General features: G+C 67.5%; 76 protein-coding genes (1 of these 76 running past the window's edge). 36 read left to right on the top strand and 40 right to left on the bottom strand.

Translation table 11 applies throughout. The features are described 5' to 3' along the window. Positions 1–294: the 5' portion of a sensor histidine kinase gene (locus tag GV792_RS19665; RefSeq protein ID WP_163825622.1), read on the bottom strand. The gene continues 897 nt to the left of window position 1, outside the view; 294 of the gene's 1191 nt are visible here — the first part of the coding sequence; the start codon lies at positions 292–294; its stop codon lies off the left edge, out of view. Positions 295–424: 130 nt separating this feature from the next. Between GV792_RS19665 and GV792_RS19660 the strand changes: the two genes are divergently transcribed. The 5 genes from GV792_RS19660 to GV792_RS19645 all read left to right on the top strand — a co-directional run bounded on the left by GV792_RS19660 (position 425) and on the right by GV792_RS19645 (position 3508). Further along, entirely contained in the window at positions 425–1477 is a 1053-nt protein-coding gene (locus GV792_RS19660; RefSeq protein WP_163825621.1) for an ABC transporter permease, read from the top strand. Positions 1478–1494: 17 nt separating this feature from the next. Then, a complete protein-coding gene (locus GV792_RS19655; RefSeq protein WP_163825620.1) occupies positions 1495–2235 on the top strand; it encodes an ABC transporter ATP-binding protein in 741 nt (246 codons plus the stop codon). 105 nt (positions 2236–2340) lie between these two features. Next, on the top strand, positions 2341–2463 hold the full coding sequence (locus GV792_RS29700) for a hypothetical protein (protein ID WP_256668325.1): 123 nt from the start codon (positions 2341–2343) through the stop codon (positions 2461–2463). A 219-nt stretch (positions 2464–2682) separates the two neighbouring features. Further along, positions 2683–2841, top strand: coding sequence for a hypothetical protein (locus tag GV792_RS19650; protein ID WP_163825619.1), 159 nt, complete (start codon positions 2683–2685; stop codon positions 2839–2841). A 310-nt stretch (positions 2842–3151) separates the two neighbouring features. Beyond that, the gene (locus GV792_RS19645; RefSeq protein WP_163825618.1) at positions 3152–3508 is read left to right on the top strand and encodes a hypothetical protein; all 357 of its coding nucleotides are present in this window, start codon (positions 3152–3154) and stop codon (positions 3506–3508) included. A 6-nt stretch (positions 3509–3514) separates the two neighbouring features. On the opposite strand, the gene GV792_RS19640 is transcribed toward GV792_RS19645, so the two are convergent. Then, positions 3515–4435, bottom strand: coding sequence for a LysR family transcriptional regulator (locus GV792_RS19640; RefSeq protein ID WP_163825617.1), 921 nt, complete (start codon positions 4433–4435; stop codon positions 3515–3517). 139 nt (positions 4436–4574) lie between these two features. Between GV792_RS19640 and GV792_RS19635 the strand changes: the two genes are divergently transcribed. Together GV792_RS19635 and GV792_RS19630 are read left to right on the top strand one after the other, a co-directional pair. Further along, positions 4575–5990 (top strand): MFS transporter, encoded by a 1416-nt coding sequence (locus tag GV792_RS19635; protein ID WP_163825616.1) that lies wholly within the window; start codon positions 4575–4577, stop codon positions 5988–5990. An 85-nt stretch (positions 5991–6075) separates the two neighbouring features. After that, on the top strand, positions 6076–6822 hold the full coding sequence (locus tag GV792_RS19630; protein ID WP_163825615.1) for an SDR family oxidoreductase: 747 nt from the start codon (positions 6076–6078) through the stop codon (positions 6820–6822). A gap of 92 nt (positions 6823–6914) precedes the next feature. On the opposite strand, the gene GV792_RS19625 is transcribed toward GV792_RS19630, so the two are convergent. Then, positions 6915–7508 (bottom strand): SACE_7040 family transcriptional regulator, encoded by a 594-nt coding sequence (locus tag GV792_RS19625; protein ID WP_163825614.1) that lies wholly within the window; start codon positions 7506–7508, stop codon positions 6915–6917. Positions 7509–7601: 93 nt separating this feature from the next. Between GV792_RS19625 and GV792_RS19620 the strand changes: the two genes are divergently transcribed. From GV792_RS19620 to GV792_RS19585, 8 genes are all read left to right on the top strand, one after another. Beyond that, positions 7602–9215 carry a carboxyl transferase domain-containing protein gene (locus GV792_RS19620; RefSeq protein WP_375154344.1) on the top strand — a complete coding sequence of 538 codons (1614 nt, stop codon included), beginning with the start codon at positions 7602–7604 and terminating at the stop codon, positions 9213–9215. Positions 9216–9220: 5 nt separating this feature from the next. Continuing rightward, positions 9221–11290, top strand: coding sequence for an acetyl-CoA carboxylase biotin carboxylase subunit (locus GV792_RS19615; RefSeq protein ID WP_163825613.1), 2070 nt, complete (start codon positions 9221–9223; stop codon positions 11288–11290). Positions 11291–11334: 44 nt separating this feature from the next. Then, positions 11335–12495 carry an acyl-CoA dehydrogenase family protein gene (locus tag GV792_RS19610; RefSeq protein ID WP_163825612.1) on the top strand — a complete coding sequence of 387 codons (1161 nt, stop codon included), beginning with the start codon at positions 11335–11337 and terminating at the stop codon, positions 12493–12495. Beyond that, positions 12492–12977 (top strand): MaoC family dehydratase, encoded by a 486-nt coding sequence (locus tag GV792_RS19605; RefSeq protein WP_163825611.1) that lies wholly within the window; start codon positions 12492–12494, stop codon positions 12975–12977. Before GV792_RS19610 ends, GV792_RS19605 begins: the two co-directional genes overlap by 4 nt. After that, positions 12974–13783 (top strand): HpcH/HpaI aldolase/citrate lyase family protein, encoded by an 810-nt coding sequence (locus GV792_RS19600; RefSeq protein WP_163825610.1) that lies wholly within the window; start codon positions 12974–12976, stop codon positions 13781–13783. The genes GV792_RS19605 and GV792_RS19600 overlap by 4 nt, the downstream gene beginning before the upstream one ends. 27 nt (positions 13784–13810) lie before the next feature. After that, positions 13811–15760: an acetoacetate--CoA ligase gene (locus GV792_RS19595; RefSeq protein WP_163825609.1), complete on the top strand. Its 1950-nt coding sequence runs from the start codon at positions 13811–13813 to the stop codon at positions 15758–15760. 61 nt (positions 15761–15821) lie between these two features. Further along, complete coding sequence (locus tag GV792_RS19590) at positions 15822–17069, top strand: TetR/AcrR family transcriptional regulator (protein WP_163825608.1); 1248 nt, start codon at positions 15822–15824, stop codon at positions 17067–17069. Positions 17070–17257: 188 nt separating this feature from the next. Continuing rightward, positions 17258–18499: a TetR/AcrR family transcriptional regulator gene (locus GV792_RS19585; RefSeq protein WP_163825607.1), complete on the top strand. Its 1242-nt coding sequence runs from the start codon at positions 17258–17260 to the stop codon at positions 18497–18499. A 108-nt stretch (positions 18500–18607) separates the two neighbouring features. On the opposite strand, the gene GV792_RS19580 is transcribed toward GV792_RS19585, so the two are convergent. Genes GV792_RS19580 through GV792_RS19530 form a run of 11 tightly spaced genes read right to left on the bottom strand, consistent with a single transcriptional unit; the run spans position 18608 to position 28579 of the window. Continuing rightward, entirely contained in the window at positions 18608–19366 is a 759-nt protein-coding gene (locus tag GV792_RS19580; RefSeq protein WP_163825606.1) for a hypothetical protein, read from the bottom strand. A gap of 12 nt (positions 19367–19378) precedes the next feature. Continuing rightward, a complete protein-coding gene (locus GV792_RS19575) occupies positions 19379–20557 on the bottom strand; it encodes an MCE family protein (RefSeq protein ID WP_163825605.1) in 1179 nt (392 codons plus the stop codon). After that, positions 20554–21672, bottom strand: coding sequence for an MCE family protein (locus GV792_RS19570; protein WP_175583134.1), 1119 nt, complete (start codon positions 21670–21672; stop codon positions 20554–20556). The genes GV792_RS19575 and GV792_RS19570 overlap by 4 nt, the downstream gene beginning before the upstream one ends. 5 nt (positions 21673–21677) lie before the next feature. Next, the gene (locus GV792_RS19565; protein ID WP_163825603.1) at positions 21678–22778 is read right to left on the bottom strand and encodes an MCE family protein; all 1101 of its coding nucleotides are present in this window, start codon (positions 22776–22778) and stop codon (positions 21678–21680) included. After that, complete coding sequence (locus GV792_RS19560; RefSeq protein ID WP_163825644.1) at positions 22775–23788, bottom strand: MCE family protein; 1014 nt, start codon at positions 23786–23788, stop codon at positions 22775–22777. Before GV792_RS19560 ends, GV792_RS19565 begins: the two co-directional genes overlap by 4 nt. Further along, the gene (locus tag GV792_RS19555) at positions 23788–24810 is read right to left on the bottom strand and encodes an MlaD family protein (RefSeq protein WP_163825602.1); all 1023 of its coding nucleotides are present in this window, start codon (positions 24808–24810) and stop codon (positions 23788–23790) included. The genes GV792_RS19560 and GV792_RS19555 overlap by 1 nt, the downstream gene beginning before the upstream one ends. Next, on the bottom strand, positions 24807–26420 hold the full coding sequence (locus tag GV792_RS19550) for an MCE family protein (RefSeq protein ID WP_163825601.1): 1614 nt from the start codon (positions 26418–26420) through the stop codon (positions 24807–24809). Before GV792_RS19550 ends, GV792_RS19555 begins: the two co-directional genes overlap by 4 nt. Positions 26421–26426: 6 nt before the next feature. Further along, positions 26427–27290, bottom strand: coding sequence for an ABC transporter permease (locus GV792_RS19545; RefSeq protein ID WP_163825600.1), 864 nt, complete (start codon positions 27288–27290; stop codon positions 26427–26429). Between the two features lies 1 nt (position 27291). Beyond that, positions 27292–28146 carry an MlaE family ABC transporter permease gene (locus GV792_RS19540; protein WP_163825599.1) on the bottom strand — a complete coding sequence of 285 codons (855 nt, stop codon included), beginning with the start codon at positions 28144–28146 and terminating at the stop codon, positions 27292–27294. Further along, entirely contained in the window at positions 28143–28355 is a 213-nt protein-coding gene (locus tag GV792_RS19535; protein ID WP_163825598.1) for a hypothetical protein, read from the bottom strand. Before GV792_RS19535 ends, GV792_RS19540 begins: the two co-directional genes overlap by 4 nt. Then, complete coding sequence (locus tag GV792_RS19530; RefSeq protein WP_163825597.1) at positions 28355–28579, bottom strand: hypothetical protein; 225 nt, start codon at positions 28577–28579, stop codon at positions 28355–28357. The genes GV792_RS19535 and GV792_RS19530 overlap by 1 nt, the downstream gene beginning before the upstream one ends. 363 nt (positions 28580–28942) lie before the next feature. On the opposite strand from GV792_RS19530, the gene GV792_RS19525 reads away from it, so the two are divergent. Further along, positions 28943–29851, top strand: coding sequence for an oxygenase MpaB family protein (locus GV792_RS19525; RefSeq protein ID WP_163825596.1), 909 nt, complete (start codon positions 28943–28945; stop codon positions 29849–29851). A 3-nt stretch (positions 29852–29854) separates the two neighbouring features. Here GV792_RS19525 and GV792_RS19520 read toward each other — a convergent pair whose 3' ends face one another. Then, positions 29855–30982 carry a serine hydrolase domain-containing protein gene (locus GV792_RS19520; protein ID WP_163825595.1) on the bottom strand — a complete coding sequence of 376 codons (1128 nt, stop codon included), beginning with the start codon at positions 30980–30982 and terminating at the stop codon, positions 29855–29857. Positions 30983–31153: 171 nt separating this feature from the next. On the opposite strand from GV792_RS19520, the gene GV792_RS19515 reads away from it, so the two are divergent. From GV792_RS19515 to GV792_RS19505, 3 genes are all read left to right on the top strand, one after another. Next, positions 31154–31651 (top strand): GNAT family N-acetyltransferase, encoded by a 498-nt coding sequence (locus GV792_RS19515; RefSeq protein WP_163825594.1) that lies wholly within the window; start codon positions 31154–31156, stop codon positions 31649–31651. Between the two features lie 137 nt (positions 31652–31788). Then, a complete protein-coding gene (locus GV792_RS19510; protein WP_163825593.1) occupies positions 31789–34014 on the top strand; it encodes a molybdopterin-dependent oxidoreductase in 2226 nt (741 codons plus the stop codon). Positions 34015–34436: 422 nt separating this feature from the next. Continuing rightward, entirely contained in the window at positions 34437–35069 is a 633-nt protein-coding gene (locus GV792_RS19505; protein ID WP_163825592.1) for a hypothetical protein, read from the top strand. A 24-nt stretch (positions 35070–35093) separates the two neighbouring features. On the opposite strand, the gene GV792_RS19500 is transcribed toward GV792_RS19505, so the two are convergent. The 9 genes from GV792_RS19500 to mftA all read right to left on the bottom strand — a co-directional run bounded on the left by GV792_RS19500 (position 35094) and on the right by mftA (position 86689). Then, the gene (locus GV792_RS19500) at positions 35094–36032 is read right to left on the bottom strand and encodes a serine/threonine protein phosphatase (RefSeq protein ID WP_256668326.1); all 939 of its coding nucleotides are present in this window, start codon (positions 36030–36032) and stop codon (positions 35094–35096) included. Between the two features lie 211 nt (positions 36033–36243). Beyond that, positions 36244–36462, bottom strand: coding sequence for an MbtH family protein (locus GV792_RS19495; protein ID WP_163825590.1), 219 nt, complete (start codon positions 36460–36462; stop codon positions 36244–36246). 32 nt (positions 36463–36494) lie between these two features. Further along, positions 36495–62021: a non-ribosomal peptide synthetase gene (locus GV792_RS19490; protein ID WP_163825589.1), complete on the bottom strand. Its 25527-nt coding sequence runs from the start codon at positions 62019–62021 to the stop codon at positions 36495–36497. Further along, complete coding sequence (locus tag GV792_RS19485; RefSeq protein WP_163825588.1) at positions 62021–79918, bottom strand: non-ribosomal peptide synthase/polyketide synthase; 17898 nt, start codon at positions 79916–79918, stop codon at positions 62021–62023. The genes GV792_RS19490 and GV792_RS19485 overlap by 1 nt, the downstream gene beginning before the upstream one ends. Before the next feature lie 515 nt (positions 79919–80433). Continuing rightward, the gene (locus tag GV792_RS19480; RefSeq protein WP_175583030.1) at positions 80434–81804 is read right to left on the bottom strand and encodes a GAF domain-containing protein; all 1371 of its coding nucleotides are present in this window, start codon (positions 81802–81804) and stop codon (positions 80434–80436) included. A 133-nt stretch (positions 81805–81937) separates the two neighbouring features. Beyond that, complete coding sequence (gene mftG / locus GV792_RS19475; RefSeq protein ID WP_163825587.1) at positions 81938–83395, bottom strand: mycofactocin dehydrogenase MftG; 1458 nt, start codon at positions 83393–83395, stop codon at positions 81938–81940. A gap of 22 nt (positions 83396–83417) precedes the next feature. After that, positions 83418–84818 (bottom strand): mycofactocin biosynthesis glycosyltransferase MftF, encoded by a 1401-nt coding sequence (gene mftF, locus GV792_RS19470; RefSeq protein WP_163825586.1) that lies wholly within the window; start codon positions 84816–84818, stop codon positions 83418–83420. Between the two features lie 229 nt (positions 84819–85047). Further along, positions 85048–86571: a mycofactocin radical SAM maturase gene (gene mftC / locus GV792_RS19465; protein WP_163825585.1), complete on the bottom strand. Its 1524-nt coding sequence runs from the start codon at positions 86569–86571 to the stop codon at positions 85048–85050. Between the two features lie 19 nt (positions 86572–86590). Next, entirely contained in the window at positions 86591–86689 is a 99-nt protein-coding gene (gene mftA / locus GV792_RS29280) for a mycofactocin precursor MftA (RefSeq protein WP_309138542.1), read from the bottom strand. Between the two features lie 252 nt (positions 86690–86941). Here mftA and mftR2 point away from each other — a divergent pair, with 252 nt between their 5' ends. Then, complete coding sequence (gene mftR2 / locus GV792_RS19455) at positions 86942–87580, top strand: mycofactocin system transcriptional regulator MftR2 (protein WP_163825583.1); 639 nt, start codon at positions 86942–86944, stop codon at positions 87578–87580. Positions 87581–87649: 69 nt separating this feature from the next. Beyond that, the gene (locus GV792_RS19450) at positions 87650–88705 is read left to right on the top strand and encodes a ferredoxin--NADP reductase (RefSeq protein ID WP_163825582.1); all 1056 of its coding nucleotides are present in this window, start codon (positions 87650–87652) and stop codon (positions 88703–88705) included. A 4-nt stretch (positions 88706–88709) separates the two neighbouring features. Here the strand turns inward: GV792_RS19450 and GV792_RS19445 are convergent, their stop codons facing one another. The 3 genes from GV792_RS19445 to GV792_RS19435 are packed head-to-tail and all read right to left on the bottom strand — an operon-like array spanning position 88710 to position 91458. Further along, positions 88710–89453, bottom strand: coding sequence for a DNA alkylation repair protein (locus tag GV792_RS19445; RefSeq protein ID WP_163825581.1), 744 nt, complete (start codon positions 89451–89453; stop codon positions 88710–88712). 30 nt (positions 89454–89483) lie between these two features. Continuing rightward, on the bottom strand, positions 89484–90245 hold the full coding sequence (locus GV792_RS19440; RefSeq protein ID WP_163825580.1) for a glutamate racemase: 762 nt from the start codon (positions 90243–90245) through the stop codon (positions 89484–89486). Positions 90246–90258: 13 nt separating this feature from the next. Next, positions 90259–91458, bottom strand: a complete 1200-nt coding sequence (locus tag GV792_RS19435) for an NAD(P)/FAD-dependent oxidoreductase (protein WP_163825579.1) — start codon at positions 91456–91458, stop codon at positions 90259–90261. A gap of 234 nt (positions 91459–91692) precedes the next feature. Here GV792_RS19435 and GV792_RS19430 point away from each other — a divergent pair, with 234 nt between their 5' ends. From GV792_RS19430 to GV792_RS19415, 4 genes are all read left to right on the top strand, one after another. Beyond that, a complete protein-coding gene (locus GV792_RS19430) occupies positions 91693–92049 on the top strand; it encodes an SPW repeat protein (RefSeq protein ID WP_163825578.1) in 357 nt (118 codons plus the stop codon). Positions 92050–92054: 5 nt separating this feature from the next. Next, positions 92055–92678 (top strand): TetR/AcrR family transcriptional regulator, encoded by a 624-nt coding sequence (locus GV792_RS19425; RefSeq protein ID WP_163825577.1) that lies wholly within the window; start codon positions 92055–92057, stop codon positions 92676–92678. A 98-nt stretch (positions 92679–92776) separates the two neighbouring features. Then, positions 92777–93985 (top strand): lipase family protein, encoded by a 1209-nt coding sequence (locus tag GV792_RS19420; protein ID WP_163825576.1) that lies wholly within the window; start codon positions 92777–92779, stop codon positions 93983–93985. Between the two features lie 144 nt (positions 93986–94129). After that, a complete protein-coding gene (locus GV792_RS19415; protein ID WP_163825575.1) occupies positions 94130–94834 on the top strand; it encodes a hypothetical protein in 705 nt (234 codons plus the stop codon). 99 nt (positions 94835–94933) lie between these two features. On the opposite strand, the gene tuf is transcribed toward GV792_RS19415, so the two are convergent. The 7 genes from tuf to hppD all read right to left on the bottom strand — a co-directional run bounded on the left by tuf (position 94934) and on the right by hppD (position 101962). Continuing rightward, the gene (gene tuf / locus GV792_RS19410; protein ID WP_163825574.1) at positions 94934–96124 is read right to left on the bottom strand and encodes an elongation factor Tu; all 1191 of its coding nucleotides are present in this window, start codon (positions 96122–96124) and stop codon (positions 94934–94936) included. Between the two features lie 114 nt (positions 96125–96238). After that, positions 96239–98341 (bottom strand): elongation factor G, encoded by a 2103-nt coding sequence (gene fusA, locus GV792_RS19405; protein WP_163825573.1) that lies wholly within the window; start codon positions 98339–98341, stop codon positions 96239–96241. Positions 98342–98499: 158 nt separating this feature from the next. Next, positions 98500–98970: a 30S ribosomal protein S7 gene (rpsG, locus tag GV792_RS19400; RefSeq protein WP_040739280.1), complete on the bottom strand. Its 471-nt coding sequence runs from the start codon at positions 98968–98970 to the stop codon at positions 98500–98502. Position 98971: 1 nt separating this feature from the next. Continuing rightward, positions 98972–99346, bottom strand: coding sequence for a 30S ribosomal protein S12 (gene rpsL, locus GV792_RS19395; RefSeq protein WP_019049359.1), 375 nt, complete (start codon positions 99344–99346; stop codon positions 98972–98974). Between the two features lie 274 nt (positions 99347–99620). Next, complete coding sequence (locus tag GV792_RS19390; RefSeq protein WP_256671563.1) at positions 99621–100178, bottom strand: DUF3558 domain-containing protein; 558 nt, start codon at positions 100176–100178, stop codon at positions 99621–99623. An 11-nt stretch (positions 100179–100189) separates the two neighbouring features. Further along, the gene (locus tag GV792_RS19385; protein ID WP_163825571.1) at positions 100190–100720 is read right to left on the bottom strand and encodes a DUF3558 domain-containing protein; all 531 of its coding nucleotides are present in this window, start codon (positions 100718–100720) and stop codon (positions 100190–100192) included. 39 nt (positions 100721–100759) lie between these two features. Next, the gene (hppD, locus tag GV792_RS19380; protein WP_163825570.1) at positions 100760–101962 is read right to left on the bottom strand and encodes a 4-hydroxyphenylpyruvate dioxygenase; all 1203 of its coding nucleotides are present in this window, start codon (positions 101960–101962) and stop codon (positions 100760–100762) included. A gap of 147 nt (positions 101963–102109) precedes the next feature. On the opposite strand from hppD, the gene GV792_RS19375 reads away from it, so the two are divergent. Next, on the top strand, positions 102110–102628 hold the full coding sequence (locus GV792_RS19375) for an Lrp/AsnC family transcriptional regulator (RefSeq protein ID WP_163825569.1): 519 nt from the start codon (positions 102110–102112) through the stop codon (positions 102626–102628). A 13-nt stretch (positions 102629–102641) separates the two neighbouring features. Here GV792_RS19375 and GV792_RS19370 read toward each other — a convergent pair whose 3' ends face one another. Then, complete coding sequence (locus GV792_RS19370; RefSeq protein ID WP_163825568.1) at positions 102642–103745, bottom strand: winged helix DNA-binding domain-containing protein; 1104 nt, start codon at positions 103743–103745, stop codon at positions 102642–102644. 38 nt (positions 103746–103783) lie between these two features. Beyond that, on the bottom strand, positions 103784–104758 hold the full coding sequence (locus GV792_RS19365) for an NADPH:quinone oxidoreductase family protein (RefSeq protein WP_163825567.1): 975 nt from the start codon (positions 104756–104758) through the stop codon (positions 103784–103786). Positions 104759–104937: 179 nt separating this feature from the next. Here GV792_RS19365 and GV792_RS19360 point away from each other — a divergent pair, with 179 nt between their 5' ends. The 3 genes from GV792_RS19360 to GV792_RS19350 all read left to right on the top strand — a co-directional run bounded on the left by GV792_RS19360 (position 104938) and on the right by GV792_RS19350 (position 107346). Next, positions 104938–105264: a type VII secretion target gene (locus tag GV792_RS19360; protein ID WP_163825566.1), complete on the top strand. Its 327-nt coding sequence runs from the start codon at positions 104938–104940 to the stop codon at positions 105262–105264. Further along, positions 105261–106391: a transglycosylase SLT domain-containing protein gene (locus GV792_RS29695; RefSeq protein ID WP_309139130.1), complete on the top strand. Its 1131-nt coding sequence runs from the start codon at positions 105261–105263 to the stop codon at positions 106389–106391. Before GV792_RS19360 ends, GV792_RS29695 begins: the two co-directional genes overlap by 4 nt. Before the next feature lie 181 nt (positions 106392–106572). Next, entirely contained in the window at positions 106573–107346 is a 774-nt protein-coding gene (locus GV792_RS19350; RefSeq protein ID WP_309138541.1) for an acyl-[acyl-carrier-protein] thioesterase, read from the top strand. 65 nt (positions 107347–107411) lie between these two features. Here the strand turns inward: GV792_RS19350 and GV792_RS19345 are convergent, their stop codons facing one another. After that, complete coding sequence (locus GV792_RS19345; protein WP_163825565.1) at positions 107412–109082, bottom strand: FAD-dependent oxidoreductase; 1671 nt, start codon at positions 109080–109082, stop codon at positions 107412–107414. A 173-nt stretch (positions 109083–109255) separates the two neighbouring features. Here GV792_RS19345 and GV792_RS19340 point away from each other — a divergent pair, with 173 nt between their 5' ends. Beyond that, positions 109256–109747 carry a SixA phosphatase family protein gene (locus GV792_RS19340; RefSeq protein ID WP_163825564.1) on the top strand — a complete coding sequence of 164 codons (492 nt, stop codon included), beginning with the start codon at positions 109256–109258 and terminating at the stop codon, positions 109745–109747. A 34-nt stretch (positions 109748–109781) separates the two neighbouring features. Here GV792_RS19340 and GV792_RS19335 read toward each other — a convergent pair whose 3' ends face one another. After that, the gene (locus GV792_RS19335) at positions 109782–109985 is read right to left on the bottom strand and encodes a hypothetical protein (RefSeq protein WP_163825563.1); all 204 of its coding nucleotides are present in this window, start codon (positions 109983–109985) and stop codon (positions 109782–109784) included. Positions 109986–110043: 58 nt separating this feature from the next. Between GV792_RS19335 and GV792_RS19330 the strand changes: the two genes are divergently transcribed. The 5 genes from GV792_RS19330 (at position 110044) to GV792_RS19310 (ending at position 113573) form a co-directional block, all read left to right on the top strand. Further along, positions 110044–110427, top strand: a complete 384-nt coding sequence (locus GV792_RS19330) for a VOC family protein (protein WP_163825562.1) — start codon at positions 110044–110046, stop codon at positions 110425–110427. Between the two features lie 103 nt (positions 110428–110530). After that, on the top strand, positions 110531–110983 hold the full coding sequence (locus GV792_RS19325; protein WP_163825561.1) for a MerR family transcriptional regulator: 453 nt from the start codon (positions 110531–110533) through the stop codon (positions 110981–110983). Then, on the top strand, positions 110980–111999 hold the full coding sequence (locus GV792_RS19320) for an aldo/keto reductase (protein WP_163825560.1): 1020 nt from the start codon (positions 110980–110982) through the stop codon (positions 111997–111999). Before GV792_RS19325 ends, GV792_RS19320 begins: the two co-directional genes overlap by 4 nt. 122 nt (positions 112000–112121) lie before the next feature. After that, a complete protein-coding gene (locus GV792_RS19315; protein ID WP_163825559.1) occupies positions 112122–112433 on the top strand; it encodes a GNAT family N-acetyltransferase in 312 nt (103 codons plus the stop codon). A 156-nt stretch (positions 112434–112589) separates the two neighbouring features. Next, positions 112590–113573: a pirin family protein gene (locus tag GV792_RS19310; RefSeq protein ID WP_163825558.1), complete on the top strand. Its 984-nt coding sequence runs from the start codon at positions 112590–112592 to the stop codon at positions 113571–113573. A gap of 58 nt (positions 113574–113631) precedes the next feature. Here the strand turns inward: GV792_RS19310 and GV792_RS19305 are convergent, their stop codons facing one another. Both GV792_RS19305 and GV792_RS19300 read right to left on the bottom strand, forming a co-directional pair. Next, positions 113632–114111 carry an SRPBCC family protein gene (locus tag GV792_RS19305; RefSeq protein WP_163825557.1) on the bottom strand — a complete coding sequence of 160 codons (480 nt, stop codon included), beginning with the start codon at positions 114109–114111 and terminating at the stop codon, positions 113632–113634. Continuing rightward, the gene (locus tag GV792_RS19300; RefSeq protein WP_163825556.1) at positions 114108–114440 is read right to left on the bottom strand and encodes an ArsR/SmtB family transcription factor; all 333 of its coding nucleotides are present in this window, start codon (positions 114438–114440) and stop codon (positions 114108–114110) included. The genes GV792_RS19305 and GV792_RS19300 overlap by 4 nt, the downstream gene beginning before the upstream one ends. 192 nt (positions 114441–114632) lie before the next feature. On the opposite strand from GV792_RS19300, the gene GV792_RS19295 reads away from it, so the two are divergent. Further along, on the top strand, positions 114633–115265 hold the full coding sequence (locus tag GV792_RS19295; protein WP_163825555.1) for a hypothetical protein: 633 nt from the start codon (positions 114633–114635) through the stop codon (positions 115263–115265). The last annotated feature ends 78 nt before the right edge of the window (positions 115266–115343 follow it).

The following is a 115343-nucleotide window of genomic DNA, read 5'->3' as shown; positions in this document are numbered from 1 at the left end:
CAGGAAGAACAGGCCGAAGGCGAGATAGATGGCGTCGGCGGACAGTGCGACGAGTATGAGCCACAGGACCGTCAGGACACCGAGCCACAGCAGCATCCGGCCGCGCCGATCACTCACCGCGGCGCCGGCGAAGTAGACGCCGAGGAACCCGGCACACAACACCACCACCGCGACCGGATAGTCGGCGCCAGGCAGCAACGCCCGGATCACCACCACGGCCACCAGCGCGGTCACCAGCACATGCAGCCCCAACCGCAACGTGGTGACGACAGGGGTGAGCGGCGACGGGTGCACGGTGCCAGCTTATGCGCGGCTACCTGGGCGGCATCCATCAAAAGGTGTAAAGCGAGTACCGACCTTCGATCGTCGGCAGTTGGTTCGCGTGCGCGATGGTTCGGGCGCTCGGGCTCGGCATGGTGGACATATGTTCGTCGCACTCCGAGATCTCCGCGCTGCCCGCGGCCGCTTCGCGCTCATCACGCTGGTCGTCACCCTGGTCGCGCTGCTGGTGAGTTTCCTGAGCGGACTCACCGCAGGCCTCGCGCACCAGAACATCTCCGCTGTCGACAGCATCGATGCCGACGCCGTCGTCTTCGCCGACACCGGCGCAGACCCATCGTTCGATACCTCGGCGTTGACCGAACAGCAGATCGCGCTGTGGCAGCAAGCAGGTGGATCGGTCGACCCGATCGGGATCAGCCGGGCCCGCGCGACCTCGGCGACCGGCGCGGCGCCCAGCCAGGTCGCCCTGTTCGGCGCGGACGGAAACACCTTCGGCAATCGAACCGCAACCGAGCCTGGCACCGTCGTACTCAGTGATGGGGCAGCCTCGGCCCTCGATGCCGGGACAGGCGATCCGGTCGATCTCGGCGGCCACACCTTCACGGTCGCAGCGGTACACGGCGACGACTGGTACAGCCATACGCCCGTGGTGTGGATGACATTGCCGGACTGGCAGTCGGTGAGCCCGCGTTCCGGGGCGGCTACCGTGCTCGCAGTCTCGGACGTGCGGGCGCTAGACGCGGTGAACGCCGCGGCTCACACCACAACGACCACTCCGTCCGACGCTTTGTCGGCGATCGGTTCCTATGAGGCCGAAAACGGTTCGCTGACCGTGATGACGCTGCTGCTGTTCGCCATCTCCGCGCTGGTGATCGGCGCCTTCTTCACCGTGTGGACGATTCAGCGGCTGCCCGATATCGCCACGTTGAAAGCCCTCGGTGCGACCTCGGCGTCGCTGGTGCGCGATGCGCTGACGCAGGCGGCGATCGTGCTGACCGCCGGTGTCGCCGCGGGTCTCGCGATCACGGTGGCGGCGGCGAGTCTGATGGGCGACGCGCTGCCGTTCGTCGTCAGCCCGTCGACCACGCTGCTGCCCGCAGCCGCATTGATCCTGCTCGGCCTCGGCGGCGCCGCGTTCGCACTGCGCTTCCTGTTCACCACCGACCCCCTCACCGCGCTCGGCGCGGCCCGCTGACCTGAGGAGAACACGCGATGACGACTGGTGTGACGGTCACAGATGTCACCCTGACCTACCCCGACGGCGGCGGCCGGATCACCGCACTCGACCACGTGAGCATGCATGTTCCCGGCGGCACCGTCGCCGCCGTGACCGGACCGTCCGGGTCGGGCAAGTCGAGCCTGCTCGCCGTCGTCTCCACGCTCATCCGACCGGACTCCGGACAGGTACATCTCGACACGGAGGGCGGCCGTGTCGATCTGGCCGCGTGCTCGCGCCGTGACGCGGCCGCGCTACGCAGGTCCTCGATCGGCATCGTCTTCCAGCAGCCGAATCTTGTTCCCGCGCTCACCGCCCTCGAACAGCTCGAGGCCATGGACCACCTCGGTCAGCGTCTACTGACCTTACCCACCCGCCGACGCCGAACCCGCGCCAAGGCAATGGCTTTGCTCGATTCTGTCGGGCTGGCCGACCATGCGGGCAAGCGGCCCGCTCAGCTGTCCGGCGGTCAGCGCCAACGCGTGAATATAGCCCGCGCATTGATGAACGACCCGGCGCTGCTGGTGATCGACGAGCCGACCAGCGCGCTCGACTCCGAACGTGGCTCCGCCATCATCGATCTCATCCTCGAAGTCGTGCGAACCCGCGAGGCCGCCACCCTCCTTGTCACTCACGACCACACCCACCTCCCCCGGATGGACGCCGTCTACCGCATGGTCGACGGACAACTCACCGCACCGGAACTGCCCGCGGCAACAATTCCTGCGGCGTCCTGACCTGCACAGATTCCGCTTTTTCCGGCACCGATCCAGGCGGACTGGCTTTTATTTTTTTCTGACGTATGGTCGAGGGCAGTTGGAACTTCGAAAGCAGGAGCGACAATGGCGGACAAATCCAACGGAAAAACGTTGAAGAAGCCCTCGACTACGCTGAAGGAGCGTCGGGCGGCGAAGCGTGAGCGCGAGGCCGGCGCCTCGGTGATTATTCGGAAACGCAAGAGCTGAAACACTTCCCACTCGGCGCAGCGGCCTGACACCCGCTCGATAGCATGTCATGGAGAAGGGTTCCGGACCACCAGCCCCCGCTGCCGGCCCAATTTTCTCAGCGTGTCAATTCTCTCTCGGATGAGTACCGAGATTCACTGTGCCGCCTTTTTGCTACCACACAAAAAGGCGGCACAACTCACGCGAACAGCCGAACAAATTTTACGGTCAGGAGTAGCCATGGCTTCATCCGGAATCGCGGACCGAGCGACCGACCGCGGGGCGGGTTTCAGCACCTCCGAGATCAGGGCACGCATCAAAGAGATGTTCGATGCCAGGACCCAGCACATACGAGCAGACGGGAACGGCAGTCGTGATCGCGACGAAGGTGAACCGTAGGGGCGAGATAGACCCGCGGCCGCGGCGCTGCTCGCCGTCCACGACTTGGCAGGCCGGTCGATCACCCGTCGTGATCGGGCGGCCGACGCAACTGCTCGAGTCTGTCCTCACAGAGTTGCGCCGCAATGGATTGACTGCGAGTTACGGTGGCGCACCACGTATTTCGCAACCGCTGCCGATACCGGCCCGACCAGTCGAGCGGCGACAAGAGCCGAAGATCCCTGCCGGGATCGATCCGTCGCCGCGACCGCAGATCGCCGGCGAACTCGGCACCGGCCGGGCATCGATCATCGTCATCGTCGATCGATCGATGATCGAGTTCCTGTTCGGAGACCGCACGGGCAGCGGAGCGGGCATCCGACTGATGAACCGGGCCCGACGTGTGCGCTCGGCCGAGCGCCAGATCTGCGACCTGGCCGCCACGAAGGCGCTCGCGATCGCCGCGCGCCGACTACTCGTCGTGTGCGACACAGGGCGGACGTCCCCGGCCGAACGCACGCGAGCGATTCGCTGGGTGCGGGGATTGGCGCACCGGGTCGGCTACGAATGCTCTATCAACGGGCTGCACGGTCTAGCCACCTGGTACACCGTGATCCTCTCCGGCGTCACTGTCGCCCACGCGGCCCAATCGGTCGTCGATTGGCAACGGGACGGGCCCGTCAGGTGACGGTAGTCAGTGCCGACCGAGCAGGGCCGGCTGCTGTTCGTGGATCAACTCGACGAGTGCCTCGACGACCGCGGCGACCTCGGGGCGGCGCAGCGTCTCGGGGCGGGAGACGAGCCAATAGGACAGCCGGACGGTAACCGCGTCCGGAAGGACACGAACCAGGTCTGCATGGCGGTCGGCCATGAAACACGGCAGCAGGCCGAGACCTGCGCCGGCGCGGGTGGCTTCGACATGGACGAAGACATTCGTCGAGGTCACCGATTCGCGCATAGCGGGCGCGAAACTGGAGGCGAGGTCCAGATCGTCCACTTGGAGCATCGAATCGATGAAATACACCAGTGGATGGCCGGCGAGATCGGCGATGGCGCAGGGGGTTCCGTATTCGGCCAGATAGTCGCGGGCGCCGTAGAGGCCGAGGCAGTAGTCACCGAGCCGAATCGCCGTGGCGCGCTGCACCTGTGGTTCGCCGACGACGACTTCGATATCCAGACCAGACCGCTGCTGTGAGGCCCGCCGGGTGGTTGCGACGATCTCGACGGCGACTCGCGGATGCTCGCGCCGAACCCGAGCCGCGGCCGGAGCGGCGAGATAGGCGCTGAAACCGTCGGTCGCCGACAGTCGCACCACACCTTCCAGCTCCCGCTGCCCTCGCGGAGTCGCGATGAACTTGATCGCCGTCTCGATGGTTTCCGCCGCGACCAGCGCCGCCCTACCGAGCTCGGTGAGCTCCCAGCCACCGGCCGATCGGGTCAGCACTCGCCCGCCGAGGGTCTGCTCCAGCGCGGCGATGCGGCGCGCGATCGTGGTGTGGTTGATGCCGAGCTCGTTCGCCGCGGTGACGTAGCGTCCCGAACGCCCGACAGCCAGCAGAACCAGCAGATCATCGGCGCTGGGACGCCGTGTCGGACCGGAGGCGGACGCGCTCATTTCTGCATTTTTGCAGACATGCCCTGCGCATCTGGCCATTGCCGCCGATAACCCTGTGCACTGATACTCATCGACATGGCCTGTGGCGGCCATCACATTCGATCAGTGATGTGGTCGCGATGATGAGGGAGTTTCAACGATGAGCGTGCACGACGCGGCGAGGCGAACCGAGGACCGAGGAGCACCGACCGGCCTACGCAGAGTGGTCGCCGCGTCGATGGCGGGCACGATCGTCGAGTGGTACGAGTTCTTCCTGTACGGCACGGCCGCGACGCTGGTGTTCAGCAAGGTGTTCTTCGCCGAGAGCACCAGCGATCTGGACGCGATCCTCGCGGCATTCGTCACCTACGCGGTGGGTTTCGCGGCCCGGCCGCTCGGCGGCGTCGTCTTCGGCCACTTCGGCGACAAGTACGGACGCAAGAAGCTGCTGCAATTCAGCCTGCTTCTGGTCGGCGCGGCCACGTTCCTGATGGGCTGTCTGCCGACCTTCGGCCAGGTCGGCTACTGGGCGCCGACAATGCTGGTCATCCTGCGCTTCATCCAGGGTTTCGCGGTCGGCGGCGAGTGGGGTGGTGCGGTTCTGCTCGTGGCCGAGCACAGCCCGAACCGCAGTCGCGGATTCTGGGCGAGTTGGCCGCAGGCGGGTGTGCCCGCGGGCAATCTGCTCGCGACAGTGGTGCTGCTGGCGTTGACATCGACCCTGTCGGACGCGGCATTCCTGAGCTGGGGCTGGCGTGTGGCGTTCTGGCTGTCGGCGGTGGTCGTGCTGATCGGCTACTACGTGCGCACCAAAGTCACCGACGCGCCGATCTTCGTCGCCGCGCAGCAGGAGGCCGAGCAGGCCCGCGCCACCTCGTTCAGTGTGGTGGAGGTGCTGAAGCGTTATCCGCGTGGCGTTTTCACCGCCATGGGCCTGCGCTTCGGCGAGAACATCATGTACTACCTGGTCGTCACGTTCACGATCACCTATCTCAAGGTGCAGGTCGACGTCGATACCGACACCATCCTGTGGTGGCTGTTGATCGCCCACGCCATCCACTTCTTCGCGATCCCGATGGTCGGCAGGCTCAGCGACCGGTTCGGCAGGCGGCCGGTGTATCTGATCGGTGCCATCACTGCGGGCACCTGGGGCTTCTTCGCCTTCCCGATGATGGACAGCGGCCACAACGCGGTCATCCTGTCCGCGATCATCATCGGCCTGCTGTTCCACGCACTCATGTACGCCGCACAGCCCGCGATCATGGCGGAGATGTTCCCCACCCGGATGCGGTACTCGGGTGTCTCGCTTGGCTATCAGGTGACCTCGATCGTCGCGGGTTCGCTCGCCCCGATCATCGCGGTGCGGCTCCTCGACACCTTCGACTCCTCGGTGCCCATCGCCTGGTATCTGGCCGGTGCGTGCGCGTTGACCGCCGTCGCGGTGATCGTCGCCAAGGAGACCAGCGGCCTCGACCTGGCCGAGATCGACTCGGCCGATGCGGCGAACCTTGCTTCCGAGGCCGGACGTGGTTCGACGGCACCTGCCGACGCACCCGCGCCCGTCACGGTGAAATGAGTGCCTCCGACCAGCGGCCGTCACCCGGGTATGAGCTGTGCCCTGGCGAGGAACGCCGCATCGCAACGACCACGGAGACGACGCGATGAGTGATCTGGCCGGACGGCGAGCGTTGGTAACCGGCGGGGCGAGCGGGATCGGCGCTGCGTGCTCCCGGGCGCTCGCCGCGCGGGGCGCCCACGTCACCGTCGCCGATATCGACGAGGTAGGCGCGAAGGCGCTGGCCGAGGAGATCGGCGGCACAGCCTGGGGCGTCGATCTGCTCGATATCGGAGAGCTCGAGCAGCTGACCCTCGAGGTCGAAGTCCTGGTGAACAATGCCGGCATCCAGAGCATCGACCCCATCACCGAGTTCGCGCCGCAGCGGTTCCGCACCCTGATGACGTTGATGGCCGAAGTGCCGTTCCTGCTGATCCGGGCCTCGCTGCCGCATATGTACGAGCAGGGATTCGGCCGAATCGTGAACATCTCCTCGGTGCACGGTCTGCGGGCCTCGGAGTACAAGATCGCCTACGTCGCCGCCAAACACGCCTTGGAGGGCATTTCCAAGGTGACCGCTCTGGAGGGCGGCAGGCACGGCGTGACGAGCAACTGCGTCAACCCCGGCTATGTGCGCACCCCCCTGGTCGACAAGCAGATCGCCGATCAGGCCAGAACTCACGGCATCGCCGAAAGCGAAGTACTGGAACGGATTCTGCTCACCGAGAGCTCGATCAAACGGCTGGTGGAGCCGGAGGAAGTCGGTGCGCTCACCGCATGGCTGGCGGGGCAGGACGCCGGGATGGTCACGGGCGCCTCCTACACGATGGACGGAGGTTGGAGCGCCCGGTGATCGGTCGGTCGCGGCGCTGGTGCGCGGATGCGCGGCGACTCCGCGCGAGTGCTGCCGGAGGTCGCGCCGCAGGCTCCAGCGCCCGACTCCCGTCAGGTCAACGCCGCGATCGCCATTCCGCGAAGGATCGCTCGCGCCCGCGCAGCCGTTGCCGGGGTCGCACTGTGCGGGGTGGAGTTCATCAGACCGAACGCCGCGTGCGCCTTGACCCGCGCCGCGTCCTCGGCCAGTCCGGGGTGCAGTTCCCGCTGCACCCCCACCCAGATCTCGACGTAGCGGCGCTGGAAGCGGCGCACCTCGCGACGCGCGGGCTCGGGAACGTTGTCGAGGTCGCGGTCCTGGATGCGGATCAGCTCGGGCTCGCCGAGGGCGAAGTCGAGATGGAAATCGACCAGCTTGCCGAGCGCCTCGCCCGGCGACGAAGCGTCCGCAACGACCGCCTCACCACCCTCGAAGAGCCTGCGGCTGACTCCGACCAGCAGTTCGGCCAGCAGGGCGTCCTTGTTCGGGAAGTGCCGGTAGACCGCGGGCCCGCTGATACCAACGGCCGCGCCGAGGTCGTCCAGGCGCATGCCGAGGAAGCCGCGGTCGGCGATCAGCCGGGCACCTGCGTCGAGCAACTGCCGCCTGCGCTCGGCTTTCTGCTGTTCACGGCGCGTGGGCGTGCCGGTTTCCGTGCCGGTCATCGGCGCTCCTCCCAGCGGGTCTGGACAACTCGGTTAGTCAAGATTAACCTGTATTCCAGTTATCAGCGATTAACTGACTGGCAGGATGGCGTGATGACGATGACCCAGGACCCGCGAGCGAGCGCGGTCTCCGACAACTACGCGGCGCATCAGGCGCTGGTCGGCGATCTGCGCGCCCGGCTCGCCGCGACCGCGCTCGGCGGACCCGAGAAGGCCAGGCAGCGCCATATCGCGCGCGGCAAGCTGCTGCCGCGCCAGCGGGTGGATCAGCTGCTCGATCCGGGCAGCCCGTTCCTCGAGCTGTCGCCACTGGCGGCGACCGGGATGTACGACGACGAATGTCCGGGCGCCGGCGTCATCACCGGCATCGGCCGGGTGTCGGGCCGCGAATGCGTGATCGTCGCCAACGATGCGACGGTCAAGGGCGGCACCTACTACCCGCTCTCGGTGAAGAAGCATCTGCGCGCGCAGGAAGTCGCCCTGCAGAACCATCTGCCCTGCGTCTACCTGGTCGATTCCGGCGGTGCGTATCTGCCGCATCAGGACGAGGTGTTCCCCGATCGTGAGCATTTCGGCCGGATCTTCTACAACCAGGCGAATATGAGCGCCAAGGGCATCGCGCAGATCGCGGCCGTCATGGGATCGTGCACCGCGGGCGGCGCGTATGTGCCCGCGATGAGCGATGAAGCGGTGATCGTGCGTGATCAGGGCACCATCTTTCTCGGCGGTCCCCCGCTGGTGAAGGCGGCCACCGGCGAGGTCGTCACCGCGGAGGAACTCGGTGGCGGTGCCTTGCATTCCCGCACGTCCGGCGTCACCGACCATCTCGCCGACGACGATCAGGACGCGCTGCGGATCGTGCGCCGGATCGTCGCCACCCTCGGTCCGCGCCAGGACAGCCCGTGGGAGGTGCGCACGCCGGTGGAGCCCGCTGCGCCTGCCGAAGAGTTGTACGACGTGGTCCCGGTCGACCTGCGCACCCCCTATGACGTACGCGAAGTGATCACCCGCATCGTCGACGGTGACCCCGACGGCGGCAACGGCTTCCACGAATTCAAAGCCGAATACGGCAAAACGCTGGTGACCGGATTCGCCCACATCCACGGGCATCCGGTCGGCATCGTCGCCAACAATGGCGTGCTGTTCAGCGAATCCGCCATGAAGGGCGCCCATTTCATCGAACTGTGCGATAAGCGCAAGATTCCGCTGCTGTTCCTGCAGAACATCACCGGATTCATGGTCGGCCGCGATTACGAAGCGGGCGGTATCGCCAAGCACGGAGCGAAGATGGTTACCGCGGTGGCGTGCGCGCGCGTGCCGAAGCTGACGGTTGTCATCGGCGGTTCGTACGGCGCGGGCAACTACTCCATGTGCGGGCGTGCTTATTCGCCGCGCTTCCTGTGGATGTGGCCCAATGCCCGGATCTCGGTCATGGGCGGCGAGCAGGCGGCGTCGGTGTTGTCGACGGTGCGCGGCGATCAGCTCGACAGCAGCGGAAAGCCCTGGACCGAGGACGACCAGGAGGCGTTCAAGGCGCCGATCCGCGATCAGTACGAACGTCAGGGCAACCCCTACTACTCCACCGCGCGGATCTGGGACGACGGCGTCATCGACCCCGCCGACACCAGAACCGTGCTCGGCCTCGCCCTGTCGGTCTGCGCACAGGCTCCACTGGAACCTGTCTCCTACGGCGTCTTCCGGATGTGATGACCATGCTGAACAAGACTGATCCCGTCGGTTTCGACACCGTCCTCGTCGCCAATCGTGGCGAAATCGCGGTGCGCGTCATCCGCACGCTGCGCGAGATGGGCATCCGTTCGGTCGCGGTGTACAGCGATGCCGATGTCGACGCCAGGCACGTCCACGAGGCCGATGTCGCGATCCGGCTCGGGCCCGCGCCCGCGCGTGAGAGCTATCTGGATATCGCCAAGGTCGTCGACGCCGCTGTGCGCACCGGCGCCCGAGCCGTCCATCCCGGCTACGGATTCCTCTCCGAGAACGCCGCTTTCGCCGCGGCGCTGGCCGAGAAGGACATCGTCTTCCTCGGCCCGCCCGCCAAGGCGATCGAGGTGATGGGCGACAAGATCACTGCCAAGAACACGGTCTCGGCCTTCGATGTGCCGGTCGTGCCCGGCATCGCCGAGCCGGGTCTCGACGACACCGCGCTGATCGCCGCCGCCACCGCGATCGGTTATCCGGTGCTGGTCAAGCCATCCGCCGGTGGTGGCGGTAAGGGGATGCGACTGGTCGAGGATCCGGCCGGCCTGCCTGCCGCGCTCGCGAGCGCCCGTCGTGAGGCCGGCGCCGCGTTCGGTGACGACACGCTGTTCCTGGAACGGTTCGTTACCCGGCCGCGGCATATCGAGGTGCAGATCCTCGCCGACCAGCACGGCAACGTCGTCCATCTGGGCGAACGCGAATGCAGCCTGCAACGCAGGCATCAGAAGGTCATCGAGGAGGCGCCCTCCCCGCTGCTGGACGCGGCGACCAGGGCCAGGATCGGCACCGCTGCCTGCAATACCGCGCGCAGTGTCGACTATGTGGGTGCCGGCACGGTCGAGTTCATCGTGTCGGCGGACCGGCCGGACGAGTTCTTCTTCATGGAGATGAACACCCGCCTGCAGGTCGAGCATCCGGTGACCGAAATGGTGACCGGCGTCGACCTGGTCGAATGCCAGGTGCGGGTCGCCGCCGGACAGCGGATCACGTTGGCGCAGGAGGACATCCGGCTCATCGGCCATGCGGTCGAGGCGCGCGTCTATGCCGAGGATCCCGGCCGCGGCTTCCTGCCGACCGGTGGCACAGTGGTCGATCTGGCCGAACCGAGCGGCAACGGCGTCCGCGTGGATTCCGGATTGCGTGTCGGCACCGTCGTCGGCAGCGACTACGACCCGATGCTGTCGAAGGTTATCGCGCACGGCCCCGACCGCGCTGCCGCGTTGACGGCGCTGGATCGTGCGCTGGCCGATACCGCCGTGCTCGGCGTGACGACCAATATCGAGTTCCTGCGCTTCCTGCTCGAGGACCCGGATGTGGTAGCGGGTCGCCTGGATACCGCGCTGCTCGACCGTAGGGCCGTTGGCTTCACGCCCGCACCGGTCACCGACGACGCCTTCGCCGCGGCTGCGGTCTATCACTGGCTGCGCCGCTGGCCGACGGCACCGGGCGACCCGTGGCAGCAGCCCACCGGCTGGCGCGTCGGGGACACCGCCCCCACCTCGATCCGGCTCGGCGGCGGCGAGCGCACCGAGCACGTGTTTCTGACCGGCACCCCCGCGGCCGCCGAACTGCGGGTCGGCGACGACGGTTCGCCCGTCACCTTGTCCGCCGCCCTGCTCGCTCCAGGACTGCTCACGATCACCGTCGATGGCCTGCGCCGCGACTATCGCGTCGCCGAACATGAGCACCGCCTGTGGGTCGGCGGTCCGTTAGGGGTTACCTCACTGCGCGAGGTGGCGGAGGTGAATGTCCGCGCCGGTGACGCCGATTCGGGTGACACCGAGATCCGTAGCCCCATGCCCGGTTCGGTGATTTCGGTGCCGGTCGAGTCCGGCGCCGAGGTTGCCGCGGGCGCGCCCGTGATCGTCGTGGAGGCGATGAAGATGGAGCATTCGCTCACCGCGCCGGCCGCGGGCACCGTCGAACTCCTGGTCGAGCCCGGCGATCAAGTGAGCCTGGACCAGGTGCTCGCCCGCATCCACAGCGCGCCCGCCGCTACCCCCGAATCAGCTGTTGCCGCCGAAAACGCCGACATGCCCGCCGGACTCGGCGCCGACCGGTAGCTCCGCGGCGCCACCGACATCTCGACCGACCGATAGGACCAACCGTGACCGATTACCTTTCCACCGGAACACTTCCCGACGAATACCGCGACCTGGCCCTGACCGTGCGCGATTTCGCCAACCAGGTCGTCGCCCCGGTCGCCGCCGAACACGACGCCAACCACACCTTCCCGTACAAGGTCGTCGAGGGCATGGCCGAGATGGGTCTGTTCGGCCTGCCGTTCCCCGAGGAGTTCGGTGGTATGGGCGGCGACTACTTCGCGCTGTGCCTTGCACTCGAGGAGCTGGGCAAGATCGACCAGAGTGTGGCGATCACCCTGGAGGCGGGCGTCTCGCTTGGTGCCATGCCGATCTACCGGTTCGGCAACGACAAACAGAAGCAGGAATGGTTGCCGCAGCTGACCAGCGGCCGCAACCTTGCCGCGTTCGGTCTCACCGAGCCCGGTGCGGGCAGCGATGCGGGCGGCACCCGCACCACAGCGGTCGCCGACAGTGGTGACTGGGTCATCAACGGCAGCAAACAGTTCATCACCAACTCCGGCACCGACATCACCAAGCTGGTGACGGTGACCGCGGTGACCGGAGAAGCGGGCGGCAAGAAGGAGATCTCCACCATCCTCGTGCCCACCGATACCCCCGGGTTCGTCGCCGAGCCCGCCTACAACAAGGTCGGCTGGAACGCATCCGACACCCACCCGCTGTCGTTCACCGATGTGCGGGTTCCGCAGGAGAACCTGCTCGGTGAACGCGGCCGCGGCTACGCGAACTTCCTTCGCATCCTCGACGAGGGCCGCATCGCCATCGCCGCGCTGTCCACCGGCGCCGCTCAGGGCTGTGTCGACGAGAGCGTGCGCTACGCCAAGGAACGCGAGGCCTTCGGCAGGGCGATCGGCACCAATCAGGCCATCGCGTTCAAGATCGCCCGCATGGAGGCCCGTGCGCACACCGCCCGCGCCGCCTACTACGACGCGGCCGCGCTGATGCTCGCCGGTAAGCCGTTCAAGAAGCAGGCCTCGATCGCCAAGCTGATCGCGGGCGAGGCGGCCATGGACAACGCCCGCGACGCCACGCAGATCTTCGGCGGCTACGGCTTCATGAACGAATACCCTGTGGCCAGGCACTACCGCGACAGCAAGATCCTGGAGATCGGTGAAGGCACGACGGAGGTGCAATTGATGTTGATCGCGCGGGAGCTCGGCCTGTGACGGAGCAGCGCCGCGTCGTCCAGCGAGGACTGTGGTTCGAGGAATTCGAGACCGATGTGGTCTATGAGCACCGGCCCGGCCGCACCATCACCGAGGCCGACAATGTCCTGTTCACGACGCTGACCATGAATACCCAGGCGCTGCACTTGGACGCCGCGTTCAGCGAGGCGCAGCCGCCGTTCAATCAGCGCCTGGTGAACTCGATGTTCACGCTGTCCACACTGGTCGGATTGTCGGTGGCGCAGCTGACGCAGGGCACGCTGGTGGCCAACCTCGGTTTCGGCGATATCGGATTCCCGAATCCGTTGTTCCACGGCGACACCATCTACGCCGAGACCGTCGTCACCGAGAAGCGGGCGTCGAAGTCGCGGCCGGGCGAGGGCATCGTCAGCCTCGCCCATGCCGCCCACAATCAGCATGGCGATCTGGTCGCCACCGCGACCAGGAAGACCCTGGTCCGGATGCGTCCGGAGCCGGCATGAGCTGGGAGATGCCCGGACCGGCCTGGCTGTTCTGCCCGGCGGACCGGCCCGAACGCTTCGCGAAGGCGGCCGCGGCGGCCGATGTGGTGATCCTCGATCTGGAGGACGGGGTCGCCGCAGGCGATAAGTCGGCGGCCCGCACAGCGCTGGTCGAGACGCCGCTCGACCCGGAGACCACGATCGTGCGGGTCAACGCCGCAGGCACCGATGAGCACCGCCACGACCTGGCCGCGCTCATCGATACCGGGTACCGGCGGATCATGCTGCCCAAATGTGAGTCGACGGCGCAGCTGGCCGCGCTGTCGCCCTACGAGGTCATCGTGCTGGTGGAGTCACCGCTCGGCGCGCTGGAAGTCGAGCGCACGGCGGCGGCCGAGAACACCATCGGGGTCATGTGGGGTGCGGAAGACCTGGTCGCCGGGCTCGGCGGTCAGTCGAGCAGGCATGCGGACGGCAGCTATCGCGACGTGGCCCGGCATGTCCGCTCGAAGTCGCTGCTTGCGGCCAAGGCACACGGCAGGCTCGCTATCGATTCGGTGTATCTCGATATCGCCGATCTGGACGGGTTTCGCACCGAGACCGAGGACGCGGTGGCCGTTGGCTTCGACGTCAAGGTCGCCATCCATCCGAAGCAGGTGGCTGTCATCCGCGAGGCCTATACCCCGTCCGATGGCGAGATCGCTTGGGCGCGTGGCGTCCTCGAACAGGTGCCGCACCATCGCGGTGTCTTCGCCTACCAGGGCCGCATGGTCGACGCGCCCGTCCTGCGGCACGCCGAACAGATCGTCCGGCGCGCCCGCAGCTGATCCGCACACCGAGCCAGGAGAACCACGATGCAGCCACAGTGGGTGCCCACCGACCGGGACATCGCCGAGGCGAAGATCACCGATTTCGCCCGCTTCGTCACCGCACGCACCGGCGTCCCCACGCTGGACTACGCCGCACTGTGGCAGTGGTCGGTGGACGACATTCCCGGCTTCTGGCGCGCCCTGTGGGACTACTTCGAACTCGGTGATATCGCGGGCGAGGTGCTGGCCGATGAGTCGATGCCTGGTGCGCGCTGGTTTCCCGGCACGCGGTTGAACTATGTGGATCAGGTGGTCAGGCAGTTCCGCACCGACCGTCCGGCGATCGTGCAGCTCAGTGACGGCGGCGAGGAGGTCACCGAGGTCTCGTGGACCGAATTGATCGACCACACCGCCGCATTCGCGCGAACCCTGCGCTCGCTCGGAGTGCGGCCCGGCGACCGGGTGGCCGGCTATCTGCCCAATATCGCCGAGGCCGTGATCGCATTCCTCGGAACGGCCGCGGTGGGTGCGGTGTGGAGCGCCTGCGGACAGGACTACACCGCCAAGGCCGCCCTCGACCGGCTCGGCCAGCTCGAGCCGACGGTGCTCGTCACCGCCGACGGCTACCGCTTCGGCGGGAAAACGCACGATAAACGCGAGGACATCGCCCAGCTGCGCGCCGGGCTGACCACCGTGCGCACGACCGTCGTCGTCTCGCGGCTCGGACTCGAGGTTGCGGAAGCGATGTCCTGGGCCGACGCCGTCACGAGCACCGACGCCGACGCGGTGATCGAGACCGCGCCCGTCGATTTCGATCATCCGCTGTGGATCGTGTTCTCCTCCGGCACCACCGGACTGCCAAAGGGCATCGTGCACGGCCACGGCGGTGTGCTGCTCGAACATCTGAAAGCCGTGGCGCTGCAATCCGATATCGGCCCCGACGACACCTACTTCTGGTACACCAGCCCCAGCTGGATGATGTGGAACTTCCAGGTCGCCGGACTGCTCGCGGGTGCGACGATCGTCTGCTTCGACGGCAGCCCGACCTACCCGGATCCGGCCGCACTATGGCGGATCGCGGCGAAGGTGCGCGCGACCGTACTCGGCACCAGCCCGGGCTATGTGCTGGCCTGCATCAAGGCGGGTTCGGTACCGCGGACCGAGCACGATCTGTCGGCGTTGCGGTTGATCGGGATCACCGGCTCCGCGCTGCCGCCGTCGTCGGCACTGTGGTTGCGCGACAACGTCGGCACCCATATCCCGGTCTCCTCGATCAGCGGCGGCACCGATGTGGTGTCGGCGTTCGTCGGCGGCGTACGCACGGTGCCGGTGTGGCCGGGTGAACTGTCAGCGCCGTATCTGGGTGTGGCACTGGATGCTTACGACGAGTCGGGCAAGCCGGTGCGCGGCGAGGTCGGTGAACTGGTGATCACCCGGCCCATGCCCTCCATGCCGGTGAGCTTCTGGCGCGATCCGGACGGAAAGCGTTATCACGACGCCTATTTCGATACCTACCCGGGCGTGTGGCGGCACGGTGACTGGATCACCCTCACCGAACACGGTTCCATCGTGGTGCACGGCCGCTCCGATTCCACACTCAACCGGCACGGCATCCGGATGGGCAGCGCCGATATCTACCAGGCCGTGGAACGGCTACCCGAGATCGCCGAGGCCCTGGTGATCGGCGCCGAGCAGCCCGACGGCGGCTACTGGATGCCACTGTTCGTGGTGCTCGCCCCCGGCGCCGAACTGACCGACGAGCTCACCGAGCGGATCAAGTCGGTCATCCGGACCGAGGTGTCACCGCGGCACGTGCCCGATGAGATCCTGACCGCGCCCGCCGTCCCGCATACCCGAACTGGCAAGAAGCTCGAGGTACCCATCAAGAAGCTGTTCCAGGGTGCGGACCCGGCCCGAGTGGTCGAGCGCAGCGCGGTCGACGATCCCGACCTGCTCGACTGGTATTCGCGGATCCGCCCTCCCAGCGGCCGGTGATCCACGACTCACGGCGGGGAGCGCCACATTGTCGCTGGTTACCGAGCGATACCATGTCGGAATGAGTGTCGACAATCGCCGTACGGTGCGTGCGAAGAGCAACGGCGACTCGGCGCCACGGGAGATCCGGCGCAGGCCGAAGAATCGGCGAGCCCAGATCGCGGCGGCCGCCGCCTCCGCCTTCGGCTCCCTCGGCTACCACGGTGTCAGCATGGAGGACATCGCCTCGGGTCTCGGTATCAGCTCGGCCGCGCTGTACCGGCATTACCCCAGCAAGTACGCCCTTTTCCGGGAGGAGTTGCTGCGGGTCGGCCGGGCCATGACGGAATCGGTTCAGCTGCCGGCGGACGCCGCCGACGCGTCCCCGGAACAGCGGCTGCGCCAGGTGCTCGATGCCTTGATCACCGCCACCATCGACAATCGCGCGAGCGTCACCCTGGTGCGCTGGGAGGGCCGCTACCTCGAGCCGGACGACCTGGAGCTACTCAACGAGCAGCAGGCCGGCGTTCTCGACGCGCTCGGCGCCGAACTCACCGCCCTGCGGCCCACCCTCGACGAGGACGATCTGCGAGTGCTGCGCGCCGCCATGCTGAGCACCATCACAAGCATCGCCGACCACCACGCCTCGCTGCCCGCGAAATCCCTTGCCCGCCTGCTGTCCTCGGCATGCTGGGATATCGCTCGAGCGGTGCTGCCCGCCGTCGGCGACGCCGTGGAACCCGCTGCGGCAGCGGAGATCCCGGATTCGTTCAAGCACGAATTGCTGCTGCGCAAAGCCGTCGAACTCTTCCACGATCGCGGCTACCCGAACGTCAGCGTTGAGGACATCGCCACCGCGGCGGGTTTGTCGGCCGCCTCGGCGGTGTACCGGTTCTATCGCGGCAAGAGCGATCTGCTGGCAGCGGCGTTCCGCCGTGCGGCCGAACGGGTTTCGAGCGCGATCGGCCCCGCGGTGGCTACCGCGGACAGCGCCGAGGCGGCACTGGTGTCGCTGATCGACCAGTACGTCGAAGGGTCGTTCACCGAGCGCGCGCTGACGTTCGTCTACTACACCGAGTTCCAGCATGTGCCCGCCGAAGAGCGCACTGTGCTGCGTAATATCCAGCGGCTCAGCGTCGAGGAGTGGGCGCGGCTGGTACGTGAAGTGCGGCCCGAGCTCGCGCCCGCGGAATCACGGTTCCTGGTACATGCCGCGTTCGCCTTGGTGGTGGACCTGGGGCGGTCGTTCGGCACTGCGCCGATCTCCTCACAGGCACGCGTCGCGACGCTGATGCAGATCGTGCTGTTCGGGCGCTCCGCCCAGGTCTGAGCCCACCCCACCCAGTCGCCCGATCGCGCTCGAACCTGCCAGCAGGATTTCGAGTATGTTACGGGCCATTCTTTCTATATAACGGCTAACAGTAGTCGTTACAGGAACTTTTGTGATCTGTAATTCACTTCTCTCACACGGCGGGAAAGTCGCAGTGAGCAGGCGTCCGGCGGGGTTATCATCGCCGCATGGGAGCCCGGAATCGCCGCTCGACGCGGGAGACGACCGCGGACGAGACCACCGGGCGCCGGGTGGTTCGCCGCAGACCGCGCGACCGGCGCGCACAGATCGCCGCGGCATCGGCCGAAGCGTTCGGATCGCTCGGCTACCACGGGGTGAGCATGGAGGACATCGCGTCCCGCCTCGACATCAGCTCGACCGCGCTGTACCGCCACTACCCGAGCAAGTACGCGCTGTTCCGTGCCGAAACACTGCGCCTTGGCACGCTCAGCGTCGAAGCGGTGCGGCTGCCAGGGGAGGCGGACCAGTGGACCGCACAGCACCGGCTCGAGCATGAACTCGACGCGCTGATCGGCGCGTCCATCACCAACCGACGCAGTGCCGCCCTGCTGCGCTGGCAGCGCCGCTACCTCGAACCGGACGACGCCGCACTGCTCGCAACCCAGTTGGCGCTGGTCGACAGCGCACTGCGGGCGCGGCTCGGTGAGTACCGGCCCGAGCTGCCCGGCCGTGACCGCGCGGTGCTGTCGGCGGCGCTGTTGAGCGTGCTGAGCAGCATCGGCGACCATCATGTGGCCATCCCGGTGCGGGCGCTGACCGAGGTGCTCGGCTCCGCCTGCCGCGCACTGATCGATATCGAACTGCCCGCACCCGCCGACGACACCGAAACGACCACGGCACGTGAGATTCCGCTGACCTTCAAACACGAACTCCTGCTGGTGCGCGCGGTCGAACTGTTCCATGAACGCGGGTACCCGAACGTGAGCGTCGAAGACATCGCCACCGCCGCCGGACTGCCGGCCTCATCCGCGGTGTACCGCTTCTACCGTGGCAAGGGCGATATCCTCGCCGCAGCGTTTCGCCGTGCGGCCGACCGGGTTTCGGCCGCTATCGGCCCCGCCGTAGCCGGATCCGACGGCCCGCGGCAGGCGCTGCACACCCTCATCGACCTGTTCGTCGACGGCTCCTTCGCCGAACGCGAGCTCACCTTCGTCTACTACGCCGAGATCAGCAATGTGCCCGCCGAGGAACGTGCGGTGCTGCGAAACATCCAGCGGCTCAACGTCGAAGAGTGGGCCAAACTGCTGATGGCCGCGCGCCCCGAGCTCGCCGCCCCCGCCGCGCGGGTCCTCGTGCATGCCGCGTTGGCGATGGTAGTCGATCTCGGGCAGCGGTTCGGCTCGGTTGATCCCGCCTGCTCGCGCAGGAGAGTCGCCATGCTGATGCGGCAGGTGCTGTTCGGACGGTGAGCGGGTGTCGGCAGGTGCGGCGGTGTTGTCGTTGGCGAGAGCGGCGGCGGCGTCGACTGCCCGGCAGCGGCGGCAGCGACCACAGCGGCCGCCCGGATTCCGTACCGCTCAGGGCTGCGGTGACGGCGCCAGCGGTGCGTTCATGTCATTGACCAGCCAGCGATCACCGGACTTCTCCATCCGCATCACCATCGAGAGCTGGCCGGGCGCGGGCTGACCCTGCGTGCCAAGGCTGGTGATGGTCTGGCCGATCACCACGACGGCCTCGGCGGAGGTTTCATCACCGGATTTGATCGCACACTGGACGTCGCTGACGGCCGAGACGACCTGACCTTCGGCCAGGACCTCGCGCAGCTCCTGACTGGTGGACTCGAATTGCTGATGCCAGTCGCCGGTCGCGCCGTCGAGCACGGCGGAGAAGTACGGGTCGAGATTCTTCGCGTCGTAATTCGCCAGCACCGGCGCGTACTCGCAGGCCGCCAGCCGCGCCTGCTCCTGCGCCGCGAGCACCGCATCCTTATCGCGGTCTTGGAGATAGAAGAACACCGCCGACGCGGCGGCGGCAACCAGCAGCAACGCCACCGTGCACCTCGCGGCGACCACGCGCGGGGCGGGACGCTGTCCCGCACGGCGCCCGACCATCGCGGCCAACCTCCGCACCGAGGGCTTACGCGATGCCAGGTCGGGCTCGGCCTGTTGCGCATCCGGCACCTGCGCCACGGGTTCGTTGTCGCCGCCCGCTGTGGCGCACGGGGCGGTGCCGGATTCACGCGATTTCTGGTCCGCCCGTTCGACCGCGATGCTCAGCTCGTTCACCGGTGACGCTTCGCGGGCCGCCGAACCAGCGTCGGTGTCTTTGCTGCTCATAATGTTTCGGTCCTATCTGCCGGGGATCGGTCGGGAGAGTTCGTTGCCGGTGACGCCGGGCGGCGGTCCCGCGGTGTTGTCGGGAACGTTCGGTCGGGGCGCGTTGGCGGAGCCACGGATCTGTAGTGCCGGGTTGCTGGTGATGCAGTAGTTGTAGAGGCGGGTACGGGTGTCGGTAGCCGCAGTGGTGGGGACGACGGGGATGGTGTCGTATTCGCAGGTCGGACGCGGCCAGGGGTCGACCAGGGTGTGGTAGGCACCGTCGTGGGCCGGGATGCCGATGGCCGCCGCCCCTTCGCGCAGCGCCGGGAAGAGCGCGGCGATGGCGGGGGCGCGGAGTTTGGCGGATTTGGTGATGGCGACGAAATTGGTCACCAGATTGGTGATCGGGTCCTCGGTGGCCTGCACGAACCCGCCGAGCGTGGCGAGCTGATCGGGTGCCAGTTCGAGGAACCGGCGCACCTCTTCGTCGGCGGCGGTGAGCTGCTCGAACAATGCGCCCGCGCCGGTGGTGAGGGTGCTCAGGTCGGGTTGGGCGTGCGACGTGGTCTCGGCGATGACGCCGAGGTTGTCGATGAGCTGACGAGTCTGAGGCAGCAGATCGTTGAGGCCCGCCATGGCGCGGCTGATCCCGGAGATCATGTTGCGCATGCGGTCCGGGCCGCCGGCCAATGCCTTGTCGAGTTCGTCGACGATCACGGTGAGCCGCTCCGGATTCAGCCCGCCGATGAGTCCGCTCATATTCGTCAGAACCGATTGCACCGACACCGGCGTCGATGTCCGCGAGACGTCAACGACCGAGCCATCGCCAAGATAAGGCCCGGTATCGGCATCCGGCCGGAAGTCCAGGTACTGCTCGCCCGCCGCCGACAGCCGCCCGACGGCGACCGTGCCGCCGACCGGAATCCTTGCCGAGGACTCGATGTCGGCCACCGCGGCGATACCGGTCTTCGAGACCCGCACCTCACTGACGCGGCCGACCCTGGTCCCGCGGAAGGTGACGTCGTTCCCCGTCAGCAGTCCGCCGGAGCCGCGCAGTTCGACGGTCACCGAGTAGGTGTTGGGCAGCGGGCTGATGCGCAGCACCTCCGCCCCCAGGTACCAGGACCCGAGCACCAGGATCACCACGAGCCCCAGGTTCGCGACGGCGATACGACGGCGAACCAGGTAATTCCACAGCGGAATGTTCACCGGCCACCACCCTGTTGTGCCGGCGCGGGGACCGGTTGCGGCGGGCTGGTGACCCGGCCGATCACCTTCTGGATCACCTGCGCGAGGCTGCCGATGAACGCGGGGACATCACCCAGTTCGGGCAGCCTGCTGCCGGTCGGGTCGGTCAGCGCGCCGACGCTCAGATAGGACACCGTCGCGGCGACAGCCAGCGTCGGACCCTCCAGGGTGGCGTCCAGCGAGGGATACAGCTGATGGAACCGGTCCAGCATCTGACCGAGGTTGTCGCCCATACCGGTGAAACCCGCCATCAGCCGCTGAATGCTGTCGAACAGGCTCACGAAATCCGGGCCGGTCGTAGTGGTGAAATCGCCGAGCGCGGCCATCGTGACCGACACCTTGTTGATCAGCGCGGAGATATCGCGATTGTTCTCGGCGACCAGACCGAGCAGCCCGGGGAAGGTATCGGCGGCCTGGCCCAGTTCGGCCTTGCGCGCCGCGAGTTCACCGGTCAGCACATTCACCCCGGACAGCACGCTGTCGATATCGCCGGTGCGTGCGTTGAGCGCCGCGAGCACATTGGTGAGCTCGGTGATCATGTGTGCCAGCTGCGGTGCGCGCCCGCCGAACATCGAATCCATCTGGGCGGTGATCTCGGCGGCCTGATTGAGGCCACCACCATTGAGCAGCAGCGATACCGACACCATCAGTTCCTCCACGGAAGCACCCGCGCCGGTGTGTTCGGTGGTGATGACGTCGCCGGATTGCATCAGCTGGGTGTCGGGCGAGGCAGGCGGCAATGTCATCGCGACGAAGATGTCGCCGAGCGGGGTGGCCTGGCGCAGTTCGGCGGTGGTGCCGCGGGGCAGCTGGATGTCGTCGCGGATGAGCATCTCCACATCGGCGATGAAATTGGTGGTGGAGATATCGGTGACGACGCCGATATCGGTGCCGCCGATCTTCACATGCGCGCGGTCGGGCAGATTGAGGGCATCGCGGAACGCGGCCCGAATCGTGTAGCCGGGGCCACCGATACCGGGTTCGGGCATGGGCACACTGTCCACCGTCACCCCGCAGCCGGTGGCCAACCCCGCGGTGACGATCAGGGCGACGGCACCCAGTTTCCTGCGAATCATCACTCTCATTTCGTGAGTCCGAGCAGTGCGGCGGTGAGACCGAAATCGGGACCGAAATCCTGGATCTTGCCGGTGCGGCACCCGTCGGAGCGCATCTGGACCCGCTCGCAGAACAGCGAAAGCACCTCGCCGTCGAGCACCGCCTTGTCCAGCAGGCCGTGCAGCCGCAGCGCCCGGTGCTCGCGGCTGACCGCATTGGAGAAGTTCTCGAAGAACAGCGGTGCCACGTCGACCAATTCGGTGAGACCGCGCGCGTTGGCCCGCATCTGGGCGGTGATGGCGGTGAATCGCTGCAATGCGCCTGCCAGTTGATCGGAATTCTGGCCGACCACGGTCGAGGTGTTGTTGACGAAATCGTTGAGCTGGGTCAGTACCGCTTGTAGACCCGGTGACTGCTCCCCCATCAACTGCACCAGCTCGGTGAGCCTGCCGCTGAAATCGCGGACGGTCTGGTCGTTCTGGGCGATGATCTGGGTGATCTCGTTGAGTTCGATGATGGTGTTGGCGATCTGGTCCTTATTGGCGAAGGACACCTCGAAGGCCGACGACAGCGCGTCGAGGGTGGCCCTCAGCCGGTCACCATTGCCTTCGAGCAGCGGGAACAGTACGCGGCTCGCCATCGGGCCCTGCGCGTTGTCACCCTTCAACGCGGCGCCGAGCTGATCGAAATTCTCCAGGATCCGGTCGAGTTCCACCGGCACCCTGGTGCGTTCCAGCGGGATATGCGCGCCGTCGGGCAGCAGCGGCCCTTCCCCGGAATACGCGGGCGCCAACTCGACGTGCCGATTGGTGATGAGCTGCGGTGAGATGAGCGCCGCCATGGCGTTCTCCGGAACCTTGACGCCCTTGTCGATGGCCATCGTGACCTGGACATAGCTGCCCTTGGCCGTCACCGTCTCCACACGACCGACGGGGACACCGAGAATCGCCACCTCGTTGCCCGCGTAGAGGCCAGCGACGTTCTCGAAATCGGCGCTGATCCGCAATTGTTCGCCGAGATACTGGTCGGGCAGCGAACTGATGCTGTCGGGCAGCAGCGCACACCCCGCGGCCAGCGTCGCGGCGAAACACAATGCGGCCGTGCGCATGATCGTGCGAATTCTCATGTGCCGCATCCTTCGACGACCTGAGCGAAACAGAGCCAGTTGTCCGGGAGGAACCACGGCGCCCAGACGTCGCCGTACGGGCCGTTGCCGAGAGCATTGTTGAACTGGCGCAGTGCGACCGGCATGATCTCGTAGAGCCGATCCAGGTTGTCGCGGTTCTTCTCCAGACCCTGGGTCATGGTGTTGAGGTTCTGGATCAGCGGGCCGAGCTGGTTGTTGTTCTCGATACCCATCTCGCTCAGCAACGCCGACAGGGCGGCCACGTTGTCAAGGAGTTGCCGTAACAGGTTCTGCCGCAACGACACCGCGTTGCCGATCGCTTCACCACGGGTCAACAACAGCAAGACGCTGTTCTGGTTATCGGCCGCCAGCCGCGATACCTGATCGAGGCCCTTCAACAACACGTCCACCTCGTCGCGACGGTCGTTGATCACCTTGGCGAGCGCGCCGATACTGTCCAGCGCGGTGACAGCCAGTTCCGGTGATCGACCCATCTGCTGGTCGAACAGATCCAGCGCCTTGCGCAGTTTCTCCGGATCGATCCGTTCGATCCGTTCGAACGATGACTTGTACTTCGGATCCTGGATGACCTTGCCGAGGTTGTACGGCACCGAGGTGTTCTCGATGGGAATCCGATTGTCCGGCAGCCCTTTACCGTCACCGGGTGTGAGCTCGATATGCAGACGGCCGAGGATGGTCGACATCTTGATCGCCGCACGCGCATTCGACCCCAACCGCATATCGCGGCGCACCCGAAGGTCGACGACCACCTTGTCGTCGACCAGGTTCACCGCCTGAACCGCGCCGACCTCGATCCCCGACACATCGACCGTCGCACCCGGCCGCAGTCCGGCGGCCTGCGCGAATTCTGCCTGAATCGTCTTGTCCGACAGCCGAGCCTCCGCGATCACGCTGGAGCCGACCAGCAGCAAGGCGACCGCGGCTGCCGCGCCGACGCCTAGCCACAGGAAACGATTCGCCGAATACTTCGGCAGTCGTAAACGCGCCATCATCGGCACACCTCCGATTGGGAATCTCCGCCGACCTGCGAGAACAGTCCCGGTGGGAGCAGTACGCCCCACAGCGACACATCGAGGCGGCAGATGTAGGCATTGGCGTAGGCGCCGTAACTGGTGAAACGGGCCAGACCATTGAGCACATTCGGCAGTTCGATCGCCGCCTGATCAAGCGCGGCGCCATTGAGCAGCAGCAACGCCACACCGCTGGTCGCGTCGTTCTGTGCCCGGGCAATATCCGGTGCGACCTGGGTGATCAGCCCGACCAGCGCATCGGTGGACGTCGCCACCTGATCCACCGAACTCTTCAGCGACTCGCCCTCCGCATACAGGGCGTCGACCAGCGATCTGGCCTGCGTGATGAGCGTTTCCAGCTCCTTGCTGCGATTGGCCAGACCTGCGATCACACTGCTCAGATTCGTGATGACCTGCCCGAGGATCTCGTCACGCTGTCCGAACGTGGTGGCCAGTTCGGCCGCCTGGATGATCAGCGCACTCAACGACACGCCGTCGCCTTGGAGCGCCTGGATGAGCGTTTCCGACAGCGAGTTCACCTGGTCCGGTTGCAGGACGCTGAACAGTGGCTCGAAACCCGACAGCAGCGCCGACACGTCGAAGGAGGGTTCGGTGCGCTCCAGTGAAATGTGCCCGCCCGGTTCGAGCGCCGTACCGTCACCCTCGCCGGGGATCAGTGCGATATAGCGCTGGCCGATCAGGTTCTGGTACCGCACCAGTGCCTTGGTCGTGGTGGTGAGACGCTGCCGGTCCTGGATGCGCAACTCGAGACGGGCCTTGTAGTCCGGCTCGAAATCGATGTTGTCGACCCGCCCGACCCGAACCCCTGCCATCCGCACGTCGTCACCGACGCGTACCCCGAGCACATCGGAGAAGGTCGCCGAGTAGGTGTGGGTCGGGCCGGGGACCGAACGCTGCAACGTCGACCAGATCGTGTACGTCAGCACCATCGCCAGCACCGCGAACAGGCTGAACCCGACCAGCGCTCTCCCTGATTTCACGTGTAGACCTCCACGGCTCCACCGGCCAGCAGCGGCGTCAGAAGCAGCAACTGGGCGGTGTTGGGCTTACCGCCGACGATCTCGGCGACTGCCGCATGACCTCGCACGGTGGCGGTCGGGCGCGCACCGGAGACTGTCGCGTCCGAGACGGGGACCATGCGCCTCGGTCCCGCAGGAACGGCCCCGGTTCCGGCCTCCCCAGGCGATACGGCGTCAACAGGCGGGTTACCAGCGGAAACCCCCCGGTCCGAGCCGGGCTGACCGGGCGCGACAGCAGGCGCGGCGCCATTCGGTACCGCCCCCTCCGCTGCGGTCCCGCCGGGTGCGGTCTGGCCAGATGCGGCGGGCGCGGGGGCGCTTGGCACCGTGATCCCGGGAATCGCAGGCAGACCGGGAATGAACGGCAACCCGGGAATCACCGAAGTGCCCGGCTGCGCCGGCGCGGGTGCGACGCCCGGTAGCGGATTGGTCGCGGGAGCGGGCCCAGCCGAATCCAGTCGGCGCGGCAGCATGTGCGGCGGATACTCCTGCGGCGGCGCCACCTGCGGAACCGTCGGTCCGCCGCAACGCGGACCGTACATGCCCCCGTAGTGCGGACAGTCCTCGGCCGTGTACTGCTGGAACGGGGTGAAGGAGACATCCATCTTCCACACCATCTGTTTGCGCGGGCCGAAGCCGAACACCGATTGCATCTTCTGCAGGGTGGTGTTCAGGTTGGCCGCGGTGGACGGGATGGCCTCGGCGTCGCGGGCCAGCGAGCCGAACAGCTCGTCCAGGCCGGGCACGAGTTCCTTGGCCGCGTTCGGGTTGCGGGCGAACAGGCTGTTCACCGAATCGACGGCGCCACTGGCATTGGCGAGCAGCGCGATCAGGTTCTCGCGGCGTTCGGTGAGGGTGCGTGCGGTGGTCACCGACTCCGACAGCACGCCGACCAGTTCCGGCGCCGACTGGCTCAACGCGGTGGTGGCACGGCCCAGATCGCCGAGCAGTTCCCCGATGCCCTCGATCGAGTGCACCTGGGTGATCCAGTTGTCGAGTCGTTCGATGGTCGACCCGGGGACGCGGGCGCCCGGATCGAGCGCGGCGGAGAACGTCGCCAGCACCCGGCCCAGCTTTTCGGGCTGGATATTGTCGAGCACATCGCGCAGCACCGTCAGCGTCGTCTGCAGTTGGACGGTGCCCGCGCTGGTGTCCTCGGCGATTGCCGAGCCCTCGTGCAACACGCCGTCGGACGGACCATTGTCCACCAGCTCGATCGCGGTGACGCCGAACAGGTTGTTCGGAATCACCCGTGCGGTGACATTGTCCGGGATGGTCTCGGCCACTACGGGGTTCAGATCGACGGCTACTTCTTGCCGCTGCCCGGCCGCGACCACGTCGACGGCGCTCACGGCGCCGACCACCATGCCGCGGAACTTCACATCCGCGCGCGCGGGCAGCCCGTCACCGGTACTGGTCAGCGTGACGGTGACAGGCACCTTGGCCTCGAAGTAGCCGGTGTAGCGCAAGGCCAGCAGGCCGAGCAACAACACGATGGTGCCCATGACGGCCAGCCCGGACAGGGTCAGCTGGCGTGCGGTGGGGCCACGTCCACTCGGATCGAGAATCATCGCCGCCTACCCGGAGATCCGGAATCCGGGGTCGATACCCCAGATCGCAAGGGTCAGGAACAGATTCGCGAACACCATGACGACGATGACCATCTTGATCGCCCGGCCTGCCGCCACACCGACACCCTCGGGTCCGCCGGTCGCGAAATAGCCGTAGTAGCACTGGATGAACGTCGACAGCATCACGAACACGATCACCTTGAGCAGTGAGAAGAACACATCGGGACCGATGAGGAATTGGAAGAAGTAGTGGTCGTAGGTGCCTGCCGAGGTGCCGCCGAGGAACAGCACCGACAGCTTCGTCGCCAGATAGGCGGTGGCCAGTCCGATGCTGTAGAGCGGGACGATGGTCAGCGTCGCCGCGATCATCCGCGTCGTCACCAGATAGGGCAGCGGCCGGATCGCGATGGACTCGAGCGCGTCGATCTCCTCCGAGATTCGCATGGAACCCAGTTGCGCGGTGAAGCGGCAGCCGGCCTGGATGGCGAACGCGAGCGTCGCCAGGATCGGGGCCAGCTCGCGTGTCGTGGCGAAACCGGAGATCGCGCCGGTCAACGGCCCCATCGTGAGCAGATTCAGCGCGGTGAACGATTCCATGCCGACCGTGATGCCGCCGAAGGCGCACAGAATGATCACCACGCCAACGGTGCCGCCGCCGACGATCAACGACCCGTTGCCCCAGCCGACGTCGGCGGTCAAGCGCAGCACTTCCTTGCGGTAGTGCCGCAGCACGAACGGAATCGCCGCCACCGCTTGGAAGAACGTGATCGCCTGATGGCCGACCCTGCGGTTGGCCTGAATCGGCACCGCGGCCGCCGCGCCCGCCATCCGCACCGGTTTCAGCGCGGGCGGGGTGTAGGAGCTACCCACCTCAGATCACCTTCGTCGGGAACAGGGTGTTGTAGAGCTGGGTCAGAATGATGTTGGTGGCGAACAACATCAGTGCCGAACTCACCACCGCGGAGTTCACCGCGTCGGCCACACCGCCGGGCCCGCCCTTGGCGTGCAGGCCGATATCGCAGGCGATGATCGCGGTCAGCGCGCCGAATATGGCCGCCTTCACGAGCGCGACGATGAGGTCGTTGGCCACGGCGAAGGAGGCGAATGAACCGATGAACGATCCCGGTGTGCCCGACTGCGCATAGACATTGAACATGTAGGCCGTCGCGAAGCCGACGAAGACGATGAACCCGCACAGCAGCATGCTCACCAGCACCGCGGCCACCAGCCGCGGCGCGACCAGCCTGCGCACCGGGTCAACGCCCATCACCATCATGGCGTCGATCTCCTCCCTGATGGTCCGGGAGCCGAGATCGGCGCAGATGGCCGAACCGACCGCGCCCGCGATCATCAATGAAGTGACCAGCGGGGCACCCTGCCGGATGATGCCCAATCCGGCGACCGCACCGATGAAGGTGGTGGCGCCGACCTGATTCACCAGCGCACCCACCTGGATCGACACCACCACCGCGATCGGGATGGCGACGAACACCGTCGGTGCGGCGGAAACATTGGCCATGAAGGCGCACTGCTTGATGAATTCCTGGAAGGGGAACCTCCGCGCGACCATGGCGCGGAAGGTTTCCAGAATCGCATCGCGGCCGAGAGTGACCTGACGGCCGAGCGTTTCCAGAGAGCGCTGCGGGTGCCGCTTCCACAGTCCCCTGACATCGTCGACCGCCTTTTCCAGATCGGTCCGCTGCGAAGGCTTTTCGATGGTGGTCACCGGCTATCCGATCCTGCCGCGGTGACGTCACCGCTGAGATGGTGCTGGAGTTCGACCAGCCCGTACCCCACCACCGCGACACCGGCGGCCACGGTGCCGATCACCGCGAGCCACAGACCGAAGCGCAGAATCGGGTTCACTGTCATCCGCCCGCCGAGGATCTTGACGCCGATCATCAAGATGTCGATGAGCCACACCAGGATCATCATCAGGTCATGCACACATTCGCGAAAGTGAGCACGGGCCAGCAGACGATCGAGCCGAGAAACGAGATGACGACGTCGATTCCGTGCATATCGCGCAGATGGCTGGTGTGCGTCAGCGTCCAGATGACGCCGATCAAGCCGTATGGAATGCCGAGAATGATGAGCGTCCCCACGAATTCGGAGACCTTCATCTCGTAGCTGAATATTCGATCCAGCTTCTTGAGCATCGCCTAGTCCTTTCCTACGCCGGCCGACCCCGTCCGGCGCACGATCCCCGCCGCCGTGCGCACCGCTGCGTGCCGTCTGCCCGGCGCGCCTCCCAACCGGTCCGGCTGGATCGGTATGTTACGCACCATTCCGCTCGCGAAGGAAGAGATTCGACAAGATTCCATCGGCCACTGGCGTAATTCACCAGAACAGCCAGGCACGATGCGATGGATGCGTGAGCATAAGTTATCGCCTGTTCGCTACAGAGAAGACTCTTGCGGGGAAGAATCTTGAGTAACATAATGGGCTCTGTGGCACACCACGAGCGTGGCGGTCTGCGCCCGGCTCGCCCGGATCACAGGCAAGAGAACGGAAGTACACCCATGACCGCAGTCGCGCGCCCCCACGAGCAGGACGATCTGCCTCCGCTGACCACCGAGCAGACGCGCATTCCCATCAGCACCGACCATCGGCCGTTCACCAAGCGGCCGCTCGCACTGACCGACGCACTGGATTTCTGGAGCTTCGGCGGCGCCGCGGCCAATGTCGTCATGCAGATGGCGCGCCCCGGTGTCGGCTACGGTGTGGCCGAGAGCCGGGTGGAATCCGGTGCGCTCATGGTGCATCCGTGGAAGCGGGCCCGGACCACCACGCAGTATCTGGCCGTGTCGATTCTCGGGACGCAGGAGGAGATCGATGCCTTCCGCGAGGCGGTCAATGTGGCGCATCGCCAGGTGCGTTCGGGGCCGGACAGCAAGGTCAAATACAACGCTTTCAACCGCGACCTCCAGCTGTGGGTGGCCGCCTGCCTGTTCATCGGCTTCGAAGACACCTACCAACTGCTCAATGGCAAGATGACCGACGAGCAGGCCGAGCAGTTCTACCAGACCTCATCGACGCTGGCCACGGGCCTCCAGGTGACCAGGGACATGTGGCCGGCCACCCGAAAGGATTTCGACGCGTACTGGAACGATCTGGCTCGCCAGGCTGTGCTCGACGATTTCGTGCGCGGATACCTCGACGATCTGCTGAACCTGCGGATGATCCACTGGTACATGCGGATCCCGTTCCGTGGGCTGTTGAAATTTCTCACCATCGGTTTCCTCGCACCCTACTTCCGCGAGCAGCTGCGGGTGGAGTGGACCGCGGCCGATCAGCGGCGGTTCGACAACCTTTTCCTGTTCGTCGGATTCGTCAACCGGTTCATTCCGCGTTTCCTGCGCTTCGGTGGCTCCTATGCGCTGATGGCGGACCTGCGCATGCGGATGCGTAAGCAGAAGAACCTGATCTGATCCTCACGGGCACAGCGCGTTGCCGAGCAGTGCGACGATGTCCGGTGCCGGATCCGGCGAACTGGTGATGGTTATGGTGATCGCACGGCCGTCGGTGGTGGCGGCGGACAGGTTGTGGAAACCGACGATGCCACCGCTGTGCCCGAAATAGCGGGTACCGCATGGCAGGTCAGCGGTCTGGAGTCCGATCCCGTACGACTGGCCTTCGCGACGACCGGTCGGCACGGGATCGTTCATCATCTGCGCCGTTTCCGCCGCGGCGAGCACCTCACCATTCACCAGGGCCAGGTAGAACCGGTTGAGGTCGGCGCCGGTGGAGACCATCGCACCCGCCGCCCACGGCGCCGACGGTTCGATCCGCGACACATCTATCAGCTTGCCGTCCAGATTCTCGTAGCCCTTGGGATGCGGTGCGCGAATCTCGTATTCGCGGGGACCTGGCAGATAGGTGCCCTCGAGCTGCAGCGGCTCGAGAATGCGGCGGTTCAGCTCGTCGGTGTAGCTGTGACCGGTCACCTGCTCCACCAGCATTCCGGCGATGATGTAGTTCGTATTGCTATAGGCCCAGCTGGTGCCCGGTTCGAATTCAGCGGGCCTGCTCAGTGCGAGCGTCATCAACTCCGCCGGGGTGGCCGTCTTTCCCTCCTGCGCAAGCAGATACTCATAGCCCGGGTGGTCGTCGGTGAAATTCGGCAGCCCGCTCTGGTGTCGCAACACCTGACGCACGGTGATCCGATTGCCGTCGATACCCTCACCGCGCAGCACGCCGGGCAGATACTTTTCGACCGGGTCATCGAGTCCGATCATGCCCTCGGCGACCAGTTGCAGAATGACCGTGGCGGCGAACGTCTTACTGATGCTGCCGACCCGCACATGCTGCGGCGTATCCGTCGGAATCCACGTCTTGGCATCCCGATCGGCAACACCGCTGGTCAACACCACTGTCCGACCGTTCTCGGTCACGGTCGCGATCGCCCCAACCGCACCCGCGCCGACCACCTGCTCGAGATCCGCCTGCACAGCAGCCAGCCGCTCGGCCGACACCTCTGCTGCCGCCGGATCGGCTTCGGTCGAACAGCCGAGTGTGACCGCGAGCGCGGATACGACCACAGCAATAGTCAATAGGCGCATACCCGCGACCGTACGGACGAGCCCTACCGCAACGCATCCGGGACAACCCCGATCTTGGTCCTGAATTACGGAAACTGCTGGGAGTCTTGGTTACTGCGCTATCGCTGCCCACCCGGCCAGGCCTGCGAAAAACATCTTGACGTTCTCGCCGTCTGGCCGAGGATGGTCGATATGGAAGATTCGAAGGCACAGGTGATCTTGCGGAGGATGACCGAGGCGGAGTACGAGCAGGCGACGCGACACCGCGAAGCCGAAGGTGCTCGTGAGCTGTCCAAGTTCATGTCCGAGGCGCAGGCGTGGGAACGGTCGCGGCAAGGTACGGCCCAGTTCCTTCCCGACGGGCGCGACACCGCGGGCCATCACCTGGTTGTTGCCGAGAACGAGTCGGGCGAAGTCGTCGGCGATGCGTGGATCGGGCCCGATCCACAGGATGTGACCGGTACGGCGGATTCCGCGTGGTTGTACGACATCAACGTGTTCGAACGCTTCCGTCGCCGAGGCTACGGCTCCGCGATCCTGGCAGCCGCAGAAAGTTTGATCGCTGAGGAGGGCCGGACACGGCTGGGATTGAACGTGGTGGGTGATAATGCGGCGGCGATCGCGCTCTACCGCCAGAACGGGTACCGCGTGTCCTCGATGTATTTGGACAAGCAGCTGCGGACCCGATAGCCGGCCAGGCATTGGCCCAACCGCCACGTTCGCCCCGAACAAACGCGCACGCTTCTGCGAAGCGACTTCCGGCACGAGCACCGAGAAAACTGCGCGGAATCCTTCTCATCGACCGGCCTCGCGCGCGACGATGAGGTATGGCCACGCGCGCGTCCACCTCCACCGGCTCCTCCGACCCCGCCGCCGCAGACGGCACACGGACCGGTCTGCGGACCTGCCCCCTTTGTGAAGCAGTGTGCGGGCTCGAGCTGACCCTCGACCGGAACGACCACGTCCTCTCGGTGCGCGGTGACCGGCAGGACCCCTTCAGCGCGGGCTTTCTCTGCCCTAAGGGCGCCAGCCTCGGCACCCTCGATGCCGACCCCGACCGCCTGACCGAGCCGATGATCCGCGACCGCGCCACCGGTGACTGGAGCACCGCCTCGTGGGATGACGCCTTCGACCTGATCGCCGAGCGATTCCCGGCAGTGACGGCCGAGCACGGCAACCAATCGGCCGCGCTGTACCTCGGCAACCCCAACGCGCACAGCGTGGCGGGCGCGCTGTACGTGCCGGCGCTGATCCGCGGGCTCGGCACCAAGAATCTGTACTCGGCGAGCACGGCCGATCAGATGCCGAAGCAGGTCGCCTGTGGCCTGATGTTCGGTGACCCGCTCGCCATCCCCGTCCCCGACCTCGACCGCACCGACTACCTGCTGATGCTCGGCGCCAACCCGCTGGAATCGAACGGGTCGATCTGCACCGCGCCGGACTTCCCCGGCCGGCTGAAGGCGTTGCGGGCGCGCGGCGGGCGCCTCGTCGTCGTCGATCCGCGGCGCACCCGCACGGCCGACGCTGCCGACGAGCACCTGTTCATCCGGCCGGGCAGCGATGCCTACCTGCTGTTCGGGATCGTGCACACACTGTTTGCCGAGAACCTCGTCCAGGTGCGCGTGCATGTGCGTGGACTCGACGACGTGCGCGCCGCCGCCGCCGATTTCGCACCGGAGTCGGTCGAGCGACGCACCGGGGTGCCCGCCGAGACGGTGGTCCGGCTCGCCCGTGAGCTCGCCGCCGCACGCGCCGCCGCCGTGTACGCGCGCATCGGCACCTGCACGACCGAGTTCGGCACGGTGACCCAGTGGCTCGTCGATGTGATCAACACGCTCACCGGGAACCTGGACTCACCGGGCGGCGCCATGTTCGCCGCTGGCGCCGCGCTCGGCATCGTGCGCAGCAAACCGTTCCGCACCGGCCGTTGGACCAGCCGCGTACGCGAACTTCCGGAAACCATGGGCGAACTCCCCGTGGCCACCCTCGCCGATGAAATCACCACACCCGGCGCGGGTCAGGTGCGGGCCTTGATCACCGTCGCGGGCAACCCGGTGCTGTCCGCACCGAGCGGCGCCCGGCTCGACACGGCGCTCGCCGAACTCGACTTCATGGTCAGTGTGGACTGCTATCTGAACGAGACCACACGTCACGCCGATGTGATCCTGCCGCCACCGCGCCCGCTGCAATCACCGCATTACGACTTCGCGCTCTTGCAGTTCGCGGTCCGCAATTACGCACGGTATTCGCGGCCGCTGGTACCGCTGGGTGATCGTCCCTCGGAGGCGGCTGTCATCGCGCGATTGGCGGCGGCGGTCACCGGTGGTGCGCATCGCGGTACCGACGGGCGCGACGCGGTCAGCGCGTTCGACGAGCTCGTGATCGCGGGAACTCTGCACAAGGCCGGTCTCGCCGTGCGCGGATCCGAGCTGTCGGGTGCGAATACGACCGAACAGCGCATCGATATGATGCTGCGCCTCGGCCCCTACGGCGCGTGGAACGGTGGCAATCTCAGCCTGACGACGCTGCTGGACAACCCGCACGGCGTCGATCTCGGGCCCTTGCAGCCGCGGCTGCCCGAGGTGCTGCGCACCGAATCGCACTGTGTCGAACTGGCGCCACCGCAGCTGATCGCCGATGTCGACCGGCTCCGAGCCGGGGTCGCCGCGGCCGCACCGGAGATGGTGCTGATCGGCCGCCGCCATCTGCGCTCCAACAACAGTTGGATGCACAACATGCCTCGACTGGTGAGCGGAAGCAACCGCTGCACCCTGCACATCCATCCCAGCGATGTCGATCGTCTCGGCCTCGGGGACTGCGCGGTGGTGAAGTCGGCCTCCGGTGAGCTCACCGTGGACCTGGAGCCGACCGAGGCGATCATGCCGGGTGTGGTGAGTTTGCCGCACGGCTGGGGACACACCGTCGGTGGTCAGCGGGTAGCGCGTGAACATGCCGGGGTGAACACCAATGTGCTCACCGACGACGCTATGGTCGACATCCCGTCGGGTAATGCGGTGTTCAATGGAGTGCCGGTGTCGGTGTCCCCGGCGTAGGTGATAGGCCCACGTGATGGGGCTCGGTCGGTGAACGAAAACAGTTGATGGTCTCGGTGTCGCCTCCGATGGGCACACCTTTCCGTTGAAGCGGCGTGTTCATCGTCGATACCGAGCGGCTATACCGGCACTTGCCGGGCTGCTCGGGGCACGGAATCCGTCACATCTAATGCAACCGCCGCATTGTAGGAATGCTTCGATCGGCACTTCGAAGTTGTTCCCGCACAGGCAAATACACTCTCACTGTCTATCTCGAGAAAGTCCCCCTCCAGATCAGAGAATTATCCGAGCCATCCAGGGGATTGTCATGATTGGCATGGAATCGGGTATATCCGTTATGTTTCGCACGGCACTGGCTGTGCTGTCATCTGTGTTCGATACACGATGGCATACCCATGATCTGGATAGCAGGAGCGGCAACGATGGCCAAGAGATTCACCGATGCGGAAAAAGCCAGGGCGGTCAAGAAGGTGGAAAAGCTCCGCGCCGAAGGAAAGTCGTTGAACGCGGCGTGTGAGGACGTGGTGCAGAAGGCGGGCTGGCCGTCGGTGGGCGCGCTGACCAACTGGGTGAAGGCGGCCGAAGCGGCGAGCACCACGGCGCCGGCCGAAGAGGCCACTGTCACCGCCGCGGCCGAGGAGGCCCCGGCCGCTGCCACCCGGCAGCGCGTGGCAAAGAAGCCGCGGAAGACGCGCGCAGCCACCGCCCGCAAACAGGCTCTATCGGCCAACGGCTCGTCCCCCGAGAAGAATGGCGCGCCCGCGTCCGAGGTCGCCCCCGCTGCCCCAACCCTGGTTGCGGAAACCGAATCCGTGGCGCCCGTCGACAACGTGACCGTGACCGCCGAGGCTCCCGCCGCCCAGGACAAGCCGGCCGCCGAGCTCGTCGCGGTCTCCAAGGCAGTACCCGCCACCGCGGTCGCGGATCCGGAATTCGGCCACCGCACCTCCGACGACCTCGCCAACGAGGTCCGCCGCCTCCGCATGGCCCTCGAAGAGCTGCACGGCGAAAACCGCGCGCTGAAGGACCTGGTGGGGATCTACGTTCGCCGGTAATCCCCGGGCAGTACCCGGCGGATGTTATGTGTCCGCCGGGTTCATACCGGGGTATTCGGCGTGGATGTCGCCGCCGAACAATTTCCACAGGAAGGCGTTCATCTCCGCAGCGGCAGGTGCTCGCCGAGCCAGGATCGCCGCCACCTCTGACGGCACGCCGTCCGGGATGTGTCCAGCGGCGCATAGACGTACGTACTCGTTGCGGGCGACGGGGCCGCCGCTGGTAGGCATCGGAACTCCGCAGATATCGGTCACCAGCCAATTGACGAGTCGCATGGCGGCGTAGTCGGCGTCATGAGTGACGTGGCGTTCGGCAAAATCTCGCTCGGCGACCGACAGGTCGAAATGTAGTGAGGTGGCCAGTCCGAAGTCGGTGAGGTAAATCCGCTCCCCGTCGGTGCGCATGTTGCCGAAGTGTCCGTCCATGTGCAGCAGTTGTCGATCGCCGAGGAACGTCACAATCTCTGAAAGCTGCTGCTCGACTGTGGCGGCTTTGTCCACAGGGTTCTCGCTCAGCCAGTCCTGCATGGGGTACGGAATGTATTCGCAGAACAGGACGAGGCTGGACGTTGCGGCCGCCAGCTCTTCGAGACGGATACGGACGGCCGCGCAGTCACCCTGGGCGGCAACCACCGTATCGATGTCGGCATGCTCGGCTGCGATCGGTGACCGTCCGGCCAGAATCCGCCAGTGATAGAGCATCGGGAACGACTGTGTCCCGCCGGCCAGAACACCGTCGGTGACAATGAGGTTCGCTGCCAGCTCACGCCATGCGTTGAAGCTCGGGCCGCCGATGCCGTACTGGCAGAACAATGGCAGGTCGTACAGGTTCACGGTGGAACCGGGGTTGGCGAGTTCTCGATCCGTCATCGGAACGCGCTTGACGAACACCGGCTCGCCGTCGGCATCGACCACTGCTGCGCCGCCGCCCACTCCCACGCTGATCGACCGGCCCGTATCCATGAGCGCCGTGAGTTCGATGTCGCTGTGGGAAGCAAGGAAAGCCGAGAGTCTCCGGTGGCGGTCGCTCCTGACAGCCGCATGATGCTTGCGCATGCCACACGGTATCCAGTCGCCCACGCGAATATCGAGCGAGGCTATCTGGCGCGGAGGCCGGTGAGTGGACTCGCGACGCCTGGCACCACCCACCGACCGTGCCGGCTATGCCCCGACCTCAGTTGGCTTCGGCGGACATGGCTCGGATGAGGGAGGTGGGGCGCATGTCGAGCCAGTGGGTTTCGACGTAGTCGAGGCAGGCTTTGCGGGGCGACGGGCCGTGGGCGATGGTCCAGCCGCCGGGGACGGTGGCGAAGGTCGGCCACATGGAGTGTTCACCTTCGTCGTTGATGAGGACGTAGAACTGGGCGTTGTCGTCGTCGAACGGGTTGGTCATTGTGGTGCCTTTCTAGATGTTGCGGGCGTGGTTCATGCGCGGTCGTGGCCGGTCCAGCGGCTGGTGAGGACGTGCCCGATGCGGGCGAGCGCGGCATCGGTGGTCATACGCCAGTGCGTGGTCTGGACGGCGTGGTTGTGCACGGTGCCGTCGACGGCGTCGGACCAGGTGGCGGCACCGGTGGCACCGGTGGGGTCGTCGGACGCGGCGGTGAAGTACAGCAACTCGCCCTTGTAGGGGCGGGGGTGATAGCGGGTGATCAGGCGCAGCGAATCGGCGCCGGAGTCCAGGATTCGAGTGAGGCGGTCGATGCCGAAGGAGGCGAACGGTTCCGGGAGCCGGGAAAGGTGGTCGGCCAGCTGGTCCGGGGCGAGTTCGGCGCCGGGCTGGTCGCCGAGCAGCCCACCGAGCAGTTCCGCCACCGGTATCGGCGCGGACAGCTCGGCCTCGATGGTCAGGGGGCTGTCCATCATCGCCAAGGTGGCCACGTGCTGCCCCTGGTCCTGCAACAGCACCGCGATCGCATGGGCGAGCACACCACCGAGCGACCAGCCGAGCAGGTGATACGGGCCCTCCGGCTGGACGGCCCGGATCTCGCGAACGTAGCGCTGCGCCCACTCCTCGATCGAACCCGCCTGCGGTTCATCGGAATTCAACGCAGGCGACTGGAGTCCGTACAGTGGACGGTCCGGTTCGATATGGGCGGCGAGACCGGCGAACGACCAGGCCACGCCACCGACGGGGTGCACGCAGAACAGCGGCTCGCGAGGGCCGCCCGCCCGTAGAGGCAGCAGCACCTCGAAGGCGGCGTCGGCGTCGATCCGGCCGCGTCCGGCCCGGTGCTGCTCGATCTGGGCGACCAGGCCCGCGGGCGTCGGTGCGGAGAACAACCACACCACCGGAATCTGTTCGCTCAGTGCATGGCCGAGCTGTGCGGCGAGCCTGGTGGCGAGTAGCGAATTGCCGCCGCGTTCGAAGAAATTGTCGTCGAGCCCGATACGCGCCGGCTGAGCGACCCCGAGCACGGTGGCGAAGACCGCGCATATCGTGCGCTCCAACTCGGTAACGGGGGCACGGAATTCGCGGGTGGCGATCTCCGGCCGTGGCAGCGCGTTGCGATCAACCTTCCCATTGGCCGTCAGCGGCAGTTCGGCCAACCGCATCAGCACCGGCGGAACCATGTAGTTGGGCAGTAGCTCCGACAAAGCCGCACGCAGGTCACCTTCGGTGAGTGGCTCGACGGTGGTGAAATAACCCGCCAGCATGGCGTTCTCACCACCGGTGCGGTGCGCGATAACGAATGCGTCCGCGACCTCGGGCCGGGAGCGCAGCGCGTGCTCGATGTCGGCGAGCTCGATGCGGTAGCCACCGATCTTGACCTGGAAGTCGCGGCGCTCCACATATTCGAGGTCGCCGTCGGTGTTCCAGCGCACCATGTCGCCGGTGCGGTAGAGGCGGGCGCCGAGTGCGCCGAACGGGTCGGCGACGAACCGTTCGGCGGTGAGGTCCGGGCGGCCGTGGTAGCCGCGGGCCAGCTGAGCGCCGCCGAGATACAGTTCGCCGGTCACCCCGGCGGGGACCGGGTGCATCCGGTCGTCCAGCACATACACCTGGGTGCCGGATTCCGGTGCGCCGATGGGCACGACCGGCTGCCGGGAACCGCGTTCGGTGCGGAACCTGGTCACCGACACGGCCGCCTCGGTGGGACCGTAGAGGTTGTCGACCCGCGCGGTGGTCTTCGCCGTGATCCGTGCCAGGGTCGCGGCGGGCAGCGCCTCACCGATCACCAGAAGCCTGCGCAATGACGCGGGCAGCTGCCGCTCGCCTGCCGCCTCGGCCAGCATGGCCAGCAGCGACGGCACGAGTGTCACCGTGGTGATCGAGGTGTGGTCGATGAGGCCGAGCAGCCGGTTCGGGTCGCGGTGGGCATCCGGCTGTGCCAGCACGATGCGGGCGCCGGTGCGGGTGGCCCACCACAGTTCCCAGATCGACAGATCGAATGCGGCCGAGGTCAGTTGCAGGACCGAATCACCTACAGCGAGACCGTATTCGGCCTGCATCCAGTCCAGCTGGTGCGAAACCGCGACGTGCGGGACAGCAACGCCCTTTGGTATGCCGGTGGAACCGGAGGTGAAGATGACGTACGCCGTGTTCGACGGAGCGAGCGAGCCCCGACGCTCATGCGCGTACACCGGTCCGGACGCGGCCGCCGCGACGCCGGCGGTCCGAATATCCAGCACCGGCGGCTCGAGCTCCCCCGGCAACACCATCGGCGCGCGAGCCGAGGTCAGCACCAGCGAAGGCGAGGCCGCCGAGAGCACCGCGGCGGTGCGGTCCAGTGGATGCGCCGGATCCAGCGGGACGTACGCGCCGCCCGCCGTGACCACGGCGTACATGGCCACCAGGAGATCGACGCTGCGCGGAATCGCCAACGCCACCAGCGTTTCCGGCCCGACACCATGCTGGATGAGCACGCGCGCCAGCTGGTTGACCCTGGCACCGAATTCGCCGTAGGTGAGAGCGGCATCGGCGGCGAGCAGCGCGATCGCACCGGGAGTGCGCGCCGCCTGCGATTCGAAAGCGGTGGTCAGCAACGCGGGGGCGAACTCGTGCTCGGCCTGGTTCCAGACGCGCAGGACGCGTTCGGATTCGGCCGGATCGAGCAGCGGGAGATCACCGACCGGCGCCTGCGGGGTCGCGCAGATCGCCGCGAGCAGGCGGTGCAATCGGCCCGCGAATCCGGCGACGGTCGACTCGTCGAACAGTGCCGTGGCGTAGGTGAGTGTGGCCGCCATCCCGGCCGGGGTTCCGTCGGCGTGGTAGCGGTCGGTCACCACCAGGTGCAGATCGAATTGCGAGACCTCGGAGTCGAAATCAGCGGCGGTGACCGTCAATCCGTCCAGCGCGAAATCGGCCTCGACCTGGTTGTGGAAGGAGAAGCCGACCTGGAACAGCGGATGCCGCGCGGTGGAGCGTTCCGGGTTGAGTACCTCCACCAGCCGCTCGAACGGGACGTCGGCATGGGCGAAAGCGGCGACGTCGGCGGCGCGCACCCGGTCGAGCAGTTCGATGAAACTCGCACCCGCGTCCACCTCGGCGCGCAGCACGAGGGTGTTGACGAACATGCCGACGACCTCGTCGAGCGCGGCTTCCCCACGCCCGGCGACCGGCGTGCCGACCGCGATATCGGAAGTCCCCGACAGCCTCGCCAGCAGAACCGCGAACGCGGCATGCGTGACCATGAACAGGGTGGCGCCGCTGTCACGGCCGAGGTCGGCGAGCCGGGCGTGCAGCGCGGCGTCGATGGTGACATCGAGATGCCTGCCCTGGGTGGACGCGACCGCGGGCCTTGGCCGGTCGGCCGGTAGTGCCAGCTGCGCGGGTAGCCCGGCCAGCGTATCCGTCCAGAAATCGAGCTGACGGGAGATCAGCGATGCTGGATCGTCCTCACTGCCGAGCAGTTCCCGCTGCCAGCGGCTGTAATCGGCGTACTGCACTGGCAGCGGAGCCCAGTCCGGCACGGCGCCGTGCTTGCGGGCCGCGTAGGCGACCATCACATCGCGCGCCAGCGGTGCCAGCGAGGAGCCGTCCGCGGCGATGTGGTGCACGACCACAACGAGCACATGCGCGGCCGGGCCGAGGGCCAGCAGCCTGGCGCGGATCGGCACTGTATCGGTGACGTCGAAACCGTCGCCGACAAAGTTCGCGACCGCGGCGGTGAGATCGTCGGCGGTCACCGCGATCGGCACAAGCACCGGTGTGCCCGCCTGGTCGATCGGCAGCACGACCTGCACCGGCCCCGCCTGCTGCTGCGGGTATACGGTGCGCAGCACCTCGTGCCGCTGCACCACATCGGTGATGGCGGCGTTGAGGGCGAACACGTCCAGGTCGCCGGTCAAGCGCACGGCCAGCGGGATGTTGTAGGCCGTGGACTGGCGGTCGAGGCGGTTAAGGAACCACATGCGCTGCTGGGCGAGCGAGAGCGGGACCGGGTCGTCGGTGGTGCGGCGGGCCAGCACTGGACGTGCGGGTTCTCCGGTGTCCCGCGTCGCGTCGAGTGCAGCGGCGAGCGCGGCGACGGTCGGGTGCTCGAATACTGTCCGCACGCCGACCGAGGTTCCGAGCGCGCCGCCGAGCCGGGCGGCCAACTGCGTTGCTGTGAGCGAATTTCCGCCGAGCGCGAAGAAGTCGTCGTCCAGGCCGATCACAGCGGATGAACCGGCGCCCATGTCCTCGGGCGAGGCTGCGCCATCAGTTGCGTCTGCCGAGCCGAGGACCGCGGCGACGACCGCCGCGACAGTCCGTTCCGTCGCGGTATTCGGAGCACGGAATGCCGCCGTGCGGATCTCGGGCTTCGGCAGCGCTTTCCGATCCAGCTTGCCCACCGGCGTCAGCGGCAGCTCATCGAGGACCATGATGGCGCTCGGCACCATGTAGGCGGTCAGGGACCTGGCAGCGTGTGCGATGAGCGCGGCGGTGTCGATGGTGTGGCCGGGTGCGGCGACGACATAGGACACCAGGGCGGTGGCCCCGGCGCTGGTATGGCCGACGGTCACCGCGTATTCCACGCTGGGATGGGCGGCAAGCACGGCATCGATCTCACCGAGTTCGATGCGCAGGCCACGCACCTTCACCTGCTGGTCGGAGCGGCCGACGTACTGGATCGCGCCGGAAGTTGTCCAGCGCACCAGGTCGCCGGTGCGGTACAGCCGTCCACCTGCCGCACCGTACGGATCGGCGACGAACCGCTGCGCGGTCAGCGCTGCCCGCGCGTGGTAGCCGCGAGCAAGGCCGTGGCCGCGCAGGTACAGCTCACCGGTGACACCGACGGGCACCGGCTGTAACCGCTCATCGAGTACGACAGCCGACATGCCGTGGATCGGCCTACCCATATCGAACGGGTCGCCGGGACGCATGGGTGCGCTGATCGTGGTGATGATGGTGGTTTCGGTCGGGCCGTAGGTGTTGTGGAAGTGCCGTTGTCCGCGAGACCAGCGGCGCACCACCTCCGGGCCGAACGATTCGCCACCGACCGTGAGCCGGATGAGGCAGTCCACTTCCTCGGGGTCGAGCGTGTGCAGGACGGCCGGGGTGAGGAAGGCGTGGCTCACCCGCTTGTCCCGGATGAGTGCGGTCAGCTCGCTGCCGCCGTACACCCCGGCCGGAGCGATGACCAGCGTCGCGCCCGCGGCGAGCGCGAGCAACAGCTCCAGCATGGAGGCGTCGAAGCTCGGTGAGGCGACGTGCAGGACGCGCGAGTCCGGGCCGACTTGATACCGATCACGTTGCGCGACCGCGACACCGGCGATCCCGGCATGCGTCGCGACGACGCCCTTGGGCACACCGGTGGAACCGGAGGTATAGATCATCCAGGCCGGGTTGGCGATTCGTATCCGGCGCACCAGTTCGGTGGCGGCGATCGGCGCGGCGCTGGTGTGCCACAGCCGGGTGGCGGTGGCGGGTGCATCCACCACCAGCCACTCGGCGCCGTCGGGGAGCGCGGCACGCGAGGAGGCGGTAGTGAGCCCGAGGGCGGCACCGGAGTCCGCCAGCATGTGGGTGATGCGTTCGGCCGGGTAGGTCGGGTCGACCGGAACGAAGGCGGCACCGGTCTTGGCCACCGCCCACACTGCGAGCATTGATTCCGCGGACCGCGGAATGGCGACCGCCACCACGTCCTCTGCGCCGATGCCTGCTCCGATGAGCAGGCGGGCAAGCCGCGAGGACTGCTCGTCCATCGCGCGATAGGTCAGCTCCCGGTCACCGGCGGCGACGGCAATGGCGTCGGGATCGGCGGCGACGGCGCTCGCGATGAGCTGGGCGAGGGTGCACGGCGGCACGGGTGCGGCACCGCGACGTGCAAGCAGTTCCGCACGTTCGATGGGTGCGAGCAGATCAGCGGCGCCGATCGGCCGGTCGGGTTCGGCGGTGAGCGTCGCGAGCAGGCGGCCGAATCGTCGCAGGAGGCCCGCCGCGGTGGAGCGGTCGAACAGGTCGGTGGCGTAGTCGAGTTCGATGCCGAGGTGACCGTCGTCGTCGAGTTCGGCGGCGACGGTGAACTGGAGATCGAACCGCGCCACCGGCTCGTCGAACGGCACCGGCGTCAGGTCCAAGCCGGGCACGGCGTATGTGTCGGCGCCGGTGTTCAGGTAGTTGAGTGCGACCGTGAACAGCGGATGGCGGGCCTGCGAGCGTTCGGCACCGAGTTCGTCGACCACCTGGTCGAACGGCACCGTCGCGTTGGCGAAGGCCGCGATATCGGCGTCGCGGGTCCGGTCGAGGAGTTCGGCGAAGGAGAGGTCGAGTTCGGGCTGGGTGCGCAACACCAGGGTGTTGACGAACATGCCGACCAGATCGTCCAGCGCGGCGACTCCGCGACCTGCGACCGGTGTGCCGATGGGGATATCGGTACCACCGGAGAGCCGAGCCAGCAGCGCGGCCAGTGCGGCGTGCAGCACCATGAACGGGGTGGCGTTGTGCCGAGCCGCGATCTCCCGCACGCGGGCTCCCACACCACCACCGATGCGGGCCCGGATGCTGCGTCCCTGCTTGGAGGCGACGGCAGGACGCGGCCGATCCATCGGCAAGGCCAGTTCTTCGGGGAGGTCCCGCAGAGTGTCGGCCCAGTAGGCGAGCTGCTCGGCCGCCACAGAGTCCACAGCGGTGTGCTGCCACAAGGCGTAATCGGCATACTGGGCCCGCAGTTGTGGCCACATCGGTGTACTACCGAGGACCCGGGACAGGTAGGCCGCCAGCAGATCTCGCAGCAGCGGGTTCATGGAGTAGCCGTCGGCGGCGATGTGGTGTACGACCGCGACGAGCACATGACTGCGGTCGTGTTCACGCAGCAGCACCGCGCGAACCGGGACCTCGGTGGTGACGTCGAATCCCGTGCCGATGAACGCGTCGATCCGGTCCTCGACCGATCCGGTGAGCGACTCGACCGCGAGCCGGACCCGCGCGGACTCACCCGGAAGCACGATCTGATGACCGGTGCCGGTGCTATCGACGGGGTAGATCGTCCGCAACACCTCGTGCCGGGCGATCACGTCATCGAACGCGGCAACCAGGGCGTCGGTGTCGAGTTCGCCGCGGATACGCACCGCCACGGGAATGTTGTGCGCCGCCGACGCGGGGTCGAGCCGGTTGAGGAACCACATGCCGCGCTGCACCGGCGCCAGCGGAATCCGTTCCGGACGTTGGCCCGCGACCAGTGCGATCACCTGCTCACCGGCATCGCCTAGTCGCGCGGCCAGCCCGTGCACGGTTGGCGCTTCGAACAGCAGCCGCACCGGCACCCGTCGGCCGAGCCGCTCACCCAGCCGGGCCAGCACGCGGGTGGCGGTGAGCGAGTTGCCGCCGAGGTCGAAGAAGCCGTCGTCGACGCCGACCGGGCCGGAACCGAGCACACTCTCGAAAGCCTCGGCGACCAGCCGTTCGGCCGGAGTCACCGGGGCGCGATAGGCGACACGGTCGAATACCGGGTCGGGCAGGGCGGAGCGGTCCAGCTTTCCGGACGAATTGAGCGGGAAGGAGTCAAGCACCATGACCGTCGACGGCAGCATGTACGACGGGAGTGCGGCCGCCGCGGCACGCAGCAGCTCGGTGTCGCGGACGACGGCACCCGGCTGGGTGATGACATAACCGACCAGATGCTCGTCGGCGACCCGAGCCGCGGCCTGTGCCACACCCGGTGCGGCCGCGAGCACCGCTTCGATTTCGCCGAGCTCGATGCGCTGACCACGGAACTTCACCTGGAAATCGGTGCGGCCCAGGTACACGAGTTCCGCGCCGGACGCGGTGTGCTCCCAGCGCACCAGATCACCGGTGCGGTACATCCGCTCGCCGGGTTCGCCGAACGGGTTCGCGACGAACCGGTCGGCGGTGATGGCCGCACGTCCGTGATAGCCGCGCGCCAGCTGCGTGCCCGCCAGATACAGTTCGCCCGCGACGCCGGGCAACGTCGGCCTCAGCCGCCCGTCCAGCACATAGACGCGGCTGTTCCATTCGGGATTGCCGATCGGCATGACGGTGCGGTCGACCTCGCCGGTGACTTCGCGGTAGGTGATGCTGACCGCGGCCTCGGTTGGCCCGTAGAGGTTGTGCAATGCAGCCCGGCTCACCGCGCCGAAGGCCCGTACGGTCTCGGCGGGTAGTGCCTCGCCGATGACGAACACCGTGCGCAACGACCGCAGGGCGCCGGTCGGTCCCGCCGTGCCCACATGCCCGGCGAACACGCTCAACATGGAGGGCACGAAATCGGTGACGGTGACGCCGTATCCGCCGATCACCTCGGCGAGGTAGCCGGGATCGCGGTGTCCGTCCGGGGTGGCGAGCACGACCGTCGCGCCCACCCGCAGCGGCAGGAAGTAGCCCCACAGCGACACGTCGAAGGTGGTCGCGGTCTTCTGCAGGTACACGTCGTCGCCGGCGAGCCGGTACTCGGCCTGCATCCAGTTCATCTGGTTGACGATCGCGGCGTGCGACACCGTCACGCCCTTGGGCTTTCCGGTCGAACCGGACGTGAAGATCACATAGGCCGGATGCTGCGGCCGCAAGACGGCGGTGCGTTCGTCGGCGGCGATCGGCTCGTCGGATCGGCGGGTCAACGCGACGGTATCGACGAATACCGTCTGCCCCTGGTAATCGATCTGGTCACGTTCTGTGGTGAGCAGCGCGGCAGGCCGGGCGGTGTCGAGGATGTGGGCAATGCGCTGGGCCGGATGGTCGGGGTCGATCGGCACGTACGCGCCGCCAGCCTTCAGCACCGCATACATGGCGACCACGAGGTCAACGGATCGGCGAATCGACAGCGCCACCAGCGATTCCGGCCCGACCCCGAGGTCGATGAGGTGACGGGCCAGCTGGTTGGCGCGCCGGTCGAGGTCGCCGTAGCCGAGGGTGACGGTGGCCGAACCGTCGTCGGGGACGTAGACGAGCGCGGGCTCTTCGGGTGTCGCGGTGGCCTGCGCCTCGAATTCGTCGAGCAGCAGTTCCGGAACGTAGGCGGTGTGCGCCGAATCGTTCCATTCGGTGAGCACCCGGTGGCGTTCCCCGGACGCGAACAGGTCGATATCGCCGACCGGACGGTTCGGCTCCGCGGTCACCTCGGCCAGCAGGCGCAAGAACCGGGTACCGAAACCGATGACCGTGTCGGTGTCGAAAAGATCTGTGGCGTAACCGAATCGAAGCTGTTCGTCGCTGACGGTCAGCTGCAGATCGAAGCGGGTGGTTTCATAGCCGGGCCCGTCGTATTCGGTGATGGTGAGACCGTCGAGCTCGAGCCGCACCGGCTCCAGGTTCTGGAAGAACAGCGCGACCTGGAACAGCGGATGCCTGGCCTGCGAGCGCGGCGGATCGACTACCTCGACCAGCCGCTCGAACGGCAGGTCCGCGTAGGCGAAGGCATCCAGGTCGCGGTCGCGGACCCGGTGCAGCAGCTCGGCGAAGCCGGTGGCGGCGTCGACCTCGGTGCGCAGCACCACGGTATTGACGAACATGCCGACCACGTCGTCCAGTGCGGCGTCACCGCGTCCGGCGACGGGTGCGCCGATCGCGATGTCGGTGGTGCCGGACAGGCGAGCGAGCAGCACCGCGAACGCGGCGTGCACCACCATGAACGGGGTGGTGTCGGTGCCGGCGGCCAGGGCCGCGATCCGTGCGCGGAGGTCGTCGCTCATGGCGATCGAGACGCTCGCACCCGCATGAGAGGCGACGGCGGGGCGGGGGCGGTCGGCGGGCAGGTCGAGCTGGGCGGGCAGGCCACGCAAGGTCTGCTGCCAATAGGCCAGCTGGGCAGCGGCCGGTGCCGCCGGATCGTCCTCGGCGCCCAGCGTTTCGCGCTGCCACAGTGCGTAATCGGCGTACTGCACCGGAAGCTCGGCCCACCCCGGCGCGGCGCCGGCAGCACGGGCGGCGTAGGCGATCGCGATATCGCGGGCCAGCGGGCCCATGGAGAAGCCGTCGGCGGCGATGTGGTGCACCACCAGGACGAGGACGTGTTCGTGTCCGGCGAGCCGGGCCAGGCCGATCCGCACCGGGACCGCGCTCGTCACATCGAAGGGTGTGCCGACGAATTCGGCGATCGCTTCGGCGACCCGCTCGGCATCGAGCGCTGCGATCGCGGGCACCTGCGCCGGTTCGAGCACGCGCTGGCTGCCGACACCGTCGTTATCCGGATAGACGGTGCGCAGGGTTTCGTGCCTGCCGACCACGTCGGCGACGGCGGCGGTCAGCGCATCGATATCGAGGCTGCCGGTCAGACGGATCGCTACCGGGATGTTGTTGACCGTCTCCTCGGGATCGAACCGGTTGAGGAACCACATGCGCTGCTGTGCAGGCGAGAGCGGCAGCGTCTCCGGCCGCGGCCTGCGGGTCAGTGCGGCCCTGCCGCCGCTGCCGCGCAACCGGGCGACGCGGGCCGCGAGCCCGGCCACCGTCGGTGCTTCGAACAGCAACCGCACCGGGATCTCGGCGTCCAGTTCGGCACCCAGCCGGGCCGCTACCCTGGTGGCGATGAGCGAATTGCCGCCGAGGGCGAAGAAGTCGTCGTCGGCGCCGATCCGATCGGCACCGAGAAGCTCGCCGACGATCGCGGCGACGGTCTCTTCGATGCCTGCGGCGGGGGCGCGGAAGGGGGCCGCGGTGAAAGACGGTGCGGGCAGGGCGTTGCGATCGAGCTTGCCGGAGGAATTGAGCGGCAGGTCGTCGAGGGTGACGAACGCGGCGGGCACCATATAGGCGGGGAGTTCGGCGGCGAGTTCTTCGCGGACCGCATCGACATCGACACTGCCTGCGGGCACCAGATAGGCCACCAACTGGTCGCCCAGCCGCTCATCCGATCGCACCACGACCACCGCGCGGCTGACCGAATCCAGTCCCGTCAGCGCCGTTTCGATCTCCCCCAGCTCGATTCGCAGGCCACGCACCTTCACCTGGAAGTCGGTGCGGCCCAAGTACTCCACCTCGCCGTCGGCACGCCGGCGCACCAGATCGCCGGTGCGGTACATCCGCTCGCCGGGCGCGCCGAACGGATTCGCCACGAAGCGCTCGGCGGTGAGCTCCGGCCGTGCCACATATCCGGAGGCCAGCTGGGATCCACTCAGATACAGCTCACCCGCCACCCCCGGCAGGACGTGACGCATCCGCGAATCCAGCACAAGCAGACCGGTATTGACAACCGGACGGCCGATCGGCACGGATACCTGATCGTCGTCGGTGACCTCGTGGAAGGTGACGTCGACGGCGGCTTCGGTGGGACCGTAGAGGTTGTGCACCTGCGCGCCGGTCAGCTCGCGGGCGCGTTGGGCGGTGGCGGCGGGCAAGGCTTCACCCGAGGCGAACAGCAATCGCAGCGCCGTCGTGTCGGCCACCTGCGCGTCGACGAACACCGCGAGCATCGACGGTACGAAATGCGCGACGGTGATCCGCTCGTCGCGGATCAGGCGCGCCAGATACCCAGCGTCGCGGTGACCGTCGGGGCGCGCGATCACGAGACGGGCGCCGATCTGGAGCGGCCAGAAGAACTCCCAGACCGAGACGTCGAAGGTCGCGGGAGTCTTCTGCACCACGGCGTCCCCCGTGGTCAGCGCGTATTCGTCCTGCATCCACACCAGCCGGTTGACAATGGCGTGGTGTGGGACCGCGACACCCTTGGGTCGGCCGGTGGAGCCGGAGGTGAAGATGATGTAGGCGGTGTTGCCGGGGGTGATGGCGCCGATCCGGTCGGCGGACGTCAGCGGATGCGACCGGTAGCCGGACAGGTCGAGCCGATCGATTCGGACCTGACGAGCGGCGCCCGCGTCCAGATCGACGCCGGAGGTGAGTACGCATACCGGGCGCGCGGTGGTGAGCACGTATTCGGTGCGTTCGGCGGGATGGTCCGGGTCCAACGGCAGGTAGGCGGCACCCGCGGCGACCACCGCGTACATGGCGGTGACCAGGTCGATTGACCGGCGCATACCCAACGCGACGACCGATTCCGCGCCGACGCCCTGGTCCACCAGCCAGCGGGCCAGTCGGTGGACTCGGGCCGAGAACTCGGCGTACGAGAGACTTGCCCCCTCGAAGGTGACGGCGGTGGCGTCCGGGGTGCGGGCGGCCTGGGCCTCGAACAGGGAGATCAGGGTGGCCGTCGGGTCGACCGCGTGTGCGGTGTCGTTCCAGCGTTCGAGGGTGGCCCGTTCGGCGTCATCGAGCAAGTCGATATCACCGACCGGCAGTTCCGGCGCAGCTACGACAGCCTCCAGCACCCGCACGAAGCGGGCCGCGAACCCCTGCGCCGTGCTCTGGTCGAACAGGTCGGTGGCGTAGCGCAGCACACCGCGCAGGACGGTCGCGTCCGCATCGGCCTGTTCGCTGAGCTCGAGCGCGAGGTCGAACTGGGCGACCTGGTTGTCGATGGGATATCCGGCGACCTCGAGACCGGGCAGCCGCACAGTGGTGTCGTCACGGTGCTCGAAGGTCAGCAGGGCCTGCACGATCGGAGAATGCGCCTGGGAGCGGACCGGATCCAACTCCTCCACCAGACGCTCGAAGGGCAGTTCGGCGTTCGCGAAGGCACGCACATCGGCCGCACGCACGGCGGCGAGCAGGTCGGTGAAGGACCGGTCGGCATCCACCCTGGTCCGCAGCACCAGTGTGTTGACGAACATGCCGACCAGCTCATCCAGCGCTTCCTCGGCCCGGCCCGCCACCGGCGTACCGATGGCGATGTCGTCGACACCCGCCAGACGGCCGAGCAGCGTGGCGTAGGCGGCGTGCACGACCATGAACGACGACACACCATGTGCCTTGGCAAGGTCGGCGATCCGTCCTGCGAGATCGGCGCCGATACCGAACTCCACCGTGGCTCCTCGGCCCGAGGCCACCGCGGGCCGGGGTCGATCGGCGGGCAGCTCCAGCACCGGCGCCAGGCCGGCGAGCTCGTTGCGCCAGTGCGCGATCTGCCCGGCAAGTACCGAATCCGGATTGTCGGCCGAACCGAGTGCGGCGTGCTGCCAGAGCGTGAAGTCGGCGTACTGCACCGGCAGTGGCGACCAGTCGGGGCCGGTGCCCGCGGTGCGGGCGGTGTAGGCCGTCATCAGGTCGCGGGCCAGCGGTGCGGTCGACACGCCGTCCGCGGCGATGTGATGCACGACGACGGCGAGGACATGGTCGTCCGGAGCGACGCGCAACAGCGTCGCGCGCACCGGGATGCGGGTGCGCAAGTCGAAACCACCGGAGACGGAGGCGATCACCGAGGCGGTCAGATCCGCTTCGGGGGCATCGACGGGACGCAGCTCCAGTTCACCGGCGGGGAGCGCGGCGAGCACCACCTGGGTGGGACCATCGGCGTCTGCGGGGAAGACCGTCCGCAGCGATTCGTGGCGATGCACCACGTCCCGCAAGGCGGCGCGCAGTGCGGGCACGTCCAGCTCGCCGGTCAACCGGATGGTGATCGGGATGTTGTAGACCGCCGAATCCGGATCGATGCGGTTGAGCAGCCACATCCGGGTCTGTGCCAGCGACAACGGGATACGGGCCGGTCGCGGGCCGGCCACGAGAGCGGGGCGGTCAGCGGCGGTCCCCGTCGCGACACGCACCGCGAGTCCGGCGACGGTCGGCGCCTCGAATACCTCACGCACCGTCAATGCCGAGCCCAACGCCGCATTGGCGCGCGCGACCAGACGCATGGCCAGCAGCGAGTTACCGCCGCGGACGAAGAAGTCGTCGTCGGCGCCGAGTGGTGTGGCGGTGCCGATCAGGTCGGTGATCAGCGCGGCCAGCACCGATTCCGCACCTTCGCGCGGAGCACGGAAGGCGGCGCCGGTGCCGGCGACCTCGACGGCCGGCAGCGACTTGCGGTCGAGCTTGCCTGCCGTGGTCAACGGCATCTCGTCCAGCACCATCAGATGTGCGGGCACCATGTACGCCGGAAGCCGCCCACGCACGTCATCGAGTACGGCTTCGACAGAAAGCGATTCACCGCTGACATAGCCGAGCAGACAGTCCTGCCCCGCGCTGTCACGAGCCGCGACGACAGCCGCGTTGTTCACCCCAGCCACCGACGTGAGCGCCGCCTCGATCTCGCCGAGCTCGATCCGCTGACCGCGCAGCTTCACCTGGAAATCATTGCGGCCCAGATACACCAGATCGCCGTGGCGGTTCCAGCGCACCAGGTCGCCGGTGCGGTACATCAACCGGCCGGACGCACCGAACGGATCGGCGACGAATCGTTCCGCGGTGAGCGCCGCCCGACCCTGGTAGCCACGGGCCAACTGCTCACCCGCGAGGTAGAGCTCACCGGTGACACCGATCGGTACCGGACGCAGCCGCGCGTCCAGCACGTAGGCGCGGGTATTCCAGCACGGACGCCCGATCGCCACATCCCGGTCCGATTCCGAGGCCGGATCGGTGAACTCGTGGAATACCGCTGAGATGGCGGCCTCGGTGGGTCCGTAGGAGTTGTGCACGGTACCGGGAAACCCGTCGCGCAGCGCGGCGAGCAGGTCCGGGGTCAATGCTTCACCGCCACAGTGCAGATGACGCAGGGAACCGAGTGTGTCGCCCATGCCCTCACCGACCAGCGCCGCAAGCACCGAGGGCACGAATTCGGCGAAGGTGACCTGGTGCTCGCGCAGCAGGCCGGCCAGATATTCGAGGTCGAGATGCCCGCTCGGCCGCGCCATGATGAGCGGCGCGCCGACCGTCACCGGCAGGAAGCACTCCCACACCGAGACGTCGAAGGTGAGCGGGGCGCGCTGCAACAGCCGGTCCCGATCGGTGACCTCGTACCTGGCCTCCAGCCAGCGCAGCTGATTGGTGATCGCGCGGTGCGAGACGGACACGCCCTTGGGGCGGCCGGTGGAGCCGGAGGTGAACAGCACGTAGGCGGCGTTGTCCGGGCGCAGCGGATGTGTGCGCTCGGCGTCGGTCACCGGTGAATCGTCGTATCCGGACAGGTCGATGTTCGGGTAATCGAGCACGGGCACAGTGAGTTCCGGCAGCTGGGCACCGCCGGTCTGCACCACGAGCAGCGGCGCCGCGCCCTCGACCACCTGTGCGATGCGATCGGCGGGGTGTTCGGGATCGATCGGTACGTAGGCGGCGCCCGCACGCACGATCGCGTACATGGCGACGAGCATGTCGATCGAACGCAGGGCACCGAGCCCGACGATCGTCTCCGGTCCCGCGCCCTCGGCGATGAGCTTGCGGGCCAGGCGGTTCGCCTTCGACGCCAGCTCGGCATACGTCAGCACGGAGCCCTCGAAACCCACCGCGATGGCGTCCGGGGTCGCGGCGACGCGGGCGGTGAGCAGGTCGTCCAGTGTTTCGACGGGCACCCGCCGGTGTGTGTCATTGCATTCCGACAGCAGCAGAGCGCGCTCGGCCGACGACATCACTTCGATCTCGCCGACGAGCGCATCCGGATGCTCGACCAGGGCGCGCAATACCTGCTCGAATGCGGTGAGGAAGCGGGCGGGGGTATCGGCGTCGAACAGGTCGAGGGCGTAGTGCAGGTGAACGTCGATGCCGTCGGCCGCACCGTCGGTGGTGTATCGGTCGGTCAGCGTCCAGTCCAGGTCGAGCTGGATCGGCGCCGCGCCGACCTCGAGCGCGGAGATACCGAGGCGGTCGAGCCGGAAGTCCGGCTTGGACTGGTTCTGCAAGGTCAACGCCACCTGATACAGCGGTGCGTGGGCCTGCGAACGCACCGGATTCACCGCGTCGACCAGCTGCTCGAACGGCACAGCGGAGTGGTCGAAAGCGGCCAGGTCCACTGCTCTGGCCTGCTCGACCAGCTCGGCCAGTGTGGCGTCGGGGCGCACCCGGGTCCGCAGCACCAGGGTATTGACGAACATACCGACCAGCTCGTCGAGTGCCTCGTCACCGCGACCGGCGACCGGCGTACCGATCGCAATGTCGTCGGTGCCACCGAGACGCGCCAGCAGTACCGCGAGTGCGGCGTGCAACACCATGAACGGTGTCGCGCGGTGTTCGGTGGCGAATTCCTGGATGCGCTGGTGTAGCTCGGCATCGAGGTGGCCGGTGAGCGCGCCGCCGCGGTTGGTGGCAATCGCCGGACGTGGGCGGTCCGAGGGGAGGGTGAGGACGTCGGGGAGGCCGGACAGCTGCTCGGTCCAGTAGGCGAGCTGCCGCGCCAGCCGGGAACTCGGGTCTGCGGCGTCACCGAGTGCGGTGCGCTGCCAGAGGGCGAAGTCGGCGTACTGCAGTGGGAGCGGTGCGAACGCCGGTGCGGAACCGGAGGAGCGCGCCAGGTAGGCGGCGGCGAGGTCTCGGGTCAGCGGGGCGAACGACCAGCCGTCGGCGGCAATGTGGTGGACGACGAACAAGAGCACATGGGTCTGCTCGCCGAGGAAGGTGTCGGTAGCGGAGCCGGTGGAGGTCGCCGGGGCGAGTTGCGCGCGGGGAGCATCATCGGCCACACGCAGCAGCTCGATGCGGACCGGCACGTCACTGGTGACGTCGAAGCCCGACTGGGCGGCCGTGGCCACCAGGCCCGGAAGTTCGGTGGCGGTAACCAGCAGCGGCTCGAGGTGCACCGGCTGCGACCCGGCGGGAAGCACGAGTTGCGAGGCGACGCCGTCGTGTTCGGGATAGACCGTGCGCAAGGTTTCGTGGCGGGCGATAACGTCCTCGATCGCCGCGGTGAGTGCGGCGACGTTCAACGGCCCGGTCAGACGTAGAGCGAACGGGATGTTGTAACCCGCGCTCGCGGCATCGAAACGGTTGAGGAACCACATGCGCTGCTGGGCGATGGACAGCGGGATCGGTGCGGTGCGGTCCTGTGCGATCAGCGGCGGCAGCGCCGAATCCGCTACCGCTCCCCCGATCCGGCCGGCCAGCTCACGGACGGTCGGCGCGTCGAACACCGTGCGCACCGGCACCTGTGCACCGGTCGCCTTGGCGAGACGGGAGGCGAGCTGGGTGGCGATGAGCGAGTTGCCGCCGAGGGCGAAGAAGTCGTCGCAGGCACCGACCTGATCCACACCGAGCAGCGCGGTGAAGACGTCGGCGACAAGGGTTTCCGTGGTGCCTTCGGGTGCAAGGAATTCGATCGGCGCGAACACCGGCGCGGGGAGGGCCTTGCGGTCCAGCTTGCCGGAGGCGTTCACCGGGAAGGCGTCGAGCACGACGAACCCGGTGGGGATCATGTATCCCGGCAGTACGCGGGCCAGTTCGGCGCGCACTCCGTCGACGTCCACAGCGCCGTCGGGCACCAGATAGGCGACCAGCTGGGCACCGGTGCCGTGATCGTCACGCACCAGGACGACGGCCTGCGCCACGGTCGACAGCGCCAGCAGCGCCGCCTCGATCTCGCCCAGCTCGATGCGCAGACCGCGCACCTTCACCTGGAAATCGGTGCGGCCGCGGAAGTTCAGTTCACCGTCGGTGTTCCATGCGACGAGATCACCGGTGCGGTACATGCGGGCACCAGGTGCACCGAAGGGATTGGCGACGAACCGGTCGCCGGTCAGATCGGGCCGCCCCAGGTAGCCGTGCGCGAGCTGGGCGCCCGCCAGATACAACTCGCCGGGAACACCCGCCGGCACCGGCCGCAGCCGGGTGTCGAGAACATAGGCCTGGCTGTTCCACACCGGTCCACCGATCGGCAGCACCGTGTCATCGGTATCGCGCACCTCATGTGCGGTGATCTCGACGGCGGTTTCGGTAGGTCCGTACATGTTGTGCACACGGGCGCCGGTGAGCGCGCGAGCTCGGTGGGCAACGGCAGCGGGCAGGGCCTCGCCGGAGCAGAAGATGTGGCGCAGTCTCGGGACGTCGATGGATTCTTCGGCGACGAACGCCGCCAGCATCGACGGCACGAAGTGCGCGGCCGTGATCGCTTCGCGCCGCATGAGGTCGGCCAGATAGGCCGGGTCGCGATGCCCGTCCGGCTTCGCGATGACCAGCCGCGCACCGACCTGCAACGGCCAGAAGAACTCCGGCACCGAGACATCGAACGTGGCGGGTGTCTTCTGCAGCAGTGCGTCGGTGCCGTCGAGTGCGACGTAGGCCGACTGCATCCAGCGCAGCCGGTTGACGATGCCGCCGTGGCTCATCGCCACACCCTTGGGGCGGCCGGTGGAGCCGGAGGTGAACAGCACATAGGCGGTGTTCGACGCCCGCAGCGGGGCGCGGCGATCGGCATCGGTCACCGGGGCGGGCGAGTACGCCGCGAGATCGAGGTGGTCGATCCGGATCTGCGGCACCGGCAGATCCAGGTCCACGCCCGAGGTGAGAACGCAGATCGGTCTTGCGGTGTCGAGGATGTGGGCAGTGCGGTCGGCCGGATGATCCGGGTCCAGCGGGACATAGCCACCGCCGGCCACGGTCACCGCGTACATGCCGATGACCAGGTCGATCGAGCGGCGCATACCCAGCGCGACCAGCGTTTCCGGGCCGACACCGAGGTCGATCAGCCGTCGCGCGAGGCGGTTCACCCGTGCGGCGAGGTCGCCATAGGAGAGCGTCGCGGAGCGACTCGGTGCGGGGTGGCGGCCGGGCGACGGGTGGTCAAGGGATGTTTGATGGGCGAGTGCGGGTCCGTCGAAGGTGACCGCTGGCGCGTCCGGTGTGCGGGCGGCCTGCTCCGCGAACAGGCCGGCGAGGGTCTCGTCGGAGGCGAGCGGGTGGGCCGTGTCGTTCCAGTGGTGCACCACTGTGCTGCGTTCGGCCGCGTCGAGCAGCTCGATCTCACCGACCGGTACGTCCGGATCACTGCTGACAGCCGCAAGAACCCGCAGGAACCGCGTGGTCAGCGACTCGATGGTGGTGGCGTCGAACAGGTCGGTGGCGTAGCGCAGGCTGCCGGTGAGTGCGGCATCACCGGGGTCACCGACCACCAGGTGCAGGTCGAATTTGACGGTCTCGTCAGCGATATCCACCGGCTCGACGCGCAAGCCCGGAATATCCAGCGCCGGCAGGCCACGCTGTTCGCCGAAGCTCAGCATCACCTGAAACAGCGGATGCGCGCCGGTCGTGCGGTCCACGGCCATGGTGTCCACCAGCTGCTCGAACGGAAGCTCCGCGTTGGCGAAGGCGGCCAGATCGGCATCGCGAACAGTGCCGAGCAGTTCAGCGAAGGTGGAGTCGGGCCGCACCTCGCTGCGCAGCGCCACGGTATTGACGAACATGCCGATGAGCCCGTCCAGCGCACGCTCGCCACGACCACCGACGGCAGTGCCGACGACGATATCGGTGGTGGCGCTCATCCGCGCCAGCGTCGCCGCGAAGGCCGCGTGCACGACCATGAACAGCGAGGCACCACCGCGTCGCGCCAGCTCACGCAGGCCATCGGATACCTCGGGCGCGACGGTGAATTCGACGACGGCACCGCGCTGGGACGTCCGCGCCGGACGCGGCCGGTCGGTCGGCAGGGTGAGGTCGGCGGGGATCCCGTCGAGCACCGCATGCCAGAACCTGATCTGCTGGTTGGCCAGATCGCCGGGGCGGTCCGCGGAACCGAGTAGTTCGCGCTGCCACAGGCTGTAGTCGGCGTACTGCACCGGAAGCTCCGGCAGCTCTGGTTCGGTGCCTGCGGTGCGGGCGAGGTAGGCGGTGATCAGGTCGGTGACCAGCGGCGTCAGCGATAGCGCGTCGGCGGCGATGTGATGGACCACGAATACCAGCAGGTGCTCGTCCGTGCCGTCGACGGCGAGCAGGGCGATCCGGGCGGGCAGCTCGCTGGTCACCTCGAATCCGCCGCCTGCGATGGCGGCCACCGTGGTATCGATGTCGCGGGCCCGCACCCGAACCGGGTTCAGCCCGAGCCCGATCGCATCGGCGGCGAGGATCGACTGGTACGGGCCCGATTCGGTGTCCGGGTAGAGCGTGCGTAGCGTCTCGTGCCTGATCAGCACGTCGAGCACGGCCCGTTCCATAGCTCGCGGGTCAAGTGTTCCGGTCAGCCGCAACACCACGGGCAGGTTGTAGACGCCAGTGGACGTCGCGTCGGTGTCCTCGCTTTCCAGCCGGTTCAGGAACCACAACCGCTGCTGGGCGGGTGCGAGCGGGATCAGAGCGGGGCGCTCGCGGCGGGTCAGCGACGGTCGCGGTGTGGCCTCGGCGCGCAGTTCGCCGACGGCAGCGGCGAATCCCGCGACGGTCGGCGCGTCGAACAGGGCGCGCACCGGAACGCGGATGCCTGCCACCGCCCCTGTCCGCGCGGTGACCTGGGTGGCGTCGAGGGAGCTGCCGCCGAGGGCGAAGAAGTCGTCGTCGAGCCCGACCCGGTGCAGCCGCAGGACCTCCGCGAAAACATCGGCGACAAGGCGTTGGTCGGCGTCGACGGGGGCGCGGAAGCGAGCAGTGCGCAGGGTCGGCACTGGCAGGGCCTTGCGGTCCAGCTTGCCGCTGGTATTGAGCGGGAACTCGGTCAGCTCGATCACCGCGGTCGGCACCATGTAGGCCGGAAGCCGCTGGGACAAGGATTCTCTCAGCTCGTCGACATCCAGTTCGGCGCCGACCGCCCGGATGACATAGCCCGCAAGGAAATCGCCGTCCGCCCCGGTGATCAACCGTGCCGCGGCCTGGCTCACCCTGGGATCGGCCAGCAGCGCCGTCTCGATCTCGGCCAGTTCGATGCGTTGGCCGCGGAACTTCACCTGGAAATCCGCGCGGCCCAGGTAGAGGAGCTCGCCGTCGGCGGTCCAGCGCACCAGGTCACCGGTCCGGTACATGCGCTCACCGTCGAGGCCGAACGGATTGGCCACGAAACGATCCGAGGTGAGATCCACCCGCCGGTGATAGCCACGCGCCAGCTGGTCACCGGCCAGGTACAGCTCACCCGGAACCCCGATCGGCACCGGACGCAGCCGCGAATCCAGCACGTAGACCTGCGAATTCCACTCCGGTTCACCGATCGGCACCAGCGGGGCGTCCGCCTCGGTGACCTCGCGGTAGGTGATCGACACCGCAGCCTCGGTCGGGCCGTAGAGGTTGTGCAGTCCGGCGTCGCTGACCGCGTGGAACGCGGCCACCGTCTCCGGCGGCAGCGCCTCACCGATGACGAAGACATCGCGCAGCGTATCCAGTTCCTCGCGCCGCGCGTGCGCGGCGAACACCGTCAGCATGGACGGTACGAAGTCGGTCAGGGTAACACCGTGGCGGACGATCGTCTCGGCGATATAGCGCGGATCGCGATGGCCGTCGGGGGCGGCCAGCAGCAGCGTGGCGCCGGTGCGCAACGGCAGAAAATAGCCCCACAACGAGACATCGAAGGTGGTCGCGGTCTTCTGGAGGTAGATATCGCCGGTGCGGGGGCGGTATTCGTGTTCCATCCACGCCAGCTGGTTGGCGATGGCACGATGCGTGACCGCGACGCCCTTGGGTTTGCCGGTGGACCCGGAGGTGAAGATCACGTATGCGGGATGGTCGGGATGTAGCGGTGTGCGGCGCTCCGCGTCCGCGATCGCGGCCGTCGACAGCTCCGATAGGTCCACCGCGTCCAGCAGATGCACCGGCGCCTCGGTGGCGGCGGCGAAACCCGCTGCCCGCGTGCTCAAGACACAGTGCGGCCGCGCCGTCTCGAGGATGTGCCCGATGCGCTCGACCGGATGCGAGGGATCCACCGGCACATACGCGCCGCCTGCCCGCGACACCGCGTACATGGCGACGACCAGTTCGACCGAACGCGGCATCGCAAGCACCACCAGCGATTCCGGACCGACACCGGTCTTGATGAGGAACCGGGCCAGTCGGTTGACGCGCTCGGACAGCTCGGTATAGGTCAGTTCGACCGGTATCGGGTTCTCGGCCACCAGCGCCACCGCGCGCGGGGTGCGGCGGACCTGGCCGTCGAAACCCTCGTGCAGAAACCGATCGGCCACCCGGTGGCCGCTGGCATTCCAGCTCGCGGTGACGTAATCCAGCTCACCGGCGTCGAGTAGTTCGATATCGCCGACCGCGGTGATCGGTTCGGTGACGGCCGCGCGGAGCAGACGCGAGAACTTCGCGCCGAACTCGCGCACCGTCGGCGCGTCGAACAGATCCGTGGCGTAAGTGAATTCGGCGCGATAGCCGTCGGCGGCATCGGAGATGGTCAGTTGCAGGTCGAACTTCGCGAACTCGGCGCCGAAGTCGACCGGCTCCGCGGACAGCCCGGGCAGCTCGAGCGCCACCGGGCCGAGGTTCTGCATGAACAGCGCGACCTGGAACAGCGGGTGACGGGCCTGGGAGCGGGCCGGGTTGAGCACCTCGACCAGCCGCTCGAACGGAATATCGTCGTGGGCGAAGGCACGCAGGTCACGGTCACGGACCTGGGCGACGAGATCGGCGAACGTGGCGTCGGCGGACACGTCGGTGCGCAGCACCAGCGTATTGACGAACATGCCGACCAGGTCGTCCAGCGCGGCCGCACCACGCCCCGCGACCGGGGTGCCGATGGCGATATCGGTGGTGCCCGACAGCCGGGCCGACAGGGCCGCGAGCGCGGCGTGCAGCACCATGAACGGCGTGGATCTTGTCTCGGTCGCGACGCGATCGATGGCGGCACGCAGCTCGGCGTCGATACCGAATTCGTGTACCGCGCCACGGTAGGTGGCCTGCGCGGGGCGCGGGCGATCCGCGGGGAGATCGAGCTGCGCGGGCAGTTCGGCCAGTTCGGAGGCCCAGAAGTCGATCTGCCGGGCAGCCGCGGACTGCGGATCGGCTTCGTCACCGAGCATCCGCTGCTGCCACAGCGCGTAATCGGCGTATTGCACGGCCAGCGGCGCCCACCCCGGTGCGTGGCCGTCGCGGCGGGCCGTATAGGCGGTGATCAGATCGCGCATCAGCGGGCCCATGGATACGCCGTCGGCGGCGATATGGTGCACAACCAGCACCAGCGTGTGGTCGTCGGTGGTGGCTCGCAGGAGCCGGATTCGGACCGGGACCTCCTCGGCCACATCGAATCCGGTGCCTGCTGCTTCACGAACCGCTGCCGCGACATCGGCCACCGGCTCGGCCGCCAGCTCGAAAGCCGCTGCCGGGCACACCTCCTGGACGGGCCCGTCCTCGTGCCGTGGGTACACGGTGCGCAGAACCTCATGGCGCCCGAGCAGATCGGTGACGGCCGCCGAGAGCGCCGCGATATCCAGCTCACCGCGCAGCCGCAGTGCCACCGGGATGTTGTCGACCCCAGCGGTCGCACCGCCGGACTCGATACTGAAGCGGTTGAGGAGCCACATGCGGCGCTGAGCCGGGGACAGCGGGATGCGGTCGGGGCGTGGCTCAACGGAGCTCAGCCACGGCGCCGGAGCCGACCGACCGGCGTTCCCGGCTCGATCGGTGGCCACGGCATCCATCCGCGCGAGGGCAGCCAGGCCCGCAGGCGTCGGGTTGTCGAAGAAATCGCGCACGTCGACGCTGATGTCGAGCGCCGTACCGATGCGGGCGAGGGCACGGGTGGCGACGAGCGAGTTGCCGCCGCGGGCGAAGAAGTTGTCGTCGGCACCGATGCGGTCGTGGGCGAGCAGGTCGGCGAAGATCGCGGCCACGGCACGTTCGGATTCGGTGGCCGGTTCGCGGTATTCGGTGGTGGCTGTGTCGGAGTCGGGCTCCGGCAGGGCGCGACGATCCAACTTGCCGTTCGGGCTCAGCGGCATCTCGTCGAGCACGATGAGCTCGGCGGGGACCATGTAGTCCGGGAGCCGCTTGCGGACCGCGTCGAGCAGCGCGGTGGGGTCGAGCGGGGTGGGCCGGCTCGTGTCCTCGGTTCGTGCCGAGCCACCCGGGGCCACCGTCGCTTCCGCGCCGACCGCGTGTGCGCCCCTGCCGCCACTGGCAACCACGTACGCGACGAGCTGATCACCGGCTGCCCCGCGATGCACCACGGCCGCGGCTTGGGCCACCTCTTCCTGATCCAGCAGCGCCGCCTCGATCTCACCGAGTTCGATGCGCAGACCGCGCAGCTTCACCTGGAAGTCGATGCGGCCCAGGTATTCCAGCTCGTCCGGGCCGCCGTCGCTGCCCGCGGCCCAACGCACCAGGTCGCCGGTGCGGTACATGCGGTCGCCGGGGGCGCCCTCGGGGTTGGCGACGAAACGGTCGGCGGTCAGGCCGGCGCGGGACAGGTAGCCGCGGGCCAGCTGCACGCCGGCGAGATACAACTCGCCAACCACACCGGTCGGAACGGGCCGCAGGTTGTCGTCGAGCACCAGCAGGTCGGTGTCGTCGGCCGCGGCACCGATCGGCACACAGTCCCGATCGGCGGCGGTGACCTCATGTGCGGTGACATCGACCGCTGCCTCGGTGGGCCCGTACAAGTTGTGCAGGGTGGCGCCGCTGATATCGCGGAACGCGGCGGCGGTCGCCGCGGGCAGTGCTTCACCGGAGGCGAAAACCAGCCGCACACTGTCGATCGAGCGTGCCACGGCCGGCTCGGCCACGAACACCGCGAGCATCGACGGCACGAAATGTGTGACCGTGACACCGGACTCGGTGATCACCCGCGCCAGATACGCCGGATCCCGATGCCCCTCCGGTCGCGCGATCACCAGCCGGGCACCCACCTGCAACGGCCAGAAGAACTCCCACACCGACACATCGAAGGTGAACGGCGTCTTCTGCAACACCACATCATCGGCGCCCAATCGGTACAGCCGCTGCCGCCACCGCAGGTTCGCCACGATCGCCCGATGCGACACCGCGACACCCTTTGGCCTGCCGGTGGAGCCGGAGGTGAAGATGACATAGGCGATGTTGTCAGGAGAAACAGCGGGCCATCCGGTGCCGGATTCGGGTTCGCCGTTGACGTGTGCGGCGGGACCATTCGCCAAGTCGCCCACCGAGATCGCAGCGGCACAGTCGTCGGACCGTGATCCGATGCCGTCGATCCCCAGCACGTGCACGGCCGGATCGAGCACAGCCCGGTCGGCGGCAGTGCTGAGCACAACCACCGGTCGCGCCACGTCGAGGACGTAGGCGATGCGCTCGGCCGGATGGTCCGGATCGATCGGCACATACCCACCGCCGGCCTTCAACGTCGCGTACATGCCGATCAGCAGTTCCAGCGAACGGCGCAGCGCGAGCCCGACCAGCGCATCCGGGCCGACGCCGAGATCGCGCAGGCGGCGGGCCAGTGCGTCGACGCGGGCGCTGAACTCGGCGTAGGTGAGGGTGGTGCCCTCGAATTCCAGGGCGACGGCGTCCGGGGTGCGCCGCACCTGCTCCTCGAACAGCCTGATCAGTGTCTCGGCGGGTGCGAGGGGCGTCAGCACCGGCGCTGCGGTGATGACGGCGTCGGTGAGCAGCTGTTCGAGCAGGTCACCGAGGGCGCTTTCCGCGGATTCCAGCAGGGCGGGGAACCGGCCGGACACCACGATCGGCAACAGTTCGCCCGCCCCGAGCGCACCGCCCATGGCCTCGTCCAGCGCCGACAGTTCGGCGGCCAACTCCGCATAGCCGACGGTCACCCCATCGTGTGCGATGGCCGTGCGCTCCGGGTCGATCTCGGCGACGATGTGGACGAGTCCGGGCAGATCGTCGATACCGTGGGCGCGCCGCAGCGCCACCAGCTCACCCGCAGCGCCGTCCATGCCGATCGAACCGGCCGCGATCGAATCCGCGTGAGTCATCAGCAGTTTCCTTCCGAGTCGACATCCGAGGTGTTGGCGGCGCCCACCTGCGCCGGTGCGAAAGACGAATCCGCGATCGCCGCTTCGGCCGCGATACGCAGCTCCGCGATGGCAGAGGCCAAACCCGCGGCACCGAGGGCGGCCAGGATGCCGGGGATCAATCCGGCGAGACTGACGTTGACCAGCGTCTCCGGTTTCGCGGCGGCGCCCATGGCCTTGGCGACGGTGGTGATCTTGGCGGCGAGCCGGCCGAAGCTGACGGTGCTGTCGCCGTGGGTGAAGGCGGTCGCGTCCGGTGCTGCGGCCGCGGCCGCGACGACAAGGGTCGGTAGATCGACCTGTGCGGCGGTACGACTCAGCGCGTCCGAGCCGACCTCCGTCGAGGTCCGCCCCGCCGATCGACCCGCGCGCTCGGTCGAAGTACGGATATCGATAGCGCGCACGACCACGTCCGGATCCGCAACAACGGCATCCAGCACCAGCAGCAGGCGATCGGCGAACAGCCGCACCGTCTCCACGTCGAAAATGTCACCGGCGTAGCCGAACTGGAAGTCGATGCCCGCGTGGTCCGGGCGTTCGATACCGGTGAGGTGCAGATCGAACTTGGCTTCGGTGAGGCCGAGGTCGAGGGCGCGCACCGCGAGCCCGGGCAGCTCCACCACACCGTGCGGCATGTTCTGATAGGTGAACATCACCTGGAACAACGGGGTGTAGCTGCTGGAGCGAGTGCGGCCGAGGGCGTCCACGACCTGCTCGAAGGGGACGTCGGCGTGTGCCAGCGCCGCCAGGTCGCGGCGACCGGTGGCGCGCAGCAGGTCGGCGAATCGGGTACGCGGATCGACCTCGGTGCGCAGTGCGACGGTATTGACGAACATGCCGATCAGGTCGTCGAGTGCCCGTTCGCCGCGACCGGCCACCGGCGCGCCGATGACGATGTCACCGCTGCCGGACAGCTTGGACAGCAGTACGGCGAGGGCGCTGTGAACCAGCGAGAACACGGTGGTGCCAGTGCTGCGAGCGATGCCGTCCAGTGCGGCCAGCTGCGCTGCGTCCAGCGCGAAATCGACGGTTCCGCCGCGCATATCGCGCCGCGCGGGCCGTGGACGATCGGTCGGAATCGCCAGCAGCTCGGGCGCCTCCCGCAGTTCGCTGGTCCAGTGGGCCAGCTGACCGGCGGCCACGCTGTCCGGGTCGTCCGGGGCACCGAGCAGCTCGTGCTGCCATTCGCTGAAGTCGCCGTACTGAATCTCCAGCGGCTCCCAATACGGCGAAAGGCCTGCGCTATGCGCCAGATAGGCGGTGACGAGATCGCGGGTCATGGGTGCGATCGAGTACCCGTCGGCGCTTATGTGGTGCAGCACCACCACCAGCACGTGTTCGGTCGCGGCGAGCTGGAACAGTGCGGCCCGGACCGGCGGTGCCGCGGTGATGTCGAAGCCGGTGGCGACGAAGTCGTCGATCCTCGTCTGGAGGGCGTCCTCGCGCACCGGGACCGGAGTGAGGCCGAGGGCGACCGTGTCGGCGTCGAGCACTTCCTGAATCGGACCTGCGTCCGTGTCCGGGTACCGCGTGCGCAGCGTCTCGTGCCGGACGATCACGTCGGTGATCGCGGCGGTGAGAGCGGCGAGATCGAGCGTGCCGGTCAGCCGCAGCGCGGCGGGCACATGGTAGGCCGAGGAGTCCGGGGTCAACCTGCTGACCACCCACATGCGCTGCTGCGCGGGCGAGAGGCGAGCCGGACCGGTACCGGTGCGCCGCACCAGCGGTGGACGCGCCCGGCCCTCCGACGAGGCCAGCGCGGCAGCGAGCCCGGCCACCGTCGGCGCGTCGAACACCGCGGCCACCGGCACTTGCCTGCTCAGTGCGGCACCGAGGCGGGCGGCCAGCTTGGTCGCCATCAGTGAGTTGCCGCCGAGGGCGAAGAAATCGTCGTCCGCGCCGACGGTGTCGGCACCGATGACCTCGGCGAAGGTCGCCGCGACCAGCTGTTCGACCGCACCGGCCGGAGCGCGGAACGCCGCCTCGGCGAAGACCGGCTCGGGCAGTCGAGCCCGGTCGACCTTGCCGTTGGCGTTCAGCGGCAACGCCTCGAGCACCACAATCGTCGACGGCACCATATAGGTGGGCAGCTCGGCGGCGATCGCCGTCCGCAACCGGGCGTCGGTCTCCGGGTCCGAATCCGCCTGCGGTACCGCCACATACGCGATGAGCCGGTCGCCCGCTCGCTCGTCACGACGTGCCACCGCGACCGCCGCCCGCACCTGCGGCCTGCGTAGCAGCGCCGATTCGACCTCACCGAGTTCGATCCGGAAGCCGCCGATCTGCACCTGGAAATCGGCACGCTCGAGGTACTCCAGGTCGCCACCGGGCAGCCTGCGCACGATATCGCCGGTCCGGTACATGCGAGCGCCGACCGCGTGCGGGTCGGGGACGAACCGGTCCGCGGTCAAACCGGGGTGTCCGTGGTAGCCGCGGGCGAGTTGGACACCGGACAGGTACAGCTCCCCCGCCACACCTATCGGCACCGCGCGTAGTCGCGTATCGAGGACGTGGACGCCGCTGTTCCACACCGGCCGTCCGATCGGCACCGTGTGTGCCACCTCCTCGGCGACCTCGTAGGCGGTGATGGATACGGCGGCTTCGGTCGGTCCGTACAGGTTGTACAGGCGAGTGCCCGTCGAGCACGCCGCGAACTCGGCAGCCGTCGCCGCGGGCAACGCCTCACCGATCGCGAGCACGTGCCGCAGCGATGCGGGCACCGACGCACCACCCGCCAGCAGCATCCCGATCAGCGAGGGCACCGCATGCAGCACCGTGACGCGGTGTTCTGCGATGAGCGCGCGCAACCGGTCCGGATCGCGTTCGCTGCCGGGCGCGGTGACAACGAGTGCGCCGCCGGTCGTCAACGGCGACCACAGCTCCCACACCGACAGGTCGAAGGTGGCAGGTGTCTTGAGCAGTGCCCGGTTGTCGCGCCCGAGATCGAAATGCGCGCGCAGCCACAGCAGCTGGTTCACCACGGCCGAGTGCGGGACCGTCACGCCCTTGGGCAGTCCGGTCGAGCCGGACGTGAAGATCACATACGCCGGATGTTCGGGACGCAGCGGGCGGACCCGCTCGCTGTCGCGGACGGGACTCGAATCCACGTCGGACTCGGGCCTGTCGGCTTCGAGCACCGGCACGTCGATATCGATCGGCACTCCGTCGACGGAGGTGGTGAGGACGCACGCCGGCGCGGCGGTCGCCAGGATGTGGCGGATCCGATCAACCGGATGGTCGGGATCGACCGGCACATACGCACCACCCGCACGCACCACGGCATACATCGCGACCACCAGCTCCACCGAACGGCGCATGGCAAGCACCACCGTCGATTCGGGCCCGACACCGTGGGCGATGAGGGTGCGCGCGAGGCGATTCACGCGTGCGTCGAACTCGCCGTAGGTGAGATGGGTGTCGCCGATGGTGTCGATGACGGCCGTCTCGTGCAGGTGGGCGGGGCGAACGACCGAGAGATCCGCGAGTGTCACCGTTGGCACCGGATGCGCGGTCTCGTTCCAGTGCGTCAAGCGCGCAAGGTCGTCGCCGTCCAGCAGTTCGATATCGCCGACCGCCAGCTCCGGATCCGCGACCACCGCGGACAGCACACGCCCCAGCTGGGCGAGGATGCGTTCGGCCGTGGCGGATTCGAACACATCGGTGGCGTAGCCGAGGGCCAGTTCGAGGCCCGCGGGCGCGCCGTCACCGGTGTACTGATCGACCGCGAACAGGTGCAGGTCGAATTGCGCCGTACCGCTGTCGAATTCGATATCGGTGACGTCCAGCCCCGGCAGCCGGAGCTCGCCGCGCTCATGATTCTGGAAGGAGTAGCCGACCTGGAACAGCGGGTGCCTCGCGGTGGAGCGCTGCGGGTTCAGCACCTCGACCAGACGCTCGAACGGCACATCGGCGTGCGAGAGCGCGGCCAGATCGGTCTCCCTGGCGCGGGCGATCAGCGCGTCGAACGGTTCGGCGCCCTCGACCTGCGTGCGCAACACCAGCGTGTTGACGAACATGCCGATGACCTCGTCGAGTTCGGCAGCGCCGCGCCCGGCGACCGGGGTACCGACCGCGATGTCGGTGCTGCCCGACAGCCTGGCCAGCAGGGCGGCGAAGGCCGCGTGCAGCACCATGAACAAGGTCGCGCCGTTGCGGCGGCCCAACGCGGTCAGGGCGGCGTGCAGTTCGGGGTCGACAGTGCTGGAGACCTTCCCGCCGCGCAGGCTCTGCTTGGCCGGACGTGGGTGGTCGGTGGGCACCGCCAATTGGTCGGGCAGTCCGGCCAGGCTCTCGCGCCAGAAGGTGAGCTGGCGCGCCGCGATCGACTCCGGGTCGTTCTCGGCGCCGAGCAGCGTCCGCTGCCACAGCGCGTAGTCGGCGTACTGGAGGGCGGGCGGGTTCCAGCACGGCGCACAACCGTCCAGCCGCGCCGAGTAGGCGAGCATCAGGTCCCGCACGAACGGTGCGATGGAGGAGCCGTCGGCGGCGATGTGATGCAGGACAGCGGCAAAGACGAATTCGGTATCGCTCAGCCGGAACAACCACATCCGCACCGGAATCTCGGCGGTGATATCGAAGGTCGTCTGTGCGAGGTCGCGGATCCGCGCGGACAGTTCGGTCTCGGTGACGGTGACCGGATCGAGGGGGGGCATCGCCTGTGCAGCGGGCACGATCAGCTGTTCGGCCGCGCCGTCGGTCTCCGGATAGCGGGTACGCAGCGACTCGTGCCTGCCGATCACATCACCGACCGCGGCCCGCAGTGCGGCGATATCGAGCGCACCGGTCAGCCGCAGCGCCAGTGGAATGTTGTAGGCGGTCGACGCCCCGTCGAACCGGTTCAGGAACCACATGCGCTGCTGGGCAGGCGAGAGCGGCAACCGAGCCGGGCGTACGCCCGCCACCAGCGGCGGCCTGCTCGGCTCCGTCTCCTCGGCACGCGCCGCGGCGGCCAGTTCCGCTACGCGAGGATGCTCGAACACCGCGCGCACGCCGACCGTCCGCCCGAACGCCCCCCCGATCCGTGCGGCGGCCTTCGCGGCGAGCAGCGAACTGCCGCCGAGGTCGAAGAAGTCGTCGTCCGCACCGACCCGATGGCCTGCCCCCGTGCCCATCCCGAGAACCTCGGCGAACACCCCTGCCACGATCTCCTCGGCAGGCGTGGCGGGCTTGCGGTAGACAGTTGTCTCGAACACCGGCGCAGGCAAGGCGGCCCGATCGAGCTTCCCGTTGACCGTCAACGGAATCCGCTCCACCGGCACGATCGCGGCAGGCACCATGTGCTCGGGTAGTCGCTGCGCCAGCCCTTGCTGTAGTGCGGCGGTATCTACCGCGCCGGGCGCGACCAGGTACGCGACGATCCGGGGCTCATCGGCCAGATCGGTGCGCACCACCACAGCCACTTCCCGCAATACCGCCGCCTCATCGGACAACGCGGCCTCATCCAGAAGTGCCGCCTCGATCTCGCCGAGTTCGATGCGGAATCCACGCAGATTCACCTGCTGGTCGGCGCGGCCCAGGTATTCGAGTTCACCGTCGGGAGTCCAGCGCGCGAGGTCACCGGAACGGTAAGCGCGTGAGCCGTCGGCTGCGTATGGGTCGGCGACGAAGCGGCCGGCCGTGAGGGCCGCCCTTCCGAGGTAGCCGCGCGCCAATTGGCCGCCGGAGACATAGATTTCACCGGGCACACCGACCGGAACGGGACGCAGCCGGTCGTCGAGCACCCGCACCACCAGCCCGGGTAGCGCACCACCGATGATGCTGGCCGAGCCGGTACCCGCATCGATCGGCCGGTAGGACACATGCACGGTGGTCTCGGTGATGCCGTACATGTTCACCAGCCGCGGTGTGCGCTGATACCGCGCGAACCAGCCGGTGAGACGCTGCGGCTCGAGCGCCTCACCGCCGAAGATCACGTAGCGGAGCGCGAGGTCGTCGCGGGCGGGTTCGGCGAGGTCGGCGGCCGCCAGCTGGTAGAACGCCGACGGGGTCTGGTTCAGCACCGTCACGCCCTCGGCGGCCAGCAATTCACGGAACTGCTGCGGCGAGCGCGAGGTGTAGTAGTCGACGACCACGAGTGTTCCGCCGTGCAGCAGCGCACCCCATAGTTCCCACACCGAGAAATCGAAGGCGTAGGAGTGGAACAGCGTCCACACATCCGACGGCCCGAAGGCGAAGTGGCGCTGGGTGTTGTCGAGTAGGCGCAGCACATTGCGATGCGGGACGACGACGCCCTTGGGGCGTCCGGTGGAGCCGGAGGTGTAGATGACGTACGCGGTGGCGGCCGGATCGAGTGGCGCCCGACGGTCGGCGTCGGTGACCGGCGCGCAGCCTCCGTGATCCCGGTTGGCCGGGTCGGCCGGATCGGTGAGCGCGATATCGATCACCGGACCGCCGAACCAGCCTCGCGCCAGCTCGGTGGTCGCGCTGGTGACCGCGCAGATCGGCCTGGCGTCGTCGAGGACGTATTCGATCCGGTCGGCCGGGTAGGCAGGGTCGATCGGCAGGTAACCACCACCGGCCTTGACCACCGCCAGCAGCGCAACTACCAGCTCGACCGACCGCGGCAACGCCACCGCGACCAGCGCCTCCGGTCCGACGCCTGCCGAGATCAGCCGCCGCGCCAAACGGTTCGACCATTCGTCGAGTTCGGCGTAGCTCAGCGACCGGTCATCGGCGCGCACCGCGACCGCCGCCGGATCCAGCGCCGTTGCGATGGCGAATCGATCGGCCAGCGTGCCGGATCCGGTGGCCCGATCGGCGCCGGTGACCGACCATTCGTAGAGCGCGCGATGCTGTTCCTCGGCCGACAGCACCTGGATATCACCCACCACCACGGTGGCATCGGCGGCTACGGCCGCCAGTACCTGGGTGAAGCGGCGGCCGAGCACCGCGACCGTATCGGCATCGAAAAGGTCGGTGGCGTAGGTGATGTCGATATCCATGCCATCGGCGCGACCCTCGGGATCGGATTCGCGGACGGTGAACTGGAGATCGAACTTCGCCGCGCCGCCGTCGATGTCGAGCGGACGCACCGCCAGCTTCGGCAGCTCCAGCGTGGGCAGCTCGAAGTTCTGGAAGGTCAACGCCACCTGGAACAGTGGATGACGGTTACGTGCGCGCGTCGGCGCGACCATCTCGACCAGCTGATCGAACGGGACCTCCGCATGCGACAGCGCCTCTAGATCGGAGGCGCGCACCTGGTCGAGTACGGTTTCGAAGCGCTGCCTGGTGTCGATATGGCTACGCAGCACCAGCGTATTGACGAACATGCCCACCAGCTGGTCCAGCGCCGCGTCGCCGCGGCCGGCGACCGGGGTGCCGATGGCGATATCGGCCGTGCCGGACAACCGCGACAGCAGCACCGCCAGGGCGGCATGCACCGTGCCGAACAGGGTGGTTTCGCGTTTACGGGCCAGTTCGCGCAGTTCGCTGTGCAGTTCGGCATCGATGTGCAGCCGGAACGTCTCACCGCGATGAGTGGCGACGGCGGGACGCGGGCGGTCGGTGGGCAGTTCGAGCTGTTCGGGAAGACCATCGAGGGTGCGACGCCAATGCTCGAGCGCACGTCGGTGCTCGTCCGAGGCGGCGATATCGTGCTGCCAGAGCGCATAGTCGGCGTACTGCACAGGCAGTTCGTCCCATTCGGGCGGGACGCCGGCGCGGCGGGCGGTGTAGGCGGTCATCAGGTCGCGGGCCAGCGGGCCGAGGGAGAATCCGTCCGCGCTGATGTGATGCAGGATCAGGGCGAGCACATGGTCGGCCGAGTCGACGGTGAACAAGGCCGCGCGCAGCGGGGTTTCGGCGGTCAGGTCGAACGGCTCGGCAGCGAGCGCTGCCAGCCGGTGCCCTAGCTCAGCTGCGGTCACCGTCTCGGCGCGTAGCGCGATACCGGCAGCGACGCGCGGCAGGATGCGCTGCTCGGGACCGTCAGCGCCGTCCGGGTAGATCGTCCGCAACGTTTCGTGGCGATCGACCAGGTCGGCGAGGGCTGCGGCCAACGCGTCGCGGTCGAGGTCGCCGGTCAGGCGCAGCGCCAGCGGAATGTTGTCGACGGCGTCACCCACACCGGTGTCCTCACTGAAGAACCGGTTGAGGAACCACATGCGCTGCTGCGCCGGTGACAGCGGAATCCGCGCCGGGCGTTCCCGTCGCACCAACGGGGTCCGTGTCCGGGTGCCACGCCGGGCGAGGGCGCGGGCGGCGAACGCAGCGACGGTGGGCGCGTCGAACAGCTCTCGCACCCCGAGGTCCGCCTCGAGAGCGCTCGCGACGCGGGCAATGACCTGCGTCGCGTTCAGTGAGTTACCGCCGACGGCGAAGAAGTCGTCGTCCAGTCCGGCGCGGTGAATGCCGAGAACCTCGGCAAAGACATCGGCCACGAGTTGTTCGGCGGGCGTCGTCGGCGCCCGGAAAACGGCGACTTCCCGCACCGGCGCCGGCAGGGCGGCGCGGTCGAGTTTTCCGGAGGCATTGACCGGGAACTCGTCGAGCACCACATAGGCGGCGGGCAGCATGTACGACGGAATACGCTCGGCCAGCGATGCTTTCACCACATCGAGGTCGATGTCATGGCCGGGCTCACCGAGCAGGTAGCCGACCAGTTGATCGCCCGCGGCGTCTGCCCGCAACAGCACCGCTGATCGGGCGACACTGTCGAGATCATCGAGTGCCGCCTCGATCTCGCCGAGTTCGATGCGCAGACCACGCAACTTCACCTGGAAGTCAGTGCGGCCCAAATACTCCAGCTCACCGGCCGCGTTCCACGCCACCAGGTCACCGGTGCGATACATCCGCTCGGACGCCCCGAACGGGTTCGCTACGAAACGATCCGCGGTCAGATCCGGACGCGCCACATAACCACGCGCCAGCTGCACACCGGCCAGATACAGCTCACCCGCCACACCGACCGGCACCGGATTGAGCCGCGCATCCAGCACATACACCTGCGTGTTGAACACCGGCGCACCGATCGGCACCGACACCATGTCCGCCTCGGTCACCTCATGGAACGTGACGTCGACCGCGGCCTCCGTCGGCCCGTACAGGTTGTGCAGCCGAGCACCGGTCAGCTCGCGCAGCCGGTGGGCGGGCGCGGCGGGCAATGCCTCACCGGAGGCGAAGACCATCCGCAACGACGTGCAGCGGGCAGACGCAGCGAGCGCCGGCGAACTCACGAACGCCGCCAGCATGGACGGCACGAAGTGCGCGACCGTCACCGCCTCGGCGTCGATGACATCGGCCAGGTAGGCGGGGTCACGGTGACCGTCCGGCGCGGCAAGCGCCAGTCGCGCACCGATCTGCAACGGCCAGAAGAACTCCCACACCGACACATCGAATGTCGCGGGCGTCTTCTGCAACACCACATCCGTGGCATCCAACTGGTACGCCGACTGCATCCACACCAGACGATTCACGATCGCCCCGTGCGAGACCGCCACACCCTTCGGGCGACCGGTCGAGCCCGACGTGAAGATCACGTACGCCGCATTGCCGTCGGTCAGGCCGCCGAGCCGGTCGACGTCGGTCAGCGGCGCGTCCGAGTAGTCAGAGGCGTCGAACTGGTCGACGTCGAGCACCGCCCATACGCACGCGTCCTCGGCATCGGGAGCGGGCAGTTCCAGGCCGTCGGTGGACCGGGTGAGCACACACACCGGCCGCGCGGTCCGCAGCACATGACCGATGCGCTCGGCCGGATGCTCCGGATCCACCGGGACGTACGCGCCGCCCGCGGTGAGCACCGCGTACATCGCGACCACCTGATCCAGCGACCGTGGCATGGCCACCGCGACCCGGGAATCGGGTCGTACACCGATCGACACCAGCAGCCGGGCCATCCGGTTCACCCGGGCGGCGAACTCGCGATAGGACAGTGCGGAGTGGGGGCCGAACGCCCGGTGAGCCAGTTCATCATCGTGGTACGACACCGCGACTGCGTCGGGCGTACGCGCCGCCTGCGCTTCGAACAGCGATACCAACGTCTGTCCGGTTTGGACATCCGCGGCGGTGGCGTTCCAGATATCGAGCACCCGTTCACGCTCTCCGGGCGCCATCAGATCGAGGTCGCCCACTGGACACTGCGGATCGGCGAGTGCGTCGTCAAGCAGCAGCCGCAGGCGGTCGGCGAAAGCGGCGATGGTGGCGGCGTCGAACAGATCGGTCGCGTACTCGAACACGGCCTCGATGCCCGCCGGATCCCCGCCATCGACGGTTTCGGTGGCCGTCAGCTGCAAGTCGAATTTCGCGGTTCGGGTGTCGATCTCGAGCCGGGTGGCCGTAACACCCGCCAGTTCCAGGCTGGTCGTCGCGGTGTTCTGCACATCGAGCATCACCTGGAACAGCGGGTGCCGCGCCGCCGAACGCAGCGGGTTCAGTACCTCGACCAGCCGCTCGAACGGCACATCGGCCTGGGCGAACGCCCGCAGATCCGCCTCGCGGATGTCGGCGAGCAGGTCGGTGAAACCGCGCTCGGGCTCCACCTGTGACCGCAACACCAGCGTGTTGACGAACATGCCGACCAGCTCGTCCAGCGCCGGGTCGCCACGACCCGCGACGGGCGTACCGATGGCGATATCGGTACGGCCGCTCAGCCGCGACAGCAGGGTCGCGAAGGCGGCGTGCAACACCATGAACAGTGAGGCGTTCGAACGGCGGGCCAGCTCACGGATGCCGCGATGGGTGCCGGCGTCGATGGTGAACGTATGACGTGCACCGCGACCGGAGGCGACGGCGGGTCGCGGACGGTCAGCGGGTAGGTCCAGCACGTCGGGTAGCCGGTCCAGTTCCGACGCCCAGAACCGGATCTGTTCGGCGAGCAGCGAATCCGGATCGTTCTCGGTGCCGAGAACCGCACGCTGCCAGAGCGTGTAATCGGCGTACTGCGCGGGCGGCGGCGACCATGCCGGTACCGTGCCGGCGCACCTGGCGGCGTAAGCACACATGAGGTCACGGGTGAGTGGGGCGATGGACCAGCCGTCGGCGCTGATGTGATGCATCGACACCACCAGCACGTGATCGTCGGCGCCGAGGCGCAGCAGGCCGACACGGACCGGAGGTTCCCGGTCGACCTGGAACGCGGCGGCGGATTCGGCGAGGATCCGCGCATCCAGCGCATCGGGCGCAACGTCGTCGACCTCGAACTCGATCGTGACGTCGCAGGCGGGCAGCACCTGCTGGCGGGCAATGCCATCCACCGCTGGATAGATCGTGCGCAGCGATTCGTGCCGCTCGACCACATCCACGACCGCCGCGCTCAACGCCTGATGGTCGAGCTCCCCGGTCAACCGCACCGCGGCGGTGAGGTTGTTCGCCACCGACCCCGCGTCGAACTGGTTGAGGAACCACATGCGCTGCTGCGCGTACGACAGCGGCACCACCGGTGGCCGCTCGCCCACCACCAGCGGGCGCCGCGCCCGGCCGGAACCGTCCGGCGCGGTCAGCTGGGCAGCGAGCGCACCGACGGTCGGATATTCGAACAGCATCCGTACCGGCACATCGGCATCGAGCCGCGCGGCGATCCGGGCCGCGATCTGGGTCGCGACCAGCGAGTTCCCACCGAGGGCAAAGAAATCGTCGTCCAGGCCCACCCGACCGACGCCGAGCATCTGCGCGAAGATCTCCGCCACCGTCTGCTCCGCCCGGCTGACGGGTGCGCGGAAGGTCGCGGCGGTGAGCACCGGATCGGGCAGTGCCTTGCGGTCGAGTTTGCCCGAGACGGTCAACGGCATAGCGTCGAGTCGGACGTAGGCGCCGGGCACCATGTACGAGGGCAGCACGGCCCGCAGCCGGGAGTCGAGCTCCCGCGTCGCGTCCTGGATGCTGGTGACCACATACGCGACCAGCAGCTCACCCGCGGTGTGCGTGTACACCCGCACGGCGGCGGACTGCACGTCGGCCGCGGCGGTCAACGCCGCCTCGATCTCGCCGAGTTCGATGCGCTGCCCGCGCAATTTCACCTGGAAGTCACTGCGGCCCAGATATTCCAGCTCACCGGCGCGATTGCGGCGGACCAGATCACCGGTGCGATACATCCGCGCACCCGCGCGACCATGGGGGTTGGCGACGAAACGTGCCGCGCTGAGGTCGGTGCGCCCGTGGTACCCGCGGGCCACCTGCACACCGGACAGATACAGCTCACCGATCACCGTGTCGGGAACCGGCCGCAGCCGCGCGTCGAGAACCAGTACCTGGCTACCTGACACCGGCCGCCCGATCGGCACCGCACCGCTCGTCTGCGTCGACACGGGCGCGTGGGTGGCGTGGACGGTGAATTCCGTTGGACCGTACAGGTTGTGCAGCGCGGCGGGGCTCACCGCCCCGAATGCCGCCGCTGCCGCTGCGGTCATCGCCTCACCGGCCACCAGCACGATGCGAAGGGAGGTCAGCGATTCGGCGGGCGCGGTCTCCGCGAACACAGTCAGCATGGACGGCACGAAGGAGGTCATGGACACGCTGTGGGCCGCGATGGTTTCGGCCAGGTAGGCGACGTCACGGTGACCGCCGGATTCGGCGACCACCAGCTGCGCACCCACCGCGGTCGGCGCGAACAACTCCCATACCGAAACATCGAACGTGCAGGGCGTCTTGAACAGCACCACATCGTCGGCATCGATGTCGTATTCGGCGGTGATCCAGTCGATCTGGTTGACGACCGAGGCGTGCGGCACAGCGACGCCCTTGGGGCGTCCGGTGGAGCCGGAGGTGAAGATGACATAAGCGGTGTTGTCGGGGCGCAGCGGGACTCGACGGTCCGCATCGATAATCGGCGCGGGCGCGTAGGCGGCGATGTCGGCGGCGTCCGACTCGATGACCGGAACGTCCTCAATCGGCCATTCGTCGATGGTCCGGATCAGCACACACAGCGGCTCGGCGGTTTCCAACACCTGCCGCAGGCGTGCGACCGGCTGTTCCGGATCGAGCGGGACATAGGCGCCGCCCGCGGTGAGCACCGCATACGCGGCCACCACGAACTCCACCGTGCGAGGCATACCCAGCGCGACAAGCGTTTCCGGCCCGACCCCGGCGGCGATCAAGCGGCGAGCGAGCCGGTTGACGCGGTCGGCGAGGTCGCCGTAGGTCAGGCGGCTGGCGCCATCTATCACCGCGATCGCCTGCGGTGTGCGCTCGGCACGGGCTGCGAACGCATCGAGCAGCGTCGGACCGACTGCTGGTCCAGCGATCGACGTGGGCTCGAGGCTGAGCGACGCCGCTGCGCGTCGCGCCGGGCGCACCGCTGTCGCATCGCCGAGTTCGATCACGCGGCGTTGTTCAGCGGTATCCATAAGCGGCAGGTCGGCGACGACGGCACCACTGTCGCCGGTGATCCCCCGCAGGACGCGCAGCAGCATCCGCGCGTATCGAGCAATCGTGGATTCGTCGAAAAGATCTGTCGCGTAAGTAATTTCAGCGGGTACCCCGGTCGGCGCCGGACCTTCCCTGAGTCCGGCCCCGCCGAGGTGATCGGTGACCGTGAGTTGGAGATCGAACTTGGTCACCCCGGTGTCCAGAGTACTGGTCTTTGCCCAGATACCGGGGAGTTCGAAGCTGATGTCGCCCGCGTTGTCGAAGGCGAGTAGCACTTGGAACAGTGGATGGCGGGCTTGCGATCGCGCCGGGTTGATCGCCTCGACCAACTGCTCGAACGGTAGCTCGGCGTGCCCGAAAGCGGCCAGATCAGCATCTTTGACCTGCGCGAACAACTGATCGACCGTGCTGTCGGCGGCGATGGTTGTGCGCAGCGCCAGCGTGTTGACGAACATGCCGATGAGGTCGTCGAGCGCGCGATCGCCACGACCGGCGACCGGGGTGCCGATCACGATGTCATCGGCACCACCGAGGCGCGACAGCAGCGCGGCGAATGCGGCGTGTAGCACCATGAAGACCGAGACACGCTGTGCACGTGCGGTTTCCGAGATTGCGTCGTAAAGGTCGGCAGGGATCTCGAAACGGTGGGTTGCGCCACGCCCGGAGGCGATCGCCGGACGCGGCCGGTCCGCGGGGAGCTCCAGCAGATCCGGTGCACCCGCCAGTGCGGTCGTCCAGAAATCCAGCTGACGCCCCATTGGTGCGGCGGGGTCGGTGGCCGAGCCGAGCAGGTCGCGCTGCCACATGCTGTAGTCGGCGTACTGCACCGTCAGCGGTGCCGTCGTCGACGCCGCACCGTCGCGTCGGGCGGCGTACGCGGACATCACATCACGTGCCAGCACCCGCAGCGAGAGTCCGTCGGCGGCAATGTGGTGCGCGACGATCGCCAACGCGCAGCTGTCGTCGTCGATGTCGAAAATACGGGCACGGAACGGGATCTCGCGTTCGAGATCGAAACCGGCTGCGGCGAAGGACGCCAGCTCATCCCCCAGCTCATCCGCACCGATCGGTTCGGGCTCGACCTCGAACTGCGCCGGCTCTAGCACCACCTGATGCGCCGCCGACCCCGCCGCATCCACACCGGGCGGAGTTGCCGGGAAGACCGAACGCAGCACCTCATGGCGTTCGACCACATCGGCGAGCGCGGCGCACAATGCCCGATGGTCGAGGTCACCGTGCAGCCGCACCACGAACGGCATGTTGTAGCTCGCGCTCGCCGCCTCGAAGCGGTTGAGGAACCACATCCGCTGTTGCGCGAGCGAGAGCGGTACGTATTCCGGCCGCGGGCGCGCGTACAACGGCGCGATCACCCCGGTGTCGGAATGTCGCTCGATCAGCTCGGCCAGTGCCGCCACCGTGGACGCGGCGAACAGCTCGCGCACACCGAGCCGGCAACCGAGGTCGGCGCCGAGCCGGGCAGCCACCTGGGTGGCGATCAGGCTATTGCCTCCGAGGGCGAAGAAGTCGTCGTCACGGCCGATCCGCTGCTGACCGAGCAGTTCGGCGAACACCCCGGCCACCGCCTGCTCCACCGGTGTCGCGGGCGCGGCGTACACGGCGGTGGTCCGCCGCGGTGCGGGCAGCGCGCCACGATCCAATTTGCCGGAGGCATTCACCGGCAGCGCATCGAGCACGACGTACGCCGCGGGCACCATGTAACCGGGCAATGCCCGCGCGGCCGCCGCGCGCAGCGACTCCGCCGTCACGGTGTCCGGCTCGGCCTCCACCACGTAGGCCACCAGCTGTTCGCCGACGCCGTGATCGTTGCGCACCACGACCACCGCCCGGACCACCGAGTCCACCGAAGCGAGCACCGTCTCGATCTCACCCGGCTCGATCCGCAGTCCACGCAGCTTCACCTGGAAATCGGTCCGGCCCAGATACTCCAGCTCACCGTTGGTCGTCCAGCGCACCACATCACCGGTGCGGTACATCCGCTCGCCGGGTTCGGCGCCGAACGGGTGGGCGACGAACCGGCCCGCCGACAGGCCGGGCGCACCGGCATATCCCCGGGCGAGCTGTACCCCCGACAGATACAGCTCACCCGGCGCCCCGACCGGTACCGGACGCAGTCGCGAATCGAGCACATGCAGCCTGGTGTTGAAGACCGGTGCTCCGATCGGCACCGAAACGGCATCGGCATCGGTCACCTCATGGAAGGTGACGTCCACCGCCGCTTCGGTCGGACCGTACAGGTTGTGCAGCCGAGCGCCGATCAGCACCCGTAACCGCTGGGCGAGCGAGGCGGGGAGTGCCTCGCCGGAAGCAAACACCGTGCGCAGCGAGGTCTCGGCGCCCATATCCTGGTGAGCCAGGAACGCCTCGAGCATCGATGGCACGAAATGTGCGGTGGTGACGCCGTATTCGGCGATCGTCGCGCGCAGGTAGGCCGGATCACGGTGCCCGTCGGGCTGGGCCAGCACCAGCGTCGCACCGACCTGTAGCGGCCAGAAGAATTCCCAGACCGACACGTCGAAGGTGGCGGGTGTTTTCTGCAACACCACGTCGGTCGCCGCGAGCCGGTAGGCGGTCTGCATCCACACCAGCCGGTTCACGATCGCGGCATGGGCGACTACGACACCTTTGGGTTTGCCGGTCGAGCCGGAGGTGAAGATCACGTAGGCCGGATGGGCAGGACGCAACGGCGTGCTGCGTTCCCGGTCCCAGATGGGGCCGGCGGGCCCGGTCGTGTCCTGGTCACGGACGTCGAGCACGGGCACAGAGACGTCGGCGAGCCCCGGCGCGTCCCCGGCGATCAGCACGCACGCCGGCCGCGCGGTCGCGACGATATGCGCGGTCCGATCGGCGGGATGATCGGGGTCGAGTGGCACATAGGCGGCGCCGGCGGCGACTACCGCGTACATCGCGACGACGAGTTCGGGCGAGCGCCGGATATGCAGCGCCACCAGCGACTCGGGTCCGATACCTCGTGCGATCAGCACGCGGGCCAGCCGATTGGCTCGAACGGACAGCTGCGCGTAGGTCAGGTCGGGCGCGCCGGCGAATCGCAGCGCGATCGCGTCCGGGGTGCGCGCGGCCTGCGCCTCGAACATCGATACCAGCGTGGCCCGCGCGTCCACCGGATGGTCGGTGGCATTCCAGATCTTCGTGCTGACCTCGAGCTCCAGCTCGGTAGCGACCTCGACATCGGCCAGGGGCGCATCCAGCTCGGTGACGAGCAGCCGGTCCAGGTAGCGGACGAACCGGGCATGGTGACGGGCGATGTCGTCGGCGGCGTACAGGTTGGGGTTCGCCTCGAAATCGACGTGCACCCGGTCGCGTTCGCCGTAGTAGGCGTTGAGGCTCAGATCCTCCACCGGGCCGGTCGACAGCACGTGGTACTGGCCGGACGAGGTGCCGAGAGTGAGATCGCTGCGGAAGAGCATGATGTTGGCCAGCGGCCCGAACAGCGCGCGCCTGGCCGGGCGCCCGTCGTGCTCGGCGTCGCGGCGAATGTCCTCGGCGCGGTAACGCTGATGCCGTAGCGCACCAGCGACCTCCACCCGCGTCGCGTGCAGCAGCTCGCCCCAGGTAACGCCGGTCGCCAGGCGCAGCGGCACGATATTGGACAGCATGCCCGCCGACCTGCGCATCACCGCGGTGGTCCGGGCGGTCACTGGCAGGCTGAGTACCGCCTCGTCGCGGTCGGTGAGTCTGCCGAGGTAGGCGGCGAAAGCCGCCAGCAGCACCACTGCGGGCGTCGAATCCTGGCTTGCGGCAAGTGTGTTCATGCGCTCGATGAGCTGATCGGGCAGCGGCCGCCCGGCGATCAGGTTGGAGGCCGAGCGCGGCGCGGTCCGGCCGTCGAGGCTGGTCGGGGCGTCCAGCCCGGCGACCCGATCGGCCCAGTGCGCGCGATCGGTACCGAACCGGGAGCTGCCTCGATAGGTGTGCTCGCCGTCGACCAGTGTCGCCAGGCTGCCGGGTGAGACGGCCTCCGGTTCCCGTCCGAGCATTCGCGCGGTGTAGCGCTCGGCCACGCGCATGGTGTTGGTGAGCGCACCGTACCCATCGAGGATGATGTGGTGGGCGCGCAGGTACCAGAAATGGCGGTCGGAATCGACACGCAGCAGCGCACCGGCGAAGAGCCGATCGTGCAGCAGATCCACGGGTGCACTCGCGTCGGCGCGCATCCATTCCTTGGCCGCGGCAACGGGATCGGGGTGCGAACGGAAATCGACCACGGGAATGTCGACCGGCAATTCCGGGTCGACCCACTGATACGGCACACCGTCGGATTCACCGATTCGAATGAGCACCGATTCGTACTCACGCCCTGCGGCGGTCGAAACCTCTTGCAACAGTTCGGCGTCCACCGCACCGCGCACATCAACGTATTGCGCCACATTGATCGGCACCTCGGGATCGAGGAGCTGCGCGTACCAGACGCCCAGCTGCGCCGGCGCGAGCGGGAACCGGGCCTGCGCGGATGTTCGCACCTCGGTAGGCTGCGTTTCCTGCGTCCGTGCGCTGGTTCCACCCAACTCCGTACTGTGCACCAGAGCCTCCTCGAATGGCGAATTAACGGCTGGCCGAAAGCTTTTGGGCAGCACAAATAAGCCTGCGCGGCGGGGGTCGGAGTTCCCGGGGCGCGGCTGGGCTACCGCATGAGGTGTCGGCGAATCGCACGCGATGCTCGTCGGGGAATCGCGCGTATTCGACAGATGTGCGTGAACAGGATCGGCGACCGGTGCGGTCACCGCCGTGCCGTCCGGATCCAGCGGGCCTCCCGGCGCGCACTCCCGGAACGGGACCGAAGATGCCTAGCTAGTGATGTTTCCTCCAACGTCACTACCGCCGCGGGTTCGATAACGGTGGTATGTCAGCTACGTCACATGGATGTCATCCACGTATTGCGAACACTAGGCCAGGTCGAAATAAAAAGGAACTGATTCCTATAAAAATATCGGACAAGCGTCCAGATGCCCCCTGGTGCGACCGCCGCCGGGCAGCTTTCCACCCGCGATCAGCTGCCCCTCGCGCATGTGAGCTATCGCACTTTCAGATGGGCAGACTATGAGCCGAAACGTTGCATCTGCGTTGCATCCGCGCCCAGCCGCCGATCGAGCACCCGAATCTTGGCCTCGATCTGGGCGAACAGCGGCGAATCACGGTCGACGGTCGACCGGTAGGCAACCCAGGCCGCCGCATCGTCGCGGCCCTCCGCGGTCGAGGTCCAGCGCCGCAACGCCGCCGGATCACGCGAATCCAGCACCGAGGTCCGCAACCGAACCCGCAGCTCATCCCGCAGATCGACTATCCCCGGCGCGCTAGAGCGCGGCAGCACCGGGCCCGCGTAGAGACGAAGTGCCGCGTCAACGTCACCGGAGTCCAGCGCCGCGCGGAGGAAATCGATATCGGTGGCCACCGGAACGCGCAACCGGTAGGGCCTGGATCCGAACACCTCGGGTCCGACCACCGTCCGCAGCCGCGACATGGCAGCGCGGATGGTGCCGTTGTCCAGATCGGTGTCGTCGAGCAGCAGGGCCAGATGGTCCGCGCCGAGGCCCTCGGGGTGCTCGGTGAGCAGCAGCAGGATCTCGGCATGCCGCTGCGACAGCGGCACGCGCTTGCCCGCGATGCTCAGCTGCGGCTGCCCGAGGCCGAGCACATCGAGGCCGAGCCTGCCGCGGTCGGACGCGGACTCGGCCCGATCGCCGGCGTTTCTCGCCGGAGCGTGCCGGTCGGCCCGCATGGCGGTAAGCAGCAGATCCATTTCCGCGGCGGTCGCCGCGGCCTTCACCAGGGCAAGAATCTCGGGTCTGGCCACCCGCACGCCGCCCGCGATCATCAGCACGCCGACCAGCCTGCCGTCCGGATCGTGCACCGGCGCGGCCGCACCGGTGAGCTGGTGCATGCGGTGCAGGAAATGTTCGGGTCCGTGGATCCAGGCGGCACGCCCGGTGCGAACCACCATGCCGACGGCATTGGTGCCGATGCGGCGCTCGCTCAGATCGTCGCCCGCGCGCAGCCCGATCTCCGCGGCGGCGCTGACCCGCTCGGCGTCACCGTGCACCGAGAGCACCCGGCCGAACTGATCGGCCACCACCACGATCAACCCGGTACGGGCGGCGTCCTCGACGAGCAGCTTGTCGATCAGCGGCATCAGGGCAGCGATCGGGTGCGCATCACGGTAGCGCTGGAGGTCGGCACCGCGGAGCCCACGACCATCGACGACATCCATCGGATCGATGCCACCGCGAACACTGCGCAACCACGATTCCAGGACCGCAGGGCGCAGTAAACCGGCGAGCCGGGACAGCCGCTCACCACCGGCACCGAGATATCCATGCGCTTGAGCGGCATAGGCTTCCAGTGCACCGAGCTGCGTGCCAGGTTCTACTCCATGCCGCGAGGGGCGACCACCCGCAAGATTGCTGACCATTTGCCTTTCACCTACGACAAACTGTACCGGCGGGTACCGGAAGCGACCGGCGGATGGTGGGGTTTGTCCGCCAGGTCACATGTGTCACGCCTGTCTCCCCGATGTGAGCCACGCGGCACCGCCGCGGTCGGTATCAGTCTCCGGTCAGTAGATCGGCGGCTCGCTCACCGATGAGCACCGCGGCTGCCTGCGGCCCACGCCCGAGCGGCACCGGGACGATCGACAGATCCGCCACCGCCAGGCCGTCGACTCCGTGCACGCGGCAACGTGCGTCCACCACGGCGCGCTCGTCGGAGGCCGCGCCCATCCGGCAGGTTCCGGACAAATGTTGCGAGGTGGCCAGATGCGCCGTCAGCCAGTCATCGGAGGCGGTGCCCGGCATCGGCTCGCCGATCGGGGTCGCCGACATCGCCCGCAGGATCTGCGCGGACAACCGGACGGCGTCACGGAGCTCGTCGCGATCCCTCCGTTGTTCGAGGTAGCGCTGGTCGATCACCGGTGGATCGAACGGGTCGGCCGACCGCAACCGAAGCTCACCCGCACCGTGCGGGCGCATCAAAGCGAGCGCGAATTGCCTGATCCCCGCTGTGAAAGCCATCGTGTACGGCCGGATTTCGATATCGCCGAGCTCGAGCACGTATTCGAGCACCACGGCGCGACGGTGCGGCGCGGCATGCCCGTAGTCGATGCCGATCTCCGGGTGATCGGTGCACCACTCGCCGACCGGGGCCGACTGCACGACCGGGATGCCGAGTGCGCGCAGCCGCGCCGGATCGCCGATCCCCGACCGCAGCAGCAGCGCCGCCGATTCGATCGCCCCCGCGCACAGCACGATCCGATCGGCCGCGATGAATTCCGTGCGGCCGTCACGCAGACATTCCACCCCGACCGCCCTGGTCCCGCGGAAGCGGATCCTGGTCACCGGTGTCCCTGCGGTCACGGTGAGGTTCGGGCGAGCCAGCGCGGGCAGCAGATACGCCTGCGCGCTACCGATGCGCAGCGCCGTCGCGTTCGGGCGGTCGATATTGCCCGGTACCCGACCGAAACCGATCCCGTCAGCGTCGGGTGCATTCAAGTCCGGGATCTCGGGAAAACCTGCCGCCGAAGCCGCCGCGACGAACTCCTCGGTGATCGGGGTGACCGAGGCCGGGCGGCGGACAGGTACCGGTCCGTTGGCGCCGTGGCCGGTGCGGTCACCGAAGTCGTGATCGTGTTCGAGCCGGCACAGCGCCGGGAGCACCTCGTCGTAAGTCCAGCCCGCAGTGCCGATCTCGCGGCTCCATGCTGCGAAGTCCGCCGCAGGCGGGCGCACGAAATAGCAGCCGTTGACCGATCCCGACCCGCCGATCACCCGGCCGCGCACGGTGGTCGCGGTGGTACCGGGCGTCAGTTGGATCGAATAGCGCCAGAGCAGATCGTCATCGCCGAGCGGTAGTTCGGTGCCATCACGCAGTCCGGGCGGAAACAACTCGGGTGAGGTCCACATGGGCCCCGCTTCCAGCAGCCGTACGCGGTGTTGCGGATCGGCGCTGAGCCGGGCGGCGAGCACACAGCCCGCGCTGCCACCGCCGACGATGAGCGTGTCAGCCATCCGAATCCGTCAGCGCCCGCGCTCAGCGCGGCGGTGTGGTGGGCTTGAGCGATTCGATACTGCGCGCCCGCCACGCGCCCAGCCAGAGACCGGTGCCGTAGGCGATGTCGTCGACCCGGCGGAAAGCGATGTAGCGGAACGGGTCGAGGCCACCTGCGTCGCGATGGGTGAACCAGTCGGCCAGTCCGTCGGCCAGAGCCATGGTCACCGCGATGCGCCGAATCCGCCGCGATGCCATCATGGCAAGCACGGTGACCGGCCAGTAGTGCCTGCACATGGCCGAGGCCAGCCGCCACAGTCCGGCGAAGAATCCGCGGGCCAGATAGATCGCGGCGATCCGGGTGGGATTGTCCAGTTCGCCGAATACGCGCCGCAATCGGCCGAGCGCCGTCACCAGGGTGACCACGCCGCCGACGAAACCCCAGCGGGTCTGCGTGCCGAACAGCACCGCCGCCAGCATGGTCCACGACGGCACCGACAGGGGCGACACCATGCCCGCATGCCTGGCACCCAGCGGCGCGGCCCCGGTGCCGTAGAACATCTTCCGGGTGAACCAGGCGCGGAAGGACACCCGATGATCATGGGCAACATGGGCGGCCGGTTCATAACGCAACCGCCAGCCCGCCCGCTCCAGCCGCCAGCACAGATCGACGTCCTCAGCGACATGCATGGACTCGTCGAATCCGCCCTCGGCCAGCAGTGCCCCACGCCGTACCAGCAGTGCCGCGCTCGGCACGTACGAGACCATGCCGCGCGACTGCACCGCGGACTCGCGTCTGCCCAGATCCAGCGAGGACCGGGTGTGCTCGTAGCGGGCCAGTGCGTTGGATTCCGGATCCAACGCGACGATCCGCGGCGCGACCAGCGCGACCTCCGGATCACTGAAATGACCGAGCATGACCTCGAGCCAGCCGCTGCGCGGCACCACATCGGAGTCCAGGAACGCCACGAACTCGGTTGTCGCCGCCCGCAATCCGGCGTTGCGCGCGGCGGCAGGGCCCAGCGGGCTCTCATGGCGCAGCACGCTGACCTGGCATCGCCCACCGCTGTCGGGCGGCACCCGCACCGGCTGGTCGGAACCGTCGTCGACGACGATCACGTTGTGCCCGCGCAGGGCCGCGAGCAACCGGACCAGACCGTCGGCATTGTTGTGCAACGGCACGATGACGGTGACGTCCTCGGGCGAGGGCAGCAGCCGGGGCCGCGGATTGGCCACTCCGGAATCGAGCAGCCGCCTGGCAACGACGGCGGACTTCGGGCCGTTGACCTCGAGGTACCCGTCGCCGATCATTTCGGCGGCTTCCGGGGCAAGGCGCAGCAACCTCGCGGGTGTTCCTCCGATCAGGATGCGTCCCCCGGAGTATGCGCGTACCCGTGGATCGATCCGCACCCCGAATCCGTCGGGAAGGCGATCATGGCGCATTCCTGGCATGTTAGACGGAGTTCGCTCGGCTGACACCAACAGTCGCGAAACACGCAACCAGTTCCGGAGTATTTCGCGTGGTAGGCCCGGTAGCCGACAGGATCTGCGTTGCTGAAGGATCGCTATGCGAGTCTTCGCCTCGATGGCAACCGAATGGCAATCGCGTACCGCGCGGTCGGTACGCGAGCCTGGTGAGGCTCGCGTACCGACTCCGGCTATCCTCGCGCCGCTATCCCAGCGGGCTCTCGTCACAGGCCCGTGAGGGACGGCGCGACGGGACGGTCAGCGTCAGCGGAACGGGCCCGGATTTGCGTCCACCCGAACGTCGCGGCGCACTCCGCCGCGAATGGTCGACCGACGAGCGCGGCACCACTCGGCCCGCGTCCGCCAGCGCCGCTTCACCGTAGCCCTGTACGCATTCCGGGTCCGGCCCATCGGCGGGCAGGCCGGTGAAGAACTTCGCCGCCATGCAGCCACCCCGGCACGAGTCGTAATGCGCGCAGGACGAGCACGCGCCGCCGCCGGTGGGTTCGCGCAACTGCCCGAACAGCTCCGATTCACCCCACACGCTGGCGAAACCGCCGTCGGAGACGACGTTTCCGGCGTGGAAGCGGTCGTGGATGGCGAACGGGCAGGCGTAGACGTCACCGACCGGATCGACCAGGCACACCACCCGGCCCGCACCACACATGTTCAGACCGGGCAGCGCTTCACCGAAGGCCGACAGATGGAAGAACGAGTCACCGGTGAGCACGCCGTCGCCATTGCGGAGCAGCCATTCGTAGAGCTCACGCTGCTGCTCCGGCAACGGATGCAGTTCGTCCCACACATCGGCGCCGCGGCCGGACGGACGCAGCCGCGTCAAACGCAGGGTGGCGCCGTAGCGATCGGCGATCTCGCGGAACTGATCGAGCTGGGCGATATTGTGCCTGGTCGCCACCACCGACAGCTTGGCGTCCTTGAAGCCCGCTGCGGCAAGGTTTTCCAGTGCGCGGATGGCCATATCGTAGGAACCAGGGCCACGCACGGCGTCGTTGACGGCAGCGTCCGCGCCGTCCAGCGAGATCTGTACGTCGACATAGTCACTGGCGGCAAGCCGCGCGGCGACCTCCGGCGTGATCCGAACACCGTTGGTGGAGAACTTCACTCCGACTTGGTGTGCGGTGGCGTAATCGACCAGCTCCCAGAAGTCCGGCCGCACGGTGGGTTCGCCGCCGCCGATATTGACGTAGAACACCTGCATGCGCTGGAACTCGTCGATGAGTGCCTTGCACTGTTCGGTGCTCAGCTCGCGCGGATCGCGGCGACCCGACGACGACAGGCAGTGCACGCAGGACAGATTGCACGCGTAGGTGAGTTCCCAGGTCAGGCAGATCGGTGCGGCCAGGCCCGATTCGAACCGGTCAACCAGCCGCACCGCCCGATCGTCACCGGACGCGGCGGGCACGAACGGCGCTGGCGCGGCGGGAGCCGCGAGCGGCGCCGAATCGGGTGCGCCGACGATCATGTCCGAATCGGCCAGCTGCGCCAACGCTTTCACGTAGGGCGCGGCCGCGGACTCGTCGATGCCCGCGGCCCGCATGGCCGAACGCACGGAAGGCTGCGCGGGCAGTGACCGCACGATCTCGACGATCCGCGGGTTCTTCAGAAACGACAGCTTCCGCGTGCCGAAGTGATACAGCAACGCGCCGAACGGTTCCGGCCGCAGGGCAACGCGCGGATGCAGCTGCCAGCGGGTATCGAGATCGAGCATGTCAGACGCTCCTCTCAGCTCAGTAGACGCCGCACATTCCGTCGATGGACACCTCTTCGATGAGCGATTCCTCCACCAGCGGTGTGTCCTCGGCCGAGCGCTGCGCGACGGCCCCGATCGGGCCGCGGTTGTCGGTGTCGACGGGTCCGTTGAGTCCCTGGTCCGGCATGGCTACCTCCACTCCAGTTGACACTGTGGTCGCGGCCACAGGTGTAGCCGCGCTCACACACCATAACGTCATGAACTGACAAAAAGAAGTCGTTTCGACCGAGGAATCGGCGGTACCGGCACCGACCCCTCTAAACTTTCCGGTGGCAAGCAGCTGAACAGGATGTGACGGGCCGTATGCGCCCGCGGTGGTAGAGGTGGCATGGGAGTCGGGCGAACGCAGGCAAGCGGGGGCGGTAATACTCTCTCGGAATCAGAGATCGTCGAGGCCGCGTTGCGGGTGGTCCGCGCCGACGGCGTGGACAAGCTATCGATGCGGCGGCTATCCCGCGAGCTGGGCGTCTCCCCGATGGCCCCGTACTACTACGTGGCCGACAAACGGGAGCTACTCGACCTGGTGGCCACCGCAGCACTGGCCGGCGTGCGCAAGCCGCCAGTCGAGTCGGGCCCGTGGCAGCAGCGCCTGCGTGAACTCATCGGCCAGATCGATGAGAAACTACGCAAGCACCCGGGCCTCGGCGATGTGCTGATCGAACAGATGCTCGGCAAACAGCTCGATGTGATCGCCGCGGTGATGGAGATCCTGTTCGACGCGGGATTCAGCGATCGCAACGTGCTGGCCGCCTACGCGACCATCCACACATTCCTGTTCGGTCGCAGCCGGGTGAACCCGCGTGACCGGTCGGTGCTGACCGATGTCGCGTTGCCCGACGCGGTGGCCCGAGCCACCAAATACATGGCTGACCTGCGCGGCAAGTATTCGTACGACTTCGGTGTCGGCGTGCTGATCGCCGGGCTGGAAGCCCAGCTTGTCGAGCAGCCCGAGGCCGACGTACGATAAAACTGCAACACGTTCTAGTTTTGCCGCCCCGGGATACCGGATCGGCCGCGCCACGTTCGAGAGGACGACATGACCACCGTCGAAGTTCCACACGGCTCACGATCGGTCGTGCTGCGGGTAGCCGCGGTCATCGCCGAGACCGCCGATTCCTCCTCGCTGGTCTTCGACGTACCCGGTGAACTCCGCGAACGGTTCGCCTACCAGCCCGGCCAGTTCCTCACCCTGCGCATCCCCAGCGACCAGACCGGTTCGGTGGCGCGCTGCTACTCGCTGGCCAGCTCGCCGTACACCGACGACCTACCCAAGGTCACCGTCAAGCGCACCGAAGGCGGATACGGCTCCAACTGGCTCTGCGACAACATCGTGGCCGGTTCGGAAATCGAGGTACTGCCACCGTCCGGGGTGTTCACGCCGAAGGATCTCGACGAGGATCTGTTGCTGTTCGGCGCGGGCAGCGGCATCACGCCGGTCATGTCGATCCTGAAATCGGCCTTGGCCCGCGGTAGCGGCAAGATCGTGCTCGTTTACGCCAACCGCGATCCACAGTCGGTGATCTTCGCCGCCGAGCTCCGCGAACTCGCCGATAAGCACCCGCAGCGGCTCACCGTCATCCACTGGCTGGAGCCGTTGCAAGGCCTGCCGACCGCCGACGCGCTCGCCGGCCTGGTCCGCCCCTACACCAGCTACCGTGCGTTCATGTGCGGCCCGCGCCCGTTCATGGACCGCGTACACGATGCACTGGCCCAGCTCGACGTCCCCCGCAACCGCACCCACGCCGAGGTCTTCAACTCACTGGCAGGCGATCCGTTCGCCGATCAGGCCCCGGTGGAGATCAGCGACGAAGAAGCCGCCGACGCCGCGACCGTCGAGGTGGAACTCGACGGCGAGGTGCACGAGCTGACCTGGCCCCGCAAGCAGACTCTCGTCGACATCATGCTGTCCAAGGGCCTCGACGTGCCGTACTCCTGCCAGGAAGGCGAATGTGGCTCCTGCGCCTGCACCGTCCTGGAAGGCAAGGTCGAGATGGAGAACGCGGAAATCCTCGACCCCGAGGACATCGAGAACGGTTACATCCTCGGCTGCCAGGCGCGGCCGGTGACCGACCACCTGAAGATCCAGTTCTGACGACTCAACGCATCGCGCGGTAGCGGACCCGGGCCTCCGGGTCCAGCTGCTCGGTCGCGTAACTCAGTGCGGTCCGGCCCATCTCGGCCGCGTGCCGATCCAGGAAGTCGGTCAGCAGATGCCGGTCGATGCGTTTGCCGACCTCGCGCAGCATCCAGCCCGACGCCTTCTGGATCAGATCGTGCCGGTCGGCCAGCAGCCGCTCGGCCAGGGCGAATGTAGTCGAGGCGTCGCCTGCCTTGATGAACGCGAAGGTGGACAGCAGCGCGACTCGCCGCTCCCACAGCGAATCCGAATCGGCGAGCTCGACGAGCAGATCACGTGGCTTGTCCAGCAACCATGGGCCGACGATCCGCTCAGCGGAGACGTCGACGAGGTCCCAATTGTTCACTCGGCCGCGCCGCACCGCGGCCAGGTAGAACCGCACTATCTCCGCGCGGACGGCCTCGTCGAAGGTGCGCGGCTTCGATGCCTTCTCGAACTGGGCGTTGAGGATGATCAGCGCGGCCAAGCGTTCCTCGTGCACAGGACTGTCCAGCAGCGCGTCTATCTCGGTGAGCGGCAGGGCCGCAAAGCGTTTGGCGACCGAACGGGTGGCCGGAACCCGCACGCCAACGAAGACGTCCCCTGCACCGTACTCACCGGGCCCGGTCTTGAAGAACCGCTGCAGGTGCACCGCGTCGGCGGGATCGGCGAGTTCGGCCAGCGCGGCCCGCACCTGATCGGCGGATCCGGTGTCGTCGGTCATCGGCCGGCCTTCCTCGAGGGTTCCGAGCGGTCAGTCCGTCGCGCCGAGGGCCCGTCCGGGTTCGAAAGCGGCGGCGGCAGCGGGCAGTTCGCCTTGGCGGCCGCTGTTGAGCACCCGCACCGTACCGTTGCCGGTGCTCGGCCTGCCGAGTCCGTCCATACGCCGGATGGTCTGCGCGGCAACGGCTTGGGCGCTGTCGAACAGTCGCACACCGTCCGGCAACGCGGCCACGATGTTATCCACCACCAGCGGATAGTGGGTGCAGCCGAGCACCACACCCTCCACATCGTCGGGAGTCTGCTCGGCCGCCGCCGCAATCGCCGTACGCACAGCCACCAGATCACCGGCGTCGATGGCGTCGGCCAGGCCGTGACAGGCCACGCCCGTGACCGTCGCCTCGCCGCCGAACCTGGCGATGAGATCGGCCTGATAGCGGCTCGCGGTGGTCGCCGCGGTGGCCCAGACCGCCACCGACCGGCAGGCCGCCGCGGCCGGCTTGATCGCGGGCACGGTGCCGATCACCGGAATACCGGGGCCGACGTCGGCGCGGACGTGCTCGAGGGCGGTGACGCTGGCGGTATTGCACGGCAGCACGATCACCTCCGCGCCCATCCTCAGCGAGGCGCGTGCGGTCTCGACCACCCGCTCGATCACCCACTGCTCCGGTTTCGGGCCCCACGGCGCACCATCGGGATCCAGTTGCAGCACCAGGTCCACGTCCGGGCGCAGTTTGCGCAGCCAAGCCGCGGTCGGCAGCGAGCCGAGACCGGAATCGATGAGCGCGACGATCACACCGATAAAGGTATTAGCTCGCGCCGAGCAACTCCGCCACCGGGGCACCCGCGGCGATCTTCGCCCTGGTCTTCATCACCTGCGCGGTCATCCCGGCACCGACCACACCGGTGAGCCTGCCGTCCTGGGTGTAGTAGACGAGGAACTTGCGACCATCGTCGGAGACGATGCGCATCTCGTCGGTGGCGCCCGGGGTGCCGAGGGCCTGGATCTTCACGTCGTATTGGTCGCTCCAGAAGTAGGGCACCCGCGCCGCGGTGGGCGGTTCGGCCCCCAGCAGGGCGCAGGCCAGCAGTTTCGCCTGTTCACCGGCATTGGTCCAATGCTCGACCCGCTTGCGCGCCCCGGTGTCGTGCAGCCATGCCGCGACGTCGCCGACTGCCCACACCCCGGCCGCCGAGGTGCGGCCGACCTCGTCGGCGAGGACTCCGCCACCGGCGGCCGGTTCGGCCAGTTCGATACCGGAATCGGCCAGCCATTCGGTGACCGGCCGCGAGCCGACCCCGATGACCACCAGATCGGCCGCCACCTCGGAACCGTCGGTCAGCAGCGCGCCGCGGACTTTGTTGTCGTCATCGGCGAGCAGCGAGTCGACGCCGGTGCCGCAGCGCAGATCCACGCCCTCGTTGCGGTGCATCCGCGCGACCAGCGCACCGACCTGCTCGCCGAGTACCGAGGCAAGCGGCGTCGGCTGCGGTTCCACCAGCACTACCTCGACACCGGAGGCGCGGAAGCTGGCAGCCAGCTCACAGCCGATGAATCCGGCGCCGATGATCAGCGCGACCCTGGCGCCGCCCAGTTCCGAGCGCAGTGCCACGGCATCGGCATGATTACGCAGGACGTGGACGCCACCGAGGTCCGGCAGGCCGGGCAATCTGCGCGGGCGCAGCCCGGTCGCGATGATCAGCTCGCTGTAGTCGAGGGCGGAACCGTCGGCCAGGCGCACGCGGCGGGCTTCGGCGTCGACGCCGACCGCTTCCTGGTTCAGCCGCAGATCGATCTTCTTCTCGGTGAAGAACTCGGCGGGCCGCAAGGTGGTGTCGTCGGTCTCGCCGCGCACGAACTGCTTGGACAGCGGCGGGCGGTCGTAGGGCGGACGGGATTCGTCACCGAGCAGGATCAGCTCGCCCTCGTATCCCGCGCGGCGCAACTCCTCCGCGGTGCGCAAGCCGGCCAGGCCGGCCCCCACGATCACGATCGGCGCAGCAGGCATGCCAGCATCCCTTCCTTCGGGCCGTTGTATCGGTCGGCCACCACTGACTGTGAAGACAGTTCACCCTAACGTCCGCTTGGTCGGCGCTGTAGTGAGGACCGTCACCTTCACCGTGCCATCGATTGCCGCGCAATCGTGGCCGTTCCTATATCGACCGGGCGGTCAATCAGGTCTATACCGAGGTCAGGACAGATTTTCGGGTCTGTCCACCCCGCCGAATGCAAGGAGGCATACATGTTCACCGAAAGCCGTGCGCAAGACTTTCTGGCCGTAGTGCTGGGCGTCTTCGCCGCACTCTCACCGCTCTGGGTGGAGACGAATGATCGGGCGATGTGGTCGTTGATCGTGCTCGGTGTGCTCATCGCACTGACCGGTCTGGCGCAGATGTACCGTTCCGAGATGGCCTCCGCCGACTATGCGATGGGCCTGCTCGGCGTGCTGATGTTCTTGTCCCCGTGGGTCATGGACTTCAGCGGCTTCAGCGGCGCATCCTGGACTGCATGGATCGTCGGGATAGTGACCGTGGTGGTCGCGGTGGCAGCGCTGCCAGCGGTGTCGGGCCGGCTGCACGATATGGTTCCGCATCACTGACGGCCATGACCAGACCCCGTCGTGCCGGGCGTCGCCGCAGTGCGAAAACCGACGGCGACGCCCGTCAACTCATCCTGGACGCGGCTGAAAAGCTTTTCGCGGCACAGGGGTTCGACGGCACCCCGACGGCGGCGATCGCCTCGACCGCCGACGTGCCAAAGGGTCTGGTCTTCTACTACTTCCCCACCAAGAATTCGATCCTGTCGGCCCTCATGGCCGAACGAGTGCCGCCACAACCCATTGAAGACATCGGCGCCGTGGTCGCACCTGGTGACCCGGCGGCCAGTTTGGTCAATCTCGATGCGGCGCTGAACCTTCGCGACCACCATTCGTCGGTGCTGCGGGTCATCATGTGGCGCGAGGCCGACACCCATCCCGACGTCCGCCGCCAGCTACGCCAGCTGCGCGTTCAACTGCTCGACGTCACCGCCCGAGTACTACAGGCCAGCACTCCCACCCCGATCCGCCCCGGCACCCTGCGCGCCTGCGCCGCCGCGTGGGTGTCGGCCATGTTCGCCATCGCCAGTACCGACCGCCTGCACGCACTCGATGGCGTCCCACTGCCGACAACCGACGAGATCCTCAATGTTGCTCAGGTGGTGGCGGCAGGGATGACACAGCTCGGTTGACGCGGTAGGCGCGGTCGTCGCTCGCACGTCCGAAAAATCGCTGACACCCCGAGCAGCCTGCACGATCGCGGCGCCCCACCGTGGTAGCAATAGCTGCCATGCAGGTTATCCAGCGTTTGATAACCGGCGCGCTCCTCGGCGCCTCTGCGGTTCTGCTGGCCGGGACGGCTCCCGCCCCGGCGCTACCTCGCTACCCCGTGGCCGATCCCGACCCCTTCTACGCACAGCCCGCCGATCTCGCGGCGCACCAGCCCGGTGACGTGCTCGCGGTGCGGCGGTTGCCGCCGCTGCTGACCTTCCCCGGCTCGACGCTGACGCTGGTGAAGTTCCGTTCCACCAATTCACGCGGCCTGCCCATCGCCGCAACCACCACCGTGCTGACACCGCCAGGACATCGACCCGACGGGCCACTGCTGTCCTATCAGCACATCATCAACGGGCTGGGCCCGAGCTGCGCGGTGTCGAGGGTGCTCTACACCAACGATCCGAATCTCCAGGTCCGCGAGGCTTTCGCGCTCAATGTGCTGCTGGCGCGCGGCTGGAGCATCGCGCTGCCGGACCACCTCGGCCCCACCTTCGCCTATGGCGCGGCCAAGCTCGGCGGTCAGATCACCCTCGACGGAATCCGTGCCGCGCAGCGAGTTCCGGAACTGGCGGTCCAGCACAGTCCGGTGGCGATGGCCGGGTATTCCGGTGGCGGTATGGCCACGGCGTGGGCGGCCGCGTTGGCGCCGAGCTACGCCCCGGAGCTGAAACTCGCCGGCGCCGCGGCAGGCGGTGTCCCGGCGAACCTCATGCGAATGATCGAAGCGCTGCAATTCAATCCGCATCCGGCGTTCGGCCTGGTGTTGGCGGCGGCTATCGGGCTCGAACGCGAGTATCCACATCGGTTCCCGATCAGCGACAACCTCAACGCCGCCGGAATCGCGGCACGCGACGCGATGGCCAACGGCTGCACCAATGAAATCATCGCCACCGGCGCCGGGCGCAGCGTCCGTGACTACGCCAGCAACACCTCGCTCATGCACGATGCCGCCGCCAGGGCGGTGCTCGAGGAGAACAGCATCGAGCTGTTCCACGGCGTCCCGAATATGCCCATCTTCGAATGGCATTCACCCACCGACCCGCTGATCCCGATCGATTCCATCGTCACGATCAACCGCCGCTATTGCGAGGCGGGGGTGCCGGTGCAGGCGGAGTTGATCCCGACACCGGAGCACCTTTCGGCCGCGGTCCTCGGGATGCCGATGATGGTCGGCTGGCTCGACGCGCGCTTCCGTGGCGAGCCTGCGCCGAGCAATTGCTGACCCGCCGACTCGCGTCGGCACCGTCTGCGCACCGGTGCCGAAGTCGTTCTGGCGCAGTGCACCAACATCACGGCCGGTGGCACATCCCCACCGCTGTAGACTCCAGCGCGCTTACCGAGCGTCCACTCGGGTAAGAATGACCTCATGGATGCCGATTACAACGGTCTCGGAGATGGACTTCGTGCCCGCCAGGAGGGTTTTCACCGCACCGAACGGGAGCCCGTCGAACCAGCCGTCGCCATGGCGGCCGGACTGACCGGTGCGGACACCACCACCACTACCAACGGGGCACTGCCCACCCGCACGGCGGCACAGCCCGCCGCGTTCGACTGGTCTCCGGCACAGCTGCCTCCTATGCCGGAGCCACGCCGGGCCGCCCCGGAACCCGAACCGTCGCAGGGCATCGGACTGACCAGCATCGACAGCGCGGTAAGTGCGCCGGCCACATCGTCGATCGCGGTCCCCTCCGCCGAGACCCCGGCGCCTGCGCCGAAGCAGGAACCCGAGACCCCCGCGTCCAATCCGGCGCCCGCACCACGCCCCGCCATCCCGTCCCGGCGCGCAGCCCGCGCTGCCGCCGAAGCACCAGCCGAACCGCCGCTACCGCTACCGACCGCCGACGGCGGCGTCGACCTACACCGCATCATGCGGCTGCTGCTCGCCAGCGACGAGCTCAACGCTCTCGCCGACAAAGCCGAAGCGGGCAACCTCTCCAACGAGGAGGTCATACGCACCGCCCGCCGCACCCGCGCGGCCGCCATTGAGGTCATCTCGGCGTGGTACGGCGGCTCCACCCAGATGGTGCAGTTCGCCCAGGCACTGTTACAGGCCGCCGGCGAATCGGACTGACACGTCCGTGGCCGGGCCGGCCGGCCGTAAGGGAAACTCGAAAAACAAAACGGCGCCGCTCCTTTCGGAGCGGCGCCGTTTCGGCGTTACGTCAGAAGATCAGGCAACGATCTTGGTGACGCGACCGGCACCGACGGTGCGGCCACCTTCGCGGATCGCGAAGCGCAGGCCCTCGTCCATGGCGACCGGCTGGATCAGCTTGACGGACATCTCGGTGTTGTCACCGGGCATGACCATCTCGGTGCCCTCGGGCAGGGTCACAACGCCCGTCACGTCAGTCGTACGGAAGTAGAACTGCGGACGGTAGTTGTTGAAGAACGGGGTGTGGCGGCCACCCTCGTCCTTCGACAGGATGTAGGCCTGACCCTCGAACTCGGTGTGCGGGGTGGTGGTGCCCGGCTTCACGACGACCTGGCCGCGCTCCACGTCCTCACGCTTCAGACCACGAACCAGCAGACCGACGTTGTCGCCCGCCTGGCCCTGGTCCAGCAGCTTGCGGAACATCTCGACACCGGTAACGGTGGTCTTGGTGGTCTTCTCGCGGATGCCGACGATCTCGACTTCCTCGTTCACGTTGATCACGCCACGCTCGACGCGACCGGTGACCACGGTGCCACGACCGGTGATGGTGAAGACGTCCTCGATCGGCATCAGGAACGGCTTGTCGGTCTCACGGACCGGGTCCGGGATGGACTCGTCGACAGCGTTCATGAGCTCCAGGATCGACTCCGACCACTTCGCGTCGCCCTCGAGCGCCTTCAGGCCCGAAACGCGCACGACGGGGGCGTCCTCGTCGAACTCCTGCGAGGCCAGCAGCTCGCGGACCTCCATCTCGACGAGCTCGAGGATTTCCTCGTCGTCGACCATGTCCGACTTGTTCAGCGCGACCAGGATGTAGGGCACGCCGACCTGACGGGCGAGCAGCACGTGCTCACGGGTCTGCGGCATCGGGCCGTCGGTGGCGGCGACCACGAGGATGGCACCGTCCATCTGCGCCGCACCGGTGATCATGTTCTTGATGTAGTCGGCGTGACCCGGGGCGTCGACGTGCGCGTAGTGGCGCTTCTCGGTCTGGTACTCGACGTGGGAGATGTTGATCGTGATACCACGAGCCTTCTCCTCCGGCGCCTTGTCGATCTGATCGAAAGCGAAGCTCTCGTTCAGGTCCGGGTACTTCTCCGCCAGCACCTTGGTGATCGCTGCGGTCAGCGTGGTCTTGCCGTGGTCGACGTGACCGATGGTGCCGATGTTGACGTGCGGCTTCGTCCGCTCGAACTTCGCCTTCGCCACTGTGGGGCCCTCCTGGACTTGTTGTGCGTGCAGTTGCAGCAGTGCGGTTTTTACTTACTGGGGTCGTACTGACGCCCGGCCGATGGGGCAGGACTCGCATCCTGCCCCGTCGTACTACTCGCCGGTCGCCTTGGCGATGATCTCCTTCGACACGTTGGCCGGAACCTCCGCGTACGAATCGAACACCATGGAGTAGTTCGCCCGGCCCTGGGTCTTCGACCGCAGGTCACCGATGTAGCCGAACATCTCCGAGAGCGGAACCAGCGCCTTGACGACACGGGCACCACTGCGTTCCTCCATGGCCTGGATCTGGCCACGGCGGGAGTTCAGATCGCCGATCACATCGCCCATGTAATCCTCGGGCGTGATGACCTCGACCGCCATGAGCGGTTCGAGGATCACCGGACCGGCCTTACGGGCCGCTTCCTTCAGGGCCTGCGAGCCGGCGATCTTGAACGCCATCTCCGAGGAGTCGACGTCATGGTACGCGCCGTCGAGCAGGGTCACCTTCAGGTTGACCAGCGGGTAACCGGCGAGCACACCGTACTGCATGGCGTCCTGCGCACCGGCGTCGACCGATGGGATGTACTCGCGCGGCACGCGGCCACCGGTGACCTTGTTCTCGAACTCGTAGGTCGCACCGTCTTCGCCGACGAACGGCTCGACCGCGATGATGACCTTCGCGAACTGGCCGGAACCACCGGTCTGCTTCTTGTGCGTGAACTCGAGCTTCTCGACCTTCTTGGTGATCGTCTCGCGGTAGGCCACCTGCGGCTTACCGACGTTCGCCTCGACCTTGAACTCGCGCTTCATCCGGTCGACCAGGATGTCGAGGTGCAGCTCGCCCATGCCGCCGATGACGGTCTGGCCGGTCTCCTGATCCAGCTTCACCGAGAAGGTGGGGTCCTCCTCGGACAGCTTCTGGATCGCGGTGCCCAGCTTCTCCTGGTCGGACTTGGTCTTGGGCTCGATGGAGACCTCGATGACCGGGTCCGGGAAGGTCATGGACTCGAGCACGATCTGGTTGTTCGGATCGCACAGGGTGTCGCCGGTGGTGGTGTCCTTGAGGCCGATCACCGCGTAGATGTGGCCCGCGGAGACCTGGGGAACCGGGTTCTCCTTGTTGGAGTGCATCTGGAACAGCTTGCCCAGACGCTCCTTCTTGCCCTTGGTCGCGTTGATGACCTGGGCGCCGGAGTCGACCTTGCCCGAGTACACCCGGATGTAGGTCAGCTTGCCGAAGAAGGGGTGCACCGCGATCTTGAACGCGAGCGCGGCGAAGGGCTCGTCAGCACTCGGCTTGCGAGTGATGAGCTCCTCTTCCTTGTTGGGCACATGACCCTGCACGGACTCGACGTCCAGCGGCGAGGGCAGGTAGTCCACGACGGCGTCGAGCATGGGCTGCACGCCCTTGTTCTTGAACGCCGAACCGCACAGCACCGGGTAGAGCTCGGAGTTGACGGTCATCTTGCGGATGGCGCCCTTGATCTCATCGATCGAGAGCTCTTCGCCACCGAAGAACTTCTCCAGCAGCGCCTCATCCGACTCGGCGACGGTCTCGAGCAGCTCCTGGCGGTACTGCTCGGCCTTCTCCTGCAGGTCCGCGGGGATTTCCTGGACCTCGTACTTCTCACCGAGCTTGGTCTCGCCGGTCCACACCTTGGCGTTCATCTCGACCAGGTCGACGATGCCTTCGAAGGTGTCCTCCGCGCCGATCGGCAGCTGGATGACCAACGGCTTGGCGCCGAGGCGGTCCTTGATGGTCTGTACGGTGAAGTAGAAGTCCGCACCGAGCTTGTCCATCTTGTTGACGAAACAGATGCGCGGCACGTCGTACTTGTCGGCCTGACGCCACACCTGCTCGGACTGCGGCTCGACGCCCTCCTTGCCGTCGAAGACGGCAACGGCGCCATCGAGCACGCGCAGCGAACGCTCCACCTCGACGGTGAAGTCCACGTGGCCCGGGGTGTCGATGATGTTGATCTGGTTCTGGTTCCAGAAACACGTGACCGCCGCGGAGGTGATCGTGATGCCGCGTTCCTGTTCCTGTTCCATCCAGTCGGTGGTGGAGGCACCGTCGTGGGTCTCACCGATCTTGTAGTTCACACCGGTGTAGAACAGGATTCGTTCAGTTGTCGTCGTCTTGCCCGCATCGATGTGGGCCATGATGCCGATGTTGCGGACCTTGTTCAGGTCGGTGAGCACGTCCTGTGCCACGGAAATCTTCCCCGCTCTGCTCTGTTAGCGATCAGCTAGTTGGGATTCTCGGGGACGACCGGCGAGGTCGTCACTATGTCAACGCCGGAAGCGGCACCGAAGTGCCGCCCCCGGCCGTGATGCCTGCCGACCCCACCAGCTGATGGGCCGGGCAGTCGTCACCAGCGGTAGTGCGCGAAGGCCCGGTTGGACTCGGCCATCTTGTGGGTGTCCTCGCGACGCTTGACCGAGGCGCCGAGGCCGTTGCTGGCATCGAGCAGCTCGTTGGCCAGTCGCTCGACCATGGTCTTCTCACGACGAGCGCGCGAGTAGTTGACCAGCCAGCGCAGCGCGAGGGTGTTGGAGCGACCCGGACGAACCTCGACCGGCACCTGGTAGGTGGCGCCACCGACACGGCGGGGCTTCACCTCGAGGGCGGGCTTGACGTTGTCGAGGGCGCGCTTGAGGGTGACGACCGGATCTGTGCCGGTCTTCTCGCGCGCCTGCTCGAGCGCACCGTAGACGATGCGCTCGGCGGTCGACTTCTTGCCGTCGAGCAGGATCTTGTTGACCAGCTGGGTGACCAGCGGCGACCCGTAGACCGGGTCGTTGATCAACGGACGCTTGGGAGCGGGGCCCTTGCGCGGCATATCAGCTCTTCTCCTTCTTGGCGCCGTAGCGGCTGCGGGCCTGCTTGCGGTTCTTCACACCCTGGGTGTCGAGCGAACCGCGGATGATCTTGTAGCGCACACCGGGGAGGTCCTTCACACGACCGCCGCGCACGAGCACCATCGAGTGCTCCTGCAGGTTGTGGCCTTCGCCCGGGATGTACGCCGTGACCTCGACCGCGCTGGTCAGGCGAACACGCGCGACCTTACGCAGCGCGGAGTTCGGCTTCTTCGGGGTCGTGGTGTACACACGCGTGCACACGCCACGACGCTGCGGGCTCCCCTTGAGGGCCGCGGTCTTGGTCTTGGAGACCTTGTCGCGACGACCCTTGCGGACCAGCTGGTTGATGGTTGGCATAGACCGGCTTTCCTTATTGGTTAATGCGGTGTCGTATACGTGTCATCGAGCATTCACTCGCACGTCCGGCCACGTTTCTCGCGTCCCGAGGTCGGGCGTGTCGCGCGCAGGTCAGGGGCCCGATTTCAGGGCACGCTGGAACTGTCGGCCGCTCTCGCTGGCCTACGTTCTGCGCTCGAACTTGCCCGCATGCTTCCGGGCACAGCGATCCACGATACTCGGGTGCTCGAACAGGGGCAAAGCGGGGTCGATCACGCCCTGCGCGGCGAGGCTCTCACCTGGCCAGATTCAAGGTCAGCTCCACCAGCTTCTTCGCCGCACCGCACGGATCGGGGTGCGCGCTGCCTGCCCGGTAGTTCACCCACCAGCCGATGATGCCGGTATCGGCCGCGCTCGCGCTGACACCGCACGAATCGGGGTCGCCCGGCCGCCGCGTCTCCAGCGCGCTGCGCCCCTGCACGGTGATCGTGGCGGTGGTGTAGCCGAGTTTGTCGTTGTTGGCGCGTTCGTTGTTCAGCGAACCGATCTCGTACCAGTTCAACGAGACCATGCCGCTGCCGGTCGCACCGCCTTCCAGATCCCACATGCAGACCGCACCGTAGAACGACGGCATGACCATGCTCGTCTCGTCGACCACCTTCGCGATCTGGTCCTGGGTGACCACATCGCATTCGCGCAGCAGCTTGTCGAAATCAGTGTTCACCGTGCTCGCCTCGGCGGCACCGGCCGGCTGGGCCGAGCCCTCCACGGTGCGACCGCAGCCAGAGAGCGTCAGCGTGACACCCATCGCGGCCGCCACCGCAACCATCGCGCGCACGCGCCTGCCCGTCATCACCGCTCCCCTCATTGCAGCCTCTGCACGGTCAGCTCGGCCAGTTTCCGCATCCGGTCGCACGGATTGCCGCCGCTCGCCTCGAACAACCCGTAGGACATCGACCATTCGAAGAAGTCGTCACCGACCTGCACGGCTAGATCGCAGACCGACCCGCTCGGCTCCAGCGCCTGGAATCCATTCTTGCCCGCGACCTCGATCGACTGCGGATTGCGGCCCTGGGTGGTGACCCAGGCGCGTTCGCGTTCGATCGGGCTGCCACGGAAGGAGGCGAAGGTGACGCTGGTCGAGCCGCTGCCAGAGGCCTGCCAGTTGCAGCCGGTCGAATTCTTGAAAACCTGCGAGATCTGCGTCATCCCCGCGACTTCGCGCACCTCGTCGTCGGTGACATGACCGCATTCGCCGACGAACGGCCCGAGCGTGGCGACCTTCGGCGGCGGACGATGCGGAGCCTCGGCAGAATCGCCCTCCTCGCTGGAGCCGCACGCCGACAGCACCAGCGTCAGGGCCGTCACCGAGACGAGGACCGACGGGATTCGCATGCGATGAACTCTACCGACCGGTCGCTGATCCGGCCTCGGCTACAAATTCCCGCGGGCGTCCTGTTCGCGCTCGATGGCCTGGAACAGGGCCTTGAAGTTGCCCTTGCCGAAACCGAGGGACCCGTGGCGTTCGATGAGTTCGAAGAAGACAGTGGGCCGGTCGGTGAGCGGGCGGCAGAAGATCTGAAGTAGATAGCCGTCCTCGTCGCGATCGACAAGGATGCCGCGAGATTGCAACTCCTGCACCGGAACTCGGACATGGCCGATGCGGGCCCGCAGCTCCGGGTCCTGGTAATAGGCGGTGGGAGTAGGCAAGAACTCGACACCTTCGCGGCGCAGGCTGTCCACGCAGGACAGGATGTCAGCGGTGGCCAGCGCGATGTGCTGGACGCCGGGTCCGCGGTAGAACTCCAGATACTCGTCGATCTGAGAACGCTTCTTGCCGACCGCGGGCTCGTTGAGCGGGAACTTCACCCGGTGATTGCCATTGGCCACCACCTTGCTCATCAGCGCGGAGTACTCGGTGGCGATATCGTCGCCGACGAACTCGGCCATGTTCGTGAAACCCATGACGCGGTGGTAGAACTCGACCCATTCGTCCATCCGGCCCAGCTCCACATTGCCGACCACATGGTCGATCGCCTGGAACAGCCGGGCGGGTGCGTCCGGCCGCGGCTGGAACGTCGAGCGGCGCGCGACATAGCCGGGTAGGTAGGGACCGAGGTAGCCGGAGCGGTCGACGAGGGTGTGCCTGGTCTCGCCGTAGGTGGCCAGCGCGGCCGAGCGGACGGTGCCGAATTCGTCGCTCTCATCATGCGGTTCGACGAGGACGGTGGCGCCGTGCGTACGCGCCCAGTCGACACACCGGTCCACGTCGGGCACTTCCAGCGCGATATCGACGACGCCGTCGCCATGCCGATCGTGGTGGGCGATCAGCGAACTGTCCGGATCGACCGCGCCCTTGACCACGAACCTGGCGCCACCGCTGCGCAGCACGAACGCCTTGTGATCGCGATTGCCGGTCTCCGGGCCCGAGTAGGCCTCCAACCGCATGCCGAACGCCGACTCCATGAAGTGCGCGGTCTGGGTCGCATTGCCGACCACCCACACCAGGGCGTCCCAGCCGATCACCGGAAACGGATCGACACTGTCATCGTGGTCGACCAGGCCGACCAGGGTGCGCAGCTCACCATCGGTCGGGGCGCCTGCACGCCGGGCGTCGGGCATCTGCTCGAGAGTCATGGACCAAGGAAATCGCCGACCGGATCGGTAGGCAACCAGCGGCGTTTTCAGTAGCCACACTGGCGGATCGGTCTAGCATCCAGCCACAGATGCTGAGCAGATTGACTAGCATTGAGGGATCACGCGCTGTCCCGAACGGAGGCCGCCATGTCGCGCACACCGGCAAAGCTGGACGAACTCGATCTCGCGATCCTCACCGCGATGCACGAGTACCAGAAAGCGGGAATTCTGGAGCTGTCGCGGCGCACCCGGGTCGCACGCGCCACGGTGCAGTCGAGGATTGCCCGGCTCGAGGAGGCCGGCGTGATCTCCTCCTACGATCCGCAGATCGATGTGACCGCCGCGGGTTTCGAGGTACAGGCCTACGTCACCTTGGAGATCGCTCAGGGAGCGCTCGACGCCGTCGCCGCCGAACTGGAGGCGATACCAGGAGTTCTCGAGGCCTACGCGACCACCGGATCCGGTGATGTGCTGTGCCGAATCGGCGCGGATTCGCACACCGGACTCCAGGAAGTGCTGCTGAGTATCGACCGCACCAGCCCCGTGGTTCGCTCACACAGCGTGATCGTGCTGTCGACGGTGGTCGAGCGACGCACCCTTCCGCTGCTGCGTACCCTCACCCCGACCGGGACCAGCAAGGCGCCCGCCTACCGCGAAGGTCGGTAGCCAGACCCGTCGCTCATGCCCGCAAGGTGTCGCCCACCTCGGCGCTCTCCAGCCGCGGGTCCAGATCCGGTTCGAGAAAAGCCAGCAACGCCATGGCCTCGGCCTCGACCTCGGCCTGTTCGGCGGTGGTCCAGTCGCGGGTCGGGCTCACCCGCATGCGCACCCCGATCTTGCCGACGAAGACCTTGTACATGCCCGCGACGAAGCCATCGATCAGGATCGGCGCGACCTGGTTCGGATAGGTGCGGGCCGGGCCTTCGGGGACGATGCGGGAGCGGTCCTGATGCGATAGCAGCGCATTGTCGTACCAGCCGAGCAACCGGACCGGCGCAGGCAGATCAGGGTCTGCCAACTCGGCGTCGGCCAGGTCGTAGAGGGTACGGCCACGCTCGTCGGTATAGGTGCGCAGCCGGTCACCCAACTGCGCGACAGCCGCTTTCATACCGGTCAGCTTCGACCAGGTCTGCATATCCATCGTGCTCGCCGGACCGAAGGCACGCAGATACCGAACGATCAGCTCGGCGACCGGATAGGTCGGATCCAACGGTGCACCCAGCCAGGGGTGCACCCGCGACCAGATCGGACGACTGTTGTCCCGCCACAGACCGCGCGGCGGTGTCTGCAGCACGGGCAGCTGATACAGCCAGGTCTGCACCACAGGACCGGGATCGCGGTCCGGCCACAGCTCGGCGGCGTGGGCACGCAGGTCGGCCGCCGACATGGGTTGGTCGCCGAGCACCGCTTCCCCGCGCTCGCGCACCTCGTCCGGATCCATGCCGACCATCGCGCCGAAATTGAAACCCGTGCGAAACGGGATCTTCTCCAGTTCCGGCTGGATCAGTGGTGCGATACGCAGGGCGTCGGGCGGGGTGACCAGGTGAATCGTGCCGCGCATCAACGTGATCCGGACCAATGACCGGTCCAGCAGACCCGCCGACACCACCGCCGGATCGAAATCGGCGATCCGGCTCCACAGCGCGACGAACGGCGGCACCACATCCTGGGCCTGCAAGCCCACCAGGTGATCGCACATCTCGGGCACTGCTAGATCGGCGCGTTCGAGCAAATGCTGGCGGGCGAGCAGGGTCCGGTTCAGCGTCCGAGCGGTCAGTGTCATGGTCGCTCACGGTAGAGCGTCGGGCCGACCCCTACACCTCAGCGAACCGTGACGACGACTTTGCCCGTGGCCGTGCGGTTGTCCAGCGAAGCGACCGCCTCGGCGGCCCGCTCGAGCGGGAACAGCACCGGCTGCGGCGCGGTGATCGCACCGGAGGCGAGCAGCGGCTCCACCTCGGCCCACTGTTCGGCCAGATAGCCCGGATGCGTCATGACCCATTCACCCCAGGCCGCGCCGGTCACCTCGACATTCTTGAGCAGCAGCCGGTTCACCTTGACAGTGGGGATCTCGCCCGCGGTGAAGCCGACGACCAGCAGCCTGCCCGCCGAGGCGAGTGAACGAACGCTGTCGGTGAAGCGGTCGCCGCCGACCGGGTCGAGCACGATATCCACTCCGCGGCCACCGGTCAGCTCCTTCACCGCGGCCAGCCAGCCGTCGGTCAACACCACATCGGTGGCGCCGTTGGCCCGCGCGACTTCGGCCTTCTCCTCGGTGCTGACGACCGCGATGGTGCGGCCGGCCCCGAGGGCCGCCGCCATCCGCAGCGTCGAGGTGCCGATTCCGCCGGCTGCGCCGTGCACGAGCACCGTCTCCCCAGCCGCAAGCCTGCCGCGGTTGCGCAGGCAGAAGTGGACGGTCAGATCGTTGAACAGGATGCCGGCACCGGCTTCCAGCGACACGTTGTCCGGCAGGCGGAACACCATCTCGGCCGGAACCACGGCCACTTCGGCCATGGCATTGCCGAGCAGCGTCAACGCGACCACTCGATCACCGGGGCGCACATGCGCATCCTCGGGTGCTTCCCGCACCACACCGGCGACCTCGCCGCCGACGACGAATGGCAGCTGCGGCTTCATCTGATACAGCCCGCGCGTCATCAGCACATCGGGAAACGCGACCCCCGCGGCGTGCACATCGATCACCACACCACCGGCGTACGGCGCGGGTTCCGCGATGTCGACGACCTCGATCGATTCGGGTCCCTCCAGCTTGCTGACCTGGGCTGCGCGCATGTGCCGACCTCTTTCGTCTCTCCGGCGTCGTCGCCGTCGGCGACACCGAATCCCAACCTAATAGGCGTCGGGTCGCAGCGCTCACCCACCATCCGATCCGTTGCCGCAGAGCCCCTGTTCAGCGGCAACGGCTTTGTTAAGCTCGGCCACAGTTGTATCGGGAGGGAAGGGGGACATCCGTGAGCGGTGACAAAGATCCGAAGACCGTCCGCGTCGATCCGGAGGTGTTGCGCGGTTTCGCACAGCAACTTGGCACCGAGGCACAGAACGTGACCGGGCTCGGCACGGCCGAGGACGCGAACATCAGCGGTGCGATCACCGCACTACCGGGCACCACCTTCGGCACCGCCGCCCAGCGCGCCTGTGACGCCACCGGACAATGCCTGCAGCGCATCAGCGACCGGCTCACCACTGTCGCCGACAGCCTGCGCAATACGGCGGGCGCCTACGAACTCACCGAAGCCGACTTCGAGCAGAAGCTGAAGACGATCGGACTGCAGCAGTGACTCTGACCATCCCCGACGTCGAGCAGTGGAAGCCCGACCAGCTAACCAACGCCGCCACCAACGCCGCCACGATCGCCACCCGGCTGGACGGCCTCACCGCCTCCGGCCGCACCAACACCGAAACGCTGGAGTGGACCGGCCCGGCCGGTACCGCCGCCAAGAACAGGATGGATACCGAGAAGACCCGTGCGGGTGCGGTCAGCAAGGCGCTACTGGAGCTGCAGACGGCGCTGAACGTCGAGGTAGGCAACCTCACCGAGACCAAGGGCAAGGTCTTGCAACTGCGCGACGCCGCCCAGACTCCCAACGGCGAGATGCCCGGCTTCCAGGTCGCCGCCAACGGCACGGTCAGCGCTCAGGCGCGTATGGACTACCTGCGCAAACACGCCGAAGGCAAGGCCAACGTCGAGGGTGAATGCCTGGCCGAGATGTATCTGGCCGCCGTACATCAGTGGCATATCGCCAATGCCCTCGCGGCCGCCGCCGCGACCGCCGAACGCGCCCGCGTCCAGGTCGACAATGCCGCGAACAAGCTCGATCAGGCCTTCGCGGGCCTCGGAGACCCGACCCTCAATGTGCCAGCGCCGGCGGCTCCGGTCACCACCACCCCCGCCTCGACGCCCGCACCGCAGACAGATAAGCCGACCAAGTCCGGCAACACCAGCCAGCTGATGTCGGGGTCGGGTGGCGGTTCGAGCTCCTCGGGCGGCGGCGGCAGCTGGGCGGAGAGCGCATTGCAGTCCGGTGGACCGCCCACCAAGATGCCGACGGGCGAGCAGGCGCAATGGATCAAAGAAGCCATTCAGACGCTGCGCGACAACGGCTACGACATCTCCGATTCCGATGCCGCGATCATCGCCGCGATCATCGAGAAGGAGTCCGGCGGTAACCCGAACGCGATCAACCTGTGGGACAGCAATGCCGACGCCGGAATCCCGTCGAAGGGCCTGATGCAAACCATCGACCCGACCTTCAACTCCTACAAGCTGGCCGGTCACGACGACATCTGGAATCCGGTCGACAACATCATCGCCGGATCCCGCTACGCGATCGAACGATACGGATCGTTGAGCAATGTGCCCGGCATCGTGGCGATGGGACAGAACCAGAGCTACGTCGGCTACTGATGGCGGCGGCCGAGTGCGCTGACCGACAGAAGCTCCGCGGCTGCTGGACCACCCGCGCGGAGCTGTCCGACGGGTCTCGACCTGGCGGCTCGGCGCGAGAGTGTGACGCACGCCCCGTAAAGTCGTGTCACAAGAAGCACCGCATGAGAACGCGGCACACCGTGCAGCGCGAGGAGCACAAGTGTCACTCGATCAGCCACTCGCCCCGCTTCCCCAGGAGGACATGGGCTTTGCTTCGGCGTGGCCCGTACGAGCCGGCGATGTCGATCCGTACAACCGTCTGCGATTCGACGGAGTCGCCCGTTATCTGCAAGACATCGCCTGGGAGCAGCTGCAACAGACGCTGCTGGAGCAGACCGATCCGAGCTGGATCGTCCGGCGCACCGTCATCGACGTCGTCCGGCCGATCATGTGGCCGGATCGCGTCCGGCTGGTGCGCTGGTGCTCGGCCATGTCGACCCGCTGGACGAATATGCGAGTGCGGATCACCAGCGAAAACGGCGGTCTGATCGAGACCGAGGGCTTCTGGATCAATATCAGTGAGGCGAACAACCGGCCGGCCCGCATCAGCGACGAGGGCCTGGCGTATCTGGCACAGACCGCGCAGGAGCACCGGTTGCGCTGGCGGCCGTGGCTCACCGACGCCACCCCGCCGGAATCGGACACCGACCTGCCGTTCCCGGTGCGTGCCACCGATATCGACCAGTACAACCACGTCAACAATGCCTGCTACTGGCAGGCCGTCGAGCAATATCTGGTCGACTACCCGAAGCTCGTCGCCGGCCCGCACCGGGCCATCATCGAATATGTTGCCCCGGTTCTGGCCCGCGAGCACATCACGGTGCGTAGCCGCTACGAACCCGGCGATGGTGCCGGCTCCCCTACGCTGCGGCTGTGGTTCGTGGTCGGCGGCACCACCACGACCATCGTCCGCGTGATGCCGCTGCCCAGCTGATCGAGTGGCACACGGCCGTGGCCGCCGCTCGGCGTTGCCGCGACCATGCGCCACTCGGTGCTGCGTCAGCCCTTCGCGGCCTTGAGCAGGTCGGGACGGGTGGTGAACTTGACCCGTGGACGACCCGCGGATTTGCCCGCTGTGCGTTCGGCCTGGTCGATGGCACGCCAGCCGTCGCGGTCGACGAGATCGGGCTGGCGCTGCTGGACCAGCGTCCGCAACGCGGCCCGGTCGGCGCGCGGCGCGGCCAGCTTGCCCGCGATGAAATCGGCGAGCACGCCTTCGACGGTCTCCTCCGCGTCGACCCGGTTGGAGCCGATGACACCGCGCGGACCACGCTTGATCCAGCCGCTCACATACACACCCGGCACCGGGGTGCCGTCCTCGCCGATGACCCGTCCGTGCTCATTGGGCACCACCGCGCGCCGTTCGTCGAATGGCAGGCCCGTGACGGGTTCACCGCGGTAGCCGATCGAACGCAGCACCAGTGACGCGGGAAGGCTGCCGGTGCGGTCGGTGGCGCGGGCGACCAACTGCTCTCCCTCGCTGAGCAATTCGTTGTGCACGTACTCCAGCGATTCCACCCGTTCGGTACCCGTGAGCCCGGTGGGCGAGGCCAGGTAGCGGAACACGATCCGCTTGTTCGCCGGATCGCGCGGCGCCTCGGCGAATTCCTGCGCCAGGGTGTACTTGAGCGCGAGCGACGGCTCCACGTCCGGATCATCGAGCACCGCTCGGCTGGCCGGATCGAGCTCGAGCTCGGCCGGGTCCACGACGATATCGACGCCCTTCAGATGCGCAAGCGCCATGAACTCCGGCGAGGAGTAGGCCGCCTGTAGCGGACCACGCCTGCCGAGTACGACGACCTCGCGGATATTGCTGCGGCGCAGCGCGTCCAGGGCGTGGTCGGCGATATCGGTTTTGGCGAGCTCGTCGGGATCGACGGTCAGCACCCGGGCGACGTCGAGCGCGACATTGCCGTTGCCGACAATGACCGCTCGCTCACCCGACAGGTCGAATTCCCGGTCGGCGTAGTCGGGATGACCGTTGTACCAGGCCACGAATTCGGTCGCGGAATGACTGCCGGGCAGGTCCTCACCGGGGACACCCATGTGCCGGTCGGATGCGGCGCCGACGGCGTAGAGCACGGCGTGATGGTGCTCGAGCAGCTCGTCATGGGTGATGTGGTTGCCGACCTCGACGTTGAGGTAGAACTGCAGCGTGTCGCGGCGGAACGCCGATTCGAACATGCTCGACACGCCCTTGGTGCCCGGGTGGTCAGGGGCGACGCCTGCGCGCACCAGACCCCACGGTGTTGGCAGCCTGTCGAAGATCTCCACCTCGACGTCGGAGCGGCGCAGCAGCTCATCGGCGGCGTAGCAGGCGGCGGGCCCCGCACCGACGATGGCCACGCGTAGCGTGCCGAGATCCTTCGGTGGTCTCGTCGGAGCCGCGATCGGGTCGAAGTTCGACTCCAGCGGATGGCGCTGGAAATAGGCGGCGTTGACGTCGCGGAATCGGGCCAGCGATGCGGTCAGGTCGTCTTCGGAGAAGATGGCCTCCACCGGGCACGCGTCGACACAGGCTCCGCAGTCGATGCAGGTGTCGGGGTCGATGTAGAGCATCTCGGTCGTCGCGAACTCCGGCTGGTCCGGGGTGGGTCGGATGCAGTCGACCGGGCACTCGGAAACGCAGCTGGCGTCATTGCAACAACGCTGCGTGATTACGTAGGCCATATTGTGCAGATCCTCGAAAACTGTGCGTGGGCTATGACCACCCCGGGTTGCGGGTGGTGCGGCGTCACGGTGGGGATCACGGAGTGACCGGTGGGCCGCCGTTGTGTGACGCCACTTTCAGTTTGCCTCGAGTGTGGCCAGGGTCTCCGCACCGGAGGGCTTACGGTGGTGCCATGGTGCGGACTCTGATCCTCATGCGGCACGGTAAATCGGCTTATCCGGACGGCGTCGACGACCACGAACGCCCGCTCGCACCGCGTGGTCTGCGCGAGGCGGGCCTGGCCGGCCAGTGGTTGCGCGAGACCCAGCCACCGATCGACGCGGTGCGCTGTTCGACGGCGACCCGTACCCGCGAAACCCTCGCCGCCACCGGCGTCACCGCCCCGGTGGTCTACGAACGCGGCATCTACGAGGCATCGCCGCAGACCCTCATCGAGCTGGTCCAGCTCAGCGACGAGGATGCGGCCACCCTGCTGGTCATCGGGCACGCACCGGGGATGCCGTGGACCGCGTGGGAGCTGGCAGGCAACCGCGACTCGGCACCCGCCATCGCACTCAGCCGCAAGTTCCCCACCTCGGCGCTCGCGGTGCTGCGTTTCGACCGGCCGTGGTCGGAGGTCGATCCGGGGACCGGTGATCTGGTGAGCTTCCACGTGGCGCGATGACGACGTAGAAGCCCCTTGCCGGGCCCGGCCGGTCTCAGCGCAGCAGTTTGCCGCCGTACACAGCGACGCCGCCGAGCACCACCAGCAGCACCAAGGCCGCGATTCCGCCGAACAACCACCACACGACCCCGAGCGCCAGCGCGAACGGCGCGACGGCGATGGCGGTGATCACCGGGCTTTCCCTGACCGTGGCCCAGGCCGAACGGGCCCGGACGCGGTCGATTTCCTTACCTGGCATGGCTCCAGGGTAGGCCGGAACCGGTGAACGTGTCGGTGGTCGGTGCGATGCTCGTCACATGGATTGGAAAATCGAACTCGTGGCCATTCCGGTGACCGATGTCGACCGCGCCAAGGACTTCTACACAAAGATCGGCTTCAATGCCGATCACGACCACTCCCCCACCGAGGACATCCGTTTCGTGCAGCTCACGCCGCCGGGCTCCGGATGTTCGATCTGCATCGGCCGCGGCATCACCGAGGCAGCGCCCGGCAGTGTCGAGGGCATGCAGATGGTGGTGGCCAGCGCAGAACAGGCGTATCAGCAGCTGACGGCCGCCGGCGTGGAGGCGACGCCGGTGAAGGACCTCGGCTGGGGTCTGTTCACCTTCTTCGCCGATCCCGACGGCAACAAGTGGGCGGTACAGGAGCTGCCGGATTACGCGGCAGGCTCGCCCAGCTGATCGGTTCCGCCGCGCGGTGGTCGCGCCCCTCTCGATTCGTGTTTGCTTGGAGTGCACTCCAGGTGACTAACGTCGTCGGCGTTCGGCGAGAGGGGCGATCACAATGGGCGAAACCGCACGTCAAGGCGTCGACAGCACGGAGAGGGAGCGGCCGCGCTACTCGATCGGCGAGGTCGCCGATCGAGTCGGGCTGAGCCGCGACACGCTGCGCTGGTACGAGCGGATCGGGCTGATGGACTACATCGGCCGCGATCACACCGGCAAGCGCCGGTTCAGCGACCGCGACCTCGACTGGCTCGAGCTGATCGGCCGCCTGCGCACCACGGGCATGTCGGTGGCGGACATGGTCCGGTACGCAGAACTCGTGCGTGCCGGGGATGCCACATTGCCCCAGCGTCTGGAGATGTTCCGCGCCACCCGCGCGGACACTCTGGCCAAGATCGCCGAACTGCAACGGACCGTCGCCGTGCTCGACTACAAGATCGAGCTCTACGAAGGCAAGTCGACGACGGTCCGCCCGATCAGTTCTATCCAGTGCGAAGGGACGTCATCATGACGAGCAGTACCGGCAGATCGGCCACCACTACCCTCGGCGCCGACGGAATCCGCGTGGGCACCCAGGGCCTCGGCTGTATGGGGATGAGCGAGTTCTACGGCAGCACCGATCTCGCCGAGGCCCGCGCAACGCTGGATCGGGCGCTCGATCTCGGTATCACGCTGTTCGATACCGCCGACATCTACGGTTCCGGCCACAACGAGGAGTTCCTCGGCGATTTCGTTCGAGCCAACCGGGAGCGGGTGGTCCTGGCCACCAAGTTCGGCATCGTCCGCAAGGCCGACGATCCGGTCTACCGCGGATTCGACAACTCTCCCGGCTACATTCGCGACTCGGTCGAGGCCAGCCTGCGCAGACTGGGAATCGACACCATCGACCTGTACTACATGCACCGGCGCGACCCCGAGGTGCCGATCGAGGACACCGTTGGCGCCATGGCCGAGTTGGTGCGGGAAGGTAAGGTCCGCGCCCTTGGCCTATCCGAGGTAACCGGTGACGAACTGCGTGCCGCGCACGCGGTGCATCCCATCGCCGCGGTGCAGTCGGAATGGTCGCTGTTCTCCCGTGATGTGGAGAAGACCGCCGTGCCAGCGGCTGCCGAACTCGGTGTGGCGTTCGTGCCGTACTCCCCACTCGGCCGCGGCTTCCTCACCGGATCGTTCAGCGCGGCCAACGAGCTGGGCGACGGCGACTTCCGTATCAGAATGCCCCGGTTCACCGGCGACAATGCCGCGCACAACGCCGAACTCCTCGCACCGTTGCTTGCCATCGCCGAGTCACGCGGGCTGACACCCGCGCAGGTCGCACTTGCCTGGGTGCATGCCCGGTCGGCGGTGCACGGCCTTGCGGTCGTGCCGATCCCGGGCACCCGCAAACGCACGCGGCTCGCCGAGAACGTGGGGGCGGCGGGGATCGCGCTGTCGACCGAGGAACTCGAGGCCTTGGAACCCATCGCCGGTCAGGTCGCCGGACCACGCTACGCGGATATGTCGTTCACCTCCGCCGGCAGGGAATGAGTTGCTCGGACTAGCATCCGAGAGTGGAGCCGGCCGTGTACCGCACCCTCGCAGGTGCGGTACACGGGGCCGACCCGATCGCAGGCTGCTCGAACTCATCGGTGTGAGAGGAGAGACGGACCATGACCGAATCGACGGTAGCGACCAAGGTTGTCCACAACGAGGGCAAGGACCGCTACGAGATCTGGTACGGCGACGAACTCGCCGGGTTCACCGAGTACGAGGAACGCGGCGACGAGACGGTGTTCATCCACACCGAGATCGACAAGGCCTTCGGCGGTAAGGGGCTCGGCACCGTGCTGGCCCGCCAGGCAGTCGAGGGCGTCATCACCGGCGGCCGGGTGATCCGGGCGGAGTGCCCGTTCATCAAGGCCTTCCTCGACAAGCATTCCGAATACGACGCGCACGTCGTCGGTAAAGGAATGTCTCGGTGAGCGAGCGCAGCGAGCGACCAACAAATACAGCCGAGCGATCGCTCGTGACGGAGCCGAGCGCCGGCGAGGCGGAGTCATGAGCGAGCGCAGCGAGCGACCAATGAACACAGCCGAGCGATCGCTCGTGACGGAGCCGAGCGTCAGCGAGGCGGAGTCATGAGCGATCTGGACCCCCATCCGGCGGAGGCATTGTGTGAACCTTCGCCGGGCCCGGGTCCGGTCACCGAGTCGTATCCGGCGCGGGAGGTTCCGCTGGGTGGGGTGCGCGGTGTCTTCGTCGAGCGAGTCCTGCCGCAGCGTGATCTGCCGACCGTCGGCGCCTGGTGTTTTCTCGACCATTTCGGCTCGCCCACCGTCACCAAGACCGGCGCCCCGCCCGATATAGATCCGCATCCGCATATCGGTTTACAGACGGTGACCTGGCCGTTCGAGGGCAAGGTCCGGCACCGTGACTCCGTCGGTTCCGATGTCGAGATCGAACCCGGACAGTTGAACCTGATGACGTCCGGGCGCGGGATCGCACATTCGGAGTACGGGGTCGCCGACGCGCCCGCGGGCCATGGATTGCAATTGTGGGTCGCGCTGCCGAGCAGCGCCACCGGGATCGATCCACATTTCGAACAGCACCGCGAGCTGCCGGTGTACGAGTCGTCGGGTATGCGCGCGATCGTCTTGCTCGGCACATTGGCGGGCGTTACGTCCCCGGCGATCACCTACACGCCGCTGGTCGGTGCCGACGTGCGGATCGATCCGGGTACCGAGGTTGTACTGCCGGTCGACCCGGCCTTCGAGTACGCCGTCCTGGTCATCGAAGGTGAAATGTCGCTCGCCGGTGTAGATCTGAGCCCGGGCCCGCTGCTCTACCTCGGTACCGAACGCACCGAGCTCACCATCAGAAGCGGCCCGGGCGCGCACTTCGCGTTGATCGGTGGCGAACCGTTCGACGAGGATCTGGTCATGTGGTGGAACTTCGTCGCCCGCAGCCACGACGAGATCACCGCGGCCCGCGAAGAGTGGGAGAACCGCAACGTTGCTCGGTTCGCCGATATCGCGGGGCATCCGCCGCAGCAACGGATTCCGGCTCCGCCACTTCCGGGTCTGCGGCTGAAACCGCGCAAGCGCCGTTTCGGCGGGCACTGAACAGCAGACGACCCGGTGCCGCCGCCGCGGTCCGGATCGTCCGGGATGCCGCTCCCGCTCAGGCCAATTCGGCCAGCAGTGCGTCCAGCGCCCGATAGCTGTCGTTGAGCCCGTATTCCATGCCCGATTGCAGCATTCCGTCGCGCTCGACCTGGGTGTGGAACTGACTGTCGGTGACCACCTTGGTGCGTCCGTCGCCGAGATCCACGAAGGTCGTGGAGTCGATGGTGACGTGCGCGGGCATGCCATCCCATTCGAAGGACTGGACGATCCGTTCCTTCGGGGTGATCTCACGGAAGCGCCCCTCGAAGCCGTATGACTCACCGTCGGCCTGCTCGACGAAGCGCCAGTGCCCACCCTTGCGAAACTCCCAGCGTTCGATGTCGAGCTGATGGCCGCGGCCCCACCAGCGTGCGAGCTGCTCGATCCGACTGTAGGCGCTCCACACCCGGTCCAGCGGCGCGTTGAACACCCGCTCGATATGGATTTCGGTCTCCGAGGTCGTGCTGACAACGGCGTCGTTCGTGGTTGTGCTCATCGGTTTTGCTCCGTTCGTTCGAGGAATTCACCGAGACGGTCCATCCGGGCCTCCACCATCCGCCGATAGCCCTGCATCCAGGCCATCTCGCGGTCGAAGACGTCTTCGCCGAGTCGGCAGTACCGGACCCGGCCACGCTTCTCCGTGGCCACCATGCCCGCGTCCTCGAGCAGCTGGATGTGCTTCTTGATGCCGGTAAGGGTCATCTCGAAACGCTGCGCCAGCTCGCTGACCGTTGCGGGGCCGCGACCGAGATGCTCGAGGATCCCACGCCGGGTGGGGTCCGCGAGCGCTCCGAAGGAGGCGTCTAGAAAGTCATACTGAACCATCTAGTTCAGTGTTGCGAATGAACCTCGGGGATGTCAATACCCCCGCGCGAATCACCGGAAGGGCCTCGGTTGTGAGCGGCCACGAAACCGCGCTGTACCACCACATTTGGTTTCGGCAACCGGTGCAGGACCGGTATGGTCTTCGCAACCCGAACCGGACATTTCGCCGATGGCGCCAGCACAAAGGACACGATGAGGCTCACGAGGATCACCGCGACGGCACTGCTGACACTGGTTGCCACCGGCACCGCCGCCGGTCTCGCACCGGCAGCACCCGCCCCCGATCAGGCGACGTTGGACCTGTCCGGATCCGTTCAGCAGATCGCCTACCGCGTCGCCGCCGACCAGGACCGACGGGCGGCCGTGACCACCATCGAGAACGGGCGCTTCGAACTGGTCGAGAACGACCGCGTCGTCACCCTGACCGACCGCACCGGCGAGGTCGTCGCCGCATTCCCGATGGCGATCCGCCTCGGCGACAAACAGGTGGACCTCACTCCGCTCATCGAAGCCGACGGCACCAGCCTTACACTCACCCCTGCCGAATCCGAGTCCTCGCGCACCCCACTGCGCGACATCAATGCCGAGGAGCGCTTCTTCGCCGAGGTCGAGCGCCATAAGCCCGCCATCATCACCGGCGCGGTCATCGGCGGCACCATCGGTTTCATCCTCGGCTTGCCGCTCGGGCTGTTCGTGCTCGATTTCATCACCGTTCCCGTCGGCACCGTGGTGGGCGCGGCGATCGGCGCTTTTACCGGTCTGGCACATTCGGGCGGCCAACCCGCCATCGACGCCGCGGTCGCGTACCTGAACCGCACGCCCTGACGCCGACAACAGACTTCGGCCGCCGATCACTGACGAACCCGGCCAACGACAGCATTCGGCCCCTCGCTCCGCCATGGG

The sequence above is a fragment of the Nocardia cyriacigeorgica genome (assembly GCF_010868145.1).
Classification (GTDB): Bacteria; Actinomycetota; Actinomycetes; order Mycobacteriales; family Mycobacteriaceae; genus Nocardia; species Nocardia cyriacigeorgica_D.
Note: the sequence above shows the minus strand (reverse complement) of the source record. Positions and strands in the feature narration are given on the sequence as shown.

Coding starts and splice junctions, on each gene's coding strand:
- GV792_RS19660 (WP_163825621.1), top strand. CDS start 425: ATGTTCGTCGCACTCCGAGATCTCCGCGCTGCCCGCGGCCGCTTCGCG.
- GV792_RS19655 (WP_163825620.1), top strand. CDS start 1,495: ATGACGACTGGTGTGACGGTCACAGATGTCACCCTGACCTACCCCGAC.
- GV792_RS29700 (WP_256668325.1), top strand. CDS start 2,341: ATGGCGGACAAATCCAACGGAAAAACGTTGAAGAAGCCCTCGACTACG.
- GV792_RS19650 (WP_163825619.1), top strand. CDS start 2,683: ATGGCTTCATCCGGAATCGCGGACCGAGCGACCGACCGCGGGGCGGGT.
- GV792_RS19645 (WP_163825618.1), top strand. CDS start 3,152: ATGATCGAGTTCCTGTTCGGAGACCGCACGGGCAGCGGAGCGGGCATC.
- GV792_RS19640 (WP_163825617.1), bottom strand. CDS start 4,435: ATGAGCGCGTCCGCCTCCGGTCCGACACGGCGTCCCAGCGCCGATGAT.
- GV792_RS19635 (WP_163825616.1), top strand. CDS start 4,575: ATGAGCGTGCACGACGCGGCGAGGCGAACCGAGGACCGAGGAGCACCG.
- GV792_RS19630 (WP_163825615.1), top strand. CDS start 6,076: ATGAGTGATCTGGCCGGACGGCGAGCGTTGGTAACCGGCGGGGCGAGC.
- GV792_RS19625 (WP_163825614.1), bottom strand. CDS start 7,508: ATGACCGGCACGGAAACCGGCACGCCCACGCGCCGTGAACAGCAGAAA.
- GV792_RS19620 (WP_375154344.1), top strand. CDS start 7,602: ATGACGATGACCCAGGACCCGCGAGCGAGCGCGGTCTCCGACAACTAC.
- GV792_RS19615 (WP_163825613.1), top strand. CDS start 9,221: ATGCTGAACAAGACTGATCCCGTCGGTTTCGACACCGTCCTCGTCGCC.
- GV792_RS19600 (WP_163825610.1), top strand. CDS start 12,974: ATGAGCTGGGAGATGCCCGGACCGGCCTGGCTGTTCTGCCCGGCGGAC.
- GV792_RS19595 (WP_163825609.1), top strand. CDS start 13,811: ATGCAGCCACAGTGGGTGCCCACCGACCGGGACATCGCCGAGGCGAAG.
- GV792_RS19590 (WP_163825608.1), top strand. CDS start 15,822: ATGAGTGTCGACAATCGCCGTACGGTGCGTGCGAAGAGCAACGGCGAC.
- GV792_RS19585 (WP_163825607.1), top strand. CDS start 17,258: ATGGGAGCCCGGAATCGCCGCTCGACGCGGGAGACGACCGCGGACGAG.
- GV792_RS19580 (WP_163825606.1), bottom strand. CDS start 19,366: ATGAGCAGCAAAGACACCGACGCTGGTTCGGCGGCCCGCGAAGCGTCA.
- GV792_RS19570 (WP_175583134.1), bottom strand. CDS start 21,672: ATGATTCGCAGGAAACTGGGTGCCGTCGCCCTGATCGTCACCGCGGGG.
- GV792_RS19565 (WP_163825603.1), bottom strand. CDS start 22,778: ATGAGAATTCGCACGATCATGCGCACGGCCGCATTGTGTTTCGCCGCG.
- GV792_RS19560 (WP_163825644.1), bottom strand. CDS start 23,788: ATGGCGCGTTTACGACTGCCGAAGTATTCGGCGAATCGTTTCCTGTGG.
- GV792_RS19550 (WP_163825601.1), bottom strand. CDS start 26,420: ATGATTCTCGATCCGAGTGGACGTGGCCCCACCGCACGCCAGCTGACC.
- GV792_RS19535 (WP_163825598.1), bottom strand. CDS start 28,355: ATGATGATCCTGGTGTGGCTCATCGACATCTTGATGATCGGCGTCAAG.
- GV792_RS19530 (WP_163825597.1), bottom strand. CDS start 28,579: ATGCTCAAGAAGCTGGATCGAATATTCAGCTACGAGATGAAGGTCTCC.
- GV792_RS19525 (WP_163825596.1), top strand. CDS start 28,943: ATGACCGCAGTCGCGCGCCCCCACGAGCAGGACGATCTGCCTCCGCTG.
- GV792_RS19520 (WP_163825595.1), bottom strand. CDS start 30,982: ATGCGCCTATTGACTATTGCTGTGGTCGTATCCGCGCTCGCGGTCACA.
- GV792_RS19515 (WP_163825594.1), top strand. CDS start 31,154: ATGGAAGATTCGAAGGCACAGGTGATCTTGCGGAGGATGACCGAGGCG.
- GV792_RS19510 (WP_163825593.1), top strand. CDS start 31,789: ATGGCCACGCGCGCGTCCACCTCCACCGGCTCCTCCGACCCCGCCGCC.
- GV792_RS19505 (WP_163825592.1), top strand. CDS start 34,437: ATGGCCAAGAGATTCACCGATGCGGAAAAAGCCAGGGCGGTCAAGAAG.
- GV792_RS19500 (WP_256668326.1), bottom strand. CDS start 36,032: ATGGATACGGGCCGGTCGATCAGCGTGGGAGTGGGCGGCGGCGCAGCA.
- GV792_RS19495 (WP_163825590.1), bottom strand. CDS start 36,462: ATGACCAACCCGTTCGACGACGACAACGCCCAGTTCTACGTCCTCATC.
- GV792_RS19490 (WP_163825589.1), bottom strand. CDS start 62,021: ATGACTCACGCGGATTCGATCGCGGCCGGTTCGATCGGCATGGACGGC.
- GV792_RS19480 (WP_175583030.1), bottom strand. CDS start 81,804: ATGGTCAGCAATCTTGCGGGTGGTCGCCCCTCGCGGCATGGAGTAGAA.
- mftG (WP_163825587.1), bottom strand. CDS start 83,395: ATGGCTGACACGCTCATCGTCGGCGGTGGCAGCGCGGGCTGTGTGCTC.
- mftF (WP_163825586.1), bottom strand. CDS start 84,818: ATGCGCCATGATCGCCTTCCCGACGGATTCGGGGTGCGGATCGATCCA.
- mftC (WP_163825585.1), bottom strand. CDS start 86,571: ATGCTCGATCTCGATACCCGCTGGCAGCTGCATCCGCGCGTTGCCCTG.
- mftR2 (WP_163825583.1), top strand. CDS start 86,942: ATGGGAGTCGGGCGAACGCAGGCAAGCGGGGGCGGTAATACTCTCTCG.
- GV792_RS19450 (WP_163825582.1), top strand. CDS start 87,650: ATGACCACCGTCGAAGTTCCACACGGCTCACGATCGGTCGTGCTGCGG.
- GV792_RS19445 (WP_163825581.1), bottom strand. CDS start 89,453: ATGACCGACGACACCGGATCCGCCGATCAGGTGCGGGCCGCGCTGGCC.
- GV792_RS19435 (WP_163825579.1), bottom strand. CDS start 91,458: ATGCCTGCTGCGCCGATCGTGATCGTGGGGGCCGGCCTGGCCGGCTTG.
- GV792_RS19430 (WP_163825578.1), top strand. CDS start 91,693: ATGTTCACCGAAAGCCGTGCGCAAGACTTTCTGGCCGTAGTGCTGGGC.
- GV792_RS19425 (WP_163825577.1), top strand. CDS start 92,055: ATGACCAGACCCCGTCGTGCCGGGCGTCGCCGCAGTGCGAAAACCGAC.
- GV792_RS19420 (WP_163825576.1), top strand. CDS start 92,777: ATGCAGGTTATCCAGCGTTTGATAACCGGCGCGCTCCTCGGCGCCTCT.
- GV792_RS19415 (WP_163825575.1), top strand. CDS start 94,130: ATGGATGCCGATTACAACGGTCTCGGAGATGGACTTCGTGCCCGCCAG.
- rpsG (WP_040739280.1), bottom strand. CDS start 98,970: ATGCCGCGCAAGGGCCCCGCTCCCAAGCGTCCGTTGATCAACGACCCG.
- rpsL (WP_019049359.1), bottom strand. CDS start 99,346: ATGCCAACCATCAACCAGCTGGTCCGCAAGGGTCGTCGCGACAAGGTC.
- GV792_RS19390 (WP_256671563.1), bottom strand. CDS start 100,178: ATGACGGGCAGGCGCGTGCGCGCGATGGTTGCGGTGGCGGCCGCGATG.
- GV792_RS19385 (WP_163825571.1), bottom strand. CDS start 100,720: ATGCGAATCCCGTCGGTCCTCGTCTCGGTGACGGCCCTGACGCTGGTG.
- hppD (WP_163825570.1), bottom strand. CDS start 101,962: ATGACTCTCGAGCAGATGCCCGACGCCCGGCGTGCAGGCGCCCCGACC.
- GV792_RS19375 (WP_163825569.1), top strand. CDS start 102,110: ATGTCGCGCACACCGGCAAAGCTGGACGAACTCGATCTCGCGATCCTC.
- GV792_RS19370 (WP_163825568.1), bottom strand. CDS start 103,745: ATGACACTGACCGCTCGGACGCTGAACCGGACCCTGCTCGCCCGCCAG.
- GV792_RS19365 (WP_163825567.1), bottom strand. CDS start 104,758: ATGCGCGCAGCCCAGGTCAGCAAGCTGGAGGGACCCGAATCGATCGAG.
- GV792_RS19345 (WP_163825565.1), bottom strand. CDS start 109,082: ATGGCCTACGTAATCACGCAGCGTTGTTGCAATGACGCCAGCTGCGTT.
- GV792_RS19340 (WP_163825564.1), top strand. CDS start 109,256: ATGGTGCGGACTCTGATCCTCATGCGGCACGGTAAATCGGCTTATCCG.
- GV792_RS19335 (WP_163825563.1), bottom strand. CDS start 109,985: ATGCCAGGTAAGGAAATCGACCGCGTCCGGGCCCGTTCGGCCTGGGCC.
- GV792_RS19330 (WP_163825562.1), top strand. CDS start 110,044: ATGGATTGGAAAATCGAACTCGTGGCCATTCCGGTGACCGATGTCGAC.
- GV792_RS19325 (WP_163825561.1), top strand. CDS start 110,531: ATGGGCGAAACCGCACGTCAAGGCGTCGACAGCACGGAGAGGGAGCGG.
- GV792_RS19320 (WP_163825560.1), top strand. CDS start 110,980: ATGACGAGCAGTACCGGCAGATCGGCCACCACTACCCTCGGCGCCGAC.
- GV792_RS19315 (WP_163825559.1), top strand. CDS start 112,122: ATGACCGAATCGACGGTAGCGACCAAGGTTGTCCACAACGAGGGCAAG.
- GV792_RS19310 (WP_163825558.1), top strand. CDS start 112,590: ATGAGCGATCTGGACCCCCATCCGGCGGAGGCATTGTGTGAACCTTCG.
- GV792_RS19305 (WP_163825557.1), bottom strand. CDS start 114,111: ATGAGCACAACCACGAACGACGCCGTTGTCAGCACGACCTCGGAGACC.
- GV792_RS19300 (WP_163825556.1), bottom strand. CDS start 114,440: ATGGTTCAGTATGACTTTCTAGACGCCTCCTTCGGAGCGCTCGCGGAC.
- GV792_RS19295 (WP_163825555.1), top strand. CDS start 114,633: ATGAGGCTCACGAGGATCACCGCGACGGCACTGCTGACACTGGTTGCC.